This window comes from Alteromonas sp. ISO5 (assembly GCF_058105165.1).
On sequence record NZ_CM176572.1, the window covers coordinates 3,689,486 to 3,804,828 of the forward strand.

A 115,343-nucleotide genomic window follows, 5' to 3' on the forward strand; every position below is an offset into this window, starting at 1 on the left:
ATCCTGACTGGTAAAGTGGACAGCAGCGTGGATAAGAAGCTGGCCGAGGAACTGGTGACTGGCATCGACGGTGTCGCGTCAGTCGATAATCGTCTGACCATCATTGAAAACGATGATGAAGAAATGATCAGTGAGGAAACCGCCAGCGATCTTACCGACGCCAAGATTGCTACCGTAGTGAAATCCCGTCTGCTTATGGATACCGACATTTCTGGTCTTGACATCGATGTGGATGTTGAGAACAGCGAAGTCACTCTCAAAGGTACTGTAGGTAGTGAAGCTGAGCGTGCACTGGCAGTGGAAATTGCTAAAAACGCCTCAGAAGTTAAATCAGTAGACGACCAGCTTTCGGTGGTCGAATCCGAATAAATCTGTCTGCGGTTGGTCTTGTTGATCAACCGCTTTTTTTTGCATGGAACTGCACATGAGCAACAACGATAACAACTCATCAGCTATTAACACAACAGCTGGTATTTTTAACTGGTTTGCGCGTTATGAAGAAGCGTCACATCCGAGCCAGTATGAGGTTAACCTGCCAGCAACTGATGAGCAGGAAGAAGAATAAGTAGCCATTTGCGCTACCGGTGCAAAATCCATGATAAGCAGCGACGTGGTCGGGGGCGATTAGTCTTCTCACTGCGAGCACGAATCAATCAGACAACCGTGGTGATAGCGATGCGAAGTTTAACCAAATGGGCATTAGGATCTCTACTGGTTTGCAGCGGTGTTTTGGCAGCCAGTCAAACAACAACAGTATCTCAATCCGTCAACCGCTCCGTATCCGGGTGGGTGAGTAGCGAGGCAGCTATGCAGGCAAGTTTGCACTCAGAGGCGCTTGCAGAGCTTGAAGCCAGCGTTGCCGCAACGCAGTTTGACAGTGCTAACCGTATGCATGCGTTGCGACTCAGAAGAATCATGTTCTATATCACTCAGGCGCGCGCTTATGAGCAACAGAACTGGCAATACAACCGTGATGATGCGGTGCAGCGGGCCCGTAACATATTACGCCATCATCAGATGAAGACCGGACAAGGCAGTTATGTTTTATAAAGTAGTATTCTCGGCAGCGCTACTGGTGCTGACCGGGTGCTCTTCAGTACCGCCGCCAGCCCAGACTGCAGAGCAGAGTGCTAAGAACCGGGGCAACGCCTCGGCTGAAGCATCGGCGTCGGAACAGTTAAGTGCTGGCAAAGCGGTGACGATAACGACCTCCCAGGGCGAACTCAATGTTGCCCCTGCGATAGTCTCCGTGGCCAACGCGCCGGTAAACAACCCGGCCAGTTCCCCACAGTATTACGATCCATGGGAAGGATTTAATCGTTCTGTATTTGCCTTCAATCATAAGGCTTACGAATATGTATTAATCCCGGTCAGCGACGGTTATAAGGCTGTTGTACCGAAGCCGGTTCGCTCCTCAGTAGGAAACTTCTTTGCCAATTTACGCGAACCTCTCAACCTCCTCAATAACCTTTTCTCTGGTGAAGTGTCTGATGCGGGGTCGAATTTGGGGCGTTTCTTAATAAATTCAACGGTTGGATTACTTGGATTATTCGATCCGGCCACAAGCTGGTTTGAGATTGAGCCGAAAAGACGCTCGGTGGGTGACACGTTGGCAACCTATGGGGTCGGTTCGGGCCCTTATCTGGTGCTACCGTTACTTGGTCAAAGCGATGTCAGAGGCGGCTTTTCGGTTTTAACGGAGGGCTTTATCCACCCGCTAAATCAGGTGGCAGACTCACCGCAAAACTATCAGCTCAGAGCTTTTGATGGTGTGGACGACTTTTCCGGCCAGTCAGAAACCTACCAGAATTTGTATCAAAACGCCGAGGACCCCTACTTGTACTTCCGCAATCAGTATCTACAGGGACAGGCCAGGGATTCGATGTATGAAGAAAACACTGATCAATAATCTTGCTACAGGCATTGTGCGCTGGCGCTGGGCGGTGGTTGTTGCCTTTGCTGCTTTGCTGGCTCTGGCCTTAACCGGCGTCGGCAAGTTCAGGATTGCCGCCTCGGCTGACACCTTATTGGTGAAAGATAACAAACTGTATATTCAGACGCAGGTTGCCCAGCAAACCTTTAATCCCGACGAGTTTATCCTGCTCGCCTACGAGCCGCGTGAGCACGGCGTGTTCAGCAACCAGACGTTCAGCGACCTGAGCCGCTTACAGCAGGAAATTAAACAGATCCCACGGGTGGAAAGTGTCACCTCTATCTTAACGGTGCCCCTTATCGACAGTGCGGCGGCATTGAACGGACAGACCGATGTCAGCAACCTCACCTGGCAACAACAGCGTTACTCCGCCGAACAGATGAAAAAACTGGTCAGCGGACATCCTATTTTTACCGATTTACTGATTAATCGAGACAACACGGCGACCTCTATTCAGATAGTGTTTAAGCCCAATCCAGAATTGGTGAAAATTGACCAGCAAATCACGGCCATTCAGGCGCACCTGCTTAACCGTGAGCTAAGTGAAGATGAGCAAGCGCAACTTGAAAACCTTAAAGCGCAGGCTGAGCCATTACGGGAAAAGCTAACCCAAACCCGCAAGAAAGAGATTGAACAGCTAAATGAAATTACCCGGCCAATAAACCAGAGGGCAAATACCTATCTGGGTGGCTCTTACGTGGTAGGGCAGCACCTGATTGATATTATTAAATCTGATCTGGTGATTTTCGGGCTTGCCATCGCACTGGTGGTGGCGCTTTTACTGGCTATCTTATTTCGCCGGGTTAAGTGGGTGGTGTTTCCGCTATTAAGCTGTGGCCTGAGCGTGACCCTGACTATCGGCGCGTTGGGCTGGGCAGACTTACGGGCCACGGTGATTTCGGCCAATTTTGTCGCGTTGCAGATTATCCTGACGCTGGCAGTGATGATCCATATGCTTGGCAGCTACCGCTATATTGCCCGTGAACACTCCGATAGCGGGCAGCATAAGCGGGTTGAACTGATGCTCAAAGATAAACTCAGCCCCTGCTTTTTTGCCTCGCTAACTACAAGTGTTGGCTTTGCCGCGTTGCTGTTCAGCGGCCTGGAGCCGGTTATTTCCTTTGGATTAATGATGCTGATCGCAATGGTGATTTCGCAACTGGTAAGCCTTATCCTTTTTCCTGCCATGTTAGCTTTGTTACCTGCAGGCAGCGAAGCCCCCGATTATGCTTTTATTCGTTCAATTTTGCATCGCAGTCAGCATCTGACACTGCATAAGCCAGGTGTGACCATTGCTGGGGTAGCGCTACTCTTTGTTGTTCTGAGTGCGGGTATCAGCAGGCTTAATGTAGAAAACTCGTTTATTGATTATTTTGCCGATGACACACAGGTACACCGGGAGCTGGCTTATATTGATAAGGAGTTTGGCGGCACCACGGCGCTGGACATCATTGTGGATGTGACCGATAAACCGGATGATCCATCATTAATCATCAGTGCCGACAGTGTTAATCAACTGCAGTTAGTGCAGCAAGCTGTAACCGCTTTTGAGGCTACAGGCAGCGTGACGTCGCTGGCCAATTTTACGGAGCTGGCCACACAGCTTAATGACGGCCGACCGCTCACTGAATATGAACTTACCAGCATTTATTATTTGCTCAATGAGAAGGTCGTTAATCAACTGGTAGGGGCTTATTTTTCTGAACAGGACCAGCGATTGCGCATTGCGATTCGCGTGCAGGACACCACCGAGGGACTCGACCGCGAGCAGTTTCTGCATAACCTCAGACAGGACCTGGCTACGGTGGGTATGCAAAGCGAAGACTATCAGTTAACCAGTCTGTTCGTGCTATATCAGGATATTCTGAGTCGGCTATTTGACTCGCAAATTACCACTTTAGGGTTGGTTTACATTGCACTGGGGTTGGTATTTCTGGCGATTTTCCGGTCGCTTAAGGTTGCCCTCATTGCGCTGCTTCCCAATGTATTAACGACTCTGGCTATTCTTGGCGTGATTGGCTGGGCGGGGATCCCCCTGGATATCATGACCATAACCATTGCCGCTATCGCTATGGGGATTGCGGTGGATGATACGTTGCATTTTGTTCACGGCTACATGGCAGGGTTAAAAGAGGGCGAGGGACAGGCTGAAGCGGCCGCCGAAGAAGCCTTTAAACACAGCGGTCTGGCCATTTTGATGACCACTACGGTGATTGCTGTGGGCTTTTCATTATTCGGTTTCTCTGATTTTCTGCCCAGTGTGTACTTTGGTTTGTTAACCGCACTGGCCATGGTCATGGCGCTGGTGGCCGACCTCACCTTATTGCCCGCGTTATTAAACAAGCTGGTGGCGACGCAGTCTGCTCCGGCTCAACCGCAAGGAGATAAAACCAATGTCTGATGTATTGCGCAATGGCTGGCTGAAAGATATCTCAGCGCGCTTTTTTGCCGGGCTTTTTATGTGCGTATCAGCCACAATGATCGTGATGGCCGGGCTGCATTTTTACCAGGGCTTCGCCCCGGACAAAGACTTTGTGTCGGCGGTTATTAAAGCGGTCAATGATTTATTTATTGCGCTGGCGACCTACGAGCTGGCCATGGGGATCTTTAAGGAGTACCGGCATAATCAGGAAGACGACCTGTTTATGTCTATTCGTCGCACGGTAACCCGCTTTGTCAGTGTAGTAGTAATAGCTTTGGTGCTGGAAGGTCTGATTATGATTATCAAGTACAGCCAGCTCGATCTTGCCGGTAATTTGTTTTATCCGGTGGCAGTGGTTGTGGCGGCCAGTTTATTGCTGATGTCGCTGGGCCTGTTCCTACGCTGGTCGAGGGATGTGTAACCACTACACATCAGGCAAGCGTCATTGCAGGCGTCAGGTAATTCAGCTATGGTTATGTTTATTAAGTCATTTTATGGAAGGAATGATGCTATGCGCAGACCATTGTATTACCCGCTTGCTCCCCTCGTACTCGCGTTGTTTTCCAGTTCATTACTGGCTCAATCTAAGGCTCAGTCAGAGATCCCCTTAGCTGAACATATCGCTACGGTTATTGGCGCGCAGCCGCTCAAACGGGTAGATCCTCAGTATCCGGTCTCTTCGGCCAGAAAGCGCCAGGAAGGCTGGGTTAAGGTGAGTTTCGTGATCAACAAAGAGGGCGAAGTGGAAGACCCTGTTGTGCAGGACTCCAGCGGATTAAAAGCGTTCGAGAAAGCCACGCTGCGAGCGGTTAAACGCTGGCAGTACAGTCCGGCAATGCAGGATGGAGAGGCCATTCAGCAGTGTAGAAATATGGTACAAATTGATTTCAGGCTGGCCGGTTCATCGGGGGTTACCCGCCAATTTATGCGTCGTTATAAAGACGTTGCAGAGGCTATCACTAACAAAGATTTACCGCAGGCGGCAGAATTAATCGCCGAAATGAGAGACGATCAGCTATGGAATCATACAGAGAGTGCTTACTTCTGGCTGGCCGACTCCTATTATGCCAAAGCCACAGATGATATGGCCCGGGAACTAAAAAGTGTGCGCCGCGCACTGACTGTAGATACCGAGTCTTTTCGTCCATCGACGACTCAGTATTTGCTTGAGCGTGAGTTTGTCCTGGCCATCGCCCAAAGTGAGTATAACGAAGCCATGAAAGCTTATGAAAAGCTGGCAAGCCTGGTTGATGACAAACCGGAACAGCTGGCGCAACTGACACCTTATGCTGAAAAAGTAAAAGCGCTGGTGCAGGGGAACGAACCTATGATCCGTAAGGCAAGCATTGACGAAGAAGGGCGGGTGTTTCATCAGCTCAGCCGCAACGCCTTTGTACTTGATATCGCCACAGGTGATTTGGATGAAGTACAAATCCGCTGTGACAATAAGCTTTCCCGTTATACCGCAGTGAGCAAATCTGAATGGCATATCCCGTCGTCCTGGGGGCAATGCTCTGTGTACGTGTCGGGCTCACCCGGCGCGCAGTTTGAAGTCGTTGAGGTGGGTGAATACATCGGCGAAATTTAATTCGTCGTTCGGTTAACGCTGCCAGGGCGGAATATTTTTTACCTGCGCCGCAAAGGCTTTGCTATTGTTTACGCTCTGGCTGGTATTCATGTGCTTCGTGGAAGCGGATTGATAAACCTGGCTGACTTCCTTCCTCGCGGCGAGCCGATTTGGGACGAGCTGGCCGTTGCTTAAAGCCGCCGCAATTCGGGCATTCATTGCTCAGCAAATCATAGCAACGGTAGCATAGGGCGGTAGATCACCATCACACCCTTCGCAATTAGGCTTTAAAATGAGCATGGCTTTTTCCTTAACTTATTCATAGTGGTAGGGTTATTTTCTTGCTGTGAATTAGCGTACACTGTGCCTTTCTTTTTGTTATCGCCCATGTTTATGAACAAAACACTTTTTACTCTACTACTGGCTATTTTCTCCCTGCACTATAGTTACGCCGATACGGTGCGTGTCGCAACGTTCAATGTCAGTATGGAGGCCAGTAATTACCAACCGAAGGGAGCCTCAGAAAACGCCGCTGATGTGTTACTGACCTTATTAAAACAAGGCGATCATCCGCAAATTCGCAATATTGCTGAAATTATCCAACGGGTGGCACCGGATATTATTTTGCTTAACGAATTTGACTATTGCCCGAATGCAACGCCCACAGCCATTTCTTTGTTTGTCAGCAACTACCTGAATAAAAGTCAGCACGGCCAGGCAACGATTAATTATCCTTATCAGTATATTGCGCCGGTTAACACTGGTGTCGCTACGCCTTTTGATTTGGACAATAACGGCGAGAAAACCGGTAATGCTGGTGATGCCTACGGCTGGGGGATGTACCCCGGTCAGTATGGTATGGCACTGCTCTCGCGCTATCCGATTGATGTGGCAGCGGTTCGTACTTTTCAGCACTTTTTATGGCGGGATATGCCCGGTGCGCTCCAGATCACTGAGCCGGCCTCCCGCGAGCCCTGGTTTACGTCACAAGAGTGGGCGGCGTTAAGGCTCAGCTCGAAATCACACTGGGATATTCCGGTTACCATTAACGGCAAGACGTTACACATACTAGCCATGCATCCCACGCCACCTAACTTTGATGGGCCTGAAGATCGCAACGGCAAGCGAAATCATGATGAGATCCGTCTGATGGCTGATTATTTATCACCTGAACGGGCTCACTATATCTATGACGACAATGGCAAAAAGGGCGGATTTGAGGGCCAGCGGTTTGTGCTGGTCGGTGATTTTAATGCTGCTGATATTGGTGATAAGCACCGTCCGGGGGTGATTGAGCAATTAACCGAACATCCGCTGGTTAATAGCAGTGTGATCCCGCAAAGTGAAGGCGGTAGTGACTCAGCTGAGCCGCCTTACAGCAGCCGTTTTACCGCCTACTGGGGGGCACGTGCTGATTATGTGTTGCCCTCTGAAAAGGGGCTGACAGTGCAGGGTGGTGGTGTATTCTGGCCTGGAAAAACTTCGCCTTTATACCGGCTGGTTAAAGACCGGCAGAGTAGTTCCGATCACCGGCTGGTGTGGATGGACATTGTTATCAATGACGATTAAAACGGTCTGGCTAGCATTACCTCAGGGGCGGTAATATTTTAAAGAAATGATACCTCAAAATTTACGGCTCTGGTAAAATCACCGACCTCAGGAACCGCCAGAGCCGCTGACTTTCAGTCACGCTTACGAATATCAGCATTGTGTGCTGCGGGCATTCCTTTCTCTTGTCTAACAAGTAAGTTTTTCCAACGCAGGAGGCCGGTTTGGAAGTGTTAATTGAGCGTATGATGTACGCGTCGCGGTGGTTACTGGCACCGATTTATTTTGGTTTGTCGCTGGCGCTTATTGCCCTGGGGATCAAGTTTTTTCAGGAAATATTTCACCTCCTACCCCATGTGCTGGAAATCAGTGAAACCGATATTGTGCTGGTCGTATTATCGCTGATTGATATTGCTCTGGTATCCGGCCTGATCATCATGGTGATGTTTACCAGCTATGAGAACTTTGTATCCAGCATCGATTTAAAAGAAGGGACAGAAAAACTGGCCTGGCTGGGGACTTTGGATACCGGCACACTAAAGAGCAAGGTGGCAGCGTCGATTGTGGCGATTTCGTCGATTCATTTGCTAAAAATCTTTATGAACGCGAAGAATACCGAGAATGAAAAGCTTATGTGGTACGTGCTTATTCATCTTACCTTTGTGATTTCCGCGTTCGCCATGGGCGTGCTGGATAAAAAAAGTAAAAAGCATTAACCGTTAAAAAGGGCAATGTGCTACCACGTTTGTCGTGGCACATTGCCCTTTTGTTTAGCGTGCAGATTAACAGTCGTCGTCTTCTGCATCCACGCCTTCTTTCACATCTTCACAGGCGTCTTCCACGGCATTACCGGCATCGGTTACCGCTTCATCGATAGCTTCACCGGCATCTTCTGCTTCACCGTCGCCACACGCGATAACTGAACATGCGAAGGCAGCAATGATAGTCATTTTAAGTACATCAAGTAATTTCAACGTTTTCATAATAATCTCCCTGATTGGTTATTGAGTTTGTGATTGACTAAGCTCTTGGGGCTTTGCCGCGCAGTGCGCCAGCAACCAAAGAGATAACCAGTAATACTACAAATAAGAAGAACAGAAACTGCGCGATACCAGTTGCTGCACCGGCGATTCCACCAAAACCGAAAACTGCTGCGATGATGGCAATGATAAAAAATGTAATTGCCCAACCTAACATGATGTCTCCTTTAATTTCATCTAATGTCACAATGGTATATGCTTATCTTGTGCCAAAATCTATATCACTGATATTTATATGAAAATTAATATTCGCTGTCGCTGGTACAGCGTCTTTGATAATTCGTTACAAGCACTAGTGCATATTTTACAGACTACGATGCTGTGTTAGGCTGACATCACTGCCGATACGTTTTAGGATCGGTTTATCATTGCTATAATTCACCCGGAGAACTCATGGCTAATAGTCATTCCGCCTTTATTGGTCTTATGCAGCGCGCCCGTAATGTAAAACGCTGGCCGCTGATGGCGCAGTTTCAGTCTGAAATGCTATCCACCCACATTTATGAAGCGTCGGTGATTGCCCATATGCTTGGCGTGATTGCCAGGGAAGTCTACGGTGAAACCATTGAGCCCGATCGGGTAGCTGCCATGGCGATATTTCATGAAGGCAGTGAAATTGCCGGTATGAGCGACATTCCAAGCCCGGTGAAATATCACGACCCGGAAACGACCCAGGCGATCAAAAAGCTCGAACGACGGTTTGAGCAGATGCTGATAAAAACACTGCCTGAGCCGCTTCAGTCATGCTATGAGCCACTGATACTACAGGATAAAAATGACGTGCATGTGCGCCTGGCCAAGGCGGCCGATGTATTGTGTGCCTATCTTAAGTGTGATTATGAGCTGGCCAAATCAAATCATGAGTTTTCCAATGCCATGGAAGAAATGGAAATTCAGTTGGAACGTTACCGTGAAATGCACCCCTGTGTGGATTATTTCTGCAAAGTCTTTTTAGAAGATGCCAAAGGAACACTGGATGAACAAACCAAGGATTTGGACTGGGTGGAAAACGCTAATCAGGCAAATTTAAAAAATCCCTGATTCCCCTTTACGGGTTAATTGCATACGGCGCCTGAACGGCGCCATTGTCATATCAGTTTGATGAGACTGCAGGCAAAGCGGGTGCGGTGTCGTCATCCTCTTTAATAAACGTTGCCTTGACGCGTTTTGACATCAGCATATACGGGATCCAGATAAGTGCACCAATTAGCGTGCGAACAAACTCTTTGGTGGTATCAGGATCGAACATGGGCTCTTGCGGTAACACGATGGATACTAACCAGGCATCAGCCGGAATAAACACCAGTGAAGTCAGCACGATGCCAATGTAGAAAGAGGGAAATAGCCAGTGTCGGGTGAAAAACAAATAAATCAAATAAAGGGATGCCAGAAAAAGCCCGACGTTAAAGGTAATTTCACCGATCAGTAAAGGCCCCCATAAAGGATGATATGCGGCAGAGTCTGCATTGGTTAGTGCATCCCATACGTCACTTTGTAGCAGTGGCTCATAAACGGGAAAGGTATTCATTAGCAGCCGAAAAGGCGTGAATACCACGCCCAGCCCAACTAAAATTAACCAGCCACCCAAGCCCTGCTTATCCGTTGATGGGGCATCGTTTTTTGCTTCCATGTTGTTGTTTTCCTTTTGCTACTGACGGCCCTGGGTCACTCCTGATAAATACAGGCAGGACTAACTAAGTATCAGTAGCTTACTCAATAAAATCGTAACTGTCGCGATAAATTTGTGGCGTTGGAGCAGGTCTTGTTGTCACTGGCCCATGTGATAGTTCTATATACAAATGACACTGCGGCGGATTACTTACCCGGTTGGTTTGCAAGCTCGTGACTGAGTTTTTCCAGACACTGCTGATGGCGGGTTGTAATGGTGCGCAGGTTCAAAGACAGCGGAGAAGGGGTCAGTGAACTCAGGTTTTCTTTCAGGCTCGCCAGCAATCGTTGCTCGATTTCGATGAAATCGCGGACATGACGAATTGAAGGGTAGTGCTCTAGCATCGACTGGAACTGCTGTTTTACCTGTTCCGACAGAGCGTAATCATGCCCGTTATTGCTCTCAGCCTCCATCAGACGCAGGGCGCGAAGCTTTTCAGCTCGCAGCACCCGCAGGCACGCCCGTTGCTGCGGCTGCTGGTTGCTTTGCTGAGCGGTTTGGTATAGCTCAGCGCCTTGATTAAAAAGGTCTTTAAACATTTTGATGGCACATTTTCCGGTGTTCGACATAATCATAGTTACACCTTATTTGTTTGACCTGTGGAAGCGCTTATCTCAATCGGATAGCATCTTCGGGGAGCGGCTCGAAGCGACCGTACTGGACAGTCATGGCATAGTATTTCATGTCAGCTGTAGACGTATCGGCTGAAACGGGATTGGGCGTAGACACCTGCTCGCATCCGGATACCGTGCATTGCTGATTAGAAGGTAAACTGGTAGCGGTGATATCGCCGGTAACTGTACCATCAACAGTCTGAGACTGAGGGGCTGCAGTTAATACCTGTTGGTTGGTCATAGATGGCATAGTCACAGCCTCGCTTGAAACAATGCGGTACCAGCGGTAATCACGCTCCAAACCAATCTCTTCTGCACGTTGCTGGCTGTATTGTTCCAGGGTCTCCTCACTGGTTGCGCTATTGGCCTTGTAAAGAATTTTATATTTACCTTCAGACAGGCGATGTGATGAGTAACCTGCTTCGTGGGCCGACCCGGCAGCCTGGTAAGGCGTTGTTGTTAACTGGGAGCCTGCGCAACCGGTTAGCATACAAGTGGTTACCACAGCGAATACCAAAGCTCTGATCAACACTGCATCGCTGAATAATCTGAATAATAGTTGTATGTCCATGTTGTTTTCCTGTTTGCGTCATCGTCAGAAACCGGGTGTTGAAACGCTTCGATTAACCGTTACTGACAGAATTAAACCTGTGCTTACAGGAGGGATTTGCAACGCTTATGCCATTAACGTGATTAATTTTATCTTATTGATATATTTGGATTAATTTTAATTTTTGTGAGAGAGGGTAATGATGAAGGAAGAAGGCAGTGTAAAACTTGCAAAGTTTTACCTGCAAAAGTTCAGCATTGCCAGATCAGCTTTACTCACAGGCTTCAGTAGTACCTGCGCAATGGGTAAACCGTCGAGGCGAGCTTTATCCGGCTCTGCGCCGCTGATAATAGTCACGTTCAGGTTTGGGGCGACTTCATTGATTGCGGCAGTCAGTTCATAGCCATCGGTATCGGGTAGATGCAAGTCCATAAGTACGTGGGCATAATGTTCCGGGGCATGGGCAATCTTTTCCAGTGCCTGTTGACCATTAAGCGCAATATCCGCTTCGTAATCCAATGAGTTCAGCAGCAGACACATTAATTCGGCCGCGTCCTCATCATCCTCAACGACCAGTAAAGAAGACTTCTGCTCAGCCGTACTAATCTGTTTAGGGGCGGAAGGCTGGGAGGCCGGCAGCAAAAAGGTGCTGAGCACCTCACTCAGATCTTTACGGTCGATAGGTTTGGCAATCACGTTGTCAAAGCCTTCAGCCAGTAACGATTCTCTGAGTCCCTTACGACTGGCTGCCGTAACGGCTACCACAGGCGTTTGAATGCCAGAGGAGCGCATGGCCTTTAAGCAATCAATGCCATTCATAACCGGCATATGAATGTCCATGAGTACCAGGTGGAAGGGCTCTCCGTTATGTTCTGCACTGCGTATCTTTTCTAGTGCGTCGGCGCCATTCTGTGCGTAGGTTACCTGAGCCTGACTCATACTGACCAGGCGGCCGGTGAGACGGCGTATTTCCCGTAAGTCGTCAACAATGAGCACCCGGCCATCGAGGTGTTGGTTAATTTTAAATTGTGTCGGAGGACGCTCAGGCGCCTCGAGATTCAGGCGGATCAGGTTTTGTTCGGTGCTGCCTTCAGCATTAATGCAAAACCAAAAACGACTGCCTTCGCCATGGGTGGATTCTACCCTTATCCGGCCGCCCATACGACTGACTAATTCATTGGAGATAGCCAGGCCGAGACCAGCGCCACCATGGTTGGCATGGATCAAATCCTCAATTTGTTCGAAGGGCTTAAAAATGGTGTCCAATTTGTCTGCCGGCATGCCAATACCGGTATCCTTGACGGCAAAACAGACTCGCTCGTTGTCGTTGTCGAACTCAACATTAATCGCCACTTCGCCAGTGTCGGTAAATTTAATCGCGTTGTTAACAAGATTGATCAGGATTTGTCGCAGTCGGGTTGGGTCAGCCTCAATGTATTCGGGAATGAGCGAATTGGCGTTGACCGTCAATACTAGGCCTTTTTCACTGGCCTGCATAACCATCAGACTGTATAGATCGGTTAAAAAACCGTTCAGGTTAAGCGTTTGTGGCATCAGATCTAACTTGTTAGCCATGATCCGTGACATATCCAGTAAGTCGTTGAGCAGGCTAAGTAAATGTTTACTGTTATTTAAGATAGTTGAGAGTTCAGCGTTAATTCGCTCATTGCCGGGGCTGTCCAGTAACAGCTCGGTATAACCGAGGATGGAGGCCAGTGGTGTTCTGAGTTCATGACCAAGATGGGCGAGAAATTTATCCTTGGCCTTGTTTTGCTGCTCGATGCGATGACGTTCCAATCTTTCGGTTTCGATTTCGCGGCGCACCAGCGCGTAGCGAATGGTCCGCATAAAACGCGGCGTGTCAACTTCGGCTTTGGTTAAGAAGTCTTCGGCACCGGCGCGCATTACCCGGTCGTCAACAATACTGTCGGCCTGGCCTGTAAGCACCACCACCGGAATCGTTACTGACAGGCTTTTGAGCTTTTCCAGTACGTCCATGGCGTTCTCCTGACCCAGCAGGTAATCGAGCAAGCATAAATCAAATGCGTCCGTTTGCAATTGTTCAATAGCTTCTTCACCCGTTTTGGCCCATACCAGTTCGAACACCGGCGACTTGCACTGCGACAGCGAGTCAGCGGTCAAAAAATAGTCGTCTTCGTCATCTTCAACCAGCAGAATGCGTACATGGTCAGTCATGGATCACTAATGCCTATTTATTGTGGGGGAGTTCAACAAATTCTATCCAGTAGCGACCGATAGCGCGCATAAGATCCACCAGACCCTCAAAGTTGACTGGTTTAGTAATGTAAGAGGCGGCACCGAGGTCGTAACCGCGGATCATATCTTCCTCTTCTTTCGAGGTGGTTAGGATCACAACCGGAATACTGCGTAAATGAGGGTCGGCTTTGATATGCTGTAACGCCTCACGGCCATCCATGCGGGGCATGTTTAAATCTAGCAAAATCAAACTCGGTCGTGGAGAGGTAGCAGGATCGGCAAATTTACCTTCCCGGCGCAGGTACTCAAGCAGTTCAACACCATCTTCAACGCAGTGTAAGTTGTTTAGAACCCGGCCTTCCTTTAGCGCATCAAGTGCTAGCAATCTGTCGTCTTCGTCGTCATCGGCCATTAAAATGGTTACCGGTAAGCTATTGTTCGGCATGACTTATCACTCCCTGTTGTTGCAAATTGGTAAACGGCTGACCGTCTTCAGGCAGGTACAGTTCGAATCTTGCTCCCTGGCCGGGCTCACTAAAGGCTGCAATGGTGCCGTTATGGCGTTCGATTATGCGACGGCAAACCGCTAAGCCGATACCTGTACCTCTATACTCTGTGCGCCCATGTAAGCGTTGGAACGGGGCAAATATTTTCTCGGCAAAGTCTTGCTCAAAACCTATGCCATTGTCCTGTATGGTGAGTTTAAACCAGCTCAATCCAGGTAACAGTTGGAGTGTTTCGGCGTCGTCCTCAGTGACGGCCTCATACCGCAACGTAATAACCGGTGGCTGGTCTGGCTTGGTGAATTTCAATGCATTGGACAGCAAATTTAAAAAAAGCTGGTTCATCTGTGAGGCGTCGGCTTTTATCACCGGCAATGAATCGCTTTGAATTTCTGCCTGTTTTTCTTCGATAGTGATTTCGAGATCTTCCAACACTGAGCTGACGACGTCATTTAAATCCGTATCCTCAAAATCTTTGCCGCGAGTGGTCACCCGGGAAAATGACAGCAAATCACTGATTAACATGGACATACGCTCGGCGGCATTGAGCATTCGGCGCAGAAAGTCCTGACCACGCTCATCCAGTACATGTTCATAGCCGGTGCTGATGCGGTTTCCAAAGGCGCGAATCTTGCGCAAGGGTTCCTGCAGATCATGCGAGGCAACAAAGGCAAAATCTTCCAGCTCACGATTGCTGCGCGACAATTCTTCTGCGAAAACCTGCAACTCTAAGGTACGTTCCTTCACCCGTGATTCGAGCACCAGGTTATGTTGCTGTAATTCGCGTCTGTGTCTGATAGTCTCACGGATATTCATGCGTAATAACATAAAGATACTGATTACCAGCAGCCCGGTAGTTAGTGCGGAAATAATCAGATTAGTGACTGAGTCTGAACGGAGTTTGAGTAACGAGTCTATGTGCTGTTTCTGCACTTTGTGTTCTTCTGCGGCGATCTGAACAAAAACATCTTCAAACTTGTTATACAGCTCTAGTCCAACGTCAGACTGAAAAATAGCGTTGGCTTCCTCTTTGCGGCCCTGACGTGCCAGTTCGACGGTTTCAATGAGTTCTGACAGCTTGGCTTTTGACAGATCTATCAATTGCTGAAGCCGCACTTCCTGTTCGGTAAAATCCGAACGAATCGCGTTGGCTTCTACCTGCTCGATGATGTTGTTGACTTTATTGAGTGTTTTCTCGTAGTCAACTAAATAGGCTTCGCGGTCGGCGAGTAAAAAACCGCGCTGACCGGACTCTGTTCTGAGTACTGCAAGGTGAAGTGTATTAATGGAATTAATCACCTGATTGGTGGTAAATAACCGCCGCTCCAGTGAGGCCAGCTCATCCATGGTGTGAATGGTGTAGGTGGAGTTAGCGGCAATAACAATGATAACCAGGGTAACCAGCAATATCGACGAAGCTGTATTGCGGATAATGGTCTTCATTTTACGGGTTGCCTTCGAAGTTTGTATCGGGAGAAAATTGCGCCACCAGGTCACTAAGGCTGTCGCTGCAGTCTTTACTGCCGGCTATAATTTTATCCAGTGCCGCCAGGGCTTTATCCTTTGGTACGGCACCTTCGAGAGCCAGTTTAATCAGTTCTGACTGCATGGTTATGCGATTTAATGGGCGGCGCGCGTCGTGCACCGCCTTTTGTAATCGTGAAAATTCACCTTCATCCATATTGTTTTATTCCGAATCACTGTTTATGTCGCCGTAGGCATGTAGTCGGTTATACAGGGTTTTGGTGCTGATCCCAAGCATTTCTGCTGCAGTCGTTTTATTCCCATCCACCTTTTCTAAGGTTGCGTAAATTAACTCCTTTTCGACCTCTTCAATGGTTCTGCCCGCTTTCAGTCCGGTCGACAGAGTCTGTTTCTTGGCAAAGGGGGACTCAATAGTTTTGGGTAATTCGATATCGGTACCTTCCGGGTCGCTCATAATGGCAGCTCGGTGTACAAAATGGCGCAATTCGCGAACATTACCGGGCCAGTCATAGGTTTGTAGTTTTTCCAGCTGCACGGGCTGCCAGCGGAACTGACTGCCATTTTCTTCATTGAGCTGGTTAATAAAATATTCAGCCAATAAAGGAATATCTTCCTTGCGCTCTCGCAGCGGAGGAATTGTGATGGGGAATACGGCGAGACGAAAATAGATATCTTCGCGCAGTACCTTGCTTTCTGCGATCTCTTCCATGCTGCGGTTAGTGGCCGAAACAACCCGGCAGTTTACCGGCATTGCCTTAGTGCCGCCCACCCGGATCACCACTTTGTTTTCCAATACTCGCAGTAAGTTGGGCTGCATGTCGATAGGCATTTCGGTAATTTCGTCGAGGAAGAGGGTGCCGTTTTCCGCTTGTTCGAAAACGCCTTCCTTGCGACCTACCGCACCGGTGAACGCGCCTTTTTCGTGGCCAAATAACTCACTGCCGATAAGTTCTTTTGAGAACGCGCCACAGTTGGTGGCCACATAGGTGCCTTCACAATCAGACGCTTCGTGAATCGCTGCAGCGACCACTTCCTTGCCCACTCCACTTTCACCCAGCAGCATCACGTTGGCTTTGGTTTTACTTACCCTGCCAATCAGTTTGTAAAGCTCCTGCATGGGCGCAGATTCACCAATCAACTGGCCAAAATGTTTAGTAATGGCAGAGGTTGAGCGCTTACTGGCAGGCTGCTTCTTGCCCTGGAGTACCAACTCTAAATCTTCCCGTTGAATGGGCTTAACCAGATAATCGATGTTCGGGCCGCACATATCCTTGATAATCCCTTTGACTGAAGGGTGACCGGTAATAAGTGTTACGCGGGGATGTTGCTCGGGTTGCAGGGACTCCAACAGGTGCAGACCCGACCCATCAGGCAGCATGAAATCCAGCAGGATATGATCAAATGATTCTTTAGAAAGCCACTCTCGCGCTTCGGCGAGAGTAGACGCGGTTAGTACTTCGTGACCAAGAAATTCGATGATTGTGCAGGCAACGTCGGTAAACTCTGCGTCATCATCCACTAAAAGTACAGTTAACATGGTCGCATCCTTGTATGTTGATTATTTGGTCAATTTCACTTTTACGTCAATGGGTTACATTTAGATCATCAGTTTTTATATAACTGTAAGGTTAGTTATTATCCAGTGAGTCGGCGCTGGGCAGCAGCAAGGTTTGATAACGTAACTCACCAATGAAAGCCCGGGCAGCAGGACCAAGCCGATCGCCGTCAGCAAAGCACAGGTGGAGAATCGCTTTGCGTAATCCGCCTTGCTCCATGGGTAATGGCTTTAAGCTGCCATCCTCAAGTTTATCGCTGATAATTGCAAGGGGTAACCAGGCAAACCCTAGTCCTTGACTGATAATATCGATAGAGGTGCGAACATGACTAACGGTCCAACGCTGTTCTGCACCCAGCCAGCCGGATTCGGCTTTGCGTTCCGTGGAGGAGTCGCGAACCACAATCTGACGATAACTCTTGAGGTCATCCAGGCTCAGGGTGCGGTTTAATTCGTGCAATGGATGGCTGGGATGGGCAACGGCGATAAACTCAATATCACAAAGATCCTCACTGAAGCCGTTAGGGTAGGGAAACGGGGAAATACCGATATCCACTTCACCATCCTTAAGTAAGGTATTAGCGCCGTTCAGGACCGTTTCCATCAGTTCAATGCGCAGTAACGGGTACTCCTGGGAAACTTTATTGAGTGCGTGATAGAGCATGTGCGGCGGAAAAATAATATCCGCCGCCACACGTAAGTAGGTTTCAATGCCCGATGTCAGGCTGCTGGCTACACTTTCGACTTTATGGGCTTCTTCCAGCAGGAAACAGGCGCGGCGGTACATGAGTTCGCCGGCTTCGGTCAGGGCGACACGACGCCCTTCATTGAGAAACAGAGTAAGGTTCAGGGCATGCTCGAGTTTTTGTACCGCATGGTGAATGCTCGACTGACTTTTATGAACCTGCTCGGCAGCCTGGTTAAAACCGCCGGCTTCCACGACGGCCTTAAACATTCGCCATTGTTCAAGGGTTGCTTTTAACATACCGGATAAACTCCACTAAAAACTGCCTTAAACGGTCAGCTAATTGTTTTTTTGCGAGCTTACACCGGTTAGTAAATTAGTTAAACGCCTTTTGAATGGTCGGTACATCGCACGTCATTACGGCTACATGCTGGTAGCCCATTTTTGCCAGTTGCTCGGCGGCAAGCATAGCTCGGGCTCCCGAGGCGCAGTGCAGGAAAATCGGCGTGCCAGGATCCTTTACCAGTTCCAGTATTTTCATTTCAAGTACACCGCGGGGAATATTAATCGCGCCGTTGGCCGGGGAATTAGCATGCTCCGCAGGCTCCCTGACATCAATCACATAGCCATTGAGCTCGGCTCGCTCTCTGGCAGCTTCTGCTGCAGTAATTTTTCTGGGCGGCGGATCAATGGCCGCTAAACGTTCCGGGATAGTTAATAGCATGATGACCTCTTGTATAAAATTAATAATATTAGTTAAAGCTAATATTGAGGGTTGTTCTTGTCAACAGCAAGTGTTAATGAGATAACTAATGCCAATTTTGTGATATCAAATCATAACCATTACTTGCTTAGGCGACCAGTTTGAAGTTCAATATACCCATAGCGTGCAGTGAGCCTGAACAAGACAAGGTAAAAGCTATGGATCCAACGCAAATGCTGAGCCGCTCCGAAGAAGCTGAGCAATTTCTAAAACAATTGTCGAATAAGACCCGGTTGATGGTGCTTTGTTCTTTGCTGGAAGGAGAGCGTTCGGTTACCGAATTGCTCGACGATGTGCCGGTAACCCAGCCGGTACTTTCGCAACACCTGGCATTGCTCCGCGAGGCTGAGTTTGTGGCAACCCGCCGCAGCGGGCAAACCATTTATTATCGTTTGGTCGACAACCGCATTATTCAAATCATGCATCTTTTGTATGGTTTTTTCTGTGCGGACGATTAGTCCGCACTCACCGCACCCTCTAGTTCTTTCTTACTGATATCCAGCTCTATCACGTGACCTGCCCAGTCAATCTGTTTGATATGACGGCAGTCTATTTTTACCCGTTTACCGCCGGGCAGCCAGTCGTTCAGATTGATGATTAAATGGGTGACTGACCACTGCGGCAGCTGGATCAGAAAATCCTCCACATGGCCTGCCTGACCATCGCGAAGCGCGATGGTATAGCCGGTGAGTTCGTCACAGGAGCGCAGGTGCGAATTGTCTTCATCTACCTCTGCATGCTGCTGGCTAAAATTATCGACTAACTCCAGCGGGTGAGCATACTCGCCCCAGGCACCCGGGCCCGTCCAGTAGTAGCCGTAGCCAAAATACTTGTATAGCAACGATTCGTACTCGCGGGACACCGGCTGGTGTTCTTCAAGTGTAGGACTGTTCTTCAGTGCTTCTTTGGTGAGAGAAACGGCCAGAGTTTCTTCTTCGGCTTGTAAACTTTCAATCGAGATCGGCGTGATAACTACCTTGCGACTTAACGGCAACCAGGTGTTGGTATCGGCAACGATGTATCTGACGATCCATTGAGCATCGTCAATCAGGACATCCTGACAGCCGCCAACATCGCCGTCTGCCGCGTGAATTGAATAATGGCTTAACTGTGAGAAACGCGTTTCCATAATAACCTCCTTGCTTTACTGACCAGATTTACCGGACACCAATTTATAAGGTGTGGTGCATCGGACGGATCACTCTTACGCCGGCAAGCGGGCGTGATCACATATTTGCTCTGAGTGTATACAGGAGAACTGAAAAAAGATAGCCGGCAGTCGATGACTGCCGACGGGTGTATGCTGAATGACGGGTATACGGGCGACGGTTAAGCTACGTCAAACTCGTCGTCAGAGTAATCCTCATCATAGTCAGACTGATTACTGGCAGAACTATGCAGGGTATAAAATTGTTTGCGGTTGCGCGCCAGCTTGATGTATTTCAACCAGGCTTTTTCCAGCAGACTACTGGCTTGCTGTTCACCTTTCAGCACTGCAATGAAACGTTGCTCTTCGGCATTTTCCGGACTCAGTTCGCCAGACTCCAAACCGGCCAGGGTTTTACCATACGCGCTTAGCACGTCGGCTTCGGGAATACTAAAGTCACCTGACTTACGGAAACCGTAAGGAAAGTGTTGGCGGTCAATAAATTGCTTCGCTGGTACACGTATATCTGTCGTCTTCATGATACGAATTCTCTTGGTTGAGTAATTTCGTGCACTTTTAATTTATAAAACCGCAAATGAAAAACAAAAAATTTTTACCTTCACAATAAAAAAAATTGTTTCATAAAACTGCCATCTTTCAATTCAGAGAATGCGCGCTAAAAACCAGCTATGTTAAGGGCTTTACAGCCCCTGATAGCGCTGGGATGAGCTTCTCTGAGTTGTGTCTGGAGAATGAGGAAAAATACAAATTGGTTAAAAAACACTCAGAAATAAAGTTTGTCGTGACGATAAAAACTATTCATTTCCTATTTTTAAGCAGCGAGGAATAATAAGTGAGTTAGTGTTCAACCAATCCAGAGAAGACAATGAGCAAAGACTATCGTTACCAACGGGAAGAATGGGACTCGGTAGATGACGAAGATAGTGGCGATCACCGCAAGGACCACAAACGTCAGCAATCTATGAAAGACAAGAAAAAAGCTATGCAGCGGCGCGATAAACTGCGACGTTCTCAGTACGATAGTTTGGACTGAGCGCCGATTAAAACGGCCAGCCCGGCACGTTTTATTTTACTTTATTGAAAACTTGTGCCAGCTTATGCGTATGGACGAGAGTCATAGTACGTATAAGCATGGACATTCGTTTTCTGACCACATTTGTAGAAGTAGTTAAAACACGTCATTTCGGCAAAGCGGCCGAGAATCTTTATTTAACCCAGTCGGCAGTCAGTGCCAGAATTAAGCAGTTGGAAGAATATTTCCACACGACTTTATTTGTGCGCCACCGTAACAGTATCCAGCTCACGCCAGCCGGCGAACGATTGTTGCCTTATGCCGAGCAGCTGAGTACCACCTTGCAACAAGCTAAACAAGAATTGCAACGCGAAGCCGGTGAGTATCTGGTGTGTGGTGCCGGCCAATTGAATAACGAAATCTGGATGCCTGAACTACTCCGGCAAATCCACGCGGCGTTTCCCGAGTGGGCGATTAAAGCCGAGGTGCTGCCGTCTGAGCAGATTTCCCGGCAGTTGCATGACCGCAGTATCGACATTGCTTTTTCCAGTGAGCCGCTGAAGTCGGAAGAGTTTACCGGGCAGCTGTTAAAGGCCATGCCACTGGGGTTATTCAGTATTAATCAGACCGAAGTGGACACCGGGGCGGAGCAGTTTGTGTCGATAGATTGGGGCAGTAAGGCCCGCGACGAGCTGTTGACCCGCTTTGCCGAATATCGTGATGCCAAGTTTACCACTAACTCTCTGCGACTGGCCCTGGCCACGCTGCAGCAAGAGGGTGGGGTTGCAGTGTTACCGGTTGGCCTGGACTGGTCTCAGTGGGGACTGGAAAATGTGCGCTGTATTGACCATTTTACTCATGCGCAGTGCAAGCTTTATATGTATTACATGAAGTCTGTCAGACGATCGATTGTGCCTGATGTAGTGAGTGTGGTGAGTCAGCACTTTACGCAGGACGCATAATAGGGCGAAATGCTCAGCCTGAATTGAATAGAAAGAGAACTATAATGCTGAAAGACGACGAATTTATTAACCTCAATCCGGACCAACGCCTGGCTAGCTTTTTTGCAACGGTAAAGAAGCAAGGAGAACTGTTTATCCTCAATGATGACGACGGCTGCGTGATGCTGACCTCAGATGATGAAGAAGGTGTCCCGATCTGGCCGACGGCCAGCCTGGCCAGTATGTGGGCCGATCAGGAATGGGCGCACTGTGAACCCAAAGCGATTAGTCTGGATGTCTGGTTGGCACGCTGGACCGGAGGCCTGTCCAAGGACTTTCTCAACGTCATTATTGCCCCCATGCCGGCTGAGGAAAGTGAGCTTATGGCACCGGAAGAATTTGCCGACAAGCTGTCCTGAGCTGCACCATAATCGTAATAATAACCAGGGTGTGTTGGCTTTGCTGATTAAGGTCAATAACATCCTCGGTAAATATCACCATAATCGCGTTTTTGTCATTGCCTAGGTGCCCGTTCGCAATGACGGCTGTGCCGTGACTGACCAATTTGGCAGACCACAACTATCAGGCAGCAAAGCGCTCAGGAGGAGACTATTTCAAGCTTTTCAACCTTAATACCCGGTGCAAATGATTTATGGTTTTTACCCCTGGGCGGAACGGGTGAGATTGGCATGAATCTCAATTTGTATGGTCATGACGGTCAGTGGTTGATGGTGGATTGTGGTGTCACCTTTGATGAACCTCTGGTGGCGCCCTATCTTAATCAGAATGCTGGTTCCAGACACCATGTCGTGGCCCCGGACCCTGCGTTTATAGTGGAACAACGAGAGCAACTGGCTGGCCTGGTCATTACCCACGGCCATGAAGATCACGTAGGTGCGGTGGCAGCATTGTGGCCGCGCTTACTTTGCCCGGTTTTTGCGACGCCGTTTACGGCAGAAATTTTACATCGCAAACTGGGGCAGGTGGGGCTGGCTGGCAAAGTCCCGGTTCAGATAGTAAGTCCTGATGCCACCCTGACCGTCGGGCCTTTTCTGCTATCCTGGCTGGCAATTACCCATTCGATTCCTGAACCTCAGGCGCTGCTGATCACCACCTCCGCAGGCTCCGTTTTTCATACCGCCGACTGGAAAATCGACGCGCAGCCGATTAGCGGCAAACCCTTTAACGCCAATCTTTACCGGCAACTGGGTGAAACGCAATTACTGGCATTGGTCGGCGACTCTACCAACGCGCTAAAACCCGGCTTTTCCATTTCCGAACGGATCTGTGCAGAAGGCCTGAATACCGTTATCAAACGTTGCAGTGGTCGGGTGGTGGTGAGTTGTTTTGGCAGCAATATTGCGCGCTTGATTTCACTGGCTCGAATTGCTCAGCAAACCGGTCGTTATATGGCGTTGTTAGGGCGGTCGTTGGAAAACATGCATGGCGTTGCCAAGAAAACCGGTTACTGGCCGGACGGTTTCGACCTACTTGAGAAGGCGCATATTGGTTACCTGCCCCCGGATGAGGTGCTGGTGGTGGCAACCGGTAGTCAGGGCGAGCCCAGAGCGGCGCTTAATCGAATGGCCATAGATGCCTCCCCCAACTTCGAACTGGAAGCCGGAGATACGGTGATTTTTTCTAGTATTGTCATTCCTGGCAATGAAAAAGCAGTTGAGCGCCTGCTTGATAAGCTACGTAAAAAGGGCGTTCAGGTTGTTTTATCTGAAGACAGCGACGTGCCCATTCATGCCAGTGGCCATCCTTGTGTCGAAGAATTGAAGCTGATGTATCAGTGGACAAAACCACAGATTGCCATCCCGGTGCACGGTGAGCCGGAGCACCTTGAAGCCCATGCCGCTGTTGCCCGGGATATGGGGGTAAAGCGCACTTACGAGGGCCGAAATGGCGATTTATACTTGCTCGCACCACAACCCGGGATCCGCCGTGCAAGGGTGAAAGTGGGTCGGATTGCTATCGACCAGTCCTGATTTTAGTTCCATAGTGGTCATGTTACCAGCACCTTAAAATGCCTGATGAATACCAAATAATTGACTATTTACCGCCGACTGACAATTTACCGGTGCTATTTTCTACAAAAATGCATAAAATCGCGCCCAACCCACGTTTTACAGATGTTCCGAATACAAATACTGACGTTTGTATGCTATGACTATTAGGTCTGAGAAAGCTTATATGCCCAAGTCTACAAGTATGCCCAAGCCTACAAGCGTCAAAATTCCAGGAACAAATAATGATGTACCGGGCAAACGGGAAGGTTGAATATTTTAATGGTTAGTAGTTGGTTGTTTTGCAGAATGTCTCGCTGTCTGCTGTTTTGCTGTCTGTTGTCTGGTATCCCGCAAGTTACCCTCGCGGCTAGTCTGAACAACGAACCGCTGGTAAGCAATCCTCTGGGGACGGTGTTATCAACTCAGCAAGGGCTCAAACAAGACAGCATTCAGGATCTGCTAATCGATAATGATAGTTTTATGTGGATCGCTACCGAAGGCGGTCTGGACAGGTTTGATGGGCACCGCGTAGAGCATATTGCCGGCGAGGATGGATTGCTGGCTTCCACGCCTATTCAGAACCTGTTTCTGGACAGCAAAAACCGATTGTGGATAAGCACGTTCTATCGCGGCCTTTATCAACTTGATCTGGCCACCAATAAGCTCAGGGCTGTAGTAGAACTGCCGCAGCTGGAATTTCCGGAGTATTATCAGGCCGCTGAACAGTTTATCGAACTGACTAACGGCGATATGCTGTTGTTGTTTGGTCAGTCTTTGGTTCTCTATGACAATAGCAATGACACCCACCAAGTGTTATATCAGATAGATTTTGAGGATAAGGAACGGATCCCCTATCTCAGGGACATGATGTTGGTTGATAACATGCTGTTAGTCGCCTCTTCTGAAGGGTTAATGATGGCTGATTATTCTGCGCAACAGCTATCTTTCAGACCAATTGAGCATCGCAGCGATGTGGAATTTAATTTGGATAATGTCAACACTAAAACGCTGTTACTGGATGATACGGGGGTACTTCTGCTGGGGACGGTTTCGGGCTTGTTTAGCTTGCCCTGGGTGTCGCTAGAGCAGGCGTATCGGGGCGATGGTTTGGTGAAGGATAGCAAACTGATTATCCCGGAACGTAATATCTGGGAGATGCAAGCTCAAAACAGTAATTTAGTTTGGATTGGTTCAGATATTGGTTTATTGCAACTGGTGCGAAAGGATCGTGCATGGCAGGCTTCTTACGTGTTAGAACCAGCAACCCGCGATGTGGCCCTTTCGCGTTCCGACGTTCGCTCAATCGCACTGACCTCTGATAACAATTTGTGGCTTGGCTCCTATTTTAACGGGGCATTGTTCTGGTCGCCGAGCAGTTTTAATTTCAAGACCGTGCAAAATAAGGGTAACAAAAAACCGCTCAGTGATAATGTGATTTGGTCAATCTTTGAGGACAACGACCAGACATTGTGGATCGGTTCAGATAATGGCCTGACCCACTACGATCCTGCCAGCGGAGATAGCCAGTTTTATATTGTTGCTGATGGTATACCAGAACCTTATAGTATTCACACCATTGTTAATATCATGCCAGCGCCCGAACCGGGTAAATTATTACTCTCAACTTACAGTGGCATGCTGCTATTCGATAAAGCAAGTGGTGACTACGAACGATTAGATTTTGGGCTCAGTGATGAGGAAATTGACTACGTGGCCGGTGCCTCATTCGGGCCTGATGGCGAATTGTATTTCTCTGCCAATCATTTTTACCGCTACGATTTCGAGACCGCGACGCTGACCAGGCTGGATCGTCTGGAGGACCAGATAGCGTTCAATCTGGTGATGAATTTTATCGGGATTAATCCACTTAACGCCAATGAAATGTTGATGGCCACGTACGATGGCTTGTGGGCAGTCAACGTTCACACCCAACAAACCCGACAATTGCACCGTTTACCTGAGCGACTGGTCAATACCGAATTGTGGCCCGACGTGGTCAACCTCGACGGCCACGTATTGTGGGTAGGGTATCCCGGATATGGACTGGTTGGCCTGGATGCCACAACCTATGAGGAACGCTATCATTTTGGGCGTGATGCGCTGGGTCAGGCGGTTGTATTATTTGACTTACTGGAAGATGATGACGGCTATTTCTGGTTTAGTTCCTTGAATGGGATACACCGTTTTTCTTCAACTGAGCTTACCTTTACTCAGTATGAATATGGCCGGGAACTCAGTATCGCCGAGTTTAATCAGGGAGCGAGCGCAAAGTTGCAAGATGGCCGCATAGTATTCGGCTCTCCAAAAGGGTTGGTGTTTTTTGAGCCGCACACATTAAATCAGATTAAGCGGTCCCAGTTGTTATCGGAGGAATCCCGGCAAATGGTAATCACCGGTATTCAGTTATCGTCCCGCGACCTGAATCTGCCTAAGCAGAACCTGGCTAATACGCACCTGAATTTGTCTCATGATGACTATGGCTTAACCATTGAGTTTTCTTCACTGCTGTATCATGAAGACAGAGATGCAAAGTATAAGTATTTGTTAACTAAGGGAAAGCAAGTTCTCAGCGAAGATATTACCAAGGATACCCGGGTTGTCCTGCCCTCTTTAGCGGCGGGCGATTATCGTTTTGAAGTGATGCCTGTTTCACAGGCTCGCGAGCGGACATTGTTACCGGCCAGTTTGACTATCCATATGCCATATCCGCCGTTTGGCTCTCCCTTGGCATATACCATTTATGCCCTCGTAGTAGTAGGATTGCTAGGCGCGTATCTGATGAGTCGCCAGCTGCAGTTATTGCGGTTAAAGCAGGCCCAGCAGCAGGTTAAGTTATTTGGTAATGCCTTTCGCCATACCAGTGACTGGGTGGTTATTTTTGATGAATCCCACTTACCGGTAGCGGCCAACCCGGCCTTCGAAAAGACCTTTGGTATCAGTGATAAAGAGCGGCTTGATCGCCAGCTTTACCGGGTTTATCAACAGGTACCAAAGCTGGAAGCACAACTCTCAGGCCACCTTAAACTGCTCAGCGACGACACTGTATGGAAAGGGGAAGAACGTATTCAGACACCCGACGGACGTCAGTACGATGTGCTGATAGATATTAATCGTATGACGGGCGAAAAAGGGGGCCAGGATACGCATTATCTGGTGGTGATTTCCAATATCACCGAACAGAAAAATGCCGAACGCAAACTGGTGAAAATTGCCAACTTTGACAACCTCACCGGTCTGGTGAATCGCAGTTTGCTGCTTGACCGCCTTGAGCACGCCATTGATTCCGCCACGGCTCATAATCACACTGTTGCCGTGTTATTCGTTGATCTCGACCGCTTTAAAGGGATTAACGATTCCCTGGGCCATGACTATGGTGACAAGCTGCTCAGAGTGATTGCTAATCGCATGCTTAATCAGGCTTCGAAGAGTGATACGGTTGCCCGTTTAGGCGGTGATGAATTTGTCATCGTGATGGAGGAGGTTGAGAGCGAGTCAGCGGTATCAAGTTTTGTGGCACAGCTTATCGAGTCTATCGAAACCCCCATTGCACTGGGTAAAGAGGTGTTGCGAGTGTCCTGTTCGGTGGGAATTTCATTTTTTCCTGACGATGCCACTGACCCGGCTGAGCTTCTGAAGCAGGCTGATGTCGCCATGTATACGGCGAAGAAGAATACCCTTAGCGCCTTTATTTACTACACTAAGGAAATGAATGTGCGTGCGATTGAGCGACTGGCGCTGGAAAACCGGGTGAAGTCTGCTTATGAAGAGCAGGTATTTGAAAACTACTATCAACCTATTGTTAATCTGAATACCGGCAAAACCGAAGGGGTTGAGCTGTTATTGCGCTGTTTTTATAAAGGGGAGTGGATATCACCGGCAGCATTTATACCGGTTCTGGAAGAATTGCGTCATATTATCGAACTCACGCGGAAAGCTACCGAGAACGCTATTAACGATCTGAAGCTGTGGTATGCGGAAGGCTACACGGGTTATGTTTCAATAAACCTGTCGGCGCTGCACTTTAAAACGCATTTTGATTTGGATTACATCGAAGAACGCCTTAAAGAAGCGAAGCTGCCTCATTCAGCCTTGCGTTTCGAAATTACTGAAGGTGTTTTGATCGATAAACCTGATGAAGTTCTGCATGAACTCAAGCGGATCCGTGATGCCGGATTTAAGCTAGCTCTGGATGACTTTGGTACCGGTTATTCATCGTTAAGTTACCTGCGCCGTTTCCCGCTCAATGTGTTAAAAATCGACAAGAGCTTTATTGATGACGTGAAAGAAACAGAGGATGAAAATGCCTTGGTGCAAACCACAATTAATCTGGCATTAAGTTTGAAAATGGACTGTATTGCCGAAGGTATCGAGCACACTGAGCAGGTTCAGTATCTGCTTAATCATGGCTGCTATCGTATGCAGGGGTATTTCTTCTCGCGGCCGGTGAATGCTGAGGATATCAGGCGGTGCTTATGCAAAACCTGGTTGCCGCCAGATTAATGTCTCGTTCATTTTAAGCAAAAAAAGCCCGGTGAGTTACCGGGCTTTTTAGTGTTTCGCTGTCAGGCGGTTTTAATATTCAACGGAATCGGTAAGTTGCGGAATCTTTGCCCGGTCGCCGCAAAAAGAGCGTTTGCCAGAGCAGGGGCCGCAGGCGGTGTTGGTGGTTCACCCACGCCGCCCGGCAGGGCGTCGGTTTCGATGATCTCCACATCAATGCTCACAGGGGTTTGTGGCATGCGGGCTACCAGGTAGTCGTGGAAGTTGCTCTGCGTGATTTCACCATTAAGTGCGGTGATTTGGCCTATGGCACAGCTGATACCGTAAATCAGACCGCCTTCGCACTGGGCTTTAACATGATCGGGGTTGACTACGGTACCGGCATCAATGGCTATATAGGCTTTAGGGATAGTCCATTCACCACGACTGTTTACTTTCACCTCCATAACGGCCGCTGAATAGCTCAAAAAGGACCGGTGTGCCGCCAGGCCCATATAACGGCCTTGCTGTTCGCGCTTATCCCAGTCTGCCATGGCAGTCACTTTATTAATGACATTTTTCAGTCTGGCGGTATCTACCGGGTAGTCGTTGAGGTCGTCACCATAGTTGCCGTATTTAGCGTTACTGGCGGCAAAATCAATGTGCCGGTCTTTACCAATCAGTTGCAACAGGAAATCCTTGTGGTCAGTTTGGGTTTGATGAGCCAGTTCTGCCACAAACGACTCTTTGGCAAACGCGTGGTAGACATTGGCTACACTGCGCATCCAGCCAATACGTACATGGGCATTTGCTTCACCGCGCTCCAACTGCAGGTTAGGTACATCAAACGGAGTATCCAAATGACCCAAATCCAGTTCGCCATCGCTGGGCTTATTGGCTGCCGCATTAAAGGTTGATGAAATCGGTGGGAATACGGTTTTGTGGTACCAACCGGTAACGTGATTATTGTCATCCAGCGTTGCACTTAAGCGCTGACCACTGACCGAATGGTAGTAACCGTGTTTAATATCGTCTTCACGACGCCAGACAACCTTGACCGGACGGCCAGCTTGTTTGGCGAGCAGAGCAGCTTCCACAGCAAAATCTGGTTTTGCTTTGCGACCAAAACCACCGCCGAGTAAGGTGACGTTTACAGTAACATTTTCGACTGGCATTTTTAACGCACCAGCCACTTGCTGGCGGGCGGTTTGTGGTGATTGTACACAGGCCCAGATTTCAGCACTATCCTCGGTAACAACAGCGGTTGCGGCTGGCGGTTCCATGGGTGCCTGAGACAAGTGCGGCGCATAGTAACTGGCATCTACTACTGTAGTGGCGTCGGCCGTGGCCTGTTCAAAATCACCCAGTTTACGGACCACTTCGCCTGGTTTGGCTGCGTTGTCCAACAAGTCCTGTTGGTAGGCGTCGGAATTATAGCTGGCATGAGCGCTGGTTTGCCATTCGGTTTTCAGTGCGTTACAGGCCTGCCAGGCGAGCCAGGTATTGGTGGCCAGCACAGCAATACCACCCAGTGGGTTAAACAGCGCCGGGGCAGAGGCTGCTGGCATGTCGATAACATCCACTACGCCAGCCATTTTTTTCACTTCAGCCTGATTAGAGGATTTTACGCTACTGAATAACACCGGGGGGCGCTGGATAACGGCATAGAGCATGTTGTCCATAACCACGTCCTGGCCATACATGGCGGTACCGGTGGTCATGTCGGTTAAATCAACGCTGGGCACTGCCTTACCAATTTGTGTCCATTTATCCCGGGATTTCAGTTTCAAATCACTTGGCTTAGGCACCGGTAATCTGGCCGCTACCGCGACTACATCGGCAAAGGCAACCTTACGGCCTGTGGGGATATGCACTACAAAATGCGCCTGAGTCTCACATTCATATGGGTCGACCTGCCAGCCTTTGGCGGCGGCCGTACAGAGCATCAGGGCCGCGGTGGCACCGGCTTCGCGTAACCGTTGAAAGTTGCGACGTACACTGCGTGAGCCATCGGTATTCTGATCGCCATATTTGGCATCACCAGTGGCCTGCTTAATGGAGACATGCTGCCAGTCGGCGCCGAGTTCTTCGATCATTATTTGCGGGATACTGGTGCGAACCTGTTGACCCATCTCTGAGCGGTGACAGGTAATGTCAACCTTACCATCCTGGGCAAAACTGATGAAAACATTCGGGGCAAAGCTGTCTGACTCTGGCGGATTGGCAAACATGGCGTGCCCACGGGTGGCTGGTAACAATGCCAGGCTCAGCGTAAAGCCCGATGCAGTGGCAGTGCGCTTTAAAAACGTACGGCGGGATTGGGAAATCGTTGAATCGCTCATTTGGTCACCTTTACAGCTATAGACTCCGCCGCTGATTTAACCGCAGCGCGAATACGTGGGTAGGTACCACAGCGGCAGATGTTGCCCGACATATGGGATTCAATCTCTTCGTCAGTTACTGGTTGTTGTTTATCGACCAGCGAGGCAGCCTGCATCATCTGACCACTCTGACAGTAACCACATTGAGGCACGTTATGTTCACGCCAGGCTTGTTGTACCGGGTGCGAGCCGTCTTCAGAGAGTCCTTCGATAGTGGTAACGGCCTTATCGCCAATCGCTGCCATGGGAAGCTGGCAGGAACGGGTAGGTTCGCCGTCAAGGTGCACTGTGCAGGCTCCACAGAGGGCCATACCGCAAGAGTATTTTGTACCGGTCATCTTCAGTTCATCACGGATGAACCAAAGCAACGGCATATTGGGATCCCCCTGATAGTCAAACTCCTGTTGATTAATAGTGACTTTCATAACCTTCCTCTTTTTATCCCTGACGATTGTTTCGTTGAGTGGGATTAGATCAACATGATATCGTTGATGATTCAATAAAAACGGGTTCAGTCGCCGTAAACCACGACTGATTCCGCCCGGTTAAAACAGCTGTTTTAACCTATTTAACGACAATTCGTTAGCTTTATGGCTCTTGTTTTTGTAAAGTCTTTGTTAAGTATTCTACAAATAATAATAACCAATAGATATAAAAGGTGGAAACGACAATGTCAGATGCGTCTGCAGCCCCCACAACTTCTCAACTTATGTCGCCCCTCGAATGTTTTTACTACCGCGAACAACATAGTCCGGATCATCCTTGTCTGGTGCAACCAGTAGAGGGGAACTATCGCAGCTATTCCTGGGCTGAGGTAGCCGCTCAAGTGCGCAAACTTGCCTGGCGTCTTAGCAATATGGGCCTTGATAAAGGTAGTCGTATTGCTATTTTGTCCAAAAACTGTGCCGAATGGCTGATGACTGATTTGGCGATCATGTTGGCCGGGCATGTGTCTGTGCCGATTTTTGCCACGGCCGGGGAAGATACCATTCGTTACGTTTTAAGGCATGCCGATGTGAAATTAGTTTTTGTTGGCAAACTGGATGACGGCCCCAAACAGACGGCGGCCATAGATGATGAGGTTACCACGGTTTCCTTTCCCTACCCGGGAGTGAAAACCACTTATAGCTGGACAGAGTTCAGCCATTGTGACAGCTTTACTGAAAGTCCAACCCCGCAGCCTGATGAGCTAATGACGATTATCTATACCTCAGGCAGTACCGGCAGCCCGAAAGGCGTTATGCACTCATACAGCGCTATGGCCTGGGCTGGTGCCCAGGCCAAAATGGATCTGTCGTTGGGTGAACAAGACCGGCTACTCAGTTACCTGCCGCTGGCGCACATTACCGAACGGGCATTAATTGAAATGGCGGCGTTACAATCGGGTATGACGCTTTATTTTATTGAGTCACTGGAGACATTTCAGCGTGATGTTCAGCATTGTCAGCCCACTTTATTTGTGTCAGTACCGCGTTTGTGGACCAAATTTCAGCACGGTATCCTGCACAAATTGTCACAAACTAAACTCAACATTTTGTTACGTATACCGGTAGTCAATGGCCTGATTAAAAACAAAATTCGCAATGGACTCGGGCTATCGCAAACCAAGTTATGTGCTAGTGGGTCAGCGCCCTTACCGCCGGTGATCACCGCCTGGTTTGAAAAGATCGGGATCGAAATTTGTGAAGGGTGGGGCATGACAGAAAACGCCGCACTGGGCACGGCGTGTCTGCCCTTTCGTAAAGATAAAATCGGTTGCATAGGTCTCCCTTGGGGCGGCGTATCGCTCAAGCTGTCTGAGCAACAGGAATTATTGAGTAAGTCACCGGGCAATATGATGGGCTATTACCTCGACCCGGAGAAAACGGCCGAAGCCTTTACCGACGATGGCTATTTGCGCACCGGAGACAAAGCTATCGTTGATAGTGATGGTTACTATTCGATTACCGGTCGTATTAAGGATATTTTTAAAACCGCTAAAGGTAAGTACGTCACGCCGGCGCCTATTGAAGCCAAACTGATGGAAAACAGTGTTATTGAGCAGGTCTGTGTAACAGGGGCGAGTTTACCTCAGCCCATTGCGTTACTGGTGTTATCAGAAGAAGCGCAGGAACAGTCAAAAAATCAGATTACGGCGTCATTGCAACACACGCTGAGTAAAATTAATGGCGGGCTTGAAAGCCATCAGCGGCTGGATCATCTGGTTGTTATGGCAGAGCCCTGGACCATCGAAAATGATTTAATGACGCCGACACTTAAGGTGAAACGTCATGTACTTGAGGAACGCTTTCCAGAAGTGATTCATCAGGCCTATACTGACAAAGTCGTCTGGCAACATCATTCAAACTAAGCACAAAGGAGATAGTATGACACGCAGCAAAGGATTGTTTTTAGGATGTTTATTATCAGGCTTTACCGCCGGGGCACAGGCTGATCTTGCGGCATTAAATGCGGCCGCCAAAAAGCTCTGTGAAAAAAGTAAGGTCTGCCTGCAGCAGGAAATGGCCGCCAGCGAAGATTTACCGCCGGCTATGGAAGCGATGCTTGATAATATGATGGGGGAGTTGTGCAAGCAATACATGTCTATCTCGACAATGGGAGAAAATCACGAAATCGTTGAACCGGCAACGGCGTGCCTGAACTCCATGGCGGAAAAGGGCTGCGATGACTTGCTTAATGGTGAAGAAACGACCGCCGCTTGCCAGCGTTATGAGCGCGTCGCGGAAAACTACCGCTAAGTAAAAGGGAATGCACCATACCCGCCAAGAGTATGGTGCCAGTATTCAGGAGGGGTAACGCTGTTGTAAGCCCTGATAAACCTCATCGGCATAATCAGGGTCGTTGATATCAAGTGCATCAAGCACATCCACCAGATGCTCATTATCTTCACGGCCCTGCCAGGTTTTTTGATAGGTACCGGTTTTGTAACCATGATCCTGACGAAAAAAATTCAGCACGTTTTTACCGACATACTGACGGTAGAGTTCATCACCGGTCATTTCGCACTGTTCAACAATATACATAAACAATGGTACGCTGAATCGTTTTGCGGCACACAGACCAGCCATTAATTCCAGGTTATCGAGTAACGCTTGCTGCTCTATGGCATAGTCTTTACCGTCAAAGGTGACCATGGGCTCGGCTTGCTGAGCGAGCTGGGCCGCCAGTGCATGAGCCGTTGCTTCAACATCGCCACTGTAATCAATAATGCTGGCCGACAGGGCAAAGTGCCAGATATCAACCAGTTCCATTTGCAGTTGTGGAAGATCTTTGTGTTGTGCTTTCCACCATTTCCAGCCATGGTGTTCGATTGCCTCTACCGACTCCACCATTGCGGCGCGTAAATAACCATATCCGGCGGTTAACCATTGTGGGTTTACTTTGCAGTTCATTTTATTCTGCAGCGACAACATGGTGTTTAATTGTTGTTGAGTAAGCATAATTTACCTAAATTTGGGGTTCCTGGCGGAGCGGCAATGCGCAATGGCCAGCATCGATTGTAGTCCTGACAAACAGGCGGCTAGTCTATCACGGCGGATAAGCGGGATGAACGCTCGAGAAGGCAAAATCATTATTTCATGCCGCAAAAGCGCAATGTAGATGCACTTTTAATGAGCGCGTGCACCAATATGAGGAAACATTAGAATTTATACGATTTGGGTAAAATTCGTAAGCGTTTGATTTTTTTTAATTTTTAAATGTTGGCATTTATTCTGCAATGCCATGTTTGTTAACTGCGCTGGATTCTGGCGCTAACTTTGGCCGGTGCCAGGCAACGCCGGCTCAAAGTTGTCAGAATAAGGCCCGTAACCTTCCCCATACAGATTTTTCGTGTCCTGAGGTCTGTATGGGTTTTTTTATGTCCAAATTCTGTTGCGCGTTAATATAGCCCATTGCGCATATTTTGGCCAGTTAATTTTTCCGCATATTTCTAAATTCATCCTTAAAGTGCATACTAGGCGTTCATTCGGTAACAGGAACACCGACGCTGTGCTCACTCTTTATCCGTCAAATAAACTCGAACATTTAAGCTTTTTGCTGGCCACTTTACTCGACCGTCAACCCGCAGCAGGTCTGAGTCCGGACGTGATCCTGGTAGAGAGCCCCGGCATGCAACACTGGTTAAGTATGGAACTGGCCGCCAGTCGTGGTATTGCCATGAATATTGACTATCCTTTACCGGTCCGCTTTATGTGGGATACCGCCAGAGCGGTGCTCGGGCCCGATGCAGTGCCCCGCGAGTCACCGTTTCGGCGGGAAACCCTGCGCTGGCGGATCTACGGCTTGCTTACCCAGTCTGAGCAACTGGGTCACCCTGCGATGTCGCGGGTGTTACAGTTTCTGGATAAAAGTCAGGCCAATGGCAGCGGCCATTTACAAACCCTGCAACTGGCAGTGGCTCTGGCTGATTTACTCGAGCAATATCTGTTATACCGGCCTGACTGGTTACTGGCCTGGGAGCAACATCAGCAGGTAGTGGCAGAAGACGCCGATGAAGTCTGGCAGGCCCATATCTGGCGACTCTTGGTGAGCGATACGCCTGCTCACCCGGCGCGTTTACACGAGCAAATGGTAACGGCCCTGCAACAGCCATCCCAGACCGTGCGTAAAGCGTTACCGAAACGCATTATTCTGTTTGCCATTAACACTATGGCGCCGCAGTTCGTGACTTTTTTAGATGCGCTGGCGCAATGGGTGGATGTGCACCTGTTTCATTTAAACCCCTGTGTTAACTACTGGGGCAATCTCGCCAGTCGTGGTGAACAGGCACGATTGCTCCGTGAAGAGGGTATTACGGCCTGGCTAGAACAGTCGCAGGAAAATCCTTTGCTGGCGAACCTGGGCCGACAGGGGCGGGATCTGTTTAATCAGCTTACCGAACTGCAAAGCTACGAGATCAGCGCCTTCGATATGCCTGCCCCGGATGAACAGTCATCTCAGACGTCGATGTTAAGTCAGGTACAGCATGACATTCTTGAAGCAAGTAATGGCGGAGTGGATTTTCGCTGGACACCCGGGGATGACAGCATCCTGATTAATTCTGCTCACAGTACGCTGCGCGAGGTGCAGTCACTGCACGATTATTTGTTGCACCGGTTATCTGAAGAGCCTGCACTACAACCGCGGGACATTCTGGTGATGTGCCCGGCCATTGAAGAGTACGCGCCGGCTATCGAAGCGGTCTTTGCCAGAGTGGGCACGGTCAATAGTGATGATGATGCCTCGCCAAGACTGCCCTGTACCATCGCCGATCGTTCGCCACTGGATGCCGATCCGTTGGTGGCGGCATTTTTGTCGCTATTATCATTACCCGACAGCCGTTTCAGTGTTACGCAAATTCTTGAATACCTGAGTCTGCCGCCGTTGCAACGCAAATTCAGCCTGACCGAACAGAGTCTCACCGTCATCGAGTACTGGCTGGAGCGGGCGAATATCCACTGGGGGCTGGACGGTAGGCATAAAGCTGAAGTTACCGTGTCTGCCATCGACAGTGACATGTTCAGCTGGCACTGGGGCTTACAGCGATTGTTGCTGGGAATGATTAGCGAAGATGCCACGTTATTGCTGGACAACTGTGTAACAGTACCAGACGTAGAAGGGCAGGAAAGTATTGAACTGGGCAGGCTGATGCTGGTTGTAGAGCAACTGCAGATCCACAATCGTGAGCTGGCCCGGCCGCGAACTGCTGACGACTGGCAGGTCTATTTAAACACCCTGCGGGAAGATTGCTTTATCCCGGGCAATGACGATATCGACAGTTGGGAGAGTATAGGTAAAACCATTGCCGATTTAGCCTTGCAATGCCAGCAAGCCGGTTTTACCGGCGTGCTGAGCCTGGCTGAAGTGCGCGATGTTTTAACCAAACGTTTCGCGACCCCGGATGCCGGTAATCATTTTATGACTGGACAGGTTACTTTCTGTTCCATGCTGCCTATGCGGAGCATTCCATTTAGCGTGATTGGCATTTTAGGCCTCAATGACGGGGATTTCCCGCGCAGTAACCCACCGGGCAGTATCAATATCATGGCGCGTCATCCCGGACGCCTGGGCGATCGCTCCCGCCGTCAGGAAGACCGCTACCTGTTTTTGGAAGCATTGATTTCAGCCCGTCAATCACTTTATCTGAGTTTTCAGGGGCGCAGTGCATTAAATAATGCAGAGCGACAGCCCAGTCTGGTACTGCAGGAATTAATGGACTTTCTTGGTCAAGCCTACAGCTGGCCCTCAGAAGCGGTGCGACAATTGCCTCTGCACCCGTTTAGTCCGGCGGTGTTTAACAGCGCGCGGCCCGCCTACAGCAAAGGGTGGTACCGACTGGCGCAATCCATTGCTGGCCTGCAGAATGAAGAAACCGACAGCGTCATTGAGGTGTCGGCTACCCGCCATCAGACCCGCCAACTCAGTGCTAACGACATGGCCCGCTGTTTTGATGATCCGCTGGCCTGGCTGGCCAGACAGCTGGGCCTCAGACTGGAACTCGATAACCGTCTGTTAGAAGACAGTGAGCCCTTTGAAACCAATACGCTCAGTCGCTATCAGTATGTGGATGAACTGGTGACCAACTCGGCACATACCAGTGCTGACCAGCTCACGGCGACGTTTTTGTTAAGCGGTGAGTTGCCTGATACCCCCATCACCCGTGCAGAGGTGGCTGCCTGGCAGGAGGCTGCAACCCTGCTCAACCAGGCAGTGCCCGGTGGTGAAGAGCACCTGTTAGCGTGCCGGGTGAGTTTAAATGAATGGCAATTGTATGCTACCTGTTATCAACAGGATGAGACCCTGGTAACTTATCATGTCGGACAGCATCAGATAAGGCGTAGTTTAACGGCTTGGCTGACCATGCTGATTGCCAATAGCCAGGGTGCTACGTTGCCACTGACCCTGCATTATATCGACTGGAAGAAACAGCCACTGGCACTGAAATCAGAAACCTATCAACCTTTAACGGCAGATGAGGCCACTGCACAGTTGCACAGGTTTATTGACGCAATGAAGCAAATAGAAGCAGGGCCGAGTTTGCTCTACCTGGCGGTGGCCGAAGCATTTTACAAATATGCCGGCATGAACACCGACAGTGATGACTGGTATGAGAGTAAAGAAATTACCAAACGCTGGGATGATATCACCGACAGCAACAACCCCTACAGCAAGCTAGGCAGTAACGGATATTTTAACTGGTTTTACAACTATATTCCGTCAGCTTCGCAACTGCCGTTAGAGCAGTTGGCCGACCTCTACTGCGTTTTTTTGAGCAACTTTAAAAGGGGAAGACAATGACCACACAGCATCTGGATGTCATTAATCTGCCCCTTAGCGGACGCCATCTTATTGAGGCCTCCGCAGGTACCGGCAAAACCTTTAATATTACGCGGATTTACTTACGCTGCCTGCTTGAACAACGGCTCACCGTGCAACACATTCTGGTGATGACCTTTACCAAAGCCGCTACCGAAGAAATTCGCGGACGTATAGCTGCCACGCTGCGTGACGCTCTGGCATACTGGCAGGCCCGCAACTGCAATGAGCCCTTTGAATCGGACCCGGTGCTCGACGTACTTTACCAGCGACTTGCTGCCGAGGAGGCATTGGCCTTATTGCAGGCGGCACTGCTGGAGCTGGATGATGCGGCGGTATTTACCATTCACAGTTTCTGCAATAACGTGCTATCCGACATGGCGTTTACCTCTGCTGCACCGCTGGAGCTGGCCCTGGCGACCGATACCCGGGCGATGTATTTACAAGGTTGTGAAGATTTTATCCGTAAAGTCAGCCGCGATGAGGCAGCCTTTGCGCAGTTAGCTAGTCATGGCTGGCATACGCCTGAGCAGCTGTTGCGTGATTTTCTGCCGTTAATGGAGTTTGCTAACCCACCGCACATTGCAACGGAACGACAAATTAATGAACAGTTCGATGCGGCCCTGGTTAACCTGGCTGAGCAATATCAGCCACAGGCCAAAGCGCTGCATACCGCATTGATGAATAATGAAGCGCTGTTTTTAACTGCCGTTATTGGTAAGGATGCAGAACGGGCCAGAGAATGGCAGGTGATCCTGGACTGGCTGCAAAACGGCCCGTTAACCGCGATCCCCGAAGAGTTAGGTAAGTTTATCAACGGCAATCGCTACCGTGCCAAGCGCGAGGGCATTGCCGAGGCGAAAGCCCTGGTTGAACCGGCTAAAACCTTGCGTACCGACTTAACCAAAGCGTTCGATAAACTGGCTAAATCGCGCCAGGCGTTACTTGAGAAAGCGCCGGTATATGCGGTGGTTTGTGAGGCGGTAGCGTTTGTGCGTGATTATGTCAGCAAACAAAAGCAACGGTTAAGTACGGTGGACTTTAACGATCTGATCCGCCTGTTGGCCGCTCAAATAGACACCCCGGATTCACCGCTGTGTGTGCAACTGCGCCAGCGCTATCCGGTAGCACTGGTGGATGAGTTTCAGGATACCGATGCCGATCAGTATCACATTCTGGCTAATGTGTATCCCGGCCAGGATGTCCTGCCTCAGGGGACGACCACCTTGTTGATGATCGGCGACCCTAAGCAGGCCATTTATGGTTTTCGTGGCGGCGATATTTTTACCTATTTGCAGGCCGCAGAGCAGGCAGAGTATCGCTGGGTAATGGATACCAACTGGCGGTCGGTAAAGCCCATGGTTGATGCCTACAACCGGTTATTCTGGGGCGCTGCAATGAATCAGGAGCGCCGTGACCTGTTTAATTTTGGCATCACTTATGAGCCGGTAAATGCCAGTAGTGGCGCCAAAGCGGCTAAGACGCCACTTAAAGATGCTGCATCAGACCGAAGCGCGCTGACATTTATCGCCGATGAACCCGACGAAGACGCCAGTAACAGTAAAGGCGCTACCCGCCAGCGCCTGGCAGAATTACTCACCAGAGAAGTGGTACGTTTGCTGGCTCAGGCGCAGCTTGGGGAGCGTAATGTACAGCCCGCCGACATTGCAATTCTGGTACAAACCGGCAAAGAAGCCACGATTGTCCAGAATGCTTTAAAGACGGTGGGCTTGCCCTCAGTGTATCTGTCGAACCGCAACAGCCTGTTTGCCAGCGCGGAAGCGGCTGATACGCTTATGGTACTGAATGCTATCTGGCACGCCCATGATTTGCGTCTGGTCAACGGGATTATCGCCAGTCCGTTATTGGGGCTCGACCGCCAGCAGATCCAGACGCTGCTCACCGATGAATACGCCAGTGACTGGGATGCACTGTTATTACAGATAGCCCAGTGGCGAGAAATCTGGACCCGGCGTGGCGTCATGGCACTGCTGCTGGCCATGCTGCAAAACAGTTATCTTCCGCACCAACAAGAGGCTGAACGTAGCCTGACCAATTATCAGCATCTCGCTGAAGTGCTCGAAGAGACTGCCAGAACTTATAACCAACCCGGTCATTTACTTAACTGGTTGCACCGTCAGGTGCGTCAGCCAGAGCAGGCACAGGAACACATTCAACGACTCGAAAGTGATGCCCGGCTGATCCAGATAGTCACCCAGCACGGTTCAAAAGGCCTGGAGTACCCCATTGTGTTTGTGCCTTTTGCCAGTGAATACCGAGACCCCGTGAAGTTTGGTAACAGTCAGTCAGAGGTGTTGCGCTATTACGATCCGCACAGCGCCGCGCAGCAAATGGCGCTTGGCGCAGCCCCGGATGTATTGATGCGGGTGCGGCGCGAAGGGGAAGCGGAATCTATGCGTTTATTGTATGTGGCCATCACCCGGGCTTCTCACCGTTGTTATCTGGGCGTGGGGGAAGATAAGCTCAGCGACCAGTCGGCGTTGGGACAAATGATGCGCCGGGCGGATTTTGATGATTGGCGTAGTGCTATAGAAGCACTGATACAGGAAGGCGACGGTCATACCGCACTGATTAGTGAGGTGTCTGAGGAGGCCTTGCCGGCGGCGCAAATTGATGCGGTTAAACTTAAATGCGCAACCTTTGAACGGACCCTGGAAGATAACTGGCGACTGTACTCGTTCTCAGCGATTACCCGTCAGGCGGTGCACACCGCATTCCGCCATCGTGAGGCAGAAGCGGTGGCGGCAGAGAACAATACGTTGCCAGAGACCGCAAAGAGTGAAGCGCTGCGTTTTCAGCTTAAAGCGGGTGCCCAAAGCGGTAATTTATTACATGACATACTGGAAGTGACTGATTTCAGTGCGCCGGACTGGGCGGAAACCGGTACTGCAGTTGCCCGTCGCTATGGCATAGACGAAGCCGAGTGTGACGCACTGTTTAGCTGGCTCGACGAGGTGCTGACAACGCCCCTTGAACTCACCGGGGCTGGTACAGTGAAACTGGCTGATTTAGCCATGGTCGATACCCTGCGCGAAGCGGAGTTTTATTTTCCTCTGCATAACGCTGATCGCCGCGCCGTTGGCCGGATTTTACAGCAACATCGCCGGTCTCATGGCGCTGAAGCCTTACCCGCGGTGCTTGAAGGCGTCAGGTTGGAGGGCATGATGCATGGTTTTATCGACTTGATTTTTTGTGTGGATGGCCGCTATTTTGTGGCTGACTATAAGTCAACCATGCTGGGTGACAGCCCCGACGATTATCAACCGTACAAACTTAACCAAAACAACCAGCAGCACTACTACGATTTACAGTATCTGATTTACAGTGTGGCACTACACCGCTTTTTAGTTCAGCGTATTGAGAACTATGATCCGGACACCCATTTTGGTGGCGTGGCGTATTTTTACCTGCGCGGTATGTCTGGCGCTTTTCCGCCCGGCACCGGGGTGTTTTTCCATCCATTATCCGCGGATTTGATCGGCGAAATGGAACTGGCGCTAACCGGTAACGTGATGCAGGAGGCTCTGTGATGTTTGCCAGTTATTCCTTATGTACCGCGCGCCTGGCGGATATTGAAGCCATTGATTACTTCTTTGCCCGGGAGCTTAGCGCACTCATCGGCAGCGAAAATGACACCGACTTTTGTTTATTGCTGGCGCTCAGTCGGGCCCAACGGATGGGCAACAGCTGTCTGGTAGTGAGCGAGCTGGCCGGTGAGCACTATTTTGCCCATAGTGATGAGCCCGATAGCGGATTTATATTTGCTCAGCAGGATGAGTTGCTATCGCAAGCCCAAGCGTTGGTTAAACACCCTGGGATGGCCGGGCGGCTGCATTGGTATAACGGACGCCTGTACACCGCCCGCTATTGGCAATTCGAGCAGCAACTGGTTGCGAGCATTGCGGCGCGCAGCACACCAGAACCATTAACTGAAGAGCAGATGGCGGCGTTATTGCAAGCCTGGCCAAGTTTGTACCCAGTCCAGCAAAGTGTTCAACAGGACTGGCAACAGGTGGCTACCGCACTGTGTATCAACCGCTCTTTTGCCATGTTATCGGGCGGCCCAGGCACCGGTAAAACCTATACCGTCGCTCGCATACTGATGGCGTTGCAGGTGGCCTGGCGGGGCACATTAAATGTGGTGCTCACAGCACCTACCGGTAAAGCAGCCCAACGACTCACTGAATCAGTGGATGCCGCCCTGGCACAATTCGCCGGTCATCCGACACTATCGCAGTACAGCGCCGCCATACAACAGCCCGCCATGACGCTGCACCGGTTACTGGGCATGCCGCGTTGGGGGATTCAAAGCCGGTTTACTCAGCATAACCCGCTGCCGGCGGATGTGATCATTGTCGACGAAAGCTCAATGATCGATCTCGCCTTAATGACCCGCCTGTTCAGGGCACTGGCACCGCATACCCGGGTGATCCTGGTGGGCGACCCGAAACAGTTACCGTCGGTAGAGGCGGGAAATGTTCTGGGCGATATTATTGCCGCGCTGGAGTCTGACTTAGCGGATAGTGATTCATCGGGCGGTGTTGATGAAGCTTCTGCGCAGCAGTTTGCCCGGTTGTGCCCGCATTTACCGCCGCTAACCGTCTGCGCTGACAACAGGCCGGTGGCCATGCATTTCGCCCTGCGCGTGGCGCAGCGCTTCAGTGGTCAGTTGGCTGAGGTGGCCAGCGCCATGAATATCGGCCAGATTGATGCGGTGTGGCCTCAGTTAAAAGCACTGGAAGCCAGCCAGATGCACGATGTTGAAGGCGTAGCTACCAGCAGTTTTAACGCGCTGGATAACCATTTTAATCAACTGGCAGTAAACTGGTTTGGGGCCATTAGTCAGGCTGATTCACTGCCTGTAGCAATGAGTCATTTGCAGGCCGGACGCTGGCTAACACCATTCAGGCATGGAGAGTGGGGGGCGTTGGCGCTTAATCAGCGCATTGAACGCTTATTGTCGCCAGGCGATACCCGCGGCTTCTATCAAGGCCGGCCAATCATGATCACCGAAAACCATCATGGCCAGCGCCTGTACAACGGCGACATCGGCTTAATTTGGCCAGATCAACGTGGAGTGCTAAAAGCCTGGTTCGCGGGGCAAGATGGTCTATTCCGGGCAATACCAATTATGCGCTTGCCCCAGCATGAAACCGTGTATGTGATGACTATTCATAAATCTCAGGGTTCCGAATTTGACCGGTTATTATTGTTGGTGCCGGAAGCGCCTTCCCGTCAGGCTGCCAGCCTGTACAGCCGTGAGCTGGTGTATACCGGCCTGACCCGGGCGAAAACCGGCGCAGTGCTGGTGACCACCCAGGCGATTTTGCAGGACGTGGTGGCCCGCCGTCAGCAGCGCAAAACGGGCTTGCCACAGCTACTTGCTGAGGCTATTGGCGTTAATCGCTAAGTGGCACCTCACTGAGGTGCTGCTGTCGTTTGGACGTGGTCAGTTGATTATTGATATCCACGAAATACAGCAAGCAATCGGATTTGGCGATGTCACTACGCGTGGTAACCATAAAAAATTTCAACGGGCGGGTGACGGTGAGTTCGCTGTTATCGGCACAAAAATAGTCGCTCAGGAACTCCTGTGGTTGCTGGCCTGACAGCCTGAAATGTTCTAAGCGAGCATGATCGAGCCAGCCTAATACCTCTCCTGGCCGGGTAATGCCAAAATTACGTTGTTCAATATCCTGGCGGATGGTGACATTGGCGCCGAATACTGGCCGTTCTGCATAAGCCAGTGTGGCATGACGATGAATCTCCAGACGTTTGGGCTGTTCGAGCAGCTCTATATCCTGACGCGGGGCAAAGACATCCTCAGCCATCAGGTAAGAACGTAAGCCGTTGTAGGCATTTAAGGTAGCCAGCTCATCCATGGCACCACCGGATTCGATGGTAACGATGGGACAGCAAAAAGGCACTTCCATCAGCGAGCCTAGCTCAATGTCGGTATGGATAAACCACCGGGTAAAGTGCGAAGCCAGGGCTGTATACTCGGTACCCAGTCGGGTGGAGACGCTGAAAGCTGGTCCGCTGCCGGAGGTATTATGTACATCAACTATGGCTTCGGGGGCTAAATCCACCAGATAATCCAGTATCTGTTTGGCCAGTATACCCTGCGTATCGGTATAGGGTGGCTTGAAACAACGGTTAATATCACGGTTTTCCGGCAACGCCCGGTGGGTGAACATAGGCTCATGCAGGGCGGCATCCACTGAAACCACAATAAAGGTGGTATCGGCATAGGGTTTAAAGCCTTCTTTCAACAAGCGGTGTAAGGCTTGAAAGCCGGACGGTTCGTTACCGTGTAACAGGGTTGTGATCGCTCGTTTCCGGCGGGTTCTGCCGGGCACAAAGATAATCGCCGGTCCGCCCAGCATCTGCAGAAAGCTGACGCTGGAGTCAGGGATTTGTTGTGGTGTCGGCGCATGCAGTATTTTAAAGCCGGGCAGAGCAGGTGTGGCTAATCTGGCGGTTCCCATTGCTACTCCCAATAGGCCACAGGTTGACCACTGTGGCTCAGTTGATAGTACCGGCGACACAGTTCGCCAAGTACTTTTGATTCAGAATATTGATTCATTAAGGTTTTATAGGTGTTTAACTGCCACAGGGCGCCGGTTTGCCGTGCGGCCAGGCGATGCTCGATAATACCAAGGTAATGATCCCGCTCTTCGCGGCTGACCCCGATTTTTGCCAGTCCATCGTCTGCGTTGCCAATTAAATCTGACAAAATTGCGGTGACCTTATATTCCTTCAGCTGATGCTGATGCTTTTGTGGCCACAGAATTTGTGCATTCAGGCCGGACTGGGCACAGCGGTAAAAGTTATATTCGGTATAGCGAAAAGGCAGGCGCTGTAAATACTCTTCAATGTGCTCCGACAGTGCCTCAACCAGTCCAATCTGTAAGGCGGCATTGGCAAGCATATCCTGATTGGTTGGGCCGGCTGGCAGACTGCGGTATTCAATCCGAACATGACCGTTTTCACCCGGTTCGAACACTGCACGGTTCCAGCTCCATACGGTACCGTGATGTAAATTGAGTTCGGCAAAAAGTTTGCTGGCCCCGATTAACCGCTCTGAGATCACAGGCAACACCGCCGGGTAAAGGGCAACGCTTTCGGTCAGACAATCAATGATACCGTTGCGTAACCAGCCGTGACCATAGCTTACCCTGGCTGGCTGACGCCATTGGGTCGCCTGGGTATCGCGGTAATCGATAGCTTGTTTAAACAGCGCAATACGGGTTTCCTGCCATAGTCGTTTGCCCATAAAGAAGGGCGAGTTTCCGGCCAGAGCCAGCACCAACGGCGAGATAAGCTGGGCGGTGTTATAGCAATCGGTAAACCGGCTGTGAGCGATGCGGTGATGTAGTTGAAAAGAGGTGTTAGCGCCTTCCAGCGTGACATCATCACAGGTCGTTCTCACCACATCCTGGCCATGAATATCAATGTCGAATGGCGCGCCACGCTGTTCGCTGAGCTCCTGGGTGAGCGCTTTATAACGGGGCCGGTTGGTAAGGTAGTCTTCGGTTAAATGACTGCCGGCCAGGGTAGGTAGTATGCCAATTGCCATGGCGTGCCCATCGAAAAGACTGGCGGTTTGGTCGACCACCCGGCTGGCTTTGTCTAACTGTTGTTGAAGCTGGGAGAAGGGTTTGCCAGTTGCATTGACCGGCTCAAGATTAAACTCCAGGTTGTATTGATTTAACTCTTCCTGGAGACCATCGATACGGGCTTTACCGAGAATGGCTTCATTGATAGGCGCCGGGTTGAACTGCCGATTAACCAGATAAAACTCTAACTCCGCACCGAGACTGACTTCGTCGCGGTTGTAGCAGTCCCGACTGAGCTCGTGTTTAACTTCGCACAGTTGTGCCTGCACCCGTTGGTCGAACAGTGCACGTTGGGTGTCTGTAAAATCATGTTGTTGAAAATTAAGACCCATGCTTTCTCTGTGTCAGTTAACAATGCTAAGTGTAGCGTATCGCAGAGCAGAGTAACGACAGGCGGCAAATAGCTCCTTGATACAGATCAAGCCAGATCACAACTGGTTGAACGGCATCTTATTGTTTGCGATAAATCAACAAACTCCATGCGTGATTGGTCGGCGGTTATGGCGGTTTGGTCAGTCGTGACTGGATTTATGCCTCTGGTTTGGGTAGCGTAATAGTCAAGAAAACACTGATAAAAATGTAAAAAACCGGAGGGAATCCTTTGCGCGTTTATATTCTGCTAGCCAGCCTGGCGCTGATGGTCGTTTCGCCTGTATGGGCGAAGACCATCGCATCCTTTACCAAAGATATGCAAAAGCAAGCGGGATTTATTCCCGTGTACTACAGCAGTGAAGACGATAAGGTTTACCTGCAAATCGAGGCGCTCGATGACCCACTGTTATTCCAGTCTAGTCTGCCCCATGGCGTGGGCTCCAATGATATTGGCCTGGATCGTGGGCAACTGGGTGCCACGCGCCTGGTGCAGTTTGAGCGTTACGGCAATAAGCTACTGCTCAAGCAACTGAATACCGAGTACCGGGCAAGTGCCGATAACCCGGCCGAACGAGCCAGTATCGATGAAGCGTTTGCCGATTCGGTTATCGCTGGCTTCACGATTGTTGCCAGTGATGATGACAGCGTATTAATTGACTATACCAGTCAGTTACTGAGCGATATTCACGGCGTGGCAGAACGTTTAAAAAGCCGTCAGCAAGGCAGTTTTAAAGCTGACCCGCAACGCAGTGGCGTGTATCTGCCCCGCACCAAAGCGTTCCCTTTAAATACGGAATTGGAAGCACTGGTTACCTTTGGTGGCAAAGGGACCGGTACGTATTTACGTCAGGTCACACCGGATGCCGACAGTGTCAGTGTGCACATGCACCATTCTTTTATCGCCTTGCCCGATGACGGCTATGAGCCGCGTGAATTCCACCCGTTTTCCGGCTACTGGAAACACAGTTGGCAGGATTATTCTGCGCCCATTACTGAACCTTTGGAGCAAGCCTATATTCGCCGTCACCGGCTGGCCAAAAAAGATCCCGCTGCAATGGTCAGTGAAGCCGTTGAGCCGATTGTTTATTACCTCGACCCTGGGATCCCGGAGCCCGTAATGAGTGCCTTACGCGAAGGCGCAAGCTGGTGGGATCAGGCGTTTACTGCGGCCGGATATAAAAATGCGTTTCAGGTAAAAGTATTACCGGAAGGTGCTGACCCAATGGATGTGCGTTACAACGTAATCAACTGGGTACACAGAGCCACTCGTGGTTGGTCTTACGGCTCGTCTGTAGTGGATCCGCGCACCGGTGAAATCATCAAAGGTCACGTCACCCTTGGCTCACTGCGGGTACGCCAGGATTACCTCATAGCGCTGGGGTTAACCAGTCCGTTTAGCGGTAACAGCGAGACAACCAAAGAGCAAAAAGAAATGGCGCTGGCACGCATTCGTCAGTTGGCTGCTCATGAGGTTGGCCATACGCTGGGCATCGCCCACAACTTCGCCGCCAGCGAAAATGGCCGTGAATCAGTGATGGATTATCCGCACCCCAAAATTGAGATTAAAGGCAATCAGCTATCGTTGGCTAATGCCTATGATACCGGCATGGGAGAATGGGATAATTATGTCATTGCTTACGGTTATCAGGACTTTACGGAGGGCACAGATAGTGCAGAAGCCCTGCAGGCAATGGTAGTGGAAGCTCGTGAGGCCGGACTGAAATATAAGTCTGACGCTGATGCCAGAGCATCCCGTCACGGGTCATCCGATGGCCATATGTGGGATAACGGAGCTAACCCGCTGGCTGAATACGATCACTTGCTGCAGGTTCGTGATATTGCACTGGCCAATATGGGCCTCAATACTATTGCTGCAGGACGCAGCCTGTCGTCATTGGAAAATGCACTGGTGCCGGTGTATCTGTTGCACCGTTACCAGCTTGAAGCCGTGGCCAAACAGGTGGGTGGAGTACACTACTTCTATGAGAATAAAGGCGATCTCGATAAGCCCATGGGGGTTAAGTTGGTCCCCTCAGAAACCCAGGTTGAGGCGATGATGCGTTTAATTGATGCGTCGAGCGTGGAGGTGCTTAAAATGCCGGAGCGTCTGTTAACTCTCATAACACCGCCGATCTTTGAAGAAGCAGAAACCCGCGAACAGTTCAATGGCCGATTAGGCCGGGTGTTCGATCCGATCTCCGCTGCGGAAAGCGCTGCGGCGTTCAGCCTGGCACTACTGTTACACCCTGAGCGATTAAATCGCCTGGCTTATCAACACAGCCGCCAGACCAGTATTCCTGGTGTTGATGATTTGATCCGTAAAATTTTCTCAGTGCATTTTTATCGTCAGCCTGAACCGAGTGATAATCTGGTGGCCCGCTTGCAAATGGTTGCGTTACAAAGCGTCATGCAGTCGCTGCAAAATGAAGCCACGTCACCGGAAGTGAAGCTGGCGATTACCGCAGAACTGATGACGCTGACAGAGTGGCTGGAAGATGAAGATGAAGTGCCGGGCTACCGGGCACTGGAGCATTACCTGGACCATTACCTTGATACCGGCGACTGGCAGATGGACTTCAAAGTGAAGCCTTTGCCACCGGGCTCGCCAATCTGAACAAGTGATTTCATGTATATCAGAAGAGGGCTGTTTGGCCCTCTTTTTATGCGTCCTGTTGCCGGGTGAGGTAATCATACTCGGTGAAACATTTGTACAGCTGGGTACCACTGAGCACCGATGCTGAAGGAAAATGCAGCATGGGGATCAGATCGCAGGGGGCGTGGATGTCATGACTGCCTTTATCATTATCCAGTTCGTCGATGTTCAGCACGCGGGCCAGTAACTCGCCCTGTTTTATGTGCTGACCGGGCTGAGCACAATATTCCACCATGCCTCCCCAACGGGTGAACAGAGTTTTATAATCTTTTAGCGTTACGCCAATGCGATCCATGGCCGCCGGCTTAACCTGACTTTCGGGTAATAAGCCTTTCACGGTGAGATAACTGATAATGCTGCGGGCATCAATTTCACCCTCGGTAAAATCAATTACTTCCTGACTGCCCATTTCCAGCGTAAACGCCTCAATGCCAAAATCGATATCACGGTTATCCCGTTTATTGAGGGCGTCGGTCAGGGTCCACCAGGGGCAAAAAGTGGCTTCATCCAGGGCCCCGGCAAAGACGTTGGGGATAAATATACAATGAGGAAAGTTAAACGCTTTTGCGCTTTCGCGGGCATACTCCGGAATATAAATGTGGCGGGTTGAAACCGGCCCGTTATGTAAATCCAGCACAAAATCGGCATCCAGAGCCAACTGTTGTAACCGCAGATTAAGCTGCTGAGCAAGGCCCAGCCCCCAGGGGCTGGCGAGCTTACTGGCGATGGCAGTGCGCAAATGATCCCGAAAGCGCTGTTTGACTGAGGTCACCGATTCTTCTGCTGTAACCGTGTTAACAAAGGCTGCTATCTGATCGGGATCGTAATAATAACCCCGGTTCCAGTTTGTCCCATTGACCGGATCAAACCGGCCAAGGGTATATTCTCCGGCTTTAATGTTGGTGCCCACCGGATTACAGTTGGGTACCAGCACAATTTCGCCGCAAATGGGCATCGCCTGCAGCCACTGAATAAGGTGATAGATCACTACGTTACCCTGAACTTCGGCGCCGTGAATAGAGCTTTGGATGTACACTTTCGGCCCCGGCCGCTGCCCTTTAATGCGATAGACCGGCACATTCATGCTACGGCCTGATGCATTCTGGGCGACCTTGATATGTTGTTTATTTACCTGATTGAGCATAACGATTCTTTATTTGGTTATTTTAGTGTGTTGGCAAACCGTGCACTGCGGATCGGCAGGCACCGTAAATTGTTGCCAGCTGAGCGACAGGCCGTCGTAAGTGAGTAGCTGGCCAGCGGGTAAAACCTGCTTGCCGATGAGCCATAGCAAGGCAATGTGTGCTTGTTGAGTGCCTATGGTGGCGACTACTGGTGCAAAAATACCAGCTTCCACACAGGACAGCTCTTGTTCGCTGAACAGCCGGGAAATGCACTGATAACAAGGGCTGTGGTTAAGCGGATCAACCACCAGTAACTGACCTTCAAAACGAATGGCCGCACCACTTACCAGCGGACGCTGCTGCGCGTAACACATGGCATTTATTTGCTGGCGACTGGCCGCATTATCGGTGCAGTCCAGCACCAGATCATGCTCGTTAATGGTTCGTTGAAGTGCTTCATCGTCAAGTCTTGTGGTAACAGTATTGATGCGGCAATCGGGGTTGAGTTCGTGTAACCTGTCGCGGGCGGCGTGTACTTTAAACTGGCCGACCTGAGCGCGGTTAAACAGTAGCTGCCTGGGCAGGTTGGACGCTTCTACCTTATCATCGTCGACCAGGGTAAGCTGACCTGTGCCACTGCTGCATAACAGTTGCGCAGCCGGACAACCCAGCCCGCCGATACCGATGATCAGCACCCGGGCATTGAGTAGTGCTTCCTGGCCTGCCAGGTCAATCTGGGGCAGCACAATATGGCGATTATAAGTGACCGCCTGGGGATAGCTTAGCGTATCTGCCATGGTTAGACTTTTATCCTGTTATATTTCAACGCATAATGTACCAATTCGACAGTCCTGTCGCAGCAGATTTTTAAGGATCATCATGACTACCGCTTCTGAATCACTGGCAATTGCTATTTTAACTGTATCAGACACCCGCACACTCGATACCGATACATCTGGTCAGTATCTGGTTGAGGCCGTTACTGACGCTGGCCATCGTGTGGCCGACCGCAAACTGGTTATTGATGATATTTATCAGCAACGGGCTATCGTATCGGCATGGATTGCCGACCCTGCGGTGGAAGCCATTCTGGTGACCGGCGGTACCGGATTTACCGGCAGGGATTCAACACCTGAGGCGCTTAGCGTTTTGTTTGATAAAACGGTCGACGGCTTTGGCGAGTTGTTCCGTTACCTGAGCTATCAGGAAATTGGTACCTCGACCATTCAGTCACGGGCGCTGGCCGGCTTTGCTAACCGTACTGTAATCTTCTGCCTGCCTGGCTCAACCGGGGCATGCAAAACGGCCTGGCAAGGTATTATTCGTTCACAATTGGATGCCAGTTTTAAGCCATGTAACTTTGTTGGCCATTTAAAGGGCGATCACTAGTTATGCAATTATCACATGTGAACCAACAGGGCGAAGCCAACATGGTGGATGTCAGCGATAAAGCGGTGACTACCCGTGAAGCTATCGCTGAAGGGGAATTACACTTAAGTGCCGAGGCGCTGGCGCAGGTTAAAAACAACAGTGCTGCCAAGGGCGACGTGCTGGCAGTGGCCAGAATTGCCGGTATTCAGGGGGCAAAACAATGCGCCAGCCTGATCCCGTTATGTCATCCCTTAGCGCTGAGTAAAGTGGATATCGAGTTTACTCTGGACGGGCAGAAAAATCGCATTATTACCCGTTGTCGGTGCAAGCTGAATGGCCAGACCGGCGTGGAAATGGAAGCGCTGACTGGCGTTAATGTGGCGCTATTGACCCTGTTTGATATGTGCAAAGCGGTGGATCCGGCTATGATAGTAACCAATGTGCGAGTGTTGCATAAGCAGGGCGGTAAGAGCGGTCAGTGGAGTCGTGATGAAGATTAAGTTTTTCGCTCAGATCCGGGAAGTTACCGGCACCGAATCGTTGGATATGGCGGTACCGGCTGATGCGACCATTGAAGGCGTGCGTCAAGCGTTAATAGCCAGAGGTCCAGAGTGGCAGGAAGCCCTATCGGTTAACGTGCTCTGCGCGTGCAATCAGACGTTATGCGACGGCAGCATGGCCGTGTCTGAGGGCGATGAAGTGGCCTTCTTCCCGCCGGTTACAGGAGGTTAGAATGTTTGCACGGGTCAGTGAAGACGATTTTAGTCAACAGGCATTGTATGACGAACTGTGTGAACATAATAAAGCCAGTCAGTCAGGCGCCGTGGTCACCTTTACCGGCCGGGTGAGAGACTATAACGCCGAAGGTGCCATCGACGGTATCGAGCTGGAGTATTACCCGGGGATGACTGAGTCCGCTCTGCAGCAATTACTTAAGCAGGCAATGGCCCGTTTTCAGCTTACCAATGGCGGCATAGTGCACCGGGTAGGGAGGTTGCCAAATCAGGCGCAAATTGTCTGGGTTGGCACTTGTGCGGCGCATCGACAGGATGCCTTTAGTGGGGCGTCGTACATGATGGATATGCTCAAACAATCGGTGCCTATCTGGAAAAAAGAATGGACGGGCGATACATCAAACTGGGTGGCCGCTAAAGGTACCGACCATGACGCCGCAATGCGTTGGCTGGCCGACGAAGAGGACAACTAACCTGCCATGCATCAATTATTCAAGCTGACGGTTGCCATACTTTGCATCATTAGTATGGTTAACTCTGCGTTGGCCGGGCAAACTATTAATGTGGCAGTGGCGGCCAATTTTGCGGCGCCTTTGCAACAGCTGTTACCCGAGTTTGAGGCTGTCTCTGGTATCAGCGTCAGGGTGAGTGTTGGTTCAAGCGGCGCATTATTTGCGCAAATTCAACATGGAGCTCCCTATGATTTGTTCTTATCAGCAGACAGTAAACGTCCACAGGCACTGATTGCTTCTGGCAGGGTAAACGAGTCTGCAGTAGCAACTTATGCGATTGGCCATCTGGCATTAGTAGGCGATGTGGATGGCATAACCGATCCGCGTTTATTGACAGCGGATATCAGGCTTGCCATTGCCGAGCCAGAGATTGCGCCTTATGGCCGCGCTGCCAGACAATTACTCGAGCAAGCGGGGCTATGGGAAGCACTGGCTCCCGGACTGATTCGAGGCACGAACATTCAGCAAACGTTGCAGTTTTGGCAAACCGGCAATGTGGATGTGGCGTTAATCGCAGCTTCTCAGTGTGTCTCTTATCAACTGGTTTGCAAATCAGTGCCAGATGACTACACACCGATTATTCAGCAACTTGCTGTCACAGGTACAGGCGATGCCGGATTAGCTGCAATGCAACTGGCAGATTATCTGCGCAGTTCCCGGGTTCAGTTGCAACTGGCCGGAGCGGGTTATGCCCCGCTTACACAGCGGCTGTTAGAAGGAACTGAATAAACGTGGAATTTCAGGCAATCTGGTTAACCCTGCAATTAGCGGGGTTATCGACACTACTGCTGATGCTGGTTGCCATACCGGTAAGCTGGTGGCTAAGCCGCTGGAACAGCCGCTTTAAAGCGGTGGTTCAGGCCTGTGTCGCCTTACCGCTGGTGCTGCCACCTACGGTTCTGGGATTTTATTTGTTACTGGCTTTTGCACCCGATAGTCTGTTTGGCGAGTTCTGGCTGGCGGTGACAGGAGAACGCCTGGCGTTTACTTTTGAAGCATTGGTGCTGGGGTCGGTCATCTACTCATTTCCTTTTGCTGTGCAACCATTGTATGCCGGTTTTACGCAGCTGCATCCTCACTATTTACACACCGCAAAAATGCTGAATCTGCCCTGGCAGGTCCGCTTCAGGCAGGTGGTATTACCGGCCATCAGGCCCAGTTTACTCATTGCAGCCGGATTGAGTTTTGCCCACACCGTGGGCGAGTTTGGCGTGGTGCTGATGATTGGGGGGAATATTCCCGGGGAAACCCGGGTAGTGTCGATTGCGTTGTTTGATCAGGTGGAGTCGCTTAATTATGGCAGTGCTCATCAACTGGCTGCCGCCTTGCTGATGTTTTCCTTGTTATTGCTGATCGCGCTTTACTGGCTGCAAGGACACAGGAGGCTTAAATGGAATGTCATGTAACGGCGCGAGCCGGCCAGTTTGCACTGGATGTGGCCTTGTCTGCCCAGGCAGAATTGTCATGGCTGGGCATTACCGGGCACTCCGGTGCGGGTAAATCTACCTTATTGCAAGCCCTGGCAGGTTTCGAGACAACCGCCAGAGTAAGCGGGAAGTGGCAGAATATTAATCTGGAAAACGCCGGAAATACCGTGCTTGTCAGTGCACAAACGCCATTGTTTCCGGCGCTTAGTGTGGCGAAAAACATTGAACTGGTGGCTCGCCACAATCAGCAACATGCAAACGTGGATACCATTGTTGCGTTGTGTGAGTGTGAGGCGTTGTTAACCCGGCATACTAACGAGCTTTCAGGCGGCGAACTTCAGCGGGTAAAGCTCGCCCGGGCCTTGCTGGCTAAGCCTGCGTTACTGCTGCTTGATGAAAGCTTCAGTGCTATGGATCGTGCCCTGCGTTTTCGAATTTTAAAAAAGCTAAAAGCCTATATTGGTCAGCGTACCAAAGTGATTATGGTGAGCCATGAAATCAATGACATCATTCTGTGTTGTGACCACCTTGGGGTGATTGAAAAAGGACACTGTGTAGCCAGTGGGCCTCTCCAAGAGATGTTAAATCCAGTGCGCTTTGCGGGCGCCGGCACTCTGTTGCCGCTGATTAGCGTACTTCACGGAGTCATCCGGGGGAGTAAACGAGGCATCAGCCGTGTAATGATTGGTCAGAGTGAACTCAGCGTGGCCGGAGAGTATGAGAGCCAAACCGATCACGCTGTCAGAGTGTTAGTGCCGGCCAAAGAAGTCCTGCTGACTACCGAGCAAACGGGTGTCATAAAGACCAACAGATTGCATGGCGTGGTGCGAACGATACAACCCTATTCCGCCATGCAAAGTACGGTGTCAATTGACTGTGAAGGCCAGACGCTTATGGCTTTGGTTGATAATTACGATGTCCGTCTCGATTCGCTGCATGAGGGGCAGTGGGTGTGGGCATATTTTAGTGGTCAGCAAACACTGGCCTGACACGGTATGTCATCAGCACGCCTGCTAGTAGGCACTACTTCATCCCAATGACATCCGGTGTCGGATGATTTACCGGCGGCTGTTTGATGATCAGGCCATTAATAAGGTATTGATGGACTGCAATATGCCGGCAATGAATGGTTACGATGCAAGCATTGCGATTCGACGAGGTCAGGCAGGCGCAAAACACGCTGCTAATCCGATTATTGCGAAGACTGCTAACGTGCTGAAAGGTGAGAGTGAAAAAGTATTATGACGCCACTGAATTTACCCAAAAATTTAAAGTGGCCTGATACCAGGAAAAATAGTTAGCGAGCATGATGGGGCTAATGAGCGCCAGGTGCAAGCGAGTTGGCAAAAAGAACAACTACTACCGTGCCTGGATAATAATAAAGCACTGAAGAAGAAACTGCAGACATTGTACATAAGTGAGCGTCAGCCCAAACTTGCTGCCATGGACCGTGAAACCGTGCGTTTTACCGCACACGCATTGAAAGATAACTCCGCAGTTGCCGGGGCGAAATTTCTTTGTGATTTGCTGGCTGAATTTAAACGTTTTAGCGAAGAAAAACGATGAGGTGTCAATAAATCGTCAATGTGTCAAAATAATGACTACTAAAGTCGTATAGCGCTTTGTTAAAAGTGGGTATATAACGTAATAAAAAAGTGGTTTCGGAGTACCGTAGTGAAACACATCGACCAATGCTCAGTCTTGGTTGTCGATGACGATGAGATTACACGATTAATGCTAATAGCGGTATTGAGCGACATCTGTCATTGTGAGGCGGCAGGAAATGCTCAGGAAGCGTTTAATTTTCTGGCGATACATCCGGTTGATTTGATTGTGCTGGATATCCAGATGCCGGAAATGTCGGGTTTAGAGTTTTGTGAAAAAGTCCGCGCCAACAACAACTTTGTTAAAATCCCTATTTTATTCATCACCTCTTCTGTTGAACGCAATGTTCAGGAAGCCTGCTGGATAGCCGGCGGAAATGATTTTGTCAAAAAGCCGGTTATCAGCAATACCCTTAAACAGCGTGCTGAAAACTTACTGAAGAGCAAAATTATTGCGGATTCGATATTCCATACCGGTTACGATGATCCGTTAACCGGCATGAAGACTGAGCATTATTTGATAACAGAAGTCAGTGAGCATCTGCAATATTGTCAGGTAAATAGTATGCCGTTTTCGATACTGCTGATTAAAATTGCCGGTATTGACGATATCAACCAGCATCAGGGCTTTCATCAGGGGAATCTGGCGATTCAGGCCGTTGCCAGGGTAATCGCCGGGCAGCTCGACTTGCCATTGGCTAAATGCTGTCGAATCAGTGGCGCAACCTTTGCGTTAAGTTTACCCAATGTGTGCGAACTGAAAAGCATCGAGCTTGCCAGACGGGTCAATAAGGCGATGGGTAATTACCTGTATCGTAACGGCACTAAACTACCATTAAATATTCGTTTTAAATCGTCTGTTGCCAGCTGTAATGGTGACTCCGGTTACAGCCTGGATGAACTCATGACTCAGGGCCGCGATGCCCTGGCAGCCAATGCCGATGGCGACTATTTAAAGCCTGGGGACAAATCAGATAACCCTTGAATAGCGGCGTTGATGAACCTGCCTGGCCAGATAAGCGTCAAAAGACATACTGATTATGCGGATCAGTAATCTTGCCTTTGGTGTCACCCTTATATGCTGAGCGGTTACCGACACCAGACCATCATCAATAAAGGGGTCGAGGGCGGCTATCGCATCAGCGAAATACTGGTTAAAATTAATCTCCCATTCTGACTCAATATCAAAAATAGCAAGATTAAGGTTACACATCAGTTGCATAATCACCTGACGGCGTAACATATCATCGCGGGTAAGCAATACCCCTTTGGTAGTGAGGTCGGCGGGTTCATCGAGCGCTGCGTAATATTCATTGAGAGTCTTGGGGTTCTGGCCATACATATTGAACACCGCAGAAATGGAAGATACGCCTAAACCCAGCATATCCAGGTCTCCCCGGGTGGTATAACCCTGAAAATTACGGTGGAGTTCGCCGTTACGCTGGGCAATGGCCAGTTCATCATCCGCTTTGGCAAAATGATCCATACCGATGAGTTCGTAGCCCACTTCACTAAGTGTTGCCATCGCTTGCTTCATTAATGCCAGTTTCAGTTCTGGTGAAGGTAGCCATTCATCTTTGATTTTACGTTGTGCGGCAAAACGCTCCGGTAAGTGTGCATAGCTAAACAGCGAGACTCGCTCGGGAGCCATGGCTTTTACTGCTGCCAGGGTAGTTTTAAACGTGTCCTCGGTCTGGTGGGGCAGACCATAGATGAGGTCGAGGTTAATCGACTCAAAACCGACCTGTCTGGCATGGTCCACGAGGCTGGCAATATGTGTGGTACTTTGCACCCGGTTGATAGCCTGTTGAACATTGTAGTCGGTGTCCTGCACTCCGATACTGAGGCGACGGTAGCCAACAGCAGCGAGAGCGCTGACGTAGTCAGTGTTTACCGTACGTGGATCAATCTCGATACTGCACTGGGCATCATCACTGAAGTTGAATGCCTCTCTTAACAAAGCCATCAGACGCTGATGTTGCTCAGGCGACAGAAAGCTTGGTGACCCGCCGCCAAGATGCAACTGGTGAACAGTGTAATGGCTGAATGCCGCTGCCCGCAGGCTAATTTCCTTACTCAGGTAGTCAAGATAACGGTCAGCCTTTTCGGTATGTCGGGTAACCACTTTATTACAGCCGCAGTAGTAACACAGTGAGTGACAGAAAGGAATATGCACATATAAAGACAAGTCCTGTGTCGGGCTGGTTTGCGCAGCCGTCACCAGGGTGGCGTCAGAAACATCGCTATTAAATTCCAGAGCGGTAGGGTAAGAGGTATACCTTGGACCATTGATGTTATATTTATTAAGTAGCGCCGGGTCAAAAAAATCGATAGTTTGCATAGCCTGAGTTCATCTGTTTATCGTTAAGGGAAACCGGGTGTTTCCTGATAGTCAGTAGCATACAGTCTGTACTGTGGGACGTTTTGATCTCGTTCAATAAAAAGCTTCGGCGTGGAATCCAATAGCCCGGTGAACGGTGTTTTTCACCGGGCGGCTGGTACTGGCTGGTTAAAAATGGGTTCTCAGCGTGATGCCATAAGTTCGCGGCATACCGGGATACGCCATAATTTTACCGGCCTGAACCGGTACATCGAAGCCATTTTTAGCCACGTATTCGGTATCAAACAAGTTTTTACTCCAGACAATCAGCTGACTGTCCCAATCCGGTAATTCCCACATCCAACTGGCGTTAACCAGATCAAAACTGTTCAGATGTTTGTATGGATCGTTAGTGTCGTCCATAAACAGATCACCGGTGTACAGATAATCAATCCGCAAAGTGGTTGGTAAGCTAAACACATCAATATAATGCTCCAGGCCCAGTGTATAACGGGTTTGGGGTTCAAAACCGACGCGGTCGCCGGCACGAGAACAGTAAGGATCATCAGGGTGTTGACGACCAGGGTCGTCAATGCCGGTATGCCAGCTATAGGCAACCCAGCAGGTGCCATTGTCGAATTCGTCAAAGGTGGCCAGCGTGCGGGCGAAATTGAACGTTAACTGGGTAGATGACACCGGCAGCCAGACCAGATCGAATTCCACACCTTTTGTGCCAATACTGCCGGCATTCTGCAGGTTAAACCCCGTGCCGGTAAATGTGGATGCCTGGAAGTCGTCAATATCGGTTTTATGCAGAGCCAGATTAAAGCGTAAATCGTAGCGGGGGAATTCCTGTTTCAGTCCCAGTTCCCATGAACGCGACGTTTCGGCTTTGAATACCGGGTCAAATCCAGGCCCAATTCTATCCGTATTAATGCCACCAGACTTAAAACCGTTGGCCCAGGAAAGGTAAATCAAGCGCTCGTCATTGGGTTGGTAGCTGATTTTAACCGTGCCGGAAAGGTTATCGTCCGACAATGATGCCTGCATGGCGGGTCTGGGCAAAATGGAGGCCGTGTTTAAAAAATAAAAGCCCCAGCCCGGGTTTTGAAAAGGGGCTAAGGCGGCCAGCGAATCTGCACTGGGTAACTGCATGGTAGCCAGGGCGGTGGCAATATTGGTTAGTGCCGGTACCGCAGCGGCAGGATTAGGTATATCTTCCGGAGCCGTTGGCAGACCATTGATGCCGGGGCCAATCTCGCTGTACTCACCTTTTAGTGTTTTGTCCTCAGTTGTCCAGCGGATGCCGGTAGTCAGGGTCCATTGTGGTAGGAAGGTCCAGTCGGTCTGAGCAAAGACAGCGAAGCTGTCCTGTGTTTGATCGGCACTGTGCGGGAAGTCGGTGCCGCCGGGTGTAGCAGGCGCGACCGGCGCTATCAGACCGTCGCTTAGCGTACTAAGAGTGTTAATACCGTCGATAAGAGGCTGAAGTTGGGCTGCGCTGGCGGCAAAAAAAGCCGGAAAATCGTTGCCAATCATATTGTTAAAATCGAGGTCGAGGCGCTGGTGGAAATAGAAGACACCAGCGATCGCAGAAAGTGTCTGTGTGGTGTAGTGTAGTCGAAGCTCCTGGGTGACTGCGCGCTGGGCCGAATCATTGGTAGTCGATAATAACTCAGCATCGGAGAAATCAGAGTCAATGTAGTCGAAACTATCAAACTTTCTCAGTGAACTGACAGAGACCAACGAGAGGGAGTCGCTGACTTGCCAGTCTATCTGCGCTGACAACCCGCGATCCTGCATGGCGGAACGGGGAGAACTGCTCAGTGCCGTGGTGTAATCAAAATACGCGGACTGAGTGAATACGCGGCCACCCACTTGTGGTGACGCGATCAGACTATCGGTGCCATACTTGCCGGCAATGTCGTTAGCTTGAGCATTACCCTGCCAGGTGAGAGCCGCACAACAACGTTCATCGAGCTCTGCGTAGTCGGCAATGACCCTTACCGAAATGGCGTCATTGGGAGTGTATAATGCTTGCAGACGAAAACCTGATCGGTCACGGTTGTTCAATGGATCACCCGGATGTGCGAGGTCGTTTACCCAGCCGTCGCGACGTGAACTAAAGCCGCTTGCGCGCATCGCCAGCACATCATCAACCAGCGTGACGGATTTTGCACCGCTGATATTTAGCGTATCGAAGTTGCCGGCGGTCAGTTGCAGAAAACCCCGGCCATCAAAATCAGCATTAACCGTGTTAATCACCACAGCGCCGGAAGGCGTATTTTTACCAAACAAGCTGCCCTGCGGGCCGCGCAGGACTTCCACCGACTGGATATCGACCAGATCATTGATGACTGAGTTCTGCCGGGCGCGATAGACGCCATCCACATACAACCCCACCGACGATTCAAAACCAAAGTTTTGCGATGATGTACCAATGCCACGTATCGCGAATGAACTGTTAGTCGCGCTCTGGCTTTGGAATGCTGATAGGGTAGGGACACTGCGTTCAATATCAAAAATATCAAAACTGGCTTTTTCAGCCAGTAAATTGCCGCTGATTGCGGTAACGGCTACCGGTACTTCCTGTAGGTTCTGAGTGCGCTTTTGTGCGGTAACTTCAATGGTTTCTAATCCTGGGGCAGAGTCAACAGGAGAGGTTTGCGCAAACGCTGTTGCTGTGAGTATGGCACTGGCCAGCAATGATTTAGTTGGTACAAACGTTCGTCGGTGACACGAAGATTTACGTTGTTGCATAGAAGGCCCTGACTTTTTATCGGCAGTAATTGGCGCATAGTGTAGTGAGAATTAGCCCGAAGGGGTAGTCCGGGAATGCAACAAATTAAGATAACTAATCGTTGGTACAGTGCCGCGAGGGCCGAGGGGTTAACGGCCTGCCTGTTGTCCTGGCTGGTGGTCAGCACCAATTAGAGACAAGGCCGAGGACGCAGAAAATGGCGTATTTTGTTTGCTGTTCTGTTTTATGTACTTGTTAAGTAACTGGCCAACAGGTAAGCGGGATGCATCGGCTCGTAACTTCTTTACCAACTGTGGCGTGCTCTCGCTGTCAAAAGCGGCTGACGGGTTATGCTCATTAGCAATCGCAGCACCTGAAAAAAATGCACTGGTCAGCAGGGTCAGAATGACGTTTTTGATGTTCATAATACGCTCGCTTTAGTAATCTCGGTCAGCAACGTATTTATTAGACCTTAGTTGTAGAAGGGAATACACACCAGAAATCATACATTAGTATTTCAGATTATACGTTAATTGCGTAACTGTATAATATTTATGGATAAATGGTATTCATAGAAAAGGAAAGGCGCCCTGAGGCGCCTCACCGCAGAGCCCGGAGCTCTGCTACCATGTTGAACTGTTTACATGGCGGTCATGAATTCGTTGACGTGATTTATAGTCGAGCCATCACTTCTTTGGCGATAGCGTTGTCCTGCAGGCCGTTCTCGTTAATCCAGGCTTGTAATGTTTTACCATCCTGTTCTGGCTCGCCTAAATCACGGCTTGGCATTTTTTTCACCAGCAGCGTACCCACTTCGATGGCGTTGTTTTGCAGCGCCGTGCGGATCAGGCTTTGGCCATTGCAGGAAATACCTGCATAGTAGTCATGCAGCTTTAACCGGTAATCAGACTGTACCGCGCGCATCTTTTTGCGCAGCTCGCCTTTGTCGTCGGCACTTACGATAGTGCAGATGTTTGCCAGGGCTTCCTCGACGTCAGCGTGAGCCGTGGCGTTAATACCAAAAGAAGCCGTTAATACAAGTGCAGCAGTTTTAGCAAATTTCAACATGGTAATCATCCTTTTAAGTTTTAGCAGTCTTAACGTTAAATAATATTTTTGTTTGTTTTGTTGGTCTTATTAAACCGAAAAGTGATACTGGCTTAAACAGCGGAGCCGATACATTGGTATTTATTCTAATACCCTCATCGATGGACTTAATTAGTGTTTATTATCATGGTGTTGGCAAAATTATTTTTGATTCGGAAAGGGAAAAGGCGCCTTTCGACGCCTTTCCAATGCAGGGGACTGCTATGCTCCCTGCAACCATGTTGAACAGCTTACATGGTTATCATGAAAAAGGGGACTATCGTCTTACAGACGGTCCATCACTTCTTTAGCAATGGCATGATCCTGCAGACCGTTATCGTTAATCCACGCTTGCAGTGTTTTACCATCCTGTTCTGGCTCGCCTAAATCACGGCTTGGCATCTTCTTAACCAATAAGGTACCCACTTCTACAGCGTTATTTTGCAGCGCCGTGCGGATCAGGCTTTGGCCATTGCAGGAAATACCTGCGTAGTAGTCATGCAGCTTTAAGCGGTAGTCAGACTGAACCGAGCGCATTTTCTTACGCAGCTCGCCTTTGTCATCAGCGCTTACGATAGTGCAGATGTTTGCCAGGGCTTCCTCGACGTCAGCGTGAGCCGTGGCGTTAATACCAAAAGAAGCAGTTAATACAAGTGCAGCAGTTTTAGCAAATTTCAACATGGTGGTAATCCTCGTTAGTTTTAGCAGCCTTTAAGGGAAATAATTTTGTTTGCTTGGTTTTGTTAAGTCTATTAAACCTAAAGTATAAGGTGTATAAAACAGTCTAGTTGATACATTGGTATCCGTTTGAATACCTTATCTGAGGGTGGAAAAAGCTATTAAATCAGAGTGCAGGCCTGATTCGGTGAGAGCGGGTACGCAGTGTAAAGAAAAAAGGCGCCTCTCGGCGCCTTCTAAATGCAGGGGACTGCTAAATTCCCTGCAACCATGTTGAACGGTTTACATGGCTATCATGAAAGTGGTACTCGGGCCGTCTTACAGACGGTCCATTAGTTCTTTGGCAATGGCATGATCCTGCAGACCATTTTCATTAATCCAGGCTTGCAGTGTTTTGCCATCCTGTTCTGGTTCGCCTAAATCACGGCTTGGCATCTTCTTAACCAATAAGGTACCCACTTCTACAGCGTTGTTTTGCAGCGCCGTGCGGATAAGGCTCTGACCGTTGCAAGAAATACCAGAGTAGTAATCGTGCAGCTTTAAGCGGTAGTCTGATTGAACCGCGCGCATTTTTTTGCGTAGCTCGCCTTTGTCATCAGCACTTACAATTGTACAGATGTTGGCCAGTGCTTCTTCTACATTAGCACTCGCTGTGCCGGTAAATGCCAGCGATGCAGTTAAAGCAAACAAAGAGGTCTTAACAATTTTCAACATGGTTAGCTCCTTGAAAGGTAAATTTAAAGTTAAGTTAGGTGGTCAATCAGTTGTTTGTTTTGACAGGTTTATTAAAGCCTCGCGACGGGCAGCGGTAAATTGTGAGGTCGATACATAGTTATAATTATTCATACCGAAAATCATTTATGCTTATAAGGGAAGTCTTTTAATTTATTGAAATTAAAGTGTATTTCAATAAAGTGATGCAGCGCGAAAAAAAATGTTTTTTGCCAGATGGTGGGGAAGGATACCAGTTGAAGGCCTGCCAAAACGGTGTAAGACCTTCAATTTATGCTGCTCAGGCGGCGCGTTTGTTCAACGGCGGTGAAAGAAATGCCTGAGCAATGTCGATGAGCTGCTGGCGAACCCAACGATGGGCGGGATCTTCATTAGCACTAACATGCCAGTACACGTAGTAATCGAGAGGTTGCATAGTGAAGGGGAGCTCACTCACCGCCAAATTATAATGCTTTGCCAAATGGAAGGGTAAACACGCCAGTAAATCGGTTTTCACTAACACGCTGGGAATGGTCAGAAAATGATGGCTCTGCATGGCAACTCTACGCTGGTGACCAAGTTTTGACAGTTCAATATCGACTTCACTGGCTTGTTCCGGCCGCGGTGAAACCTTAATATGCCCATAGGACAGAAAGCTCTCCATCGACATAGGGTCTGAAAAAGCGGGGTGTTTCGGGCGGCCAACTACTACAAGGCGATCTTCGGCTATTTTATGACGTGCCAGATACTGATCGGTTAGCGTTTCACTGTCGGTATAAAAGTCGAGCTGTCCGCTGGCCAGCGCATTCAGTACCTGTTTTTTATCAATGTCATAATTAGTGATAGTAATAGCGGGAGCCTGTGCTTCTATTTTGGCGATCAAACGCGGCAATATGCTGGCTTCAATCAGATCGCGACAAGCAAACTGAAAGGTTTTTTCTGCCACTTCCGGGTTAAACTCCCGACTCTGTAGCACACTGGTTCTTAATAATGCCAGCGCTTGCCGGGCAGGTCCGATTAGATTCTGTGCTACCGGAGTAGGGCTCATGGTGTGGCCGGTTCTGACGAACAGGGGGTCATTCAGTAAGTCGCGAAGTCGGGCCAGCGAATTGCTGACGGCAGGTTGGGTGATGCAAAGAATATCAGCCGCTTTAGTCAGATTACCGGCCGTATAAATAGCGTCGAATACGGCAAAGAGGTTTAGATCGATTCGGTTTACATTCATTGAGTAGACCAACCAGTTGATGTGATGTCACTATTATTACTAAAATTAATGCAAAATCAACATTTCTATTACAAGTGGTGATTGTCAGACCAGTAGTAAGGAGCCTGCGTTACCCATCAGAGTTACGCAGGCCTGTCAGTATCGATGCCTTAAAATTAGTTAGATGCTTCTTCAGCCGCTTCCTCTATGCCTTCGCCGGCCGATTGAACATCTTCGCCAACGCCTTCTAAGGTGGCGCAACCGCCAAGGAAACCGAGGGCCAGAATTGAACTAAATATTGCACAGTAGCTTAATTTACGTTTTAACATGTTGAGTCTCCTAGTTTTCGTCAGGTTCACTGGATTTTTGCTTGTGATTGTTATCGTCGGCGTCATGCCCCGACGATGATGATTCTGGTTTCGAACGCGATTTACCTTGCTTGGCAGCGTGCTCGTTGAGCATGGCACTAAGCTTTTCACCCCCCTTGGCACCGAAATCCAGTGTACGTATTGGGAATGGGATAAGAATGTCGGCTTCAGTCAGCGCACGCTGAATTGAGATTATGGCTTCATGTCTGGCTGCCAGGAAACCAGGCTCGCCGGGATAGTCAATCCAGAACCAGACCAGCAAATTAATGCTGCTGTCGCCGAAAGATTCAGCCCACACACCGGTTTCATCTTTTCTGATCACAAAATCAAGGTCATTAATGGCGTCCGTTAACACTTCGGCTGCTTGCTGAGGATCGTCCGCGTAGGAGATCCCAACCGGTACTTCAATGCGACGATGCCCATTGACGCTATAGTTGGTAAGGATGTTCCGAAACAGAATTTTGTTGGGGATAATTTCTCGCTGACCGAAAAATGTCATAACGTGAGTATTACGTAGGTTAATGGCTTCTACGTTGCCAAATACACCTTCGGCTTCGATCACATCACCAATCTGAAAGGGTTTACGCACCCCCATGGCAATTCCGGCTATAAGGTTTTCGGTAATGTCCTGGAAAGCAAAGCCAATCGCCAGACCAACAATACCGGCACCGGCCAGTAATGAGGTGACGGTTCCGCGTAAACCGATAAAATCCAGCGCGATAAAAATACCGGCCGTTGCAATGGCGACCTTAATTATTGAGGTTAGCAGCCCGACAATTTGAGTGGAGTCAAAGGTTCGGGATAACACGCGATGGGCGAGGTTACCCACCATTTTGGCTAACAGCCCAAAAGCCATGGCAATGAATATGGCTACGGCAATATTTGGCAGGTGCTTGATGCTTGCTTCAACCCATCGTTCAAGCTTTTCGTTAATAAGTTGCCAGAAAGTATCGAGTTGCAGTGCTTTCATAATTCTCCACAAACAGACTATGAGTCATTGGATTAATCATCTGCATGAGTACTGCAAGCATTGCACCAGCGGTATGTGAAGCTTAAGCGTATGATTTAAATGTAAATGTATCTTTAGTCGACTAAGAAGAGGAAATCGTGTGAGTAAAATTTTCCTGCTAAACGCGAAAGGATTACCTTGCTGCATGGATTACTTTACAGTGCACAGTATAAATAAAGTCGCCAGGCCTTTGTGGGACAGATGACATTCGCTAAGGTAGTAAGCGACATCAGCAAACAAGGAGTCCATATGACCACTAAGCTAAATGATACTGACATCGCAGAGCAACTGGCCGCCTTAAATACAACCTCAGCAGAGGGGAGTCTCTGGCAGCGGGATGGTGATGCTATTACCTGTACGTTTACTTTCAAGGGGTTTATCGGGGCGTTTGGCTGGATGTCACAAATTGCTATTTGGGCAGAAAAGCTAAAACATCATCCCGAGTGGTTTAATGTCTATAATAAGGTTGAAGTCAGGTTAACCACCCACGACGTGGGCGGGCTCAGTGAACTGGATTTTAAACTAGCGCAAAAAATGAATCTGTATTTTAAATAAATGCGTAATAAATCGTGTGGTAAATAATCGTTGTGGTGGGTATTTAACCGGTTGGTCAAAAAAATGAAACAATTCACCAAACAGGTCTTGCCAACCTCTAATCCCTATGTATAATACGCACCACTTGAACGGCACAGCGAAAACACGCGGTCCGGTTCAACCCAGTTCAGACGCGGGATGGAGCAGTCTGGTAGCTCGTCGGGCTCATAACCCGAAGGTCGTAGGTTCAAATCCTGCTCCCGCAACCAAATAATCAGCGTTTGTGTAAACAGGCAGTTGATACCAGAGTAAAACGCAGTAATGCGTCGCTAAGAATATCACGATAAAACGTGCAATGTTTCAGACGCGGGATGGAGCAGTCTGGTAGCTCGTCGGGCTCATAACCCGAAGGTCGTAGGTTCAAATCCTGCTCCCGCAACCACCTTGAAAGCCCCGGTAAATGCCGGGGCTTTTTATTACCCTCGAGAAAGGTGGTGCAATTTTCAGTCTCCTTGCGAGCAATGCTTCTGCTAGGTCTGTCAATCACTCCGCTGATGACACTCAGTTTTTACTGTCTAAACCGCTCAGTCATTATTTCATATGGCACCATTGTGATAAGTTAAGCTTATTTCCTATCTTGCTCAAAAATTGCCACAGTTTTGCCTTTTTGGATAGCGCAGCATCCTGTTGAACGTCGTGGTCTGCTTGTGTAGCCTTTTCTGTTGTTTGCATGTTGAAACCCTCAGCGTTGATATGGTTGAGGATTGTTATGCGTTTTACTGTACTTCACCAATGATAAAAACTAAGATTTGATATAAGTTAAACTTATATTTTTGGGTGTATGGACAAACGTTTGCGTTGGTTAAATAATCTGATGTGCTTTGAAGTGGCAGCCCGCCATCAGAGTTACAGCAAAGCAGCTGATGAGCTGTGTATCTCTCAGGCGGCGGTGAGTCAGCAAATGCGGCAACTTGAAAGCAATTTGCATGTGAAGTTATTTAATCGTCAGTCCAGACGAATGGCGCTAACCGAACCCGGAAAGATCTTGCTCAAAGCCTGCCAAAATGGGTTTGCCGAAGTAATAGAGGGGTTAAATCAGGTTCAGGAAGCGCCACTCGAAGGTGAGCTTAAAGTCAGCTCAACTCAGGCATTTTGTGCGCTATGGCTGGTACCTCATCTGTTTGATTTTTTTAAGCTCAATCCCGGAATTAATATTAACGTTCAGGGCTCTAACCGGATTGAAAATTTGCACGATGCCAGTATAGATGTGGCCATCCGTTTCAGTACTTCCAGTGCGCAGATAAAGGATGATTCACTGGTTGTTGAGCGAATTGATGAAAGTGAAGTATACCCGGTTTGTTCGCCTGCTTATCTTGCTCAGCATCCGCTAACGGATATTCACAAAGTTGTCAGTGCCAGGTTATTCAGTCTGGCCTTTGAAAACAAAGTAGACTGGGAAAGTTGGTTCGAATACGCCGGTGTTGAGGTAACCCCGGGGCAATTGACAAAAACGGAAGTGACTTCCAGCGACCTTGCCTTAAGTGCAGTTTTGGCCGGGCATGGCATTATGCTGGCCTCTGACATTATGGTTGGAGAGTATGTCAGGTCTGGTCAACTGGTTGTCCCGTTGAATATTCCACATCCGGTGAAATGGAAATCACACCTGGTGTATTCAAAGAATAACCCTAAACAAAAACGGATCGCGGTGTTTTGTCAGTGGGTTAAAGAAAATCTGCTCCGCACACCGGGTAGAAATAGAAACACTGTATGAAAGGTGCAGGGGACAGGGCGCCGCAACGATGTGCCTGGCCTTATCGGTTGACCTGCGCTATATCGCCAGGATGAGAGGTTATACCTATCAACACCGATACCGTCTTTCCGTTCTGAGGCTGCCTTATTATTTGTTGTTTAACTGGCTTTCAGTTTAGCTAAATGAAGTATTAGAAATAAGTAGTCGGCAGCTAAGCGCGAGTATCCGCAGTCAGCACCTCACAGAGCCGTGAACAAAGACACCATGAACGGTCTTGTTGCCGGTATATCTGACGAGATTAGTACGCCTCTGGGCATGAATATTGGTAACTGTACGTTATTAAGTGATGTACCCGATGAAGTCTTTAACAAATACAAGAGTGGGACCTGATGCCGAATTCTTTGCTCAGTGTTTGGGTATAGCCAAAAGTGTGTCTGCCAGTGCACATCACTATATGCGCCGAGCGAGTAAACAACTTTACTGCTGCGCAAAGCCTGGATAACACAGACTCAATCACAGGTTTCACCATTCAGATTCCGCCTAATATTACGGTGACATTTTATCCTGCGTCACTACACAGGTTATAGCCGTTTTGACATCCAATAGAGTTATTTACCGTGTCGGCGTTACCGAGGAAATTCTGCCTAAAGTCTTTGATCCATTTTTCATCTAACGAAGAGGTGCCGGGAGTGCGGGATTGGGATTAAGCATTGAGCACAATTTAGTGAAAGAGAAGCTAAAAAGCGAAGTGTATAATTAAAGCGTTTCTGAGCAGAGGTTTAAGGTAGCCTTTAAAATTCTGAATCTTGCGAATAAGTAAACCAAAAATTATATATAACCTATTGTTTTATAAATTTAATGTGGATAATATGCCCGGCTAAATAAACTATCTTTATAAAGCTATTGTTGGTGAATTGGATAGTTTTTTCACGGATGTTTGACAAATATGGCGAATTTGCGGCAATCTTTATGACAAAGGGACAGTATTTATTATTGATTGATAACAGGCTGGCAAAAAGCAGGCAGGCTTGGTTAGCGACGTCGTATTATCATTATTAAGGCCTACTTTAATGCCGTTTATCACGGACCTGTTTTCCATTCCTGATACCTCCCTACTCCTGGTGGGCGAATATAACACTTGGTTAGTGCTTTTATCTGTCGCGATTGCCGTGTTTGCTTCGTTTATGGGATTTCAGGTAGCTACGCAGGCTGCAAGCGCTAATACCTCCCGAGGACGTCGCGGCCTCCTGGCAGCAGGCGCTTTAGCCCAGGGCAGCGGAATTTGGTCGATGCATTTTATCGGCATGTTGGCGTTTGAACTGTGCACACCCGTTTCTTACACCTGGTTTACCACCCTTATCTCGATGCTACCGGGCATTGCTGCTGCCTGGGTAGCACTGACTCTACTGACGCAGCAAAGCATTAGTAGCAAGCAAATCGTTGGTGGCGGAGTTTTAGTCGGGGCCGGTATAGGCGCCATGCATTACATCGGCATGGCGGCGATGGATATGGCGCCGCTGCTTCGTTACAACCTGCCCATATTTTTACTGTCTCTGGTTGTTGCAGTGCTACTGGCAATGCTTTCATTGTGGGTGAGGCACGGTCTGCAGCGTCTGTTGCCGAATAAACTGACCATGTTAACTACCAATATTCTGGCCGGATCGGTAATGGGGTGTGCTATTTCAGCCATGCATTACACCGGAATGGCGGCCGCCCGATTTGTCAGTCCTCCCGGACTGGAGTTGTCAGATCAGCCATCAGAAATGTCATTTTATCTCGCGGCCAGTGTCACCTTTATTGCATCCATTATGATTGCTCTGGTATTGGGTATCAGTTTGTTGGTGAAATACCGTGAGGCCTCAGCCGAGGCTCGGCGCTCGCAGAGCAGAATGATAAGCCTGATGGAATCGGCAGTTGAGGGCATACTGACCATTAATGATGAAGGTGTGATTCAAACGGTAAATGAAGCGGTTAGTACTATTCTGGGCTGGCAGCGGCTGGAACTGGTAGGGACTGAGCTGGTTGAGTTTTTACACGAGGATCGTCGCCACCTTTACAACCACCGTTTTTTTAAATATGCCGAAGAACCTGAAGGCATTCAGCTCATCGGCAATAGCCGCGAAGTGGAAGCTTATAACCGTCACGGTGAGCTGGTTCCGCTGCGGATCAGTATGTCGCGTACCCAAGTGGCCGGTGAGTCTTTGTTTATTTTATTTATCGCCGATATCAGTGAGCGTCTGGCTATGGAGAAGGTCATTCGTGAGAATGAGCTAAAATTCCGTTCCTTGATCGCCAACATACCGGGCATCGCTTATCGCTGTTTAAATAAGCATGACTGGCCCATGGTGTTTATCAGTAATGCCGTTGAGCGGATCACCGGTTATAGCCCTGACGAGTTTTTGATCCCCAATCCGACGATCAGCTTTGTTGATTTATTCCATCCCGATGATATGGAAAGTATCGAAGCGGCGCTGGTTGGGCAAGCCGAATACAGTATGGAATACCGTATCTATAATAAAGTCGGTGAGGTTCGTTGGCTGCGCGAGCACGGTAGGTATATTCGCGATGATAACGATGAAATCCTGTGGCTCGATGGTTTTATTATGGATATTACCGATCGTCGCAAGATGGAAGATGAATTGCTGGTCGCTAAGGATGCCGCGGAGCAGGCTGCGGCAGCTCGATCTGCTTTCCTGGCCAATATGAGCCACGAAATTCGCACGCCAATGAATGCCGTTATCGGTTTCAGCGATATCCTGCTGGATACACCGCTTAACACAGAACAACATAAACATTTATCGACAATTAACCGCTCCGCCCGGTCCTTATTACATTTATTAAACGACATCCTCGACAGTGCCAAGCTGGATAAAGGTAAGCTGGAACTGGAGTTTGTTGACTTTATTCTCAGTGAAGAAATCGATACGGTTATTTCTACCTTCTGGCTGGAAGCAAAGCGCAAGGGACTCGATTTGCAGGTTAAACTGGGCGATCACCTGGCGCAGGGCTATCGCGGGGCACCGGAGCGTATCCGCCAGGTGCTGAGTAATTTAATTGGTAATGCGGTGAAATTTACCGAATCAGGGCAGGTGAGCCTGCAGGTCAGCCAGATAAATAACGGTCATGTGAAATTTACCATTAATGATACTGGGATCGGTATGACCAAAGAGCAATGTCAACGGGTGTTCGATGCCTTTGCTCAGGCCGATGCATCCATGTCGAGGCGCTTTGGCGGAACCGGGTTAGGCACCACTATTTCCAAACAGCTGGTTGAATTAATGGGCGGCACAATCGAGGTCCGTAGCGAGCCGGGGCAGGGCTCCGAGTTTACCTTTATATTGCCACTTACGGCTATTGACGGCACCAGTCACATTCAGCGTTTACAAGCGATTCAATTACCGGCATTAAGGGTCCTGATTGTTGATGACATTGAACAGAATATAGAACTGCTCGACCTGCTGCTAAAACGTGGTGGGCACAGTGTGGATATCGGCCGGGATGGTCAGCAAGCGCTCGAACTGATGGCCAGTCATCATTACGACGTGGTATTGATGGACTTACAAATGCCGGTATTGGATGGCCTGGCAGCTGCCCGTCAACGGCGTGAATTTGAAAAGGCCAACGGTCTTAAGGCCACTCCGATTATTGCCCTGACAGCCAGTGTGCTGGCGCAGGATAAGAAATCAGCCAGCGATGCGGGCATGGAAGGCTTTGCTAATAAACCCATCGATTTTCCTGTGTTATGTAATGAAATTGCGCGAGTGATGGGCATTCAGGGTAGCGCGGTAGCTATGCGTACGGAACCGCAGGAAGCGCTCCTCATCGATTGGTCACGTGGCGAAAGCTTATGGGGTTCCACACATAAGCTGGTGAAAGAGATAAACCGCTTTTGCCACGATATTACGCTGGCCAGTGAAACCTTTAGCAGGCTGGCTGAACAGCAGAATTTTGCCGAGTTGAAAGCGGTGGTACACCGCTTTAAAGGCGTGGCCGGCAACCTGGGGCTGATTAAAATAATGCTCGCTTGCAAAAATATTGAGCAGAATTGCTATGATAAGGTGGCGCCGGGGGAAACTGTTGCGCAGTTATTCAGCCTTGTCTCGGAAGTAGAACAAGCCGTGCAGGCTGAACATAACAGTGTCCTGCAACAGTCAGCACAAGTCAGTACCGACGAGTTGTTAGCGATACTGAAGCGTATCGACCATTCGGTTAAAAATAATCGGATTGAAGAATCAGAGTTGGAATCGCTTAGTGGTTATTTACACAGCCGCTATACCAATGAAATTCAGCTGATACTGGATGCCATAGAAGATTTTGAATTTGAACAGGCGAGCACACTGCTGTCAGTGCTGATCGACAAACTGGACGAATAACAACGATGTATAACACTGCACCAAAACCGACTATCTTAGTCGTTGACGATGAACCGGCAAATCTTAGGGTGCTCAAGCACCTGCTGGGTGAGCATTACGTGCTGGCCTTTGCCAAAAATGGCACCGAAGCGTTGCGGGTGGCCGAAGCTCAGTTACCTGATCTCATCTTACTCGATGTGATGATGCCTGGTATGACCGGCTTTGAGGTATGTAGGGTGCTAAAGGAAAACGTACTGACCAGGGCAATACCGGTTATATTTGTCACGGCACTCGGTGAGGAGCAGGATGAAACAGAAGGCTTTGCGGTCGGCGGTGTGGACTATATCACTAAACCCATTTCACCTGCTGTGGTCAAGGCGCGGATAAAAACTCACTTATCTTTGGTACAGGCAGATGAGTTAAAACGAACCCGCTTACAGGTGGTTCAGCGTTTGGGACGGGCAGCAGAATATAAAGACAACGAAACGGGCATGCATGTGCTGCGTATGAGTCATTATTCCAAATTACTGGCACTGGCTTACGGCCTGAGTGAAGAGCAATCTGAAACGTTACTGCATGCAGCGCCGATGCACGATATTGGTAAGATCGGAATTCCCGACCACATTATGCTGAAGCCCGGCAAACTGACTGAAGAAGAGTTTGCAGTAATGAAAACACATCCGGAAATTGGCGCTGAAATCCTCGGCGAAGCGGATTCTGATTTGCTGCGCGTTGCCAAATCTGTGGCCATGACCCACCACGAAAAGTGGGACGGATCCGGCTATCCCTGTGGATTGAAAGGTGAGGACATCCCGGTCGAAGGGCGGATTGTTGCTGTGGCGGATGTGTTTGATGCACTAACCAGTAAGCGTCCTTACAAGGAAGCCTGGACGGTAGAAAAGACCCTGTCGGTAATGAAAAGTGAAGCCGGCAAGCACTTCGAACCGCACCTGATTGCTCTGCTTGAAGAAAATCTTGAGGAAATTCTTAGCATTAAGGAACGTTGGCGGGAAGATTAAATTATCGTGACAATCCAGTCTGAAGCGGTATTGCCGGTTGCTAAATCAACAAGCAAGCAGTATAATGCGTCTCAGATTATGGCTGGTACCGGTAATTTGTGATTACCAGCACCTACGCCTTACGGGTTTTATTGTTGTATTGCACCAATAGTAACCTTGCCTGATGTGGGCAAAAGGGACCGAATTTTTACTGCAAAAAGCCCCGTTTAATCGGGGCTTTTTGTTAGCTCGGTCTCACGCACAAAGCGATACCGAGCGAGGTATCAGTATATTGGGCATTATGCCCTTTTTTCGTTTTTGGAGGTTTGGATTGTCAAGGCTAGAGCAACGTTTAAGCGAAATGTTGAATCCGGCGGTAGAAGCATTAGGGTTTGAATTACTTGGGGTGGAGTTTGTCCGTGCCGGTAAACATTCAATCCTGCGGGTTTACATTGATCATGAGAATGGCATCAACGTAGATGATTGCGCGGATGTTAGTCATCAGGTCAGTGCGGTCCTGGATGTGGAAGATCCAATCAATACTGAATACAACTTAGAAGTCTCTTCGCCTGGTATGGACCGTCCGTTATTTAAAGAGGCGCACTATGCTCAGGTGGTAGGCGAAACCGTCGCTGTCAGAATGGCATTGCCGTTGGATAACCGACGCAATTTCAAGGGGAAATTACTGGCGTGTGAAAGTGGCACGTTAACTATCGAGGTCGATGGCGAGCAATTTAAATTGCCGGTCAGCGGGATTGAAAAAGGTAATTTGGTTCCAACATTCGAATAATACGGAATTAAACTGCGTGCCCAACAGCATGCAACCAGTGAGGCAAAAATGAATAAAGAAATTTTGTTAGTGGCAGAAGCCGTTTCTAATGAAAAACAAGTGCCAAGAGAAAAGATTTTTGAGGCGTTAGAATTTGCCATTGCAAGTGCCACGAAAAAGAAAAACGAAGGCGAAATTGAAGTACGCGTCAGCATCAACCGCGAGACCGGAGACTTTGATACCTTTCGCCGTTGGTTGGTTATTCCTGACGATCAGGAACAGGAAAACCCGTTTGCAGAGTTAACGCTGTCAGCAGCACAGATTGATGAACCTGAGATTGAAGTAGGTGATTATGTGGAAGAGCAGATCGAATCGATCGCTTTCGACCGCATCACAACCCAAACGGCGAAGCAGGTAATCGTACAAAAAGTACGTGAAGCTGAGCGTGCGCAGATGGTCGCCGAGTACGAAGATAAAGTTGGCGAACTGGTCACCGGTACAGTTAAAAAGGTCAATCGTGACAACATCATTATCGATTTGGGGAACAACGCAGAAGGCGTTATTTACCGCGACGATATGTTGCCACGCGAAACCTTCCGCCCGGGTGACCGGGTGCGCGGTTTGCTTTATGTGATCCGCCCGGAAGCCCGCGGTGCACAACTATTTGTTAGCCGCACCCACCCGGAAATGCTGGTAGAACTGTTCCGTTTGGAAGTACCAGAAATCGCCGAGGAAACCTTAGAAATTAAATCCGCCGCCCGTGACCCCGGCTCACGCGCCAAAATCGCCGTTAAGACTAACGATAAACGTCTTGATCCGGTTGGGGCCTGTGTGGGCATGCGTGGTTCCCGTGTACAGGCTGTATCGGGTGAACTGGGCGGTGAAAGAGTCGATATTGTGTTATGGGACGAGAATCCGGCGCAATTTGTTATCAACGCAATGGCACCTGCAGAGGTGGCGTCAATTGTGGTTGATGAAGACACGCATACCATGGAAGTAGCAGTAGAAGCCGATAACCTGGCTCAGGCTATCGGTCGTAGTGGGCAAAACGTTCGTCTGGCAAGTCAGTTGACTGGCTGGGAACTGAACGTAATGACCATCGAAGATTTGAACCAGAAACACCAGGCAGAAAACGAAAGAGTTCTGGCGGTATTTGTAAACGGTCTGGACATCGACGAAGACTTCGCAAGTGTCTTGGTTGAAGAAGGCTTCACTTCATTAGAAGAAGTTGCCTACGTACCAGTCAGCGAATTATTGGCCATTGATGGCCTTGATGAAGACACCGTTGAAGAATTACGTAATCGTGCACGTGCAGCACTGACCACTCAGGCGCTGGCCAACGAGGAATCGCTTGAGAGTTCAGAACCCACCGAGGAACTGCTGAACCTTGAAGGTATGGACAAGCACCTGGCGTACGTTCTGGCAAGTAGAGGTATCATCGATTTGGAAGCGCTGGCTGAACAGGGCACCGATGATATCAGTGATGTAGAAGGACTGGACGAAGAGAAAGCCGGTGCATTGATTATGGCTGCACGAAACAAAGTCTGGTTCAACGAAGAATAAGGTCGACAAGGGGAAAAACGCGTAATGGCAGATGTATCCATTGAAAAACTCGCCAGTGATATCGGGACTAGCGTTGACCGGTTAGTGAGTCAGTTTAGCGACGCCGGCATTAAAAAAGCCGCCGGTGAGAACGTGACTGAAGATGAGAAACGCAAACTACTGGACCACCTGAGCAAACAGCATGGTGGCACCAATGGTGGTGAACCTAAGAAAATGACGCTGCAACGTAAAACGACCAGCACATTAAACTTAGGCAAGTCAAAAGAAGTAAAAGTAGAAGTACGTAAGAAGCGCACCTATGTGAAACGTACGGATATTGAAGAGCAACGCCAGGCAGAAGAGGAAGCCAAGCGTCGCGAAGAAGAAGCCCGTCTGAAGCGTGAAGCGGAAGAAAAAGCGGCAGAAGAAGCGCGTAAAGCCGCTGAAGAAAAAGCCCGTAAAGCGGAAGAAGCCCGTAAAGCGGCTGAAGAAGAGAAAGCCCGCCGCGCTGAAAAAGCCAAGCAGGAAGCTGCTGCTCGTGCAGAAGCTGAGTCAGAGCTGTCAGAAGAAGAGCTAAAGGAACAGGAAGAAGCGCGTCAGGAAGAAGAACGTTTACGCAAGCAGCAGGAAGAAGAAGCGCAGCGTAAACTGGAAGAAGACGCGAAGAAAGCCGCGGAAGAAGCGCGTAAACTGGCTGAAGAAAACGAACGTCGCTGGAAAGAAGAAGAAGAGCGTCGTAAGAAACAAGAAGCCGAAGAAGTGCACATGCACTCAAACCGTTACGCTCAGGAAGCGGAAGACGAGGAAGATATGCAGGTTGAGCGTTCCTCACGTCGTCGTAAGAAACCGAATAAGAAAGCCAGTGAAAGCTTAAAGCAAGGCTTTAATAAGCCTGCGGCGCCAGTTGAGCGTGTGGTCAAACTTGGCGAAACGATTACGGTTGGTGAACTGGCCAGCCGTCTGGCAATCAAGGTACAGGAAGTCATTAAAGCCATGATGAAAATGGGCGAAATGGCAACCATCAACCAGGTGCTTGATCAGGATACTGCCGTATTGGTAGTGGAAGAGATGGGCCATAAATATGAGCTGGTTAACGACAACGCGCTGGAAGATGAATTGTTAGCGGGTTCAGGCAACGGTGATAAAACCACACGTGCGCCTGTAGTTACCATCATGGGTCACGTTGACCATGGTAAAACGTCACTGCTCGACTATATTCGTCGCGCCAAAGTGGCGGCCGGTGAAGCCGGTGGTATTACCCAGCACATTGGTGCATACAGCGTAGATACTGACAACGGCAAAATTACATTCCTGGATACGCCTGGACACGCCGCGTTTACCGCTATGCGTGCTCGTGGTGCTACAGCTACTGATATAGTTGTACTGGTTGTTGCAGCGGATGACGGTGTGATGCCACAGACGAAAGAAGCGGTTCAACACAGCCGTGCTGCAGGCGTACCACTGATTATTGCTGTTAACAAAATGGACAAAGAGGCGGCTGATCCGGATCGGGTTAAAACCGAACTGTCTCAGTTAGAAGTTATTTCAGAAGAATGGGGCGGTGAGCACCAGTTTGTCAACGTATCTGCTAAAACCGGTATGGGCGTTGATGAATTGCTGGAAGCTATTTCGCTGCAGGCTGAAGTCCTTGACCTGAAAGCCACACCGACTGGGCCAGGCCGCGGTATTGTGGTTGAATCACGTCTGGATAAAGGCCGTGGGCCGATCGCATCGGTACTGGTACAGGAAGGTGAAGTTAAAGCCGGTGATATCCTGTTGTGTGGCGAAGAGTATGGTCGTGTTCGGGCCATGCGTGACGAAAACGGTAACGACGTAAAAGTGGCTGGTCCGTCTACACCAGTTGAGATTTTAGGTCTGTCTGGTGTGCCGGTTGCGGGTGAAGACGCTCTGGTAGTACAAGACGAGCGTAAAGCCCGTGAAGTGGCTGGCAAGCGTCATCAGAAGAAACGTGAACTGAAACTTGCCCGTCAGCAAAAAGCTAAGCTTGAGAACATGTTTGCTAACATGGAAGCCGGTGATGTCAGTGAACTGAACATCGTGCTTAAGGCGGACGTACAGGGTTCTGTGGAAGCGATCTCTGAATCACTGACCAAGTTGTCTACCAGCGAAGTGAAAGTGAACATCGTAGGTAGTGGTGTAGGTGGTATTACTGAAACAGATGCCAGCTTAGCAGCCGCATCAAGCGCTATTATCGTTGGCTTTAACGTTCGTGCTGACGCCACTGCACGTCGCGTTATCGAAGCCGAAGAGATTGATTTACGTTACTACAGCGTTATCTACAGCCTGATTGACGAAGTGAGAGCCGCCATGAGTGGTATGCTAGCACCAGAGTTCAAACAGGAAATCATGGGTCTTGCCGAAGTTCGTGACGTGTTTAAGTCACCGAAACTGGGCGCGATTGCCGGTTGTATGGTAACCGAAGGTACTGTTAAGCGTAGTAACCCAATTCGTGTACTGCGCGATAACGTGGTTATCTATGAAGGTGAACTGGAATCCCTGCGTCGCTTTAAAGATGACGTTCAGGAAGTTCGTAACGGTATGGAATGTGGTATCGGCGTTAAAAACTACAACGACGTAAAAGTGGGCGACCAGATTGAGGTCTTCCAGGTAGTTGAAGTTAAACGTGAAATCTAAGCTCAGCGAATAACTAATGTATAGCGGGGGCTCTGAAGCCCCCGCTTTTGTCTGTGCAATAGTCCGCTACACTAAAAGTAGGACAGATTGCAAAACAGAGGAGAGTAACTATGGCTCGGGAATTTTCTCGAACTGATCGGGTTGCCCAGCAAATCCACAAAGAAGTGGCCAGTTTGCTGCAAAATGAATACAAGCACCGGGTAGGTAATTTACCTTTTATTACGCTTTCAGATGTAGAGGTCTCCCGGGATCTGGCACATGCGAAAATTTTTATCACTTTTTACAACAGTGACGAGCAGGAAACCAAAGCTCATATGAAGCAACTTGCTGAAAATACCGGTTTTCTACGCAGCTTGTTAGCCAAACGCCTGCGTATGCGTGCGGTGCCGCACCTGCATTTCTTTGAAGACAAGTCGATTACCGAAGGCATGCGTATTTCTAACCTGGTGAGTGAAACTATCGCCCGTGATAAAGAACGGTCTAACAACGACGACGAGCAGGAATAATCAGGCATGGCAAGAAAACGCAAAGGCCGGGCAGTAAACGGCATTGTGTTAATTGATAAACCGCTTGGTGGTTCATCAAATCAAATATTACAAAAAGTGCGTTGGTTGTATCAGGCTCAAAAAGCTGGCCATACCGGTGCACTCGATCCGCTGGCGACCGGCATGTTACCGGTGTGTTTAGGCGAAGCCACCAAATTTTCTCAGTATTTGCTCGACGCCGATAAAGAGTATGAAGTCACTGCCCGTCTTGGCATTCGTACCACAACCTCCGACGCTGATGGTGAGATCGTTGAAGAGCGTGATGTCTCGTGTAATGAAGAGGAGGTTCGGGCTGCGTGTTTGTCTTTCTTAGGCCGCAGCAAGCAGGTGCCATCGATGTTTTCGGCGTTAAAATATCAGGGTAAACCGCTTTATCATTATGCCAGACAGGGCATTGAAGTACCTCGTGAAGCACGGGATGTCACCATTTTTGAACTGGACATCACGCGTGTGGACTTACCCGAAGTAGATATGTGGGTAAGGTGCAGCAAAGGGACTTACATTCGTTCACTGGTAGATGATATTGGTCAGCAGTTAGGCTGTGGCGCTTATGTCACCCGGCTACACCGAACCAAAGTAGCTGATTATCCCACGCCGAATATGATTTCAGTTGAAGCTCTCGAAGCGATGGTCGAGCAGGAAATTGCCGAGCGCGATTACAAGGCTATCGATGCGCTGTTGTTGCCTATGGACACCGCTGTGAAAAGCTTACCCGCTGTAGAGCTATCCGCCGCTGAGACTCACCGGTTGCAGCATGGCCAGAGCGTCACGCCATTGCACACCGATGAGCTTGCTGAAGGCCAGCAGTATCGTATTTACGATAATAGCACCACACCTGCCCGGTTTCTGGGGGTCGGGGAGGGGGTCTGTGCACCTAAAGATCAAAAAGCGCCGGCTGATCAGGTGTTTGTTGCCCCTCGACGCAGCGTGGTTTACAGTGCAGAGTAGTAAACACGTAAAATGACTTGCGCATGGGGATATGCCAAGTATAATACGCGCTCAGTTTTGTCTGACTGAATTAGTGATCGGTCGGGCAGTTTAAAAAACAGGAGAAAATTATGTCACTAACTAAAGAAGAAACCGCAGGCATCGTTGCTGAATATGGCGTTAAAGAAGGTGATACTGGTTCACCAGAAGTACAGGTTGCACTGTTAACGCACAACATCAATAAACTGCAATCACACTTCTCATCAAACAAGAAAGATCACCACTCACGTCGTGGTCTGCTGCGCATGGTTAGCCAGCGCCGTAAACTGCTTGATTACCTGAAAGGTAAAAACGCAGAGCGTTATCTTGATCTGATCAAACGTCTTGGTCTGCGTCGCTAATCAGCGATTGACCAACGCAAAAAAGCGCCTGAATGGCGCTTTTTTTGTATCTGAACGGTAACTATTACGGGGTCAGGTAGCTGTATACTGAAGGGCCGTTGGTTAAATGGGGTAAAACGTTCTCTGTTTCCAACTCCCTGATAAGTACAATCAGCCGTCGTTCAATATTCTTACTGCCAATTTGGTTATGGGCGAGGGCCAGGTTTCGTAACAATAGTGCGATGGTATTTGGATGCTCGAGGGGATTACTTGTCAGAGCACGATACAAAAAAGCCTGATACACCGATTCATAGCTGATCTCACCGTATCGGGTGTTAGCCAGTGATAGTAGCTCCTCATCATCCGAGGTATGGCCTATAAAAGACAACTCTTCCTCAAATTCGCTCGGCATAGACAAGCTGTAACGCAGGGCTTTTATGGTTGAACGTAATTTTTGCCGGCCGGATAAAGTGCAACTAAAAAAATAATTTCTTAACGTGCGGGAATGCTTGTAACGACTCTTTATCGAAAAGTAAATTTGTTCTACCTGCTCCGGTTGATAGTTGATGGCGCTCTGCATCGCCATACTTATCACCACCATATCAGCAAGCTTTAACTCAACCCCTGAAGCAAGCAGACTATTCACTTGTTGGATGACCTCTGAAGCTTCATCTTTACTGTTGCTGTACTGGCTGAGCGTCTGGTATAGCGATACTACGGCAGAGGAGTGGTTGTGCAAAAATGCGGGCTTCTGATAAGAGGCCGGGGTAACACTGGCCAGGTTAAGTAAAGCGGCAACTAAATATCCCGAAACGACCGACATAACAATCCTTGTAATGTTCAATAGAGGTTACTCAAAGATAAGTTACCGCTTTTCCAGGTTAAATAAAACAGGCCAACAACAGCCTGCCCTCAAAGCGTTAGTGAGTCACAGGGAAGCTGTCGCAGTTGGTAGCCGGATACTACCCAGTTAAGGCCCACCACATTTTGCGGATTCACTTCGGCTATCAGACAGACCTTTTGTTGTGGGGCTAGCTCAATGGCGAGTTCATTGCTCCAGTCAGCGTGAGCGCGAATTTTGAAAGTCTTAAACCCCGGAGTAATAAACAGTTGGGTATGCTGCTGCGGTGCCAGTGAAATAAAGTACTCATCATCCCAACCAATATAGACATCGGTCAGGCTGCCCTGCAATTCACCGGAACGATAAATAATAACAGTGGCGGCTTCGGTTGCTGTTGTAACTGGCAGTGCAGATTTCGTAACGCAGCCGGTTGCTAGCGCTACCATCAGTATTAGCATAAAAATTCTTCCAGGACGTCGGAGAGTGTGTTGAAAAAAAGTCATGGTCGTTACCTGTATGGTTAAATGTGACAACCATGTTAGAGCAGCGGGGGTCAAGGCAGGGTGAAGCAAAATGGAAATACGCAGACAGGTTTTAGCGAAACTGTATGGTTATTTTTGATAAAGAACCACCCGATTACCGGCAGGATCTGTAAGATAGACGTAAATATATCCCCAACAACGACGAACCGGTTTACTCCTGGCCATTGTTGATGGTAAAGCGTCTGTCAGTTGAACAATATCTTCAACCTCAAATTGCAGGCTGCAAGCAGGATTTAGTAATGAGTCTGGTTTATACGCAATTTCGATCTGAAAAGAATGTTGGTGAGGCAGAGATAGCACCGCCCCCTGATCGTTCTCCTCACACCACTGCTCTATGATTTTAAACCCTAAAGCAGCATAGAAATCTTTGCATTCTGTAAAGTATGGCGTTTCCAGTCTTAATTTCGCGGAGGTAATACTCATCACGACGTTTTCCTTAATAACGAAATGGTCAGGAGAGCAACTATAGTCTGTTAACTGGAGATTAACCGACTAAGAGAATTTTAAAGCCAATCAGAATAAGCACGACACCGCCGACAAGTTCCGCTTTACTCTCCAACCATGTACCAGTTTTAGCTCCGATATGTACACCCAGAAAACTAAAAATAAACGTAGTTATACCGATTATCAGACATGCCAGGAAAGGGTTGAAATCGATTAATGTTAGCGAGAATCCGGCGGCCATAGCATCAATACTGGTAGCAATAGCCAGCAATAGCATTACTCTGGATGTGATTTTAGCGATATCTTCTCCAATTCCTTCAGATAAGGCCTCAAATACCATTTTGCCGCCGATAAACAGTAACAGGACAAAGGCAATCCAATGGGCAAAGTTGCCAATCAGGCCAAATAGTCCTTGCCCTCCAAGGTAACCGATTAAGGGCATAATTCCCTGGGATATGCCAAAATAAAGCGCGGCAGACAGAGAAAGCGCTCTGGCGCTGATAACATGTTTAGAGCCCAGCCCAATCGACACAGCAAACGCATCCATACTAAGCGCGAGGGCTAAAATAATAACATCCAACATAATAACTCCGATTACACCTTATCAATGTCCAGACAGTCTGGTCTGTGCGTCTTCCTAAAAAAAGAGCATTATACCTTGGAGGAGAAATTCGTCGCCATCGGTCTACCGGCTTTTTGAAGGGGTTTTATCGATTATGCATCTGCAGTTCATACTTGGTTCGTTTAATCAAACATCGCCTGAATATCGCAACTGGGTTTCTTACCCAGGTGGTCGGCATTGTCAGCTAACCATTTCTCAGTGGTTTCCTCACCCGCATCACGCAAACATTCGAGAAACGTTTTGCGGTTGTCGTATTTGGTGGCGCTACCCAACGAGGAGAGCAGCTCACCGTTGGTCAGTAGATGAGTTCGCAACTGCTTTATTTGTCGCTCAACCCTGCCCAGTAAGAACCGTTTACCACTGACCAGGCGCTTAACACTGGCAATGGCGTGCATTTCACGCATAAAGTTGCTGTGGAAACCAATTTCGGTAATACGTTCACTGATGTCGTCAGCACTTTTGGGCACTTCCTCGCGTTCTAACGGCTGTAACAGGACAATCAGCACATCTTTACCTGCACATTCGTTCATCAGTGGAAATATCGCCGGGTTACCGGCGTAACCGCCGTCCCAGTAATGTTTGCCATCTATCTCGATAGCCTTATATACGTTAGGTAAACAGGCCGAAGCCAGCAGATGGTCGGTGGTCAGTTCCGGTGTATTGAACAGAGCCAGTTTACCCGTGCTGACTTCCGTGGCAGCAATATACAAGGGCAGAGGATTGGCCTGTTGTAAGGCTTTAAAATCAACCTGCTTATCTACAATGTCACGTAACGGATTGATGTCCAGCAGATTGATATCGTAGGGAGAAAGAAACTGGAACGCACTCAGCCACCACTTGGTAACAGAATTCTTGAATTCTCCGGGGAGTTCGAACCCTACATTATGCTTAGCCACGGTATACCAGAAATCCGCCAGCTGTTGCTTGGCGCCCTCGCGACCGTTTTTACGCCAGCCCTCGGCGAGCATTACGGCATTCATGGCACCGGCACTGGCACCACTGATGCCAGTAATGGTGAGCCAGGATTCTTCGAGCAGGCGGTTAAGAACGCCCCAGGTGAAAGCACCGTGAGCGCCACCGCCCTGCAAAGCTAAGGATAATTTTACGGATTTCATGAAGTGCATCCCTGAAAAGTGCTGCGGTGCAGCATGAAAAGCTATTATTACGCAAAATCAGCCTGAATGGTTTAAAAATATACAATAACGCCGGACAGAATCCGGCGTTATTGATGTGAAAGTAAATTGATGAGGTCGGTGAACGGTCGGCTACTAACCGCCGGTAGACCCGGCAGGTGAGGCGGGCACGCTTGCCGAGGGAGAACTGACTACTTTGGTGGCCAGTTCACGAATTTCAGACTCCAGCGAGGCGATTCGGCTGGACAGGGCATTATTACGTTGCTCCAGTAGTGCCAGTTTATCGCTCAGGCTTTTAATTTCCTGTTGGCGTGAGCTGCTATTAGCATTAACCTGCTCCATTTGAACATTAATAGCCAGCATTTCATCCGAAACAGTCTCTAGGCTACTGTTCAGGGTGGCCAACTGCGTTTTCTGGCTATCCAGATTACGTGAAACCTGTGACACTGACTCCTGCAGATCCTTTTTATCCCCGGCGACTTTATCGGTCAGGTCGGCAATCTCTTTTTGATTACGTCGCCAGGCTGAGGCCCAGAGCTTGTCCATTTGTTCCCATAACTCCGCGGTTTTGTTGGTCAGCTCAGTGACTTTAACCTGCAAAGCTACGGTTGACTCGCCAATCTCCTCGCCGGTTGCTGACAGTTTATTTTCCAACTGTTGGATCCGTTGCTCTGCGCTTTGCAGCGTCGCATGTTGTTTTTGAGTGACGGTAAATAAATAACCGGCAGCACCACAACTTACGATGGCCACCAACAGGGCAACCACGCCCCAACCTGAGCCGCCTTTGACTTTTGCTGGTTCGCTGGAAGCCGATGTCTGTGAAGTGTTCACCGAGCGTTGAGCCGGCGCCGTTTTAGTCTGATATCCGCGACGGTCTTCTTCGTCGAGTCTGATTGTGGGAAAGTCATCGTTGCGCGAGTTATTAGCCATATTCCCTCTTAATGACAACTGTGGCGATATAATTATTTATGTAAACGGGCGCTAGGCCCTTATCCCCTGATGTTATCGCTAATTTCTGTGCAATACCAATGTTAGCGGGTACTTTTTGGCAGATTACCAGTCGATTGGTGAATAGTTGGGTGTTTTATCCCCAATTTTACCCTCCTGATGCAGCCTGATAAGGTCAGACTGCAACGCCATGCGGTATTGCTTTACTGCACGCCACCGGGAATTAAGGCCAGGCGTTGGCTGGCCGCTGTCTTCCCTGGCCAGTAATTTTCCCAGATGCTGGTAATGCTCATACAATCTGCCGGCTTGTTGATTTTCAAATGCCTCAATCTCCGGCACGAGTGGGGCAGATTGCCACTGGGTTCGCCAGTAATGCTGTTGTGATTGCAAATAGTCGTGCAGCGTCTCGGCCGACTCATCGTGTGCGCTTTGCCAGGCTGGTAAGCTTGCGCGGTTAATCACCTGCCTGGTTTTTGGATCAATCAACAGCAGTGTAGGGGTAGCAAAATACGCAGGATAGCCAAACTGGCTCAGCAATGTTTGTTTATTTTCTAAATAGCCCACGTCCACAGGCAGCAAAGCTATGTTTTCGGCTGCCGAGACCAGCGCCGGGTCATTAAAATAACCGGCCAGCGCTCGCGAGTCATGACACCATTGAGCGCCCAGCACCAGGGCAACTAGTTGTTGATTCTCCCTGGCCTGAGCGATGGTATTCTCTACTACCCTGGCTTCGTCATCATAGCGCTGATAAAAAGAGCTGGTCTCGTTGCCCGCCTGCAAAGGCCAGGCAACAATCATCACTAATACCACGGTAATTTTATGCAGCATGATCAGTCTTCGCCACCTAGCCATTCTACCCGGTAAAGATCGCGGCGACGGTCAAGGTAATTACGTACCGACCCCTCATTTTGCAGGGTCGTTAGCTTATCCAGATCCAAGTCTACAATCAGGGTCATTTCAGTGTTAGGTGTGGTTTCCGACACAATGGCATCGTGCGGAAAGGCAAAATCAGAAGGCGAAAATACCGCGGTTTGCCCGTATTGAATATCAACATTATCCACTTTTGGCAGGTTACCCACGCTTCCGGCGATGGCTACGTAGCATTCGTTTTCAATGGCCCGGGCCTGGGCACAGCGGCGGACCCGCAGGTAACCGTTCTTAGTATCGGTCCAGAACGGCACAAACAAGATCTGCATTTCCTGCTCCGATAAGACTCTGGCAAGTTCCGGGAATTCCACGTCGTAACAAATCAAGATACCGATTTTGCCGAAGTCGGTATCAAAGCAGCGCAGGTAATTGCCGCCTTTCATTATCCAGTCTTTCTTCTCGTGCGGTGTTAGGTGCAGTTTATACTGGGTTTCAATGGTGCCGTCACGTTTACACAGGTAACTGACGTTATACAACTCTTCTTCTTCGATTACCGGCATCGAACCAGCAATAATATTAATGTTGTAAGATACCGCCAATAGTGAGGTAGCAGTGAGAATTTCGTCGGTATATTCGGCCAGATGCCAGATAGCATCAATGGATGACTCAGATTCTGCCAGGCCCATTAGTGGCGCGTTAAAGAACTCCGGGAATAGCGCTACGTCACAGCCGTAGTCAGACAACGCATCAACAAAATATTCCACCTGTTGAATAAGTTCTTCCACATTTTCGAAATAACGCATCTGCCATTGCACACAGCCAATTCTGGCTGAACTCTTTTTACCACCAATCAGTTGTGGGTTGCCGGGCTCATAATAGATATTGTGCCACTGCAGTAGCGTTGCATAGCCTTTGGATGCTTTGTCTTCCGGCAGGTAAGCTTGCATGATTTGTTTAACTTCAAACCCGTTGGATAACTGAAAGGTCAGAATAGGGTCGAAAATATCTTTTGATTTTACCCGTTCGATGTATTCATAGGGCGACATTTCAGAAGCATGTTTTGCATAGTTGGGAATGCGTCCGCCAGCCATAATGGATTTTAAGTTGAGGTTACGGCATAACTCTTTGCGCGCTTCATACAGGCGGCGGCCAAGGCGTAAACCACGGTATTCAGGTGAGACAATGACCTCTACACCATAGAGCACATCACCGTTTGGATCATGGGTTGTCAGGTAGGCATCGCCGGTAATTTCATCGTAAGAATGCTTGTCTCCGAACTGGTCATAATCCACAATTACTGAAATGGCAAAGGCGACGACCTTGCCTTTATCTTCAATACAAATCTGGCCATCCTGGAAGGTAGTAATTTGGGCTTTATAGTTTTTATAGGGCCAGGCACCGCCGACATTACGGTAGACATCATCCATAAGCTCCTTAACATCCTGATAGTCGTCCAGGGTAAGGTGTCTAAGGTCGAGATGGTGTTCGGTATCTTCGGTATATAATTCGTCGTTCATTCCACTTTCTCAAAAATGACTTGGTCTGTTGGCAACATAGCATGCACCGGTGATGCACTCCAAGTTTTCCAGTTAATACAGTCCTATACACTGATAATCAATGGATTGATCAGCAGCAATGGTTTTAGCCGTTTAAAGTGAAGATAATAGCCCTGCTGAATAAAAAATAACTTGTCTAATTGCCTTTTTCAGTATATTTAAAGCGCCTGTTTAATCTGGATAATCTCTCTGTTGAGTACTTCTTTAGAAAATCATGCGCTGGCGGGCTCTGCAGCCCCACAAGAGCTATTTGAACGAATCGCTGACGACCTTTATCAGCAAGGTTACAGCATCATTCCTGCGGCGCTGCCACCGGCGCTGACTACCCGATTGGCAACCTATGCCCGGGATGCTATAAATTTTGATCCTGCCGGTATTGGTCGGGCAGGGCAGTTTCATCAGAACGAATTTGTTCGCACCGATGAAATATGCTGGATCCAGGGGACTGCAGCGGTCACTACAGCGTGGCTCAACTGGATGGATTGTCTTAAAGTGTACCTCAATAAGCGGCTGTTTTTAGGCTTGTTTTCCTATGAAAGTCATTTTGCCCATTATCCTCCGGGAAGTTACTACAAGCGTCATCTGGATGCGTTTCAGGGAGAGTCTAACCGGGTACTGTCGACTGTTTTTTACCTGAATTCTGGCTGGGCAAAGGAAGACGGTGGTGAACTGGTGATTTACCCACCGACAACGTTGGATGACGCTGTTTCAGTAACCCCACTGGCTGGCACGATGGTGATATTTCTTAGTGAAGAGTTTCCCCATGAAGTACTGCCTGCAAGGCGCGATCGGTTCTCAATTGCGGGTTGGTTCAGGGTGAACAATTCCACCGCACAACGGGTCGACCCGCCGAGATAAAACACAGAGCCTGTATAGAACAGGCTAAATAAGTCTTTGTTGATAAATATCAGTATGGTAGTTTTATAAAATTCGGGATAACATCAGGTAATACATACCCTCTGGTTTAGGGCTTCGTGCAGTGGCAGACGTGGTTAATACAGGGCTGTCGCAAGCCGGGCATTACACAGACAAGGAAAGCAATTTCGTGTTAAGTGATAGTGACAATGGATAAAATCCCATTACCGAAAGCAATTGATGAGTTAAAAGTTCTGGTTGTGGATAACCAGGCGCTTATTCACGACTTAGTCAAATCGGCCCTGTTAGAGCTGGGTGTTAAGCAGGTGAGCAGCGCACAAAATGCTTTTCATGCGGTTCGCTTGTGTCAAAAAGACACCTTCGACGTCGTCCTGTTGGCATTTAATGTGAGTAGCGATAAAGACGGATTCCATCTGTTTGAAGAGCTCAAACACAATAACTATATCGGCGACAAATCAACCGTAGTGTTCTTAAGTGCAGAAACCAGTATGGAATTGGTTAACTGTATTATCGAGTTGCAACCTGATGACTTCTGGGTAAAACCCTTGGATGCCAGCCGGGTCCAGCAGCGCTTTAATTATCTGGTGAATATCCGCCGTAAATTACATAAAGTCATGCATTGTATGGATAACAGTGATTACGCTGCGGCGATATACCATGCTGAGCGTAGCCTTAAAGATGAGGCCGTAGCCGAATATCATCCTCGCCTGAAAAGGATGATTGGCGAATGTCTGATTCATCTGCGAGATTATGCTACCGCCGAGCGCTATTTTAGCCAGCTTAAAGAAGAGTACGATCATGCTTGGATTCATATCGGCCTGGCCAAAACCCTGTTTAAGCAGGACAAAATTGATGAAGCCGAGCTGCTGATTGAAGATTTGTTGCAGCGCAATGATACGCGGTTCTTAACTTATGATTTACTGGCACAATATTATATTAGTAAAGAACAGTTTGACGTTGCCTATGAACAAGTGAAAGCGGCGAGTAAACTGGCCCCCCGTAATATTGAACGGAATAAAAAGTTGTGGGATCTGGCGCGGCTAAACCGTGACAAATACGGGCAGTTGTCGGCTGTACAGAATATGGCTAAATTTGCCAGAAATTCCATTCACGACTCACCCGAACTTGGTCTTAACGTGGTTCGCACTATGATTGATCTGGCTGCGACTGTTTCGGGCACAGAGTCGGAGAAACTGCTGCGTCAGATAACCCAAGAGATTGAAAGCTTAACCCGCGGTGACTTTATAGAGCCCGCGCTGGCCAATAAGATACTGGTTATTAAAGCCCGTGTAGAGTCGTTGAGAAATAATAAACGCGATGCCGAAAAACTGCTGAAAGAAAAGCTGCAGACTGAAGCGGTCATGAATCTGGAGGATAACCTGGATTTAATGAAGGCCTATCATGAACTGGGCATGAAAGAAGATTGTCTGGCTATTCTCGATACTCTGCGAGCGCAACTGGCGGGTGATACACTGGCCAGTCAGGTGGTGGATGAATACCTCAAACGTGAAGAAATTGAACGTCGCGAAATTAAATTTACGACTAAAGAACTAAAAGAAATGGCGGCAGTAAACTATCGCGAAAACCGGATCATCCCGGCTTACAATAATCTTTGCCAGGCGATGATTTTATCGCCCCACGATAAGTCCATAGCCCTGAGTCTGTTAAAAGTACTGGTGCAGATCAATAAGAAAGACCCCTTATCAGATAGCCAGCACGAATTTGCTGTAAGTGCTGCCGACCTGCTCAGCAAAACCAAGCTGCCTGCAAATCAGCGGCAAAAATGCGATGAATACCTTAACGCATTGTCGCTCAAAGAAATTGCCGTTCACGCTACCCCGCAATAAACATCACAGAAAACCCGCTAACTTCAGGCGGGTTTTACGTTTTTCTGATTAAATCCTATTCAAAAAGTTATTCTGATAGTTTTTTCCGAATCAGACTTTCAACAAATCCAATTATAAATCTTCAGCGTCAGTCGTTATTCTTATCCCAAGTCGAACGGAAGCGAGAAAGAAACAATCCGTAACGGTTGGATTCTCGTAACCTTAACTGCGGATCAACAGTGTGAGTATGATTAACCCGGGTGGCAAATCCCACCAGGTTAAAGTAGTTACACGGTTACTATTGAAAGCGTTAAATAAACCTAACTTCAGGAGAAAGTAAATGGCTTTAATCAACACTCAAATCAAACCCTTCAAAGCGAATGCGTTTAAAGATGGTGAACTAATCGAAGTAAGCAGCGAAGACATCGCGGGTAAGTGGGCAGTATTTGTATTCTACCCGGCTGACTTCACTTTCGTATGTCCAACTGAGTTAGGTGACGTTGCTGACAAATACGAAGAGCTGCAATCCCGTGGCGTGGAAGTGTTCTCAGTATCAACTGACACCCACTTCACTCACGCGGCATGGCATGAAACGTCAGAAACGATCGGTAAAATCAAGTTTGCCATGATCGGCGACCCAACAGGCGAAATTACCCGTAACTTCGACTGTATGCGTGAAAATATGGGGCTGGCTGACCGCGCAACTTTCGTAGTTGACCCGGACGGTATCATCCAGGCGATGGAGATCACTGCTGAAGGTATCGGTCGTGACGCAGACGACCTGGTACGTAAAGTTAAGGCAGCTCAGTATGTTGCTTCTCACCCAGGCGAAGTATGCCCGGCTAAATGGAAAGAAGGTGAAGAAACCCTCGCTCCATCACTGGACCTGGTAGGTAAAATTTAATTACCGTTTTACCCAACGAGTAATGTCGGTGCGGGCCATGGCCCGCACATTTCCTCAACCACATTATCTAAGGCAGAATTAAGTATGATTACGCAAGATATTAAAAAGGCGTTAAAAGGTTATTTCGCGTCGATGCAGAAAAACATTACATTTGTTCTGCAAACCGGCGAGCACAGCAAGCGAGACGAGCTGAAGCAGTTTCTGTCTGATGTGGCAGGAGTGAGTGACAAGATCCAGTTGGAAGAACGTGATACAAATGGCGTACTACGCAGCTCAATCAGTTTTTTACTGGAAGCTGATGGTGAAGATACCGGTATTCGTTTTTCCGGGATCCCAGGCGGACACGAGTTTAACTCGTTCGTACTGGCACTGCTGCATGCGTCAGGCACCGCACTGAAAATTGATGACAGCGTCGCCTCATTAGTGAAAGGTGTTAAGGAAGAACTAAAATTTGAAGTATTTATCAGCCTGAGCTGTCACAACTGTCCGGACGTCGTCCAGGCACTCAACCAGTTCGCGCTGCTTAACCCGAATATCTCATCAGAGATGATTGACGGCGGCCTCTATCAATCGCTGGTAGAAGAGCGCGATATTCAGGGTGTGCCCAGTGTGTATCTAAACGGTGAACTCTTTGCAAACGGCAAGGTAGACGCTGCCACACTGATCGACAAATTACTGGAATTCGACCCGAGCCTGAAAGAGGCGAACAAAGGTCAGTTATTACCCCTGCAGGACGTTACCGTTATCGGTGGTGGTCCGGCAGGCGTGAGTGCGGCAATCTACAGTGCCCGGAAAGGCCTGAAAGTGACCGTAGTAGCCGACCGTTTTGGTGGCCAGGTAAAAGACACCATGGGTATTGAAAACCTGATATCTGTGCCTAAAACCACCGGACCCGAGTTGGTTGGTAACCTTTCAGAACACATGAAAGATTACGATATCACCTTAAAAGAGCACGTTCGCGTGGACAACATCGAAAAAGGTAATATCAAGACATTGACCCTATCGTCAGGCGAACAGATAAAAACTAAGTCACTGATTGTGGCAACCGGAGCCCGCTGGAGAGAGTTGGGGATACCCGGCGAGAAAGAGAACGTAGGTAATGGTGTAGCGTACTGTCCGCACTGTGATGGCCCGTTCTTTAAAGGCAAAGACGTGGCAGTAATTGGCGGTGGTAACTCAGGTATCGAGGCCGCACTGGACTTAGCCGGTATTGTTAAGTCGGTCACCGTGTTTGAATTCATGCCAACCTTGAAAGCTGATCAGGTGCTGATTGATCAGGCTGAAAAGCGTGACAACATTACCATTATCAAAAACGTGGCAACTAAACAGATTGTGGCGGAAAACGGTAAGGTCAGCGCTATTGAATATCAGGACAGAGCGACCAACGAAGCGCATTCGTTACCATTGGCCGGCGTATTTGTACAAATTGGCCTGGTGCCCAATAGTCAGTTTATGAAAGACGTAGTTGATCTGACTCAGTACGGTGAGATTGTGGTCGACAGTAAGTGCAATACTTCTGAGCCCGGTATCTACGCCGCAGGCGATGTGACTACGGTGCCTTACAAGCAGATTGTGATCTCCATAGGTGAGGGCGCGAAAGCTTCACTGGCTGCCTTTGAATATCTGTTGTCTCATCAGACAGAAGAAGAGCTCGAAGAGCAGGCCGCCGTCGCCTGAAGTAGCTGACTTTATCTCTGTTATCATCCAAAAGCGGGCTGTCGACAGCCCGCTTTTTGCTGCCTGCCATAAACTTTGCTAATCAGCTGGCTGAGAATGCAGCATTTCTACAACAATCGTCAGACGCCTGTTCTGCGCCATGTTATCGTCATAAAGCGTTGTTACTCTGTAGAAAATTAATCAGCTAAGATAAGAGCATATTATGGATCGCAGACAATTTTTAACCTACTCCTCGTTGACCGGCACAAGCTTATTGATTGGTACTGGATTAGCCGGGTGCACAACTACTGAGACGCTGCCTGAAACGGCAGTGGATTTTACCCATGGTGTTGCCAGTGGTGATCCGCTGTCTGACGCGGTCATTATCTGGACCCGGGCCGTGCCAACAACAGGTCAGCGAGCCAAAGTACGCTGGCAGATTGCTACCGACAGCGATTTTTCGGCAATCATTGCCAGTGGTGATATCTCAGCGAGTAAGAGCAAAGACTACACTGTTAAAGTGGATGTTAAGAATCTTGTTCCGGCTACTACGTATTATTATCGGTTTTTAACGTCGAAGGGAGGGTCGGAGGTCGGCGTAACCCGCACACTGCCATCGGGGCATTTAGCTAAACTAAAACTGGGTGTTTTTTCCTGTTCAAACTATCCGGCTGGATTTTTTACCGCTTACCAACTGGCGGCACAAGATCCGACTATCGACTTTGTGTTGCACCTTGGTGATTATATATACGAATACCCGGCTGATGGCTATGCCACCGAGCACGCTGCCGAATTAGGTCGCACCTTTGCACCGGATAATCAGGGTGAGTTATATACTCTGGCGGATTACCGCAAGCGTTATGCTAAGTACAGAACAGACAAAGGTTTACTCGCACTCCATCGTAACAAGCCCTTTATCGTGGTATGGGATGATCATGAAATTGCTAACGATACGTATAAAAACGGTGCTGAAAATCATAGTTCGGATGAGGGCGACTTTTTCGCCAGACGCCGAGCGGCCATTCAGGCATATTATGAATGGTTGCCTATTCGCCCCCCACAGGGTGAAGCCAATCCGGTGATTTATCGTCAGTTTCAATTTGGCGATCTGGTTAATCTGTACATGCTGGATACCCGGGTTATTGGCCGGGATAAACAACTTAACTACAAGGATTACCAAGGCGAAAACGGTTTCGACATAAACCGTTTTCAAACCGATCTTATGGCAACCGAGCGTTCCATTATGGGCAAAACCCAGGCTGATTGGTTTGTTAATACTTTGTCAGACTCTGAGGATAAAGCGCTCTGGCAGGTGGTCGGTCAGCAATTATTAATGGCTCGAATGTACTTTCCCAGTACGACATTTTCCGGTTTGCCACGCGATAAAATAGCGGCGAATATTCAACGCCTTGCGGCACTTAAACGTCGCCAGGAAGCCGGCGAAAGCTTATCTGAAAATGAGATTCAGGCTTTGCAGCACAAGATGGCCTATAACCTCGACGCCTGGGACGGTTACCCTATTGAACAGGAACGTGTATTGCAGGCTTTCGCGGCCTGTAAAAAGCCGGTTATTGCTTTGGCGGGAGATACACACAATGCGTGGTATAGCGCGCTGACGAGTCAAAACGGGAAGAGGGTGGCAGTTGAACTCGGTGTGTCGAGTGTCACTTCGCCGGGTATGGAAACTTATCTGAGTATGGATGATGAGACCGCTACCAACGTAGCCCGGGATGTACCCGTACTGGTCAATGACCTGGAGTACTGTAACATGCACCAGCGTGGCTACCTTACCGTTGACTTTACTCATCAGGAAGCCACGGCAACCTGGGTATTTGTCGATACCATTAAACAGCCAGATGCAAGGGTTGCAGCAGAGCACACCGTAAAATTTACGCCGCAGAGTTTATAAAAACTGCTCCTAACAAACAATACCGCCCATTGCGTTTGCCGCGGGCGGTATTTTTATAACCAAGGGCGATTAGAAGTCGACGTACACTCTGACACCGATGATCCGAGGCATACCACGAACGTTGGTTGGAATACCAATGCCGCCGCCCGTATTTCCTGCATCAATCAGATATTCTTCATCAAACAAGTTGTTAGCATAAACCTCAAACGCAAATGGCGAATTTTGCTGATTAAGCTTGGCGGCAATATCCGTTAAAGCATAGGCATCCTGCGATGATCCCGGGTAATTACTGCTTTCAAAGAACACTTCCGACTGATAAGTCGTGGTCCAGTTGAGGTCCAACGACCAGGTGTCTATATCAATACGCTTATAGATGTTAAACGCACTACTTAGCTCAGGGGCTAATCTGAATTTATTTCCTGCGTAATCAAACGGGCTTCCATCAGCGGTCTTGTCGGCAAATTCTGCGTCGAGCAATCCCAATGATGCCATTATCTGCAGGCTGTCATCGGGATGATAGGCCATGGTTGCCTCAAAGCCTGACATGGTTGAGTCGCCTACCGTGACAGTGAATGATTGTAAGGTTTCAGGATCGGTATAAGACTGCTGATAGTCACTGTACTGATAGGTAAACAAGGCACTGCTAAAGGTTAAATCGGCGCTTTGATATTTTACCCCCACATCATAGCTATCGACGATCTCGGCTTTGGTGATAGACACCCCACCAGCATCCGCATTGACAACCGGAGAGCGACGGCCTTTGGCGTAATTGGCATACAGATTCCAGTTATTCGCCACATCATAACTAACGGCCAGTCGCGGTAAGGTATCGCTAAAGTCGCCTTCTCCCTCAAAGGTAAATGCACCAGCATCAGTGGTGTAGGTATTGCGGGTTTTACGGGTTTCATCGATATAGCGAATCCCTGCGGTAACGTTCAGTGCATTAGTAAGGTAGTAGGACACCTCTGCCACATAGGAAGCAATATCCAGTTCGGCTTCAAAAATATAAGGCCCCTGGATCAGGATTGGCGGGTAATCTGGGTTTGAGATTGGCGTGCCGTCCTCATTGAACAGTGCGCCTACCAACATACTGCGCAGTGCCTGAATCTCTGCCAGCGATGCATCGGTAGCAATGTTCTGGTTAAGTGGAATGGATGAGCCGGTCTCAAGTTGTTGGCGTACCGCATCAAAGGTGCCGCGAACCCAGGGATCAACCATAACGTGATAAGGCAAAATCGAATCATCCTGACTTATCGATGCCCCTATAAAACCCGATAGGTCGGCGCTATCGTATACCATGCGTACCGAGCTGCCTTTGAGTTTGGCATCGTTTTCAAAAAAGGCATCCTGAATGCGTAATGCTGAACCGTCAGCATCGAAGCCTTCTTCCACTTCGACGTCTTTGTAGAAAGCGTCGGCGCGAACACTGAGCATGCTGCTGAAGTCATAGGTGGCGGCAATATCGTAAGACTGTAGCATTCTTTCGATACCTAATTCATCGCCAAGGCTGAATTCAGCTGCGCTGTAAGGACTGGTGTCACCGCCATTTGGCGCAATAGAACCTGATTTAAAGGCGATCCCTGGCTGGTCATTGTATTCCATTGATGCGCGGGCAATTACCTCAAGCTGTTCCAGTTCTGTCCGCCATGTGGCGCGTAAAGCCTGAACAGACACGCCTTGTAAATCCTCGCTATTACAATTAACCGCCTCACCTTTATGGTTGTAGGTGTTGGCTTTGCCGTAGTAGGCTTTGTCTGTACAGGCCTGGTTTTCAACAATACCGTCCATCTCCCGATACAAGCCAGCAAGACGAAACGCATTGCGACTATTGACTGAGCGATTCAGCATAAAGGCGACTTCCTGTCCGCCTTCACTGTTGTAACCCAGCTGAACATTTCCTTCGTTAGTTTGTTCTGGCAAATTAGAGTGGATGCTCATGGCACCATTAGCCGCCGCTACGCCAAATAATGTAGGCTGCGGGCCTTTGAGCACCTCAATGCGAGCAATATCATAGAGCGCCACACTCGCTACGGTTTTTTTACTGATATCAAAACCGTCCTGGTAAACCGAAATGCGCGGCGTTGCTGAAACGGAAGACACATCGTCGGTGACGCCGCGAATATTAAAAGAGGGCAGGCTTACTGCTTGTTCCTGAATTTGCACGTTGGGTAAAACACGGGCCAGTTGATCCAGTTGCAGAGTATTGGTGCGCTTTAAATACTCGCCGCCAATGACATCCATAGTGACGGGCACTTCCATGACTGATTGCTCGCGCATTTGCGCGGTAACGGTGACTTCTTCCATGTAGTCGGCGTTTGCGTCATTGTTTTCAGCGGTAGCTGTTGCGATGTCTGCGATAGCTGGAAACGCATTGCCAAGCGAAGCGGTAAACACGGCTGCCGCTATGGCTGTTGGGGTAAATTTCATCTTAGTATATCCTTTATAATTACGAAGCCAGGCCGCAACTTAATGTAATACAAAGACAAATGGATGAACTAAAGGTTACAGACAGATAACCGTATTATGACAAACAGGATTATCCGCTGTGCAATGAGGCAGTCAGAGTGGTTAAAGCAATTTTGCGCCATCCCTCATCGGGACGATTGTTGGCTAACCAGTTGCGCCAGCATAGACTCGATACGCTTTACACTCTCGGTAAGCTCAGTTAGTTCTGAGGAGTGCGGCTCAGATTGCGATTTATCTGCCCGCGACGGTGAAGAACAATTGTCTTTCTGAGTGAGGATAGCTTCGCGAAAATCTGCAGCGCCGTCGATGCCAAGCATGGAAACTAAAGCGCCCTGGCCTGATTGCCCCGCAGTTTCGAAGCTCAAACTATAAAGCCCAAGGGCACGCATTAATGGCCCCTGACTCATGGCTACATCAGTGATCTTCTCCAGTGGAATAGACTTTTCCACTTTGAATAATACACCACGTTTCACCACCAGTTTTCGTTCGGTAAGCTCTGCCGACATTGCCCGCAGCATTCTCTCACTGATAAACAACATTAAGGGAATAGAGATTAGCAGTAGCGGAATACCAATGACGGTAAGCCCGGAGACAATCAACAGGCTGATAAGCCAGTAAGTTTTCACTTTCGGGTTAAAGCTCGCACTGCGTAATACATTTTCAGCCATGATGATACCTTGTCTGCGTTGCCTGTCGATTTGTTATCTTAGCGCATTAAGCGATTGGCCAGACAGTGTTACAGGCGAAATGACCGAATCGAATTGTAAGAGACTGTAACTTATTGTAGTAAGAAACAGGGGAATAAAATGTTGAATAGGGTTAGCGGTTGATGTCATGGAGTCAGTCTTTCCAGCGATGGAGCCACTGGCGAAAATGGTGTTTGGGTTCAAAGGTGGGGGGAGTTGATAACCCCGTTTTGGGATCGTTTCAATTTGCCATGGGGATGGTTCAGACGATGATTCAAGCTGTTTTGTTAGCCGATAGACCCGGTGGCTTATCCTGTCCTTGCTAACTACCTTGTGCCCACAGATAGATGTGCGCATATCGGTGCGGGTAACGATCTCACCTTCACTTTCTATTAGCAAGTCTAACCGGTCACCATCACCCTGTGGTGGCAGTACCCGTTTTCTGTTTATAACGTTTAGCAGAGGAAATGAAAAATAAATGACAGGCATGACGAATAAATGATGGTTACTCACTAAGTTAATGAAAAAAGGTTAGTAAAAGTTGACATCTAACCGTCATGATTTTGTCAGCGACGAACGGCTCGATACCGGCCTGCACTCATAGGGTCTGAGCAGTTGTATCGCCAGTGAAATAACCATTCAAACCACTTCAGGTGTAGGACAATGATAATTTTAGTGACGTTTTACCAGTAGGCCCGACGGTGTTATCGCTATCAACAGTATGTGGCACCGCCATGGCCGAAAGTTATCCAAAAGCGTTAGAGAAAGATCTGATGCCAGTTTGCCGAAACGCTGCTGAGGATGAGAGCACTGGTCTGCGACAAGCGGTGAGGGAGCTGACACCATCCAGCCGGATAAACACATCGACTTACCGGGTATTGGCAAACGGGCTGGTTTATCATGGTAGGTAACTCGCTGCTTTTGCCCGTTACTATGGGGCCAGCGACACCTATGCACTGCTGAAAAAATACACGTACCTTCGTGCGATTATCGACATTAAGGACGTTACTGCCAGTCGCAATGTGCCGGTTGAGATAAGTGTAAGTATGACAACCGGTAAGTAGCCGGTGCAAAGAACGCAGGAGCAAAGGGATGGAAACGTCTTTTTGCTTTTTAGTGCTTTCGATTTAATATCAGGCTGGTTATTCGATTAGGATAAGAATGTTCATTGGTAAATAAAAAACCGGAGCAAAAGTACTCCGGCGAACGGTTGGGTGTTACTTTTATTAGAATTAGTTAATGGATTCGGCTTCTTTGATAAATGTAAACAGAGCGTCTTTTAACTGCACGCGTTCGGCTTTCTTGTCATTTAAAATGTCGTCCGACGTTGGCTCTGCACCTTCTTCCATTTTACGAATAAGACTGTCGAGTTCGTTGTATTGTTCGAATAATCTGGCGAAATAGCGGTCATTCATTTTTAAATGACGAATAGTGTGCTGATGATCAGGGAATTCATGGACGAGATCATGTTTTTCAATATTCATAGTAGCTCTTATCTGGTTGTTAACAGTGGTCTTTCCACTGGCTTAAGTTTACTTTGGCAGCCACGATGTTACCTTGATTCAGGTCATGGTTTTGGTGTGGATAATCGACAAAAAGGGCGGGAATACCCGCCCGGTTAATTAGTGACTTTGCTGGTCGTTTCGTTTGGTTTTATACGGTCGCTTTTTGTTGCGAGGATTTGGACTCGCGGCATTTTTAAAGCCGGTATGTTTTGTCATGGCGCGCTCGCCACGGCGGGCCTTACTGGCCTTCTGGCGTTTTTCGCTGGCTGACTCGGGTGGCACCAAATGCTGCGGGCCACGTCCGATAAGATCTTCACGACCCATTTTAATCAAGGCCTTGCGAATTTGTGCGAAATTCTTCGGATCATGATAACGCAGCATGGCTTTGTGTAAACGACGGTGAATTTCACCTTTCGCCGACGGTACGGATTCGCTGTCTTTTTTCACTTTACGCAGCGAGTTAACCTCGGTGTGATACAGCGTGGTGGCCGTTGCCATAGGCGAGGGGTAGAAGTTTTGTACCTGGTCCAGCTTAAAGCGGTTTTCTTTCAGCCAGATAGCCAGCGCCAGCATGTCCTCATCTGTGGTGCCAGGATGGGAGGCAATAAAATAAGGGATAAGGTACTGTTCCTTGCCCGCTTCTTTGGAATACTGATCAAACAACTCCTTAAAGCGATAATAGGTGCCCATGCCTGGTTTCATCATCTTACTTAACGGGCCATCCTCTGTATGTTCCGGGGCAATTTTGAGGTAGCCGCCTACGTGATGCTTGGCCAGCTCTTTAACGTAGTTAGGATCCTCAATCGCTAAGTCGTAGCGGACGCCGGAAGCAATCAGAATTTTCTTAATACCCGGTAAATCACGGGCGCGTCGGTATAAATCGATGGTCGGCTTGTGGTCGGTGTCCATGTGTGCACAGATAGACGGATACACACAGGACGGGCGACGGCAGGTCGCTTCGGCTTTAGCACTTTTACAGCGCAAACGATACATGTTTGCAGTGGGGCCGCCGAGATCGGAGATTACGCCAGTAAAGCCGGGTACCGTATCGCGGATTTGTTCAATTTCACGAATGATTGAGTCTTCCGAGCGACTTTGAATAATCCGTCCCTCATGTTCGGTGATAGAACAGAAGGTACAGCCACCAAAGCAGCCGCGCATGATGTTTACCGAAAAGCGGATCATATCGTAAGCCGGGATCTTCGCATTGCCGTAGGCCGGGTGGGGCACACGTTGATAAGGTAAATCAAATACCGCGTCCATCTCTTCGGTTTCCAGCGGCATGGCGGGCGGATTAATCCAGATATGCCGGTCGCCGTGACGTTGCAATAGCGCCCGGGCACAACCCGGATTGGTTTCCTGATGAAGGATGCGGTTGGCGTGGGCATACAGGGTTTTGTTATCACGCACTACTTCAAATGCCGGGAGTTTTACATACACCTGTTCCCAGGGCTTACGGCGCTCGGCCGGTTGCACCACAATCGGTTTTGCCTTGGCTTCTGAGACAGGCTGACTGTCTTTATTTTCGTTTTCACCCTCGCAATCCGGTTCCATGATATACGGGCTGGGGATAGGATCGATTTTGCCAGGGCGGTCGAGGGAGGTGGAATCAACGCCTTGCCACTCAGGCAGCGGCTGCTTAACAATGATAGCCGTGCCCCGCACATCGGTAATATCGCCAATGGCTTCGCCTGCCGCCAACCGGTGGGTCACTTCCACCAATGGGCGCTCAGCATTGCCGAACATCAATAAGTCGGCTTTGGCATCAAATAGCACGGAACGACGCACTTTTTCCGACCAGTAGTCATAGTGGGCGATACGGCGCAGGCTGGCTTCGATCCCGCCGATGATAATGGGAACATCCTTAAACGCCTCACGGCAGCGTTGGGAATAAACGGTTACCGCCCGGTCGGGGCGTTTGCCGCCTTCGTTATTCGGCGTATAGGCATCGTCGTGGCGTAGCTTTTTATCCGCCGTGTAGCGGTTAATCATGGAGTCCATATTGCCAGCGGTTACGCCAAAATACAGGTTGGGTTTGCCCAACTTCATAAAGTCGTTTTTATTCTGCCAGTCGGGCTGGGCAATAATGCCCACCCGGTAACCGTGTGCTTCCAGCAAGCGACCGATGATGGCCATTCCAAAACTGGGATGGTCGACATAAGCGTCGCCAGTGACCAGAATAATATCGCAGCTATCCCAGCCCAGCTCGTCCATTTCGGTCCGGGACATGGGTAAAAAAGGCGCGCTACCGTAGCAGTGTGCCCAGTATTTAGGATAAGAAAACAGGCCGCGATCGGCTTTTATGGTTGCTTGCATGGAATTCTTCAGAGGGTTGTGAAAACGAATGAATTATAGCAAACATCCACGACCGAAAATAGCCAGGTGAGTTATTAAGCCCATCAGCCGTGAAGCAAATTTCATAACGCCGATAACGTCTGTTATCTGATGACCTGTTGCGCCCATTGAATAAGCTGTCCTGCTGACATAGCGCCGGCCTGGCGGTTGACTTCACGGCCTTGTTTAAACACCAGCAGACTAGGAATACTGCGAATCGCAAATTGCTGGCTTAACATAGGGTTAGACTCGGTATCAATTTTGGCGAAGATGGCCTTACCTTGTAACTGTGTCGCCGCCTGGGAAAAGGCTGGCGCCATCATTTTGCATGGGCCACACCAGTCGGCCCAGAAATCCACAATCACCGGCAGGTCTGATTTAGCAATAAAGCGCGCGAAGTCAGCCTGCGTTAACTCAATCGGGTGTGCTGGCAGTAATCCGTGTTTGCATTTACCACAGACGGGGTTGTCCTGAAGGCGTGCCCTAGGACTGCGATTGAGACTCTGACAGTGGGGGCAAACAATATGGACGGCACTCATGTTATTACTCCTATAAGCTTTTGCTTATATATTGTGTGTTTTTTCTCTTTCTCAAGGGCTGAATTGTGATCCCCTCTGACTTATACTCTGCGCCTGGCAAATACGGAGAACACTCATGCAATACTGGCTGTTTAAATCTGAACCGGATGTGTTTGGTATCGACCATTTAATCAACCGGCCGAACCAAACCGAGCCCTGGGATGGGGTACGAAATTATCAGGCGCGTAATTTTTTACGTGATGAGGTAGGCGTGGGTGACAAAGTATTCTTTTATCACTCCAGTTGTAAAACGGTGGGGATTGCAGGTATTGCTGAAGTGGTTAAAGCAGGTTATCCCGATGCCAGCCAGTTTGATCCTGAGTCAGATTATTACGATCCGAAAGCCACGCCAGAGAAGCCACGTTGGTACAGTGTGGATGTGAAATATGTAAGCAAATTTGCCCAGGTATTGCCGTTAAGCGTGATAAAAGACTGCCCGCAAATTACCGAGTTGGGCCTGGTGAAAAAGGGCCATCGCTTGTCTGTGATGCCAGTAACAGACAGCGAATGGCACATCTTGCTACAGCTTGCGGGACGTCAAATTTAATCCGGTAGTTCGCCCCATAACCGGCTCAGATCTTGTTGCCCGTATTGGCCGGGTAAACCCCATAAAAACGGTTCCGGCTGCACCATACGGCCATTGTCGAAAGTAAATCCATCAGCCCGGTCCTCGGCGACCAGTAAGGGCCCGTCCAAATCGACAAATTGCACATCGGCGCACAGGGCATAGGCTGGTGCCATGGCCAACGAGGAGCCTACCATACAACCAATCATGATCTGCAGATTGTGCTGTTTAGCACTGTGGTAAGCGCGAATCGCTTCGGTTAGGCCGCCGGTTTTATCCAGCTTAATATTGACCGCCTGATAATACTTTGCCAAACGTTCTATATCTGCGCTCACGTGGCAGGATTCATCGGCACATAGGATAACCGGACTATTCAGGCCTGCCAGTTGTTCATCAGCGTCGGCGGCAACTGGTTGCTCTATCAGCGCAACACCGAGTTTTGCCATCTCCGGCAGCAATTCATTGAGCATCGCTACCTGCCAGCCTTCGTTGGCATCGACAATCAACCGGCTTTGCGGCGAGGCTTCGTGTATGGCAGCCAGGCGTTCAATCACCTGATGTTCATCCAGTTTAATTTTAATCAGCGGGGCATTTTTTATTGCCAGCGCCTGGTTTTTCATGCCTTCGGGCGTGTCAATGCTGAGTGTTTGTGCGGTTGTGCAGCGTTGGCTAACCCTCAGGTTGGCGAGGCTGACCACCGACTTGCCTTTTACTTTGGCTTGTAAATCCCACAAAGCGGCGTCGAGTGCGTTACGGGCTGAGCCGGCTGGTAACAATGAAAGCAGGTCTGTGGTGTCTCCGACATGGGCAAAGGCAGCTTTGACCTCTTCAAGTTGTGCCAGCACCGAGTCGATTGACTCGTTGTAGCGGGCATAGGGGACGGATTCTCCCCAGCCGTAATAATGGCCGTCACTGACGACCACTGTAATCACATCGGCCTGGGTTTTTGCTCCCCGCGAAATACGGAATTCCCGGGCCAGCGGAAATGACTCAGCAAAGGCTTTAAACGTCAGACTCATTTTAGTGCCTCCACCAGTGCGTTAACGCCGTGGCGAATTGGATCGACACATGGCAGTCCTAATTGTCTGGTAATGTCCTGACAATAAGCTAACGCTTCTTCCTCACTAACCGTCGAGGTATTGACTGAAACGCCAACCACTTTAACGTCTGGATTAGTGATCCGCGCGGCCGTAAGATTCATTTCAATAACCTGTTCAAGACCCGGCAGCGGACGACCGGGCAGAGCCCGCATGTGGTCACGATTCAGAGCATGACAAATTACCAGTGCGTCGGGTTGTGAACCGTGCAGCAGGCCTAAACTTACCCCTGCGAATGCCGGGTGATACAACGAGCCCTGGCCTTCAATTAAATCCCAGTGATCGTCGTCATTAGCCGGGCAGAGTGCTTCGACACTGCCGGAGATAAAATCCGATACCACGCAGTCTACAGCGACACCTTCACCGGCAACCAGGATGCCGCTTTGTCCGGTGGCGCGGAAGGTGGCTTTCATGCCCTGACTTTGCATGCCTCGGGCGAGGCTCAGTGTGGTGTACATTTTACCCACCGAACAATCAGTTCCGACGGTAAGCAGGCGCTTGCCCGAGCGTTTTACACCGGTACCGGTTTTAAATTTGGTAGTGGGGTGGCGGATATCTATCAGGCGACGGCCGAGCGCATCCGCTTTGTCGGCCACTTCAGGAATATCGGTCAGTTTATCGTGCAGACCATTGATAATGTCCATGCCAGCGTCAAGGGCGGTAATAATCGACGCTATCAGTAACGGATCGAGCACACCACCGCTATTAGCAAAACCCAGTACGAATGCTTTAGCGCCTCTATCTGCACCTTCTTCAATGGTCATGGTCGGCAGGCCGGTGCTCACAGTGCAGCCGGGCAGGGAGTATTCTCCCACACACATGTCCGGGCTCCAGTCTGCTGCGCTCTTGGCCATTTTAATGCTGAGCGGATCCGTGGCGTTGCCGATAAAAAGTAAATAAGGGGAAGGCAGGTTCATGATAACTCCTTGAACAGAGGTCACATAAGGTGACTGAAGAAGACGATTACATTGGTGCAGTACCCTAAAGCCATCTACTAATGAATTCCAGCGTTATTCTTCATTAATAAATTGCTTCAGGAGTTGCTACCTGTGGTCGTCCTTAACAATAGGCGTTAAGTTGATCCAGATAAACCTGTTTATCGTCCTCGGGTAACCAGGTTACGGTAAAGGCGTTAGCCATCAGCGTTTTAAGCTCATCGCGGCTGAAGTTACCTTCTTGTTGGAGAGCAATGAGGTTTTCATTCATGTATGCCCGAAAATAAGCCGGATCATCTGAGTTAATGGTGGCCAGCATGCCTTTATTCAGCATCTGGCGAATTTCATCGGAAGTTAATGATTGCACCACAAACTGATTAGACACCGGGCACACGGTAAGACCCAGCTTATGGCTCTTGATCAGTTCGCACAGTTGCTCTGATTCCAGCGAGTTTACGCCGTGATCAATGCGATCCACGCCAATTATCTCGATAACCTGTCTGATGTGTTCCAGCGTGTTGTTCTGGTTTACATCGCAGTGCATGGTAAGCTTGAGACCCCATTCTTTGGCCAGTTTAAAGACCTCACGAAACTTCACCGGTGGATTGTTGTGCTCATCGGAGTCAAGCCCCACCCCTACCAGCCAGCCAAGGTACGGTTTGGCCATTATCAGATGTTCCATCGCACTTTCGGCCGACATATCGCGTAAAAAACACATAATCAACTGGCTGCGGATCCCCAGTTTTTCTTCTGCTGCCATCTGGGCTTTTCTTATCCCGGTAATGACCGTATCGAAACTTATTCCCCGACTGGTATGGCCCTGAGGGTCAAAGAATATCTCGGTATATACCACATTTTGCGAGGCAGCCTTTTCCAGATAATCCCAGGTTAACTGGTAAAAATCGGCTTCGTCGATCAGCACACTCATGCCGGCATAATAAATGGTAAGAAAAGAGGGTAAATCGTGGAAATCGTAAGCAGCGATCAGCGCTTCAGGGGTATCGTAGGGGAGTTCGATGTTATTTTTTTTAGCCAGGGCAAAGCTGAGCTCGGGTTCCAGTGTGCCTTCAATATGGACATGCAACTCTGCTTTTGGCATGCCTTCGATAAATGCTTGCATACATACTCCGTATTCTTGTTAGATGGTATTTATCGGGTTTTATGGAGATCATTCGGATGAGTTTTGCAAGTATTATTCCCTCATAGACGATATTCTAACCATTTGTTTCAAAAGGGATTATTATTCCTTGTGAGCGCTCGGATGTGTCACAACGGTGCAAATCTGCCCGAAAACAAGGCAATACGCCGTTACACTTTTAACGGCGTAACCTGGGTTTGCCCCGTTGCCAGAATTGCGCGCCGTCGTAGGGCAGGTCATCTTCTACTATAAACGTTTTGTCGGCAATCAACCGGCCATTAAGCTCAAGGGTCATCCGCCAGTCTCCCACTTTATTGTCGAGCGGCTGCCAGAGCGTATCGCCGAGATAAAAATCCCAGTCATTAGAGCGGATGTATTCCTCGCCGTCGAAAGGGGGCATGGGCACGCCGTCTTCGTCTGGGATGTCCGGATGGTAGATGCAATAGCGAACTTGCTGATTCTTGGCCCGTTTTATGTTAACAATAAAGCCAAATTCAATATCCAGTTCTAATGGAATATGATTGGTGAACGTCTTGATTTTAGGCAATGCTTTGGCGTCGGCATCCCACTTGGTGTGAATACCATAAGTGACTATTTCAATAATGGGTTTTGGCTTTGCCATGTCGAGCTTTTTTAATTGTATGATAATTTTAATGTTAGCAAATTTAACCAAGGATTTCTGCCCCAGCCTATGAAAACAAGCATCATTTCCGCGCTGTGCTTTGCCAGCTTGCATCCCATGGTTCAAGCCGGTGTAGCCGTTCATCAGTTAGACAATAATGTCTCGTTTCAGGCTGTCACCTGGCAACAGAGTTACGCCATTGCTTCAGGAACCGCCGGCGGAATTTATATGTCCAGGGATGATGGTGAAAGCTGGCAGCAGGTGCCACCCCCTCCGGGCTCAGACAACAGGCAATTTCGTGATAATCAACGGCTCGACAATGGTCGCCTGGTGGTGATGAGTGCCGGGGAAGGACGGGACTCCGCTGTGTTTGTCAGCGATGATAATGGCAAGCACTGGCAGCAGGTGTCACAGGGGGAGCAGGAAAGCACATTTTATGACTGCTTTTATATGACCTCGCTGACCATGGGCTGGTTGTATGGCGACTCAGATGGGCAGGGCTTGTTTGTGATGGCGACCACAGATGGCGGATTAAACTGGCAAAGACAGTCTCTGCCCATGAAAGCGCAGTCTTCTGAAGGCGGATTTGCCTCCAGTGGTACCTGCCTGAATGACGCTCCTGAAAGAGGAATTGTCATAGGCACCGGCAATGGCAAAACGCCGCGTTTACTATTACTCGAAGGAAATCAATGGCAAAGCATTGAAAGCCCAATTGCCGGCGGTGAGGCCGGTGGGATTTTCTCCGTGCAGGCAACAACTAACACCGTGTTTGCCAGTGGCGGCAGTCTTCAGCTTGCCGGAGAGCCGGCCAAGACCTGGCTATATGACATCGATAGAGGCAACTGGCAAGCATTGCCTGAATTACCTCTTAAAGGCGCCGTGTATGGCTCAGCCTTATTGCCTACAACCGAAGGTGTGGAATATTGGGTGAGTAATCCTGAAGGCGTTGCCGTGCTTAAGCCTGCGGTGGAGGAATGGCAAATCATCAGCCAACGCAATATCTGGAGCCTGGCCTGTCAGGCAGAAAAGGGCTGTATAGGAGTGGGGAAAAACGGCATAGTGGAGTTGTACAGATAAATCATTAGCACAAATAAAAAGCGCCCGAAATCGGGCGCTTTGGTTGTAGCTGTTTGGCTGGTGAACTGGCTGAGCATGGTGCCATTTTGATCGACCCGGCTAACGGTACCGCGATTCGCATCGCCATTATTGGCAATTAAGAATACGCCTTCCGGTAATCCCGGGGCGCCATCTGTACCATTATTACCGTCAGCACCGTCCATTCCAGGCGGGCCGGTATCGCCGTCATCCACCCAGCCGCCAAGCGCCAGAGTCAGTGATAGCACAATCATCGACGGACCTAAGCTCCAGTGATATTTTGTATTCATATTCCGTATCTCCTTGTAGTGGTTTGACTGCCATATTGCAAAGTGATTAAAAGCAGCCGTCATAAGCCAAACGAGCAGGATGCGGAATTGGATAGGGGTTGGTGAAAATATCTTTCTGAAAAATATAAAGATATAAATGAATAGTTGAAATCAATCCGTTCTCCCTTGCGTAGTGGCTATGTGCCTATACATCAGTATCAGCAACAGATCCCGAAAAGAGATGAAAGCGATGGATAAAGCGGCACAATTAACCCAGGCAAAACGACAGGCGGGACTCTGGCTACTGGGCGCGGCTGCGCTGTTTATTTGTATAAGCCTGTGGCAAACCCTGCAGCCGTCGCTGAGCAACCATACCGTTTTGGGGTTAGTTAAAATGATGGCCGAAGCGGCGCTGGTGGGCGGCCTGGCGGATTGGTTTGCAGTGAGTGCGTTGTTTCGACCCATCCCGGCGTTTAAACCGATTCCACATACCAATATTGTGGCCCGCAATCAGCGTACGATTGCGGCTAATCTTGCAGGATTCGTTAAAGAGAAGTTTTTCCATGAACAGGCCATTGAGGCTTTGGTTGCCCGCAGTTCGCCGGCCAAAGCCATGGGATTATGGTTAGCTCAGACCGATAATGCCACGCGACTCGCTCATTATGTGGCCGACAGTCTGACCGGTTTGCTTAATGTGATTGACGACACTCCGATTCAGCAAGCGCTGCGTCGCTCGGTAGACCGGGGATTGCGAAAGCTCCCCATGGCCGCTCTACTGGCGGGGTCACTACGGGTGATGACCCGAAATAATCGCCATCAGCAACTGGTGGACAAACTCATTGAGAAGTTAGCCGGGGCATTACAAAGCGAGGACACCCAGGCATTGATTGCTGAAAAGCTGAATATCTGGTTGAAAACCGAATATCGCCGGCTGGAGAAGATCCTACCCTCCGGCTGGTTAAGTGAGCAGGGAGCGGGAATCGCGGTCAGCGCGGTGAGTCATACCCTGCAGGATATTAATAATGATCCGGCGCATCCGGTTCGCCAGGCGTTAAACGAGCAAATCACGCGCTTTATTGACGGGCTGGAAACGGATCCTACTGCGCAGCAAAAGCTCGAGGATTTTCGTAATAAGTTGTTGGAAAGCGACGCGCTGCACAATTATTTGCAGCGGATCTGGCAGGATATTCATGACTGGTTGAGTGCTGATCTGGCTAAATCTGAGGGGCAGGTGGCGGCCCGGCTTAGCCGTTTATTCAGGGATAGTGGCGCGCGGTTATTGGCAGATGCCGATTTACAATTGGCGGTGAATCATCATATTGGCGTCGCGGCCCGCTATATCGCCCCGGAACTGGCCGATTTTCTTACCGATCATATCCGCCGTACCATTGAAAGTTGGGATGCCACAGACATGGCGCGCCAGATTGAGCTGAATATAGGTAAGGATCTGCAGAAGGTGCGCATAAACGGCACTCTGGTTGGCGGCCTGATAGGCGGTGTGCTGTTTACCCTGGAGTATGCTATCAGTCAGCTTGCTTAGGCGGCCTGCGTAAATTTTCTGAAATATTGCTGCGCACACTGACGGCCCATACGATAACCTTTTATTAGTCTGGCCTTATTCATGGTTAGCCGTTTTACCGGAAAGTCAGGCGGTGGGGCAATTACCTGGAGCTGACAATCAGCCGGTGGATTGGCGATAAACGCCAGGGTGTTGTTATAGATGGTACTGCGCTGGTGGATGGTGTTGATGAGAGCGGGGTAATCGGCAAACATCTTATCGGTCATCCACGGTGTTTTTTCTTCTGGTTTCTGATAACCCCGGGACTGGGATAAAATGACGGTAATATCGGGCTACCCTTGTTGATAAGCATATTTTACAGGGATTGCATCGGCGACGCCGCCATCGACATAAAAGTTGTCTTCTAACTGTGGCGGCGTGCGATACACCAGAGGCAGGGCGCAGGTGGCTTCCATCAGTTCATCCAGATTTTCCGCCACCACCTGATGATATTCGGCACAACCAGTATGCATATTGGTTATTGTTACCATTAGCGGCGGTTGTGTGCACAGCTTATCGATGTTAAGCGGATAGCGCGCACCATAACCATTTTACATCGGTCATATGGCCTTTCATAACAAACCGCAGCGGGTTAAAAAAATCCCGCTGGGTGGCCATGCGAAAAATAATACGGCGGTTGCGTTCAGCATTGCCGGCCAGATAGCCTGCAGCGCTGGTTGCGCCTGCCGAGACACCAACCACCAGGTCGAAAGGGTAATACTGTTGCTGTTGAAAACTGTCGAGCACGCCGGCGGCAAAGATGCCACGCATTGCGCCGCCTTCTACCACGAGAGCACGCTTCATGATGCCATTCGGTATATTTTGTTATCCCCGTTAATTTACCCTACCGGCACGAAGACGATTGATGAAATAACTTGTGTTGATTGTCAGGTATAAACGAATAAAGGGGTAGGAGAGATCACGATTGCTGTAAAGAATGCCCGGGCGTAAAGCCCGGACTAAGCCGTCACGGGAGATTTAGTGACGTTTAAAGGGAGGTTTGCCGCTGAAATCGACAGATGGTTGCTCTGCGCCAACTTCAAATTGTGCAACGTCCACTATCCGAACACATTCGGTAGAGCGTTTAAACGGTGGTTTGCCACGCAGTGTAACGGTTTTGACGTTTTCACATTTTGCGTTGGTTTCAAACTGGGCCACATCTACGGTGCGGGCTTGTACAAAGGTACGCTTAAAAGGCGGTTTACCCGAGCGTTCAACAACCATCGTGGTATCGCTGTTGTTCACTTCTGGTGCACCCTGAGCTGAAGAATGGGTAAACGAGATGCAGGATATGGCCAGAAGTGGCAAAATTGATAATTTCATTGTAGTGTCCTTGAAGATCTAATCAGTTTTAGCATTTTTTATAGGCAACCTGAGTGTAATTAAGCCTTTTATAAAAAGTAATACCATCTCGTGATAGTTTTAAACTATCAATATTGGTAGGCATGGTTAATTTTTTGATAAGGGTTGTTTGAATTTGTTAAATATTGGTGCGGGCTAGCACTTATTTTGGGCGTTGATAGAGGGCTCGCTGAGCGTATGCGAGTTAAAACAATCACCTACGTTTTGGTGCTTAACTTGCTGACTCCTGTCTAAGTCTTTAAAAAGACGAACCTACCTGGGTTGGTCTTGAATTAGTCAGTGAGTGAGAATGTTTATGTTCGTTAAACCAGTCAAAAAGCTATTTGCTGCTCTGGCAGTACTGGTAAGCATTAATCTTGCTCCGGTTACTGCAGCGCAGGCCAACAGTTTTGCCCTGACCACCAGTGACGGCGGCACCCTTTACCTGCAGAGTCAGGTGGATAACGAGTCTGATACCCTGTTTTTAATTGATACGGGCTCCTCGCTTACCGTACTTAACAAGGCAACCTTTGCCCGCATTAGACAAACGCAACAGGTCACAGAAGATGGTCTGGTTATCGCCAGACTGGCGAATGGTCGTCAGCATAAGGTGAAGCTCTATAATGTGCCGCTGCTGAGCCTGAGCAACGATTGTCGGTTTACCAATGTAAGCGTTGCCGTGATGAACAATGACCACAATATTCTGGGCATGGAACTGCTCAGTCGTGCGGCGCCACTGGGCATTGAGTTAGCACCAGCCAGACTTACTCTGAGTCAGTGCGATCAGTCGCAACTCCACGCCAGCACCTCACTTAGCCATTAGGTTTCATTTGGCTGGCAGGTATAGAATGGCGATGCAGGAGTCGTCTTGTTGGCCGTTTCACATTATCTCTTTTTCGCCAACGCCATAACATTCACGGTGCCGGGTAATAGCCTCATCAGGTTGTGTGATAGGGGGCAGGTATCGCTCTGGTACCGGTTGTTCCATTGCCATCTGTGTGAGTGGCGGTATTAGCCAGGACGCAAAACGATCTTCGTTGGGCAGGTGAGCAATTTCCAGGGCCCACTGGCGAATAAAACTACCATTTGGCTCGTTATCTTTGGTCTGTTTACCGAATTATAAATTCGCAGGGTAGGGGTGCCGGTTACGCCCGCTTGCATTTGAAACTGCGCTATTCAGAGGCTGGTAAACCTGACGCTGGCTGATATTGCCCAGCCAAATAATATAGCTGCCAGCGAGTAGTGCAAGGATGTCAACATTTGGTGCACGGGGCTCAGTTTTGCCAGCGCGGTTGCGGTGGGGGTAGTGGTGTATCGCCACACAGATCGGGTTTGACTGTTTGGTCAGGTATCTGGCACCACAATTGCTACCCCCTTGCTCATAGTTGTTAGCCCGCTGCACTCTGTCAATAAAAACAACAGTTGTATGCCGTCGTTGTTACTCGTTTCCACTTATCACTTTGCCAGTCAGGAGTATTGTTATGTCTGCCACCCGTTATCGTTTTGCTGCGACGCTGTTTATCAGTGTTCTGCTTAGCGCCTGCTCTCCCCACAATGACGTTAAGCAGAAAGCTGCGGCAGATACCGATGCACCGGTTGAGCCTCATGTATTTAAAGAGGAAGTGAAAACCCGCCAGGCACTGACTCAGGTTGCGTTGGGGCGGGAACCTGCTGAACTGGTGATTGCAAACGTAACCTTGCTTAACGTGTTTACCCAGGAGTGGTTGCCGGCTCAGGATATCGTGATTGCGCATAACCGAATCGCCTGGGTAGGCGATACCGGCACCTGGCCGGGCGAAACGCAGAGCTCCTATGATGCAAAGGGGCTCTGGGCGGTACCGGGGTTTGGTGAATCGCACAAACACATTGAAAGCTCTTACCTGACTCCGGAGTATGAAGCCGCGCTGGTGATCCCTCACGGCAATACCTGGACGGTGGAAGGCTCCCACGAAATATCCAACGTGGTAGGCAATCGAAACGCCGAGTTCTGGCTCGAGGCTGAACGTAAAGGCAGTACCCTTAAAATCTTTCCGGCTATTGGCTCGGCCACACCGCCAACTGTGTACGAGTCTGGCGGTGGTTACTACGGGTATAACGAAATGCGGGATTTCTTAACCTATGATCCACGGGTCGTTGCCCTCGGTGAAGTGATGGACTGGTCGGCAGTGATCAATGCCGACAACGGTGGGCATCAACGCATCTGGGAAATGATCGAAGCTACTTATGATTATCGCGGTGTGGTGGAAGGTCATGGCATGAACCTTACCTCACAAACCGATATCAGTGCATTCGCGGCGGCCGGTCTGGCCTCTGATCACGAGGTGCGACTGGCCGACGAAGGCATTGAGAAACTGCGCCGTGGGGTTTTTCTGGAAATTAAACAGGCGGGAATGGACTCGTTATTTCCCAAACTGCTTGAGATTGGCCTGAAAGACTGGAGTAATATCTCAGTAACTACCGACGATCGCGACGTGTTTGCCACCTTACAGCTTGGTTCCATGGATTATAATATTCGCAGTGCCATTGAGCTGGGGGTGCCGGTTGAAATCGCCTATCAACTGGGGAGCTATAACACCGCCCGTCACTTTAATATTGACCACCTGGTGGGCGCACTGGCCCCCGGCCGCTACGCCGATGTAGTGTTGTTATCTGATCCACAAACCGTAGCAATAGAGCGGGTTTATGCCAATGGTCAACTGGCGGCTGATAATGGCGAATACCTGTTACCCATTCCCGAGATAGCCTATCCACAATGGGCCACTGATACCATGAATGTGGGCCGGGAACTCATAGCGGCAGATTTTGTTATTAATGCGCCTGCAGGCCGTGAAACCGTGAGTGCAGCAGTTCTGGAGCCGTTTTGGTTTGAGCCGGCTTTTATTACCAAAGAATTGCCGGTGGCTGAGGATGGTACCGTTAAAGCTGACCCGGAAGCGGGCCTGATTAAGGTTGCCGTGGTCGACCGCTATCATGGTACGGCTGCGGTGTCGAAAATGATCTGGCAAAACGTCGGGCCGAAAACCCCCGGGTCTGCACTAGCCAGTTCACAGTCTCATGATTTACATAATATCTGGACCATGGGGAACGATGATTATGCTATGGCGCTGGCGGCGAATACCGTGGCCAATATGGGCGGTGGCTGGGCGCTGGTTAACGACGGTAAAGTGGTGGCTCAGGTACGACTGGATATTGGTGGCTTAATGACAGCACGGCCGGTAAATGAAGTCGCGGCAGAGATGGAAAACCTGCACCATGAGGCCGATAAAATGGCGTGGATCAATGCCAAAGGCTTACCGGAAAGAATGCGCTTTGCCTTTTTAACCGCAGCGCCCTGGAAATGGCAGTTGGTAGCTCCTTATAAAGGCAATCCGGGCGGACTGGTGGATGTGACCACAGGCAATACTCACGCGATTATCTGGTAAGCAGTGGCCACCATGACACGTTATTTTATCCTGTTGCTTGTGCTGCTCTGGCTGCCCGGAGTAGCGCAGGCGCATTTACTTAATATGACCCGGGTTGACGTGGTTATCAGTGAAGCCGGTGAGGCAGTGGTGACGCTGGATGTTGATTTAACCAAGGCCATGGAGGGTGGGGAAGCCTATTATGCATTAACCCGGTTGGCTGAGCCGCAATACGCCGAGCGTTTTATACAACTGGTTGCTGAGCTTGAACAGGCCAGCCAGATCAGGTTGGCCAGTCAAAAGTTGCACTGGCAGTTTAGGTCGGTTGAATGGCCTGATGCGCCGGCTGAGGATTTCACCTCGGGACTGGCCTGGCCGATGACCCGGTTTGTGTTTACCCTGAGCCTGCCTGAAGGCTACCAAGACAGTGCCCTGACCGCGATATTTACTGACGACTTCAAATTTGAAGAACCCATCGCATTGAATATTGACTACGCCGCTCAGCAGCGTACGTTAAGTCGCTGGTTGGTGCGGAATCAGGCCAGCCCGGCTTTTCATTTCACCTCACAGCCACACAGCGGCGGGCTAGAAAGTGCTGACGTTGCTTTGTGGTTAAACTATTTTCAGCAGGGCATGCTGCATATTGTGCCTTATGGTTGGGATCACGCTTTATTTGTGCTGGGGCTGTTTTTAGGCGTAGCGTCTCTACGTCAGCTAGGGCTACTGATTACCGGCTTCACACTGGCCCATACGGTAACGCTGGGTTTAGCCACTTATGGTGCAATTGTGGTGAGTGGCCATATCATAGAGCCTGTTATTGCGCTGTCGATAGCCTGGGTTGCGTTGGAAAACCTGTTATTTACACCGCGTTTGAGCTGGCGGTTTTTGCTCGTGTTTAGCTTTGGGTTGGTGCATGGTCTGGGGTTTGCTCAGGCCCTCAAGGACCTCGGTATTCCATCGTCGGGATATATTGGAGCTTTGGTGAGCTTTAATGTAGGGGTGGAAATTGCCCAGCTCGGCATTGTTTTAGCGGCCTTCGGGATAATGACATCGATCCGGCGTTTTAGCCGCATCACTGCTATGGTTAAACGCGGTGGTTCGCTATGTATAGCGTTGCTCGCCAGTTTTTGGTTTGCTCAGCGCTTACTCGGTTGACTGTTACTAAATATAATCACTTTGATTTATGTGATTAAATATAGTAACTTTTGGTTGGGTGATTAATTTCTGATACAAGCTAACGCTGAGGAATATGCATGAAAAGCAGCGAAACAGCGGTAAATGACAGTGTTATTGCAGTGATTACGGGAGATCTGGTGGGTTCCAGTAAACTTTCGGCCGAAGCCTTTACGCAGGTAATGGCAAGCCTGGAGCGATTACTTAAAAAACTGCGGGCCCGTTACGACGCACAGTTTGATATTTTTCGTGGCGACAGCTTTCAGTTAGTCGCCCCGGCGCCACTGGCAGCGCAATTAGCCACTTTCATTGATTTATCCCTGCGCAGTGGCGAGCCGTCAGTAGCGGTGCGCCAGTGTATCGGCATTGGTACCGGCGAAACGGGCGGTCAGGCAGTGAAAACGGCTACCGGCGAAGCTTATTCATTATCTGGTCACGGGCTGGATCACCTGAAAGGGCGGGGCCTGACTATTGCCAGTACCAATCATCATTTTAATCAGCACTGTGAATTACTTACCCGGTTTTTCGATAGCCATCTGGACCGGTTAACTTCCACCCAGGCCCAGGTTGTGCTTGTTTATCTGATGGCGGATAATAAATCCCATGAACAT

110 protein-coding genes and 2 tRNA genes (2 of these 112 running past the window's edge) are annotated in these 115,343 nt (G+C 49.2%); 56 read left to right on the top strand and 56 right to left on the bottom strand.

The genetic code is table 11. The features are described 5' to 3' along the window. The 7 genes from AC2T0J_RS16485 to AC2T0J_RS16515 form a co-directional block, all read left to right on the top strand. Positions 1-369 carry the 3' portion of a BON domain-containing protein gene (locus AC2T0J_RS16485; protein ID WP_489806864.1) on the top strand. 195 nt of this gene lie to the left of the window's left edge, so 369 of the gene's 564 nt are visible here — the last part of the coding sequence; its start codon lies off the left edge, out of view; the stop codon is at positions 367-369. Positions 370-424: 55 nt separating this feature from the next. Beyond that, on the top strand, positions 425-565 hold the full coding sequence (locus tag AC2T0J_RS16490; protein ID WP_489806865.1) for a hypothetical protein: 141 nt from the start codon (positions 425-427) through the stop codon (positions 563-565). Between the two features lie 110 nt (positions 566-675). Beyond that, positions 676-1,050, top strand: a complete 375-nt coding sequence (locus tag AC2T0J_RS16495) for a hypothetical protein (protein WP_489806866.1) — start codon at positions 676-678, stop codon at positions 1,048-1,050. Then, positions 1,040-1,909 (top strand): MlaA family lipoprotein, encoded by an 870-nt coding sequence (locus AC2T0J_RS16500; RefSeq protein ID WP_489806867.1) that lies wholly within the window; start codon positions 1,040-1,042, stop codon positions 1,907-1,909. Before AC2T0J_RS16495 ends, AC2T0J_RS16500 begins: the two co-directional genes overlap by 11 nt. Then, the gene (locus tag AC2T0J_RS16505) at positions 1,887-4,334 is read left to right on the top strand and encodes an efflux RND transporter permease subunit (protein WP_489806868.1); all 2,448 of its coding nucleotides are present in this window, start codon (positions 1,887-1,889) and stop codon (positions 4,332-4,334) included. The genes AC2T0J_RS16500 and AC2T0J_RS16505 overlap by 23 nt, the downstream gene beginning before the upstream one ends. Beyond that, positions 4,327-4,776, top strand: coding sequence for a hypothetical protein (locus AC2T0J_RS16510; protein ID WP_105934167.1), 450 nt, complete (start codon positions 4,327-4,329; stop codon positions 4,774-4,776). The genes AC2T0J_RS16505 and AC2T0J_RS16510 overlap by 8 nt, the downstream gene beginning before the upstream one ends. A gap of 90 nt (positions 4,777-4,866) precedes the next feature. Then, positions 4,867-5,943, top strand: a complete 1,077-nt coding sequence (locus AC2T0J_RS16515; RefSeq protein ID WP_489806869.1) for an energy transducer TonB — start codon at positions 4,867-4,869, stop codon at positions 5,941-5,943. A 12-nt stretch (positions 5,944-5,955) separates the two neighbouring features. On the opposite strand, the gene AC2T0J_RS16520 is transcribed toward AC2T0J_RS16515, so the two are convergent. Together AC2T0J_RS16520 and AC2T0J_RS16525 are read right to left on the bottom strand one after the other, a co-directional pair. Beyond that, positions 5,956-6,141 (bottom strand): hypothetical protein, encoded by a 186-nt coding sequence (locus tag AC2T0J_RS16520; RefSeq protein WP_489806870.1) that lies wholly within the window; start codon positions 6,139-6,141, stop codon positions 5,956-5,958. Between the two features lie 3 nt (positions 6,142-6,144). Continuing rightward, a complete protein-coding gene (locus AC2T0J_RS16525) occupies positions 6,145-6,222 on the bottom strand; it encodes a DUF1272 domain-containing protein (protein ID WP_489810354.1) in 78 nt (25 codons plus the stop codon). Positions 6,223-6,309: 87 nt separating this feature from the next. Between AC2T0J_RS16525 and AC2T0J_RS16530 the strand changes: the two genes are divergently transcribed. Together AC2T0J_RS16530 and AC2T0J_RS16535 are read left to right on the top strand one after the other, a co-directional pair. Further along, on the top strand, positions 6,310-7,491 hold the full coding sequence (locus AC2T0J_RS16530) for an endonuclease/exonuclease/phosphatase family protein (protein ID WP_489806871.1): 1,182 nt from the start codon (positions 6,310-6,312) through the stop codon (positions 7,489-7,491). A gap of 203 nt (positions 7,492-7,694) precedes the next feature. Then, positions 7,695-8,186 (top strand): TIGR00645 family protein, encoded by a 492-nt coding sequence (locus AC2T0J_RS16535; protein ID WP_489806872.1) that lies wholly within the window; start codon positions 7,695-7,697, stop codon positions 8,184-8,186. Between the two features lie 66 nt (positions 8,187-8,252). Here AC2T0J_RS16535 and AC2T0J_RS16540 read toward each other — a convergent pair whose 3' ends face one another. Both AC2T0J_RS16540 and AC2T0J_RS16545 read right to left on the bottom strand, forming a co-directional pair. Then, on the bottom strand, positions 8,253-8,453 hold the full coding sequence (locus AC2T0J_RS16540; protein WP_489810440.1) for a hypothetical protein: 201 nt from the start codon (positions 8,451-8,453) through the stop codon (positions 8,253-8,255). Between the two features lie 37 nt (positions 8,454-8,490). Then, positions 8,491-8,667 carry a DUF1328 family protein gene (locus AC2T0J_RS16545; protein WP_279319426.1) on the bottom strand — a complete coding sequence of 59 codons (177 nt, stop codon included), beginning with the start codon at positions 8,665-8,667 and terminating at the stop codon, positions 8,491-8,493. Between the two features lie 236 nt (positions 8,668-8,903). On the opposite strand from AC2T0J_RS16545, the gene yfbR reads away from it, so the two are divergent. Then, a complete protein-coding gene (gene yfbR / locus AC2T0J_RS16550) occupies positions 8,904-9,551 on the top strand; it encodes a 5'-deoxynucleotidase (protein WP_489806873.1) in 648 nt (215 codons plus the stop codon). 52 nt (positions 9,552-9,603) lie between these two features. On the opposite strand, the gene AC2T0J_RS16555 is transcribed toward yfbR, so the two are convergent. The 10 genes from AC2T0J_RS16555 to AC2T0J_RS16600 all read right to left on the bottom strand — a co-directional run bounded on the left by AC2T0J_RS16555 (position 9,604) and on the right by AC2T0J_RS16600 (position 18,512). Next, a complete protein-coding gene (locus AC2T0J_RS16555; protein ID WP_489806874.1) occupies positions 9,604-10,140 on the bottom strand; it encodes a DUF2569 domain-containing protein in 537 nt (178 codons plus the stop codon). 185 nt (positions 10,141-10,325) lie between these two features. After that, a complete protein-coding gene (locus AC2T0J_RS16560) occupies positions 10,326-10,754 on the bottom strand; it encodes a hypothetical protein (RefSeq protein WP_489806875.1) in 429 nt (142 codons plus the stop codon). 34 nt (positions 10,755-10,788) lie between these two features. Then, complete coding sequence (locus tag AC2T0J_RS16565; RefSeq protein WP_489806876.1) at positions 10,789-11,364, bottom strand: CC0125/CC1285 family lipoprotein; 576 nt, start codon at positions 11,362-11,364, stop codon at positions 10,789-10,791. Positions 11,365-11,580: 216 nt separating this feature from the next. After that, positions 11,581-13,539, bottom strand: coding sequence for a response regulator (locus AC2T0J_RS16570; RefSeq protein ID WP_489806877.1), 1,959 nt, complete (start codon positions 13,537-13,539; stop codon positions 11,581-11,583). Positions 13,540-13,552: 13 nt separating this feature from the next. Further along, positions 13,553-14,005, bottom strand: coding sequence for a response regulator (locus AC2T0J_RS16575; RefSeq protein ID WP_489806878.1), 453 nt, complete (start codon positions 14,003-14,005; stop codon positions 13,553-13,555). Continuing rightward, positions 13,992-15,506 (bottom strand): sensor histidine kinase, encoded by a 1,515-nt coding sequence (locus tag AC2T0J_RS16580; protein ID WP_489806879.1) that lies wholly within the window; start codon positions 15,504-15,506, stop codon positions 13,992-13,994. The genes AC2T0J_RS16575 and AC2T0J_RS16580 overlap by 14 nt, the downstream gene beginning before the upstream one ends. 1 nt (position 15,507) lies before the next feature. Beyond that, entirely contained in the window at positions 15,508-15,744 is a 237-nt protein-coding gene (locus tag AC2T0J_RS16585) for a hypothetical protein (RefSeq protein WP_489806880.1), read from the bottom strand. Between the two features lie 6 nt (positions 15,745-15,750). Then, complete coding sequence (locus AC2T0J_RS16590) at positions 15,751-17,085, bottom strand: sigma-54-dependent transcriptional regulator (protein WP_489806881.1); 1,335 nt, start codon at positions 17,083-17,085, stop codon at positions 15,751-15,753. A 91-nt stretch (positions 17,086-17,176) separates the two neighbouring features. After that, entirely contained in the window at positions 17,177-18,088 is a 912-nt protein-coding gene (locus AC2T0J_RS16595) for a LysR family transcriptional regulator (RefSeq protein ID WP_489806882.1), read from the bottom strand. Positions 18,089-18,164: 76 nt separating this feature from the next. Next, positions 18,165-18,512: a rhodanese-like domain-containing protein gene (locus tag AC2T0J_RS16600; protein ID WP_489806883.1), complete on the bottom strand. Its 348-nt coding sequence runs from the start codon at positions 18,510-18,512 to the stop codon at positions 18,165-18,167. A gap of 197 nt (positions 18,513-18,709) precedes the next feature. Here AC2T0J_RS16600 and AC2T0J_RS16605 point away from each other — a divergent pair, with 197 nt between their 5' ends. After that, the gene (locus AC2T0J_RS16605) at positions 18,710-19,009 is read left to right on the top strand and encodes an ArsR/SmtB family transcription factor (RefSeq protein ID WP_489806884.1); all 300 of its coding nucleotides are present in this window, start codon (positions 18,710-18,712) and stop codon (positions 19,007-19,009) included. On the opposite strand, the gene AC2T0J_RS16610 is transcribed toward AC2T0J_RS16605, so the two are convergent. Both AC2T0J_RS16610 and AC2T0J_RS16615 read right to left on the bottom strand, forming a co-directional pair. Next, complete coding sequence (locus AC2T0J_RS16610) at positions 19,006-19,680, bottom strand: PRC-barrel domain containing protein (RefSeq protein WP_489806885.1); 675 nt, start codon at positions 19,678-19,680, stop codon at positions 19,006-19,008. The two genes, AC2T0J_RS16605 and AC2T0J_RS16610, sit on opposite strands and share 4 nt — an antisense overlap. A gap of 200 nt (positions 19,681-19,880) precedes the next feature. Beyond that, on the bottom strand, positions 19,881-20,237 hold the full coding sequence (locus tag AC2T0J_RS16615) for a MaoP family protein (protein WP_105934147.1): 357 nt from the start codon (positions 20,235-20,237) through the stop codon (positions 19,881-19,883). Between the two features lie 347 nt (positions 20,238-20,584). Here AC2T0J_RS16615 and AC2T0J_RS16620 point away from each other — a divergent pair, with 347 nt between their 5' ends. The 5 genes from AC2T0J_RS16620 to AC2T0J_RS16640 all read left to right on the top strand — a co-directional run bounded on the left by AC2T0J_RS16620 (position 20,585) and on the right by AC2T0J_RS16640 (position 28,184). Beyond that, on the top strand, positions 20,585-20,752 hold the full coding sequence (locus tag AC2T0J_RS16620) for a hypothetical protein (protein ID WP_489806886.1): 168 nt from the start codon (positions 20,585-20,587) through the stop codon (positions 20,750-20,752). A gap of 98 nt (positions 20,753-20,850) precedes the next feature. Next, complete coding sequence (locus AC2T0J_RS16625) at positions 20,851-21,693, top strand: LysR family transcriptional regulator (protein WP_489806887.1); 843 nt, start codon at positions 20,851-20,853, stop codon at positions 21,691-21,693. Between the two features lie 44 nt (positions 21,694-21,737). Further along, positions 21,738-22,091: a DUF2750 domain-containing protein gene (locus AC2T0J_RS16630; protein WP_489806888.1), complete on the top strand. Its 354-nt coding sequence runs from the start codon at positions 21,738-21,740 to the stop codon at positions 22,089-22,091. Between the two features lie 270 nt (positions 22,092-22,361). Next, a complete protein-coding gene (locus AC2T0J_RS16635) occupies positions 22,362-23,663 on the top strand; it encodes a ribonuclease J (RefSeq protein WP_489806889.1) in 1,302 nt (433 codons plus the stop codon). Positions 23,664-23,990: 327 nt separating this feature from the next. Further along, positions 23,991-28,184 (top strand): EAL domain-containing protein, encoded by a 4,194-nt coding sequence (locus tag AC2T0J_RS16640; RefSeq protein WP_489806890.1) that lies wholly within the window; start codon positions 23,991-23,993, stop codon positions 28,182-28,184. A gap of 62 nt (positions 28,185-28,246) precedes the next feature. On the opposite strand, the gene AC2T0J_RS16645 is transcribed toward AC2T0J_RS16640, so the two are convergent. Then, positions 28,247-30,505 carry a xanthine dehydrogenase family protein molybdopterin-binding subunit gene (locus AC2T0J_RS16645; RefSeq protein ID WP_489806891.1) on the bottom strand — a complete coding sequence of 753 codons (2,259 nt, stop codon included), beginning with the start codon at positions 30,503-30,505 and terminating at the stop codon, positions 28,247-28,249. Beyond that, on the bottom strand, positions 30,502-30,969 hold the full coding sequence (locus tag AC2T0J_RS16650; protein WP_489806892.1) for a (2Fe-2S)-binding protein: 468 nt from the start codon (positions 30,967-30,969) through the stop codon (positions 30,502-30,504). The genes AC2T0J_RS16645 and AC2T0J_RS16650 overlap by 4 nt, the downstream gene beginning before the upstream one ends. Positions 30,970-31,214: 245 nt before the next feature. Between AC2T0J_RS16650 and AC2T0J_RS16655 the strand changes: the two genes are divergently transcribed. Both AC2T0J_RS16655 and AC2T0J_RS16660 read left to right on the top strand, forming a co-directional pair. Beyond that, positions 31,215-32,894, top strand: coding sequence for an AMP-binding protein (locus tag AC2T0J_RS16655; protein ID WP_489806893.1), 1,680 nt, complete (start codon positions 31,215-31,217; stop codon positions 32,892-32,894). Positions 32,895-32,910: 16 nt separating this feature from the next. Further along, positions 32,911-33,282 (top strand): hypothetical protein, encoded by a 372-nt coding sequence (locus AC2T0J_RS16660; RefSeq protein WP_489806894.1) that lies wholly within the window; start codon positions 32,911-32,913, stop codon positions 33,280-33,282. A gap of 45 nt (positions 33,283-33,327) precedes the next feature. Here AC2T0J_RS16660 and AC2T0J_RS16665 read toward each other — a convergent pair whose 3' ends face one another. Beyond that, positions 33,328-33,984 (bottom strand): dUTP diphosphatase, encoded by a 657-nt coding sequence (locus AC2T0J_RS16665; protein ID WP_489806895.1) that lies wholly within the window; start codon positions 33,982-33,984, stop codon positions 33,328-33,330. A 550-nt stretch (positions 33,985-34,534) separates the two neighbouring features. Here AC2T0J_RS16665 and recC point away from each other — a divergent pair. Genes recC through recD form a run of 3 tightly spaced genes read left to right on the top strand, consistent with a single transcriptional unit; the run spans position 34,535 to position 43,271 of the window. Then, the gene (recC, locus tag AC2T0J_RS16670) at positions 34,535-37,822 is read left to right on the top strand and encodes an exodeoxyribonuclease V subunit gamma (RefSeq protein WP_489806896.1); all 3,288 of its coding nucleotides are present in this window, start codon (positions 34,535-34,537) and stop codon (positions 37,820-37,822) included. Beyond that, complete coding sequence (gene recB / locus AC2T0J_RS16675; RefSeq protein ID WP_489806897.1) at positions 37,819-41,391, top strand: exodeoxyribonuclease V subunit beta; 3,573 nt, start codon at positions 37,819-37,821, stop codon at positions 41,389-41,391. The genes recC and recB overlap by 4 nt, the downstream gene beginning before the upstream one ends. After that, entirely contained in the window at positions 41,391-43,271 is a 1,881-nt protein-coding gene (gene recD, locus AC2T0J_RS16680) for an exodeoxyribonuclease V subunit alpha (protein ID WP_489810355.1), read from the top strand. Before recB ends, recD begins: the two co-directional genes overlap by 1 nt. Here recD and AC2T0J_RS16685 read toward each other — a convergent pair. Both AC2T0J_RS16685 and AC2T0J_RS16690 read right to left on the bottom strand, forming a co-directional pair. Further along, the gene (locus AC2T0J_RS16685; protein WP_489806898.1) at positions 43,261-44,349 is read right to left on the bottom strand and encodes a M14 family metallopeptidase; all 1,089 of its coding nucleotides are present in this window, start codon (positions 44,347-44,349) and stop codon (positions 43,261-43,263) included. The two genes, recD and AC2T0J_RS16685, sit on opposite strands and share 11 nt — an antisense overlap. A gap of 2 nt (positions 44,350-44,351) precedes the next feature. Beyond that, positions 44,352-45,812: a glutamate-cysteine ligase family protein gene (locus AC2T0J_RS16690; protein ID WP_489806899.1), complete on the bottom strand. Its 1,461-nt coding sequence runs from the start codon at positions 45,810-45,812 to the stop codon at positions 44,352-44,354. Between the two features lie 305 nt (positions 45,813-46,117). Between AC2T0J_RS16690 and AC2T0J_RS16695 the strand changes: the two genes are divergently transcribed. Further along, complete coding sequence (locus tag AC2T0J_RS16695; protein WP_489810356.1) at positions 46,118-48,466, top strand: zinc-dependent metalloprotease; 2,349 nt, start codon at positions 46,118-46,120, stop codon at positions 48,464-48,466. Between the two features lie 46 nt (positions 48,467-48,512). On the opposite strand, the gene AC2T0J_RS16700 is transcribed toward AC2T0J_RS16695, so the two are convergent. Together AC2T0J_RS16700 and moeB are read right to left on the bottom strand one after the other, a co-directional pair. Beyond that, entirely contained in the window at positions 48,513-49,649 is a 1,137-nt protein-coding gene (locus tag AC2T0J_RS16700) for a M14 family metallopeptidase (RefSeq protein WP_489806900.1), read from the bottom strand. 9 nt (positions 49,650-49,658) lie between these two features. After that, entirely contained in the window at positions 49,659-50,426 is a 768-nt protein-coding gene (gene moeB / locus AC2T0J_RS16705) for a molybdopterin-synthase adenylyltransferase MoeB (RefSeq protein WP_489806901.1), read from the bottom strand. A gap of 82 nt (positions 50,427-50,508) precedes the next feature. On the opposite strand from moeB, the gene moaB reads away from it, so the two are divergent. The 10 genes from moaB (at position 50,509) to AC2T0J_RS16755 (ending at position 56,262) form a co-directional block, all read left to right on the top strand. Beyond that, the gene (gene moaB, locus AC2T0J_RS16710) at positions 50,509-51,018 is read left to right on the top strand and encodes a molybdenum cofactor biosynthesis protein B (protein WP_489806902.1); all 510 of its coding nucleotides are present in this window, start codon (positions 50,509-50,511) and stop codon (positions 51,016-51,018) included. Positions 51,019-51,020: 2 nt separating this feature from the next. Then, entirely contained in the window at positions 51,021-51,500 is a 480-nt protein-coding gene (moaC, locus tag AC2T0J_RS16715; protein ID WP_489806903.1) for a cyclic pyranopterin monophosphate synthase MoaC, read from the top strand. Further along, on the top strand, positions 51,490-51,732 hold the full coding sequence (gene moaD / locus AC2T0J_RS16720) for a molybdopterin converting factor subunit 1 (protein WP_489806904.1): 243 nt from the start codon (positions 51,490-51,492) through the stop codon (positions 51,730-51,732). The genes moaC and moaD overlap by 11 nt, the downstream gene beginning before the upstream one ends. 1 nt (position 51,733) lies before the next feature. Beyond that, positions 51,734-52,207 (top strand): molybdenum cofactor biosynthesis protein MoaE, encoded by a 474-nt coding sequence (locus AC2T0J_RS16725; protein ID WP_489806905.1) that lies wholly within the window; start codon positions 51,734-51,736, stop codon positions 52,205-52,207. A gap of 6 nt (positions 52,208-52,213) precedes the next feature. Next, positions 52,214-52,975, top strand: a complete 762-nt coding sequence (gene modA, locus AC2T0J_RS16730) for a molybdate ABC transporter substrate-binding protein (RefSeq protein ID WP_489806906.1) — start codon at positions 52,214-52,216, stop codon at positions 52,973-52,975. A 2-nt stretch (positions 52,976-52,977) separates the two neighbouring features. Beyond that, entirely contained in the window at positions 52,978-53,652 is a 675-nt protein-coding gene (modB, locus tag AC2T0J_RS16735; RefSeq protein WP_489806907.1) for a molybdate ABC transporter permease subunit, read from the top strand. Then, positions 53,637-54,662, top strand: a complete 1,026-nt coding sequence (locus AC2T0J_RS16740) for an ATP-binding cassette domain-containing protein (protein ID WP_489806908.1) — start codon at positions 53,637-53,639, stop codon at positions 54,660-54,662. The genes modB and AC2T0J_RS16740 overlap by 16 nt, the downstream gene beginning before the upstream one ends. Before the next feature lie 64 nt (positions 54,663-54,726). After that, on the top strand, positions 54,727-54,918 hold the full coding sequence (locus AC2T0J_RS16745) for a response regulator (RefSeq protein WP_489806909.1): 192 nt from the start codon (positions 54,727-54,729) through the stop codon (positions 54,916-54,918). 84 nt (positions 54,919-55,002) lie between these two features. Next, positions 55,003-55,239, top strand: a complete 237-nt coding sequence (locus AC2T0J_RS16750) for a hypothetical protein (RefSeq protein ID WP_489806910.1) — start codon at positions 55,003-55,005, stop codon at positions 55,237-55,239. 108 nt (positions 55,240-55,347) lie between these two features. Next, entirely contained in the window at positions 55,348-56,262 is a 915-nt protein-coding gene (locus AC2T0J_RS16755; RefSeq protein WP_489806911.1) for a response regulator, read from the top strand. On the opposite strand, the gene hemN is transcribed toward AC2T0J_RS16755, so the two are convergent. The 9 genes from hemN to AC2T0J_RS16800 all read right to left on the bottom strand — a co-directional run bounded on the left by hemN (position 56,248) and on the right by AC2T0J_RS16800 (position 65,354). Then, a complete protein-coding gene (hemN, locus tag AC2T0J_RS16760) occupies positions 56,248-57,618 on the bottom strand; it encodes an oxygen-independent coproporphyrinogen III oxidase (RefSeq protein ID WP_489806912.1) in 1,371 nt (456 codons plus the stop codon). The genes AC2T0J_RS16755 and hemN overlap by 15 nt on opposite strands. A gap of 168 nt (positions 57,619-57,786) precedes the next feature. Further along, positions 57,787-60,357: a TonB-dependent receptor gene (locus AC2T0J_RS16765; protein ID WP_489806913.1), complete on the bottom strand. Its 2,571-nt coding sequence runs from the start codon at positions 60,355-60,357 to the stop codon at positions 57,787-57,789. Positions 60,358-60,486: 129 nt separating this feature from the next. Then, positions 60,487-60,762 carry a hypothetical protein gene (locus AC2T0J_RS16770; RefSeq protein WP_489806914.1) on the bottom strand — a complete coding sequence of 92 codons (276 nt, stop codon included), beginning with the start codon at positions 60,760-60,762 and terminating at the stop codon, positions 60,487-60,489. Between the two features lie 247 nt (positions 60,763-61,009). Continuing rightward, positions 61,010-61,405, bottom strand: coding sequence for a DUF3718 domain-containing protein (locus AC2T0J_RS16775; RefSeq protein ID WP_489806915.1), 396 nt, complete (start codon positions 61,403-61,405; stop codon positions 61,010-61,012). 303 nt (positions 61,406-61,708) lie between these two features. Beyond that, the gene (locus AC2T0J_RS16780) at positions 61,709-62,104 is read right to left on the bottom strand and encodes a DUF3718 domain-containing protein (protein WP_489806916.1); all 396 of its coding nucleotides are present in this window, start codon (positions 62,102-62,104) and stop codon (positions 61,709-61,711) included. Positions 62,105-62,419: 315 nt separating this feature from the next. Next, positions 62,420-62,815 carry a DUF3718 domain-containing protein gene (locus AC2T0J_RS16785; protein WP_489806917.1) on the bottom strand — a complete coding sequence of 132 codons (396 nt, stop codon included), beginning with the start codon at positions 62,813-62,815 and terminating at the stop codon, positions 62,420-62,422. Positions 62,816-63,113: 298 nt separating this feature from the next. Next, entirely contained in the window at positions 63,114-64,037 is a 924-nt protein-coding gene (locus AC2T0J_RS16790) for a LysR substrate-binding domain-containing protein (RefSeq protein WP_489806918.1), read from the bottom strand. A 155-nt stretch (positions 64,038-64,192) separates the two neighbouring features. Next, positions 64,193-64,345, bottom strand: a complete 153-nt coding sequence (locus AC2T0J_RS16795; RefSeq protein ID WP_489806919.1) for an entericidin A/B family lipoprotein — start codon at positions 64,343-64,345, stop codon at positions 64,193-64,195. A 10-nt stretch (positions 64,346-64,355) separates the two neighbouring features. Beyond that, a complete protein-coding gene (locus AC2T0J_RS16800; protein WP_489806920.1) occupies positions 64,356-65,354 on the bottom strand; it encodes a mechanosensitive ion channel family protein in 999 nt (332 codons plus the stop codon). Between the two features lie 288 nt (positions 65,355-65,642). Here AC2T0J_RS16800 and AC2T0J_RS16805 point away from each other — a divergent pair, with 288 nt between their 5' ends. The 12 genes from AC2T0J_RS16805 (at position 65,643) to rpsO (ending at position 79,866) form a co-directional block, all read left to right on the top strand. Beyond that, a complete protein-coding gene (locus AC2T0J_RS16805; RefSeq protein ID WP_489806921.1) occupies positions 65,643-65,948 on the top strand; it encodes a 4a-hydroxytetrahydrobiopterin dehydratase in 306 nt (101 codons plus the stop codon). Between the two features lie 171 nt (positions 65,949-66,119). Then, a tRNA-Met gene (locus AC2T0J_RS16810) sits at positions 66,120-66,196 on the top strand. Positions 66,197-66,292: 96 nt separating this feature from the next. Then, positions 66,293-66,369, top strand: a tRNA-Met gene (locus AC2T0J_RS16815). A 399-nt stretch (positions 66,370-66,768) separates the two neighbouring features. Further along, positions 66,769-67,698: a LysR substrate-binding domain-containing protein gene (locus AC2T0J_RS16820; RefSeq protein ID WP_489806922.1), complete on the top strand. Its 930-nt coding sequence runs from the start codon at positions 66,769-66,771 to the stop codon at positions 67,696-67,698. Between the two features lie 1,049 nt (positions 67,699-68,747). Next, the gene (locus tag AC2T0J_RS16825) at positions 68,748-72,050 is read left to right on the top strand and encodes an MHYT domain-containing protein (RefSeq protein ID WP_489806923.1); all 3,303 of its coding nucleotides are present in this window, start codon (positions 68,748-68,750) and stop codon (positions 72,048-72,050) included. 5 nt (positions 72,051-72,055) lie between these two features. Beyond that, on the top strand, positions 72,056-73,048 hold the full coding sequence (locus tag AC2T0J_RS16830; protein WP_489806924.1) for a response regulator: 993 nt from the start codon (positions 72,056-72,058) through the stop codon (positions 73,046-73,048). Between the two features lie 310 nt (positions 73,049-73,358). Then, the gene (rimP, locus tag AC2T0J_RS16835) at positions 73,359-73,817 is read left to right on the top strand and encodes a ribosome maturation factor RimP (RefSeq protein WP_489806925.1); all 459 of its coding nucleotides are present in this window, start codon (positions 73,359-73,361) and stop codon (positions 73,815-73,817) included. A gap of 48 nt (positions 73,818-73,865) precedes the next feature. Beyond that, positions 73,866-75,359, top strand: a complete 1,494-nt coding sequence (gene nusA / locus AC2T0J_RS16840; RefSeq protein WP_123325649.1) for a transcription termination factor NusA — start codon at positions 73,866-73,868, stop codon at positions 75,357-75,359. 24 nt (positions 75,360-75,383) lie between these two features. Continuing rightward, positions 75,384-77,993 carry a translation initiation factor IF-2 gene (infB, locus tag AC2T0J_RS16845; RefSeq protein WP_489806926.1) on the top strand — a complete coding sequence of 870 codons (2,610 nt, stop codon included), beginning with the start codon at positions 75,384-75,386 and terminating at the stop codon, positions 77,991-77,993. A 110-nt stretch (positions 77,994-78,103) separates the two neighbouring features. Further along, complete coding sequence (gene rbfA, locus AC2T0J_RS16850) at positions 78,104-78,499, top strand: 30S ribosome-binding factor RbfA (RefSeq protein WP_489806927.1); 396 nt, start codon at positions 78,104-78,106, stop codon at positions 78,497-78,499. A 6-nt stretch (positions 78,500-78,505) separates the two neighbouring features. Continuing rightward, positions 78,506-79,486, top strand: a complete 981-nt coding sequence (gene truB / locus AC2T0J_RS16855) for a tRNA pseudouridine(55) synthase TruB (protein ID WP_489806928.1) — start codon at positions 78,506-78,508, stop codon at positions 79,484-79,486. A gap of 110 nt (positions 79,487-79,596) precedes the next feature. After that, on the top strand, positions 79,597-79,866 hold the full coding sequence (gene rpsO / locus AC2T0J_RS16860) for a 30S ribosomal protein S15 (protein ID WP_296046740.1): 270 nt from the start codon (positions 79,597-79,599) through the stop codon (positions 79,864-79,866). Between the two features lie 64 nt (positions 79,867-79,930). On the opposite strand, the gene AC2T0J_RS16865 is transcribed toward rpsO, so the two are convergent. The 8 genes from AC2T0J_RS16865 to AC2T0J_RS16900 form a co-directional block, all read right to left on the bottom strand. Beyond that, positions 79,931-80,668, bottom strand: a complete 738-nt coding sequence (locus AC2T0J_RS16865) for a hypothetical protein (RefSeq protein ID WP_489806929.1) — start codon at positions 80,666-80,668, stop codon at positions 79,931-79,933. A gap of 89 nt (positions 80,669-80,757) precedes the next feature. Next, on the bottom strand, positions 80,758-81,144 hold the full coding sequence (locus AC2T0J_RS16870; protein WP_489806930.1) for a hypothetical protein: 387 nt from the start codon (positions 81,142-81,144) through the stop codon (positions 80,758-80,760). Between the two features lie 153 nt (positions 81,145-81,297). Beyond that, positions 81,298-81,651, bottom strand: a complete 354-nt coding sequence (locus tag AC2T0J_RS16875) for a VOC family protein (RefSeq protein ID WP_489810357.1) — start codon at positions 81,649-81,651, stop codon at positions 81,298-81,300. 61 nt (positions 81,652-81,712) lie between these two features. Next, positions 81,713-82,255 (bottom strand): manganese efflux pump MntP, encoded by a 543-nt coding sequence (locus AC2T0J_RS16880; RefSeq protein ID WP_489806931.1) that lies wholly within the window; start codon positions 82,253-82,255, stop codon positions 81,713-81,715. 161 nt (positions 82,256-82,416) lie between these two features. Then, positions 82,417-83,409: a patatin-like phospholipase family protein gene (locus AC2T0J_RS16885; protein WP_489806932.1), complete on the bottom strand. Its 993-nt coding sequence runs from the start codon at positions 83,407-83,409 to the stop codon at positions 82,417-82,419. Positions 83,410-83,562: 153 nt separating this feature from the next. Further along, a complete protein-coding gene (locus tag AC2T0J_RS16890) occupies positions 83,563-84,357 on the bottom strand; it encodes a hypothetical protein (RefSeq protein WP_489806933.1) in 795 nt (264 codons plus the stop codon). A gap of 123 nt (positions 84,358-84,480) precedes the next feature. Continuing rightward, the gene (locus AC2T0J_RS16895; protein ID WP_489806934.1) at positions 84,481-85,203 is read right to left on the bottom strand and encodes a thioredoxin family protein; all 723 of its coding nucleotides are present in this window, start codon (positions 85,201-85,203) and stop codon (positions 84,481-84,483) included. 2 nt (positions 85,204-85,205) lie between these two features. Next, complete coding sequence (locus tag AC2T0J_RS16900) at positions 85,206-86,759, bottom strand: GNAT family N-acetyltransferase (RefSeq protein ID WP_489806935.1); 1,554 nt, start codon at positions 86,757-86,759, stop codon at positions 85,206-85,208. A 231-nt stretch (positions 86,760-86,990) separates the two neighbouring features. On the opposite strand from AC2T0J_RS16900, the gene AC2T0J_RS16905 reads away from it, so the two are divergent. The 5 genes from AC2T0J_RS16905 (at position 86,991) to AC2T0J_RS16925 (ending at position 93,969) form a co-directional block, all read left to right on the top strand. Then, positions 86,991-87,656: a 2OG-Fe(II) oxygenase gene (locus AC2T0J_RS16905; protein WP_489806936.1), complete on the top strand. Its 666-nt coding sequence runs from the start codon at positions 86,991-86,993 to the stop codon at positions 87,654-87,656. Between the two features lie 206 nt (positions 87,657-87,862). Continuing rightward, positions 87,863-89,521, top strand: a complete 1,659-nt coding sequence (locus AC2T0J_RS16910; RefSeq protein ID WP_489806937.1) for a response regulator — start codon at positions 87,863-87,865, stop codon at positions 89,519-89,521. 319 nt (positions 89,522-89,840) lie between these two features. Continuing rightward, complete coding sequence (gene ahpC, locus AC2T0J_RS16915) at positions 89,841-90,404, top strand: alkyl hydroperoxide reductase subunit C (protein WP_489806938.1); 564 nt, start codon at positions 89,841-89,843, stop codon at positions 90,402-90,404. 84 nt (positions 90,405-90,488) lie between these two features. Next, positions 90,489-92,081, top strand: coding sequence for an alkyl hydroperoxide reductase subunit F (ahpF, locus tag AC2T0J_RS16920; RefSeq protein WP_489806939.1), 1,593 nt, complete (start codon positions 90,489-90,491; stop codon positions 92,079-92,081). A gap of 202 nt (positions 92,082-92,283) precedes the next feature. After that, positions 92,284-93,969: an alkaline phosphatase D family protein gene (locus AC2T0J_RS16925; protein ID WP_489806940.1), complete on the top strand. Its 1,686-nt coding sequence runs from the start codon at positions 92,284-92,286 to the stop codon at positions 93,967-93,969. A 69-nt stretch (positions 93,970-94,038) separates the two neighbouring features. On the opposite strand, the gene AC2T0J_RS16930 is transcribed toward AC2T0J_RS16925, so the two are convergent. The 6 genes from AC2T0J_RS16930 to trxC all read right to left on the bottom strand — a co-directional run bounded on the left by AC2T0J_RS16930 (position 94,039) and on the right by trxC (position 101,499). Continuing rightward, positions 94,039-96,396 (bottom strand): TonB-dependent receptor, encoded by a 2,358-nt coding sequence (locus tag AC2T0J_RS16930; RefSeq protein WP_489806941.1) that lies wholly within the window; start codon positions 96,394-96,396, stop codon positions 94,039-94,041. A 164-nt stretch (positions 96,397-96,560) separates the two neighbouring features. Further along, on the bottom strand, positions 96,561-97,103 hold the full coding sequence (locus tag AC2T0J_RS16935) for a PH domain-containing protein (RefSeq protein ID WP_489806942.1): 543 nt from the start codon (positions 97,101-97,103) through the stop codon (positions 96,561-96,563). Between the two features lie 33 nt (positions 97,104-97,136). After that, on the bottom strand, positions 97,137-97,610 hold the full coding sequence (locus AC2T0J_RS16940; RefSeq protein ID WP_489806943.1) for a winged helix-turn-helix domain-containing protein: 474 nt from the start codon (positions 97,608-97,610) through the stop codon (positions 97,137-97,139). A gap of 743 nt (positions 97,611-98,353) precedes the next feature. After that, the gene (locus AC2T0J_RS16945; RefSeq protein ID WP_489806944.1) at positions 98,354-98,605 is read right to left on the bottom strand and encodes an HP1242/YdcH family protein; all 252 of its coding nucleotides are present in this window, start codon (positions 98,603-98,605) and stop codon (positions 98,354-98,356) included. Positions 98,606-98,743: 138 nt separating this feature from the next. Beyond that, positions 98,744-100,942 carry a YgiQ family radical SAM protein gene (locus tag AC2T0J_RS16950; RefSeq protein ID WP_489806945.1) on the bottom strand — a complete coding sequence of 733 codons (2,199 nt, stop codon included), beginning with the start codon at positions 100,940-100,942 and terminating at the stop codon, positions 98,744-98,746. 122 nt (positions 100,943-101,064) lie between these two features. Then, entirely contained in the window at positions 101,065-101,499 is a 435-nt protein-coding gene (gene trxC, locus AC2T0J_RS16955; RefSeq protein ID WP_489806946.1) for a thioredoxin TrxC, read from the bottom strand. 115 nt (positions 101,500-101,614) lie between these two features. Here trxC and AC2T0J_RS16960 point away from each other — a divergent pair, with 115 nt between their 5' ends. After that, positions 101,615-102,085 (top strand): EVE domain-containing protein, encoded by a 471-nt coding sequence (locus tag AC2T0J_RS16960; RefSeq protein ID WP_489806947.1) that lies wholly within the window; start codon positions 101,615-101,617, stop codon positions 102,083-102,085. Here AC2T0J_RS16960 and dgcA read toward each other — a convergent pair. The 4 genes from dgcA to AC2T0J_RS16980 all read right to left on the bottom strand — a co-directional run bounded on the left by dgcA (position 102,082) and on the right by AC2T0J_RS16980 (position 105,895). Continuing rightward, positions 102,082-103,122 carry an N-acetyl-D-Glu racemase DgcA gene (gene dgcA / locus AC2T0J_RS16965; protein ID WP_489806948.1) on the bottom strand — a complete coding sequence of 347 codons (1,041 nt, stop codon included), beginning with the start codon at positions 103,120-103,122 and terminating at the stop codon, positions 102,082-102,084. The genes AC2T0J_RS16960 and dgcA overlap by 4 nt on opposite strands. Continuing rightward, entirely contained in the window at positions 103,119-104,117 is a 999-nt protein-coding gene (dgcN, locus tag AC2T0J_RS16970; protein ID WP_489806949.1) for an N-acetyltransferase DgcN, read from the bottom strand. The genes dgcA and dgcN overlap by 4 nt, the downstream gene beginning before the upstream one ends. 142 nt (positions 104,118-104,259) lie before the next feature. Beyond that, positions 104,260-105,255 (bottom strand): adenosine deaminase, encoded by a 996-nt coding sequence (gene add / locus AC2T0J_RS16975; protein ID WP_489806950.1) that lies wholly within the window; start codon positions 105,253-105,255, stop codon positions 104,260-104,262. A gap of 196 nt (positions 105,256-105,451) precedes the next feature. Further along, a complete protein-coding gene (locus AC2T0J_RS16980) occupies positions 105,452-105,895 on the bottom strand; it encodes a DUF3859 domain-containing protein (protein WP_489806951.1) in 444 nt (147 codons plus the stop codon). A 69-nt stretch (positions 105,896-105,964) separates the two neighbouring features. On the opposite strand from AC2T0J_RS16980, the gene AC2T0J_RS16985 reads away from it, so the two are divergent. Continuing rightward, complete coding sequence (locus tag AC2T0J_RS16985; RefSeq protein ID WP_489806952.1) at positions 105,965-106,972, top strand: hypothetical protein; 1,008 nt, start codon at positions 105,965-105,967, stop codon at positions 106,970-106,972. Here the strand turns inward: AC2T0J_RS16985 and AC2T0J_RS16990 are convergent. Then, positions 106,912-107,280 carry a hypothetical protein gene (locus tag AC2T0J_RS16990; RefSeq protein WP_489806953.1) on the bottom strand — a complete coding sequence of 123 codons (369 nt, stop codon included), beginning with the start codon at positions 107,278-107,280 and terminating at the stop codon, positions 106,912-106,914. The two genes, AC2T0J_RS16985 and AC2T0J_RS16990, sit on opposite strands and share 61 nt — an antisense overlap. Before the next feature lie 229 nt (positions 107,281-107,509). Between AC2T0J_RS16990 and AC2T0J_RS16995 the strand changes: the two genes are divergently transcribed. Further along, positions 107,510-108,799: a DUF445 domain-containing protein gene (locus AC2T0J_RS16995; protein ID WP_489806954.1), complete on the top strand. Its 1,290-nt coding sequence runs from the start codon at positions 107,510-107,512 to the stop codon at positions 108,797-108,799. On the opposite strand, the gene AC2T0J_RS17000 is transcribed toward AC2T0J_RS16995, so the two are convergent. The 4 genes from AC2T0J_RS17000 to AC2T0J_RS17015 all read right to left on the bottom strand — a co-directional run bounded on the left by AC2T0J_RS17000 (position 108,796) and on the right by AC2T0J_RS17015 (position 110,140). Beyond that, on the bottom strand, positions 108,796-109,044 hold the full coding sequence (locus AC2T0J_RS17000; RefSeq protein WP_489806955.1) for a DUF6363 domain-containing protein: 249 nt from the start codon (positions 109,042-109,044) through the stop codon (positions 108,796-108,798). The genes AC2T0J_RS16995 and AC2T0J_RS17000 overlap by 4 nt on opposite strands. Before the next feature lie 66 nt (positions 109,045-109,110). Further along, positions 109,111-109,308: a patatin-like phospholipase family protein gene (locus tag AC2T0J_RS17005; protein WP_489806956.1), complete on the bottom strand. Its 198-nt coding sequence runs from the start codon at positions 109,306-109,308 to the stop codon at positions 109,111-109,113. Positions 109,309-109,339: 31 nt separating this feature from the next. Continuing rightward, complete coding sequence (locus AC2T0J_RS17010; protein ID WP_489806957.1) at positions 109,340-109,621, bottom strand: patatin-like phospholipase family protein; 282 nt, start codon at positions 109,619-109,621, stop codon at positions 109,340-109,342. Between the two features lie 174 nt (positions 109,622-109,795). After that, positions 109,796-110,140, bottom strand: coding sequence for a hypothetical protein (locus AC2T0J_RS17015; RefSeq protein WP_489806958.1), 345 nt, complete (start codon positions 110,138-110,140; stop codon positions 109,796-109,798). 334 nt (positions 110,141-110,474) lie between these two features. Here AC2T0J_RS17015 and AC2T0J_RS17020 point away from each other — a divergent pair, with 334 nt between their 5' ends. Further along, positions 110,475-110,981 (top strand): aspartyl protease family protein, encoded by a 507-nt coding sequence (locus tag AC2T0J_RS17020; protein ID WP_489806959.1) that lies wholly within the window; start codon positions 110,475-110,477, stop codon positions 110,979-110,981. A gap of 57 nt (positions 110,982-111,038) precedes the next feature. Here the strand turns inward: AC2T0J_RS17020 and AC2T0J_RS17025 are convergent, their stop codons facing one another. Next, entirely contained in the window at positions 111,039-111,233 is a 195-nt protein-coding gene (locus AC2T0J_RS17025; protein WP_489810358.1) for a hypothetical protein, read from the bottom strand. A 406-nt stretch (positions 111,234-111,639) separates the two neighbouring features. Here AC2T0J_RS17025 and AC2T0J_RS17030 point away from each other — a divergent pair, with 406 nt between their 5' ends. From AC2T0J_RS17030 to AC2T0J_RS17040, 3 genes are all read left to right on the top strand, one after another. Then, positions 111,640-113,580: an adenine deaminase gene (locus tag AC2T0J_RS17030; RefSeq protein ID WP_489806960.1), complete on the top strand. Its 1,941-nt coding sequence runs from the start codon at positions 111,640-111,642 to the stop codon at positions 113,578-113,580. A 12-nt stretch (positions 113,581-113,592) separates the two neighbouring features. Continuing rightward, on the top strand, positions 113,593-114,714 hold the full coding sequence (locus AC2T0J_RS17035) for a HupE/UreJ family protein (RefSeq protein ID WP_489806961.1): 1,122 nt from the start codon (positions 113,593-113,595) through the stop codon (positions 114,712-114,714). A 98-nt stretch (positions 114,715-114,812) separates the two neighbouring features. After that, positions 114,813-115,343 carry the 5' portion of a hypothetical protein gene (locus AC2T0J_RS17040; protein WP_489806962.1) on the top strand. 126 nt of this gene lie beyond the right edge of the window, so the window shows 531 of its 657 coding nt (coding positions 1-531); the start codon lies at positions 114,813-114,815; its stop codon lies off the right edge, out of view.

Bases quoted from the DNA above. Each gene is read 5' to 3' on its own strand.
- AC2T0J_RS16490 (WP_489806865.1), top strand. From the start codon at position 425: ATGAGCAACAACGATAACAACTCATCAGCTATTAACACAACAGCTGGT.
- AC2T0J_RS16495 (WP_489806866.1), top strand. From the start codon at position 676: ATGCGAAGTTTAACCAAATGGGCATTAGGATCTCTACTGGTTTGCAGC.
- AC2T0J_RS16500 (WP_489806867.1), top strand. From the start codon at position 1,040: ATGTTTTATAAAGTAGTATTCTCGGCAGCGCTACTGGTGCTGACCGGG.
- AC2T0J_RS16505 (WP_489806868.1), top strand. From the start codon at position 1,887: ATGAAGAAAACACTGATCAATAATCTTGCTACAGGCATTGTGCGCTGG.
- AC2T0J_RS16510 (WP_105934167.1), top strand. From the start codon at position 4,327: ATGTCTGATGTATTGCGCAATGGCTGGCTGAAAGATATCTCAGCGCGC.
- AC2T0J_RS16515 (WP_489806869.1), top strand. From the start codon at position 4,867: ATGCGCAGACCATTGTATTACCCGCTTGCTCCCCTCGTACTCGCGTTG.
- AC2T0J_RS16520 (WP_489806870.1), bottom strand. From the start codon at position 6,141: ATGAATGCCCGAATTGCGGCGGCTTTAAGCAACGGCCAGCTCGTCCCA.
- AC2T0J_RS16525 (WP_489810354.1), bottom strand. From the start codon at position 6,222: ATGCTCATTTTAAAGCCTAATTGCGAAGGGTGTGATGGTGATCTACCG.
- AC2T0J_RS16530 (WP_489806871.1), top strand. From the start codon at position 6,310: ATGTTTATGAACAAAACACTTTTTACTCTACTACTGGCTATTTTCTCC.
- AC2T0J_RS16540 (WP_489810440.1), bottom strand. From the start codon at position 8,453: ATGAAAACGTTGAAATTACTTGATGTACTTAAAATGACTATCATTGCT.
- AC2T0J_RS16545 (WP_279319426.1), bottom strand. From the start codon at position 8,667: ATGTTAGGTTGGGCAATTACATTTTTTATCATTGCCATCATCGCAGCA.
- yfbR (WP_489806873.1), top strand. From the start codon at position 8,904: ATGGCTAATAGTCATTCCGCCTTTATTGGTCTTATGCAGCGCGCCCGT.
- AC2T0J_RS16555 (WP_489806874.1), bottom strand. From the start codon at position 10,140: ATGGAAGCAAAAAACGATGCCCCATCAACGGATAAGCAGGGCTTGGGT.
- AC2T0J_RS16560 (WP_489806875.1), bottom strand. From the start codon at position 10,754: ATGATTATGTCGAACACCGGAAAATGTGCCATCAAAATGTTTAAAGAC.
- AC2T0J_RS16565 (WP_489806876.1), bottom strand. From the start codon at position 11,364: ATGGACATACAACTATTATTCAGATTATTCAGCGATGCAGTGTTGATC.
- AC2T0J_RS16570 (WP_489806877.1), bottom strand. From the start codon at position 13,539: ATGACTGACCATGTACGCATTCTGCTGGTTGAAGATGACGAAGACGAC.
- AC2T0J_RS16575 (WP_489806878.1), bottom strand. From the start codon at position 14,005: ATGCCGAACAATAGCTTACCGGTAACCATTTTAATGGCCGATGACGAC.
- AC2T0J_RS16580 (WP_489806879.1), bottom strand. From the start codon at position 15,506: ATGAAGACCATTATCCGCAATACAGCTTCGTCGATATTGCTGGTTACC.
- AC2T0J_RS16585 (WP_489806880.1), bottom strand. From the start codon at position 15,744: ATGGATGAAGGTGAATTTTCACGATTACAAAAGGCGGTGCACGACGCG.
- AC2T0J_RS16590 (WP_489806881.1), bottom strand. From the start codon at position 17,085: ATGTTAACTGTACTTTTAGTGGATGATGACGCAGAGTTTACCGACGTT.
- AC2T0J_RS16595 (WP_489806882.1), bottom strand. From the start codon at position 18,088: ATGTTAAAAGCAACCCTTGAACAATGGCGAATGTTTAAGGCCGTCGTG.
- AC2T0J_RS16600 (WP_489806883.1), bottom strand. From the start codon at position 18,512: ATGCTATTAACTATCCCGGAACGTTTAGCGGCCATTGATCCGCCGCCC.
- AC2T0J_RS16605 (WP_489806884.1), top strand. From the start codon at position 18,710: ATGGATCCAACGCAAATGCTGAGCCGCTCCGAAGAAGCTGAGCAATTT.
- AC2T0J_RS16610 (WP_489806885.1), bottom strand. From the start codon at position 19,680: ATGGAAACGCGTTTCTCACAGTTAAGCCATTATTCAATTCACGCGGCA.
- AC2T0J_RS16615 (WP_105934147.1), bottom strand. From the start codon at position 20,237: ATGAAGACGACAGATATACGTGTACCAGCGAAGCAATTTATTGACCGC.
- AC2T0J_RS16620 (WP_489806886.1), top strand. From the start codon at position 20,585: ATGAGCAAAGACTATCGTTACCAACGGGAAGAATGGGACTCGGTAGAT.
- AC2T0J_RS16625 (WP_489806887.1), top strand. From the start codon at position 20,851: ATGGACATTCGTTTTCTGACCACATTTGTAGAAGTAGTTAAAACACGT.
- AC2T0J_RS16630 (WP_489806888.1), top strand. From the start codon at position 21,738: ATGCTGAAAGACGACGAATTTATTAACCTCAATCCGGACCAACGCCTG.
- AC2T0J_RS16635 (WP_489806889.1), top strand. From the start codon at position 22,362: ATGAATCTCAATTTGTATGGTCATGACGGTCAGTGGTTGATGGTGGAT.
- AC2T0J_RS16640 (WP_489806890.1), top strand. From the start codon at position 23,991: ATGTCTCGCTGTCTGCTGTTTTGCTGTCTGTTGTCTGGTATCCCGCAA.
- AC2T0J_RS16645 (WP_489806891.1), bottom strand. From the start codon at position 30,505: ATGAGCGATTCAACGATTTCCCAATCCCGCCGTACGTTTTTAAAGCGC.
- AC2T0J_RS16650 (WP_489806892.1), bottom strand. From the start codon at position 30,969: ATGAAAGTCACTATTAATCAACAGGAGTTTGACTATCAGGGGGATCCC.
- AC2T0J_RS16655 (WP_489806893.1), top strand. From the start codon at position 31,215: ATGTCAGATGCGTCTGCAGCCCCCACAACTTCTCAACTTATGTCGCCC.
- AC2T0J_RS16660 (WP_489806894.1), top strand. From the start codon at position 32,911: ATGACACGCAGCAAAGGATTGTTTTTAGGATGTTTATTATCAGGCTTT.
- AC2T0J_RS16665 (WP_489806895.1), bottom strand. From the start codon at position 33,984: ATGCTTACTCAACAACAATTAAACACCATGTTGTCGCTGCAGAATAAA.
- recB (WP_489806897.1), top strand. From the start codon at position 37,819: ATGACCACACAGCATCTGGATGTCATTAATCTGCCCCTTAGCGGACGC.
- recD (WP_489810355.1), top strand. From the start codon at position 41,391: ATGTTTGCCAGTTATTCCTTATGTACCGCGCGCCTGGCGGATATTGAA.
- AC2T0J_RS16685 (WP_489806898.1), bottom strand. From the start codon at position 44,349: ATGGGAACCGCCAGATTAGCCACACCTGCTCTGCCCGGCTTTAAAATA.
- AC2T0J_RS16690 (WP_489806899.1), bottom strand. From the start codon at position 45,812: ATGGGTCTTAATTTTCAACAACATGATTTTACAGACACCCAACGTGCA.
- AC2T0J_RS16695 (WP_489810356.1), top strand. From the start codon at position 46,118: ATGGTCGTTTCGCCTGTATGGGCGAAGACCATCGCATCCTTTACCAAA.
- AC2T0J_RS16700 (WP_489806900.1), bottom strand. From the start codon at position 49,649: ATGCTCAATCAGGTAAATAAACAACATATCAAGGTCGCCCAGAATGCA.
- moeB (WP_489806901.1), bottom strand. From the start codon at position 50,426: ATGGCAGATACGCTAAGCTATCCCCAGGCGGTCACTTATAATCGCCAT.
- moaB (WP_489806902.1), top strand. From the start codon at position 50,509: ATGACTACCGCTTCTGAATCACTGGCAATTGCTATTTTAACTGTATCA.
- moaC (WP_489806903.1), top strand. From the start codon at position 51,021: ATGCAATTATCACATGTGAACCAACAGGGCGAAGCCAACATGGTGGAT.
- moaD (WP_489806904.1), top strand. From the start codon at position 51,490: ATGAAGATTAAGTTTTTCGCTCAGATCCGGGAAGTTACCGGCACCGAA.
- AC2T0J_RS16725 (WP_489806905.1), top strand. From the start codon at position 51,734: ATGTTTGCACGGGTCAGTGAAGACGATTTTAGTCAACAGGCATTGTAT.
- modA (WP_489806906.1), top strand. From the start codon at position 52,214: ATGCATCAATTATTCAAGCTGACGGTTGCCATACTTTGCATCATTAGT.
- AC2T0J_RS16740 (WP_489806908.1), top strand. From the start codon at position 53,637: ATGGAATGTCATGTAACGGCGCGAGCCGGCCAGTTTGCACTGGATGTG.
- AC2T0J_RS16745 (WP_489806909.1), top strand. From the start codon at position 54,727: ATGATTTACCGGCGGCTGTTTGATGATCAGGCCATTAATAAGGTATTG.
- hemN (WP_489806912.1), bottom strand. From the start codon at position 57,618: ATGCAAACTATCGATTTTTTTGACCCGGCGCTACTTAATAAATATAAC.
- AC2T0J_RS16765 (WP_489806913.1), bottom strand. From the start codon at position 60,357: ATGCAACAACGTAAATCTTCGTGTCACCGACGAACGTTTGTACCAACT.
- AC2T0J_RS16770 (WP_489806914.1), bottom strand. From the start codon at position 60,762: ATGAACATCAAAAACGTCATTCTGACCCTGCTGACCAGTGCATTTTTT.
- AC2T0J_RS16775 (WP_489806915.1), bottom strand. From the start codon at position 61,405: ATGTTGAAATTTGCTAAAACTGCTGCACTTGTATTAACGGCTTCTTTT.
- AC2T0J_RS16780 (WP_489806916.1), bottom strand. From the start codon at position 62,104: ATGTTGAAATTTGCTAAAACTGCTGCACTTGTATTAACTGCTTCTTTT.
- AC2T0J_RS16785 (WP_489806917.1), bottom strand. From the start codon at position 62,815: ATGTTGAAAATTGTTAAGACCTCTTTGTTTGCTTTAACTGCATCGCTG.
- AC2T0J_RS16790 (WP_489806918.1), bottom strand. From the start codon at position 64,037: ATGAATGTAAACCGAATCGATCTAAACCTCTTTGCCGTATTCGACGCT.
- AC2T0J_RS16795 (WP_489806919.1), bottom strand. From the start codon at position 64,345: ATGTTAAAACGTAAATTAAGCTACTGTGCAATATTTAGTTCAATTCTG.
- AC2T0J_RS16800 (WP_489806920.1), bottom strand. From the start codon at position 65,354: ATGAAAGCACTGCAACTCGATACTTTCTGGCAACTTATTAACGAAAAG.
- AC2T0J_RS16805 (WP_489806921.1), top strand. From the start codon at position 65,643: ATGACCACTAAGCTAAATGATACTGACATCGCAGAGCAACTGGCCGCC.
- AC2T0J_RS16820 (WP_489806922.1), top strand. From the start codon at position 66,769: ATGGACAAACGTTTGCGTTGGTTAAATAATCTGATGTGCTTTGAAGTG.
- AC2T0J_RS16825 (WP_489806923.1), top strand. From the start codon at position 68,748: ATGCCGTTTATCACGGACCTGTTTTCCATTCCTGATACCTCCCTACTC.
- AC2T0J_RS16830 (WP_489806924.1), top strand. From the start codon at position 72,056: ATGTATAACACTGCACCAAAACCGACTATCTTAGTCGTTGACGATGAA.
- nusA (WP_123325649.1), top strand. From the start codon at position 73,866: ATGAATAAAGAAATTTTGTTAGTGGCAGAAGCCGTTTCTAATGAAAAA.
- infB (WP_489806926.1), top strand. From the start codon at position 75,384: ATGGCAGATGTATCCATTGAAAAACTCGCCAGTGATATCGGGACTAGC.
- rbfA (WP_489806927.1), top strand. From the start codon at position 78,104: ATGGCTCGGGAATTTTCTCGAACTGATCGGGTTGCCCAGCAAATCCAC.
- truB (WP_489806928.1), top strand. From the start codon at position 78,506: ATGGCAAGAAAACGCAAAGGCCGGGCAGTAAACGGCATTGTGTTAATT.
- rpsO (WP_296046740.1), top strand. From the start codon at position 79,597: ATGTCACTAACTAAAGAAGAAACCGCAGGCATCGTTGCTGAATATGGC.
- AC2T0J_RS16865 (WP_489806929.1), bottom strand. From the start codon at position 80,668: ATGTCGGTCGTTTCGGGATATTTAGTTGCCGCTTTACTTAACCTGGCC.
- AC2T0J_RS16870 (WP_489806930.1), bottom strand. From the start codon at position 81,144: ATGCTAATACTGATGGTAGCGCTAGCAACCGGCTGCGTTACGAAATCT.
- AC2T0J_RS16875 (WP_489810357.1), bottom strand. From the start codon at position 81,651: ATGAGTATTACCTCCGCGAAATTAAGACTGGAAACGCCATACTTTACA.
- AC2T0J_RS16880 (WP_489806931.1), bottom strand. From the start codon at position 82,255: ATGTTGGATGTTATTATTTTAGCCCTCGCGCTTAGTATGGATGCGTTT.
- AC2T0J_RS16885 (WP_489806932.1), bottom strand. From the start codon at position 83,409: ATGAAATCCGTAAAATTATCCTTAGCTTTGCAGGGCGGTGGCGCTCAC.
- AC2T0J_RS16890 (WP_489806933.1), bottom strand. From the start codon at position 84,357: ATGGCTAATAACTCGCGCAACGATGACTTTCCCACAATCAGACTCGAC.
- AC2T0J_RS16895 (WP_489806934.1), bottom strand. From the start codon at position 85,203: ATGCTGCATAAAATTACCGTGGTATTAGTGATGATTGTTGCCTGGCCT.
- AC2T0J_RS16900 (WP_489806935.1), bottom strand. From the start codon at position 86,759: ATGAACGACGAATTATATACCGAAGATACCGAACACCATCTCGACCTT.
- AC2T0J_RS16910 (WP_489806937.1), top strand. From the start codon at position 87,863: ATGGATAAAATCCCATTACCGAAAGCAATTGATGAGTTAAAAGTTCTG.
- ahpC (WP_489806938.1), top strand. From the start codon at position 89,841: ATGGCTTTAATCAACACTCAAATCAAACCCTTCAAAGCGAATGCGTTT.
- ahpF (WP_489806939.1), top strand. From the start codon at position 90,489: ATGATTACGCAAGATATTAAAAAGGCGTTAAAAGGTTATTTCGCGTCG.
- AC2T0J_RS16925 (WP_489806940.1), top strand. From the start codon at position 92,284: ATGGATCGCAGACAATTTTTAACCTACTCCTCGTTGACCGGCACAAGC.
- AC2T0J_RS16930 (WP_489806941.1), bottom strand. From the start codon at position 96,396: ATGAAATTTACCCCAACAGCCATAGCGGCAGCCGTGTTTACCGCTTCG.
- AC2T0J_RS16935 (WP_489806942.1), bottom strand. From the start codon at position 97,103: ATGGCTGAAAATGTATTACGCAGTGCGAGCTTTAACCCGAAAGTGAAA.
- AC2T0J_RS16940 (WP_489806943.1), bottom strand. From the start codon at position 97,610: ATGCCTGTCATTTATTTTTCATTTCCTCTGCTAAACGTTATAAACAGA.
- AC2T0J_RS16945 (WP_489806944.1), bottom strand. From the start codon at position 98,605: ATGAATATTGAAAAACATGATCTCGTCCATGAATTCCCTGATCATCAG.
- AC2T0J_RS16950 (WP_489806945.1), bottom strand. From the start codon at position 100,942: ATGCAAGCAACCATAAAAGCCGATCGCGGCCTGTTTTCTTATCCTAAA.
- trxC (WP_489806946.1), bottom strand. From the start codon at position 101,499: ATGAGTGCCGTCCATATTGTTTGCCCCCACTGTCAGAGTCTCAATCGC.
- AC2T0J_RS16960 (WP_489806947.1), top strand. From the start codon at position 101,615: ATGCAATACTGGCTGTTTAAATCTGAACCGGATGTGTTTGGTATCGAC.
- dgcA (WP_489806948.1), bottom strand. From the start codon at position 103,122: ATGAGTCTGACGTTTAAAGCCTTTGCTGAGTCATTTCCGCTGGCCCGG.
- dgcN (WP_489806949.1), bottom strand. From the start codon at position 104,117: ATGAACCTGCCTTCCCCTTATTTACTTTTTATCGGCAACGCCACGGAT.
- add (WP_489806950.1), bottom strand. From the start codon at position 105,255: ATGCAAGCATTTATCGAAGGCATGCCAAAAGCAGAGTTGCATGTCCAT.
- AC2T0J_RS16980 (WP_489806951.1), bottom strand. From the start codon at position 105,895: ATGGCAAAGCCAAAACCCATTATTGAAATAGTCACTTATGGTATTCAC.
- AC2T0J_RS16985 (WP_489806952.1), top strand. From the start codon at position 105,965: ATGAAAACAAGCATCATTTCCGCGCTGTGCTTTGCCAGCTTGCATCCC.
- AC2T0J_RS16990 (WP_489806953.1), bottom strand. From the start codon at position 107,280: ATGAATACAAAATATCACTGGAGCTTAGGTCCGTCGATGATTGTGCTA.
- AC2T0J_RS16995 (WP_489806954.1), top strand. From the start codon at position 107,510: ATGGATAAAGCGGCACAATTAACCCAGGCAAAACGACAGGCGGGACTC.
- AC2T0J_RS17000 (WP_489806955.1), bottom strand. From the start codon at position 109,044: ATGACCGATAAGATGTTTGCCGATTACCCCGCTCTCATCAACACCATC.
- AC2T0J_RS17005 (WP_489806956.1), bottom strand. From the start codon at position 109,308: ATGGTAACAATAACCAATATGCATACTGGTTGTGCCGAATATCATCAG.
- AC2T0J_RS17010 (WP_489806957.1), bottom strand. From the start codon at position 109,621: ATGAAGCGTGCTCTCGTGGTAGAAGGCGGCGCAATGCGTGGCATCTTT.
- AC2T0J_RS17015 (WP_489806958.1), bottom strand. From the start codon at position 110,140: ATGAAATTATCAATTTTGCCACTTCTGGCCATATCCTGCATCTCGTTT.
- AC2T0J_RS17020 (WP_489806959.1), top strand. From the start codon at position 110,475: ATGTTCGTTAAACCAGTCAAAAAGCTATTTGCTGCTCTGGCAGTACTG.
- AC2T0J_RS17030 (WP_489806960.1), top strand. From the start codon at position 111,640: ATGTCTGCCACCCGTTATCGTTTTGCTGCGACGCTGTTTATCAGTGTT.
- AC2T0J_RS17035 (WP_489806961.1), top strand. From the start codon at position 113,593: ATGACACGTTATTTTATCCTGTTGCTTGTGCTGCTCTGGCTGCCCGGA.